This window comes from Rhizobium leguminosarum bv. viciae USDA 2370, assembly GCF_002008365.1.
In the GTDB taxonomy this organism is placed as follows: Bacteria; Pseudomonadota; Alphaproteobacteria; order Rhizobiales; family Rhizobiaceae; genus Rhizobium; species Rhizobium leguminosarum.
The window spans coordinates 113,722-229,064 of record NZ_MRDL01000001.1 but is presented as its reverse complement, the minus strand read 5'-3'; the positions used below and the strand labels follow the sequence as shown (position 1 = coordinate 229,064).

The 115,343-nt window shown below is 61.6% G+C and carries 98 protein-coding genes, 3 pseudogenes and 1 riboswitch (2 of these 102 only partly in view); of the genes and pseudogenes, 69 read left to right on the top strand and 32 right to left on the bottom strand.

Annotated features, from left to right (window positions below; translation table 11 throughout):
* On the top strand, nucleotides 1-860 hold the final stretch of the coding sequence (locus tag BS629_RS01075; protein WP_018246731.1) for a glycoside hydrolase family 127 protein. Its footprint begins 1,084 nt before the window's first position; 860 of the gene's 1,944 nt are visible here — the last part of the coding sequence; its start codon lies beyond the left edge, outside the window; it ends in the stop codon at nucleotides 858-860.
* Between the two features lie 9 nt (nucleotides 861-869).
* Nucleotides 870-1,970 (top strand): ABC transporter ATP-binding protein, encoded by a 1,101-nt coding sequence (locus BS629_RS01070; protein WP_018246732.1) that lies wholly within the window; start codon nucleotides 870-872, stop codon nucleotides 1,968-1,970.
* Nucleotides 1,971-2,019: 49 nt separating this feature from the next.
* On the opposite strand, the gene BS629_RS01065 is transcribed toward BS629_RS01070, so the two are convergent.
* Nucleotides 2,020-2,931 (bottom strand): dihydrodipicolinate synthase family protein, encoded by a 912-nt coding sequence (locus tag BS629_RS01065; RefSeq protein WP_018246733.1) that lies wholly within the window; start codon nucleotides 2,929-2,931, stop codon nucleotides 2,020-2,022.
* A gap of 150 nt (nucleotides 2,932-3,081) precedes the next feature.
* Between BS629_RS01065 and BS629_RS01060 the strand changes: the two genes are divergently transcribed.
* Nucleotides 3,082-3,786, top strand: coding sequence for a GntR family transcriptional regulator (locus tag BS629_RS01060; protein ID WP_018246734.1), 705 nt, complete (start codon nucleotides 3,082-3,084; stop codon nucleotides 3,784-3,786).
* Between the two features lie 29 nt (nucleotides 3,787-3,815).
* On the opposite strand, the pseudogene BS629_RS40290 reads toward BS629_RS01060, so the two are convergent.
* A pseudogene (locus tag BS629_RS40290) lies at nucleotides 3,816-5,112 on the bottom strand (alpha/beta fold hydrolase).
* Nucleotides 5,113-5,234: 122 nt separating this feature from the next.
* On the opposite strand from BS629_RS40290, the gene BS629_RS01050 reads away from it, so the two are divergent.
* The gene (locus BS629_RS01050; protein WP_018246735.1) at nucleotides 5,235-6,377 is read left to right on the top strand and encodes a M24 family metallopeptidase; all 1,143 of its coding nucleotides are present in this window, start codon (nucleotides 5,235-5,237) and stop codon (nucleotides 6,375-6,377) included.
* A 294-nt stretch (nucleotides 6,378-6,671) separates the two neighbouring features.
* Nucleotides 6,672-7,412 (top strand): DUF4231 domain-containing protein, encoded by a 741-nt coding sequence (locus tag BS629_RS01045; protein WP_018246736.1) that lies wholly within the window; start codon nucleotides 6,672-6,674, stop codon nucleotides 7,410-7,412.
* 681 nt (nucleotides 7,413-8,093) lie between these two features.
* Here the strand turns inward: BS629_RS01045 and BS629_RS01030 are convergent.
* The 3 genes from BS629_RS01030 to BS629_RS01020 form a co-directional block, all read right to left on the bottom strand.
* The gene (locus BS629_RS01030) at nucleotides 8,094-9,212 is read right to left on the bottom strand and encodes an IS110 family RNA-guided transposase (RefSeq protein ID WP_018246737.1); all 1,119 of its coding nucleotides are present in this window, start codon (nucleotides 9,210-9,212) and stop codon (nucleotides 8,094-8,096) included.
* Between the two features lie 105 nt (nucleotides 9,213-9,317).
* A complete protein-coding gene (locus BS629_RS01025; RefSeq protein WP_165504636.1) occupies nucleotides 9,318-10,730 on the bottom strand; it encodes an alpha-L-fucosidase in 1,413 nt (470 codons plus the stop codon).
* 15 nt (nucleotides 10,731-10,745) lie between these two features.
* Nucleotides 10,746-11,753 carry a LacI family DNA-binding transcriptional regulator gene (locus BS629_RS01020; protein ID WP_018246739.1) on the bottom strand — a complete coding sequence of 336 codons (1,008 nt, stop codon included), beginning with the start codon at nucleotides 11,751-11,753 and terminating at the stop codon, nucleotides 10,746-10,748.
* A gap of 193 nt (nucleotides 11,754-11,946) precedes the next feature.
* Between BS629_RS01020 and BS629_RS01015 the strand changes: the two genes are divergently transcribed.
* The 10 genes from BS629_RS01015 to BS629_RS00970 all read left to right on the top strand — a co-directional run bounded on the left by BS629_RS01015 (nucleotide 11,947) and on the right by BS629_RS00970 (nucleotide 24,263).
* Complete coding sequence (locus tag BS629_RS01015; RefSeq protein ID WP_018246740.1) at nucleotides 11,947-13,872, top strand: ABC transporter substrate-binding protein; 1,926 nt, start codon at nucleotides 11,947-11,949, stop codon at nucleotides 13,870-13,872.
* A gap of 106 nt (nucleotides 13,873-13,978) precedes the next feature.
* Nucleotides 13,979-14,965 carry an ABC transporter permease gene (locus BS629_RS01010; protein ID WP_018246741.1) on the top strand — a complete coding sequence of 329 codons (987 nt, stop codon included), beginning with the start codon at nucleotides 13,979-13,981 and terminating at the stop codon, nucleotides 14,963-14,965.
* A gap of 12 nt (nucleotides 14,966-14,977) precedes the next feature.
* The gene (locus BS629_RS01005) at nucleotides 14,978-16,111 is read left to right on the top strand and encodes an ABC transporter permease (protein ID WP_018246742.1); all 1,134 of its coding nucleotides are present in this window, start codon (nucleotides 14,978-14,980) and stop codon (nucleotides 16,109-16,111) included.
* Nucleotides 16,101-17,150 carry an ABC transporter ATP-binding protein gene (locus BS629_RS01000; RefSeq protein WP_077987919.1) on the top strand — a complete coding sequence of 350 codons (1,050 nt, stop codon included), beginning with the start codon at nucleotides 16,101-16,103 and terminating at the stop codon, nucleotides 17,148-17,150. The genes BS629_RS01005 and BS629_RS01000 overlap by 11 nt, the downstream gene beginning before the upstream one ends.
* Nucleotides 17,150-18,208 carry an ABC transporter ATP-binding protein gene (locus BS629_RS00995; RefSeq protein WP_018246744.1) on the top strand — a complete coding sequence of 353 codons (1,059 nt, stop codon included), beginning with the start codon at nucleotides 17,150-17,152 and terminating at the stop codon, nucleotides 18,206-18,208. The genes BS629_RS01000 and BS629_RS00995 overlap by 1 nt, the downstream gene beginning before the upstream one ends.
* The gene (locus BS629_RS00990; protein ID WP_018246745.1) at nucleotides 18,208-19,041 is read left to right on the top strand and encodes a 5-deoxy-glucuronate isomerase; all 834 of its coding nucleotides are present in this window, start codon (nucleotides 18,208-18,210) and stop codon (nucleotides 19,039-19,041) included. Before BS629_RS00995 ends, BS629_RS00990 begins: the two co-directional genes overlap by 1 nt.
* Nucleotides 19,042-19,110: 69 nt before the next feature.
* Nucleotides 19,111-20,976, top strand: coding sequence for a GH39 family glycosyl hydrolase (locus tag BS629_RS00985; RefSeq protein ID WP_018246746.1), 1,866 nt, complete (start codon nucleotides 19,111-19,113; stop codon nucleotides 20,974-20,976).
* 29 nt (nucleotides 20,977-21,005) lie between these two features.
* The gene (locus BS629_RS00980; protein WP_018246747.1) at nucleotides 21,006-21,824 is read left to right on the top strand and encodes a sugar phosphate isomerase/epimerase family protein; all 819 of its coding nucleotides are present in this window, start codon (nucleotides 21,006-21,008) and stop codon (nucleotides 21,822-21,824) included.
* Nucleotides 21,825-21,828: 4 nt separating this feature from the next.
* Nucleotides 21,829-22,845, top strand: coding sequence for a hydroxyacid dehydrogenase (locus BS629_RS00975; RefSeq protein ID WP_018246748.1), 1,017 nt, complete (start codon nucleotides 21,829-21,831; stop codon nucleotides 22,843-22,845).
* Nucleotides 22,842-24,263, top strand: coding sequence for an enolase-like domain-containing protein (locus BS629_RS00970; RefSeq protein ID WP_018246749.1), 1,422 nt, complete (start codon nucleotides 22,842-22,844; stop codon nucleotides 24,261-24,263). Before BS629_RS00975 ends, BS629_RS00970 begins: the two co-directional genes overlap by 4 nt.
* Before the next feature lie 594 nt (nucleotides 24,264-24,857).
* Here the strand turns inward: BS629_RS00970 and BS629_RS00960 are convergent.
* The gene (locus BS629_RS00960) at nucleotides 24,858-28,004 is read right to left on the bottom strand and encodes an efflux RND transporter permease subunit (RefSeq protein ID WP_018246750.1); all 3,147 of its coding nucleotides are present in this window, start codon (nucleotides 28,002-28,004) and stop codon (nucleotides 24,858-24,860) included.
* Entirely contained in the window at nucleotides 28,004-29,077 is a 1,074-nt protein-coding gene (locus BS629_RS00955) for an efflux RND transporter periplasmic adaptor subunit (RefSeq protein WP_026188798.1), read from the bottom strand. Before BS629_RS00955 ends, BS629_RS00960 begins: the two co-directional genes overlap by 1 nt.
* Nucleotides 29,078-29,311: 234 nt before the next feature.
* Here BS629_RS00955 and BS629_RS00950 point away from each other — a divergent pair, with 234 nt between their 5' ends.
* The 3 genes from BS629_RS00950 to BS629_RS00940 all read left to right on the top strand — a co-directional run bounded on the left by BS629_RS00950 (nucleotide 29,312) and on the right by BS629_RS00940 (nucleotide 32,893).
* A complete protein-coding gene (locus BS629_RS00950) occupies nucleotides 29,312-29,998 on the top strand; it encodes a response regulator (protein WP_018246752.1) in 687 nt (228 codons plus the stop codon).
* Between the two features lie 2 nt (nucleotides 29,999-30,000).
* On the top strand, nucleotides 30,001-31,299 hold the full coding sequence (locus tag BS629_RS00945; RefSeq protein WP_077987918.1) for a HAMP domain-containing sensor histidine kinase: 1,299 nt from the start codon (nucleotides 30,001-30,003) through the stop codon (nucleotides 31,297-31,299).
* Nucleotides 31,300-31,438: 139 nt separating this feature from the next.
* Nucleotides 31,439-32,893: an efflux transporter outer membrane subunit gene (locus BS629_RS00940; RefSeq protein WP_018246754.1), complete on the top strand. Its 1,455-nt coding sequence runs from the start codon at nucleotides 31,439-31,441 to the stop codon at nucleotides 32,891-32,893.
* 17 nt (nucleotides 32,894-32,910) lie between these two features.
* On the opposite strand, the gene BS629_RS00935 is transcribed toward BS629_RS00940, so the two are convergent.
* The 6 genes from BS629_RS00935 to BS629_RS00910 are packed head-to-tail and all read right to left on the bottom strand — an operon-like array spanning nucleotide 32,911 to nucleotide 39,953.
* Entirely contained in the window at nucleotides 32,911-33,747 is an 837-nt protein-coding gene (locus BS629_RS00935; protein WP_018246755.1) for an HpcH/HpaI aldolase/citrate lyase family protein, read from the bottom strand.
* Nucleotides 33,744-34,196, bottom strand: coding sequence for a MaoC family dehydratase (locus BS629_RS00930; protein WP_018246756.1), 453 nt, complete (start codon nucleotides 34,194-34,196; stop codon nucleotides 33,744-33,746). Before BS629_RS00930 ends, BS629_RS00935 begins: the two co-directional genes overlap by 4 nt.
* The gene (locus tag BS629_RS00925; protein WP_018246757.1) at nucleotides 34,196-36,064 is read right to left on the bottom strand and encodes an acetyl/propionyl/methylcrotonyl-CoA carboxylase subunit alpha; all 1,869 of its coding nucleotides are present in this window, start codon (nucleotides 36,062-36,064) and stop codon (nucleotides 34,196-34,198) included. The genes BS629_RS00930 and BS629_RS00925 overlap by 1 nt, the downstream gene beginning before the upstream one ends.
* A gap of 7 nt (nucleotides 36,065-36,071) precedes the next feature.
* Complete coding sequence (locus tag BS629_RS00920) at nucleotides 36,072-37,682, bottom strand: carboxyl transferase domain-containing protein (protein ID WP_018517721.1); 1,611 nt, start codon at nucleotides 37,680-37,682, stop codon at nucleotides 36,072-36,074.
* Nucleotides 37,679-38,824 carry an isovaleryl-CoA dehydrogenase gene (locus BS629_RS00915; protein WP_018246758.1) on the bottom strand — a complete coding sequence of 382 codons (1,146 nt, stop codon included), beginning with the start codon at nucleotides 38,822-38,824 and terminating at the stop codon, nucleotides 37,679-37,681. Before BS629_RS00915 ends, BS629_RS00920 begins: the two co-directional genes overlap by 4 nt.
* Nucleotides 38,825-38,867: 43 nt before the next feature.
* On the bottom strand, nucleotides 38,868-39,953 hold the full coding sequence (locus BS629_RS00910; protein ID WP_032980239.1) for an AraC family transcriptional regulator: 1,086 nt from the start codon (nucleotides 39,951-39,953) through the stop codon (nucleotides 38,868-38,870).
* 81 nt (nucleotides 39,954-40,034) lie between these two features.
* On the opposite strand from BS629_RS00910, the gene BS629_RS00905 reads away from it, so the two are divergent.
* The 8 genes and pseudogenes from BS629_RS00905 to BS629_RS37950 all read left to right on the top strand — a co-directional run.
* Nucleotides 40,035-40,802 carry a 3-hydroxyacyl-CoA dehydrogenase gene (locus tag BS629_RS00905; protein ID WP_018246760.1) on the top strand — a complete coding sequence of 256 codons (768 nt, stop codon included), beginning with the start codon at nucleotides 40,035-40,037 and terminating at the stop codon, nucleotides 40,800-40,802.
* 23 nt (nucleotides 40,803-40,825) lie between these two features.
* The gene (locus tag BS629_RS00900) at nucleotides 40,826-42,013 is read left to right on the top strand and encodes an acetyl-CoA C-acyltransferase (protein WP_018246761.1); all 1,188 of its coding nucleotides are present in this window, start codon (nucleotides 40,826-40,828) and stop codon (nucleotides 42,011-42,013) included.
* Nucleotides 42,014-42,029: 16 nt separating this feature from the next.
* Nucleotides 42,030-43,157: an acyl-CoA dehydrogenase family protein gene (locus BS629_RS00895; RefSeq protein WP_018246762.1), complete on the top strand. Its 1,128-nt coding sequence runs from the start codon at nucleotides 42,030-42,032 to the stop codon at nucleotides 43,155-43,157.
* A gap of 65 nt (nucleotides 43,158-43,222) precedes the next feature.
* Nucleotides 43,223-44,455, top strand: coding sequence for a 3-methyl-2-oxobutanoate dehydrogenase (2-methylpropanoyl-transferring) subunit alpha (locus BS629_RS00890; RefSeq protein ID WP_018246763.1), 1,233 nt, complete (start codon nucleotides 43,223-43,225; stop codon nucleotides 44,453-44,455).
* Nucleotide 44,456: 1 nt separating this feature from the next.
* Nucleotides 44,457-45,470 (top strand): alpha-ketoacid dehydrogenase subunit beta, encoded by a 1,014-nt coding sequence (locus BS629_RS00885; RefSeq protein ID WP_018246764.1) that lies wholly within the window; start codon nucleotides 44,457-44,459, stop codon nucleotides 45,468-45,470.
* A 3-nt stretch (nucleotides 45,471-45,473) separates the two neighbouring features.
* Nucleotides 45,474-46,703, top strand: a complete 1,230-nt coding sequence (locus BS629_RS00880; RefSeq protein ID WP_018517720.1) for a dihydrolipoamide acetyltransferase family protein — start codon at nucleotides 45,474-45,476, stop codon at nucleotides 46,701-46,703.
* Between the two features lie 5 nt (nucleotides 46,704-46,708).
* On the top strand, nucleotides 46,709-48,106 hold the full coding sequence (gene lpdA, locus BS629_RS00875; RefSeq protein WP_018246766.1) for a dihydrolipoyl dehydrogenase: 1,398 nt from the start codon (nucleotides 46,709-46,711) through the stop codon (nucleotides 48,104-48,106).
* 247 nt (nucleotides 48,107-48,353) lie between these two features.
* Nucleotides 48,354-48,641, top strand: a pseudogene (locus BS629_RS37950) (DDE-type integrase/transposase/recombinase); the annotation flags it as partial.
* An 84-nt stretch (nucleotides 48,642-48,725) separates the two neighbouring features.
* On the opposite strand, the gene BS629_RS00870 reads toward BS629_RS37950, so the two are convergent.
* Genes BS629_RS00870 through BS629_RS00850 form a run of 5 tightly spaced genes read right to left on the bottom strand, consistent with a single transcriptional unit; the run spans nucleotide 48,726 to nucleotide 55,056 of the window.
* Complete coding sequence (locus BS629_RS00870; protein WP_026188799.1) at nucleotides 48,726-49,958, bottom strand: amidohydrolase family protein; 1,233 nt, start codon at nucleotides 49,956-49,958, stop codon at nucleotides 48,726-48,728.
* Nucleotides 49,959-49,967: 9 nt separating this feature from the next.
* The gene (locus BS629_RS00865; RefSeq protein WP_018246768.1) at nucleotides 49,968-51,317 is read right to left on the bottom strand and encodes an 8-oxoguanine deaminase; all 1,350 of its coding nucleotides are present in this window, start codon (nucleotides 51,315-51,317) and stop codon (nucleotides 49,968-49,970) included.
* Nucleotides 51,318-51,355: 38 nt separating this feature from the next.
* Complete coding sequence (locus tag BS629_RS00860; RefSeq protein ID WP_018246769.1) at nucleotides 51,356-52,552, bottom strand: amidohydrolase; 1,197 nt, start codon at nucleotides 52,550-52,552, stop codon at nucleotides 51,356-51,358.
* Nucleotides 52,553-52,570: 18 nt separating this feature from the next.
* Nucleotides 52,571-53,608 (bottom strand): questin oxidase family protein, encoded by a 1,038-nt coding sequence (locus tag BS629_RS00855; RefSeq protein ID WP_018246770.1) that lies wholly within the window; start codon nucleotides 53,606-53,608, stop codon nucleotides 52,571-52,573.
* On the bottom strand, nucleotides 53,605-55,056 hold the full coding sequence (locus BS629_RS00850; protein ID WP_018246771.1) for an FAD-dependent oxidoreductase: 1,452 nt from the start codon (nucleotides 55,054-55,056) through the stop codon (nucleotides 53,605-53,607). Before BS629_RS00850 ends, BS629_RS00855 begins: the two co-directional genes overlap by 4 nt.
* A 209-nt stretch (nucleotides 55,057-55,265) precedes the next feature.
* Between BS629_RS00850 and BS629_RS00845 the strand changes: the two genes are divergently transcribed.
* The 3 genes from BS629_RS00845 (at nucleotide 55,266) to BS629_RS00835 (ending at nucleotide 58,462) form a co-directional block, all read left to right on the top strand.
* On the top strand, nucleotides 55,266-56,552 hold the full coding sequence (locus tag BS629_RS00845; protein ID WP_018517719.1) for an ABC transporter substrate-binding protein: 1,287 nt from the start codon (nucleotides 55,266-55,268) through the stop codon (nucleotides 56,550-56,552).
* Nucleotides 56,553-56,705: 153 nt separating this feature from the next.
* Nucleotides 56,706-57,647 carry a carbohydrate ABC transporter permease gene (locus BS629_RS00840; RefSeq protein ID WP_018246773.1) on the top strand — a complete coding sequence of 314 codons (942 nt, stop codon included), beginning with the start codon at nucleotides 56,706-56,708 and terminating at the stop codon, nucleotides 57,645-57,647.
* Entirely contained in the window at nucleotides 57,644-58,462 is an 819-nt protein-coding gene (locus BS629_RS00835; RefSeq protein ID WP_018246774.1) for a carbohydrate ABC transporter permease, read from the top strand. The genes BS629_RS00840 and BS629_RS00835 overlap by 4 nt, the downstream gene beginning before the upstream one ends.
* 13 nt (nucleotides 58,463-58,475) lie before the next feature.
* On the opposite strand, the gene BS629_RS00830 is transcribed toward BS629_RS00835, so the two are convergent.
* Together BS629_RS00830 and BS629_RS00825 are read right to left on the bottom strand one after the other, a co-directional pair.
* Nucleotides 58,476-59,624 (bottom strand): ABC transporter ATP-binding protein, encoded by a 1,149-nt coding sequence (locus tag BS629_RS00830; protein WP_018246775.1) that lies wholly within the window; start codon nucleotides 59,622-59,624, stop codon nucleotides 58,476-58,478.
* A 46-nt stretch (nucleotides 59,625-59,670) separates the two neighbouring features.
* Entirely contained in the window at nucleotides 59,671-60,456 is a 786-nt protein-coding gene (locus BS629_RS00825) for an SDR family NAD(P)-dependent oxidoreductase (RefSeq protein ID WP_018517718.1), read from the bottom strand.
* A 161-nt stretch (nucleotides 60,457-60,617) separates the two neighbouring features.
* On the opposite strand from BS629_RS00825, the gene BS629_RS00820 reads away from it, so the two are divergent.
* The 13 genes from BS629_RS00820 (at nucleotide 60,618) to BS629_RS00755 (ending at nucleotide 74,790) form a co-directional block, all read left to right on the top strand.
* Nucleotides 60,618-61,469 (top strand): DeoR/GlpR family DNA-binding transcription regulator, encoded by an 852-nt coding sequence (locus tag BS629_RS00820; protein ID WP_018246776.1) that lies wholly within the window; start codon nucleotides 60,618-60,620, stop codon nucleotides 61,467-61,469.
* 66 nt (nucleotides 61,470-61,535) lie between these two features.
* Nucleotides 61,536-62,336 (top strand): BtpA/SgcQ family protein, encoded by an 801-nt coding sequence (locus BS629_RS00815; RefSeq protein ID WP_018246777.1) that lies wholly within the window; start codon nucleotides 61,536-61,538, stop codon nucleotides 62,334-62,336.
* Between the two features lie 14 nt (nucleotides 62,337-62,350).
* Nucleotides 62,351-63,832, top strand: a complete 1,482-nt coding sequence (locus BS629_RS00810; protein ID WP_026188800.1) for an FGGY-family carbohydrate kinase — start codon at nucleotides 62,351-62,353, stop codon at nucleotides 63,830-63,832.
* Nucleotides 63,833-63,904: 72 nt separating this feature from the next.
* On the top strand, nucleotides 63,905-65,488 hold the full coding sequence (locus BS629_RS00805; RefSeq protein WP_018246779.1) for a gamma-glutamyltransferase family protein: 1,584 nt from the start codon (nucleotides 63,905-63,907) through the stop codon (nucleotides 65,486-65,488).
* Nucleotides 65,489-66,183: 695 nt separating this feature from the next.
* Entirely contained in the window at nucleotides 66,184-66,450 is a 267-nt protein-coding gene (locus tag BS629_RS00795; protein WP_026188801.1) for an acylphosphatase, read from the top strand.
* A 155-nt stretch (nucleotides 66,451-66,605) separates the two neighbouring features.
* Nucleotides 66,606-67,256 (top strand): Rieske 2Fe-2S domain-containing protein, encoded by a 651-nt coding sequence (locus BS629_RS00790; protein WP_018246781.1) that lies wholly within the window; start codon nucleotides 66,606-66,608, stop codon nucleotides 67,254-67,256.
* Nucleotides 67,253-68,098, top strand: a complete 846-nt coding sequence (locus BS629_RS00785) for an aromatic ring-hydroxylating oxygenase subunit alpha (RefSeq protein ID WP_018246782.1) — start codon at nucleotides 67,253-67,255, stop codon at nucleotides 68,096-68,098. Before BS629_RS00790 ends, BS629_RS00785 begins: the two co-directional genes overlap by 4 nt.
* Complete coding sequence (locus tag BS629_RS00780) at nucleotides 68,095-68,754, top strand: glutathione S-transferase family protein (protein ID WP_018246783.1); 660 nt, start codon at nucleotides 68,095-68,097, stop codon at nucleotides 68,752-68,754. The genes BS629_RS00785 and BS629_RS00780 overlap by 4 nt, the downstream gene beginning before the upstream one ends.
* Nucleotide 68,755: 1 nt before the next feature.
* Entirely contained in the window at nucleotides 68,756-70,135 is a 1,380-nt protein-coding gene (locus tag BS629_RS00775; RefSeq protein WP_018246784.1) for an amidohydrolase, read from the top strand.
* Nucleotides 70,136-70,160: 25 nt separating this feature from the next.
* Complete coding sequence (locus BS629_RS00770; protein ID WP_018246785.1) at nucleotides 70,161-71,258, top strand: BMP family ABC transporter substrate-binding protein; 1,098 nt, start codon at nucleotides 70,161-70,163, stop codon at nucleotides 71,256-71,258.
* A gap of 3 nt (nucleotides 71,259-71,261) precedes the next feature.
* Nucleotides 71,262-72,785 carry an ABC transporter ATP-binding protein gene (locus BS629_RS00765; protein ID WP_018246786.1) on the top strand — a complete coding sequence of 508 codons (1,524 nt, stop codon included), beginning with the start codon at nucleotides 71,262-71,264 and terminating at the stop codon, nucleotides 72,783-72,785.
* On the top strand, nucleotides 72,782-73,882 hold the full coding sequence (locus BS629_RS00760) for an ABC transporter permease (protein ID WP_018246787.1): 1,101 nt from the start codon (nucleotides 72,782-72,784) through the stop codon (nucleotides 73,880-73,882). The genes BS629_RS00765 and BS629_RS00760 overlap by 4 nt, the downstream gene beginning before the upstream one ends.
* The gene (locus tag BS629_RS00755) at nucleotides 73,879-74,790 is read left to right on the top strand and encodes an ABC transporter permease (RefSeq protein WP_018246788.1); all 912 of its coding nucleotides are present in this window, start codon (nucleotides 73,879-73,881) and stop codon (nucleotides 74,788-74,790) included. The genes BS629_RS00760 and BS629_RS00755 overlap by 4 nt, the downstream gene beginning before the upstream one ends.
* 94 nt (nucleotides 74,791-74,884) lie before the next feature.
* Here BS629_RS00755 and BS629_RS00750 read toward each other — a convergent pair whose 3' ends face one another.
* A complete protein-coding gene (locus tag BS629_RS00750; RefSeq protein WP_018246789.1) occupies nucleotides 74,885-75,418 on the bottom strand; it encodes an NUDIX hydrolase in 534 nt (177 codons plus the stop codon).
* Nucleotides 75,419-75,514: 96 nt separating this feature from the next.
* Here BS629_RS00750 and BS629_RS00745 point away from each other — a divergent pair, with 96 nt between their 5' ends.
* The 5 genes and pseudogenes from BS629_RS00745 to BS629_RS00725 all read left to right on the top strand — a co-directional run bounded on the left by BS629_RS00745 (nucleotide 75,515) and on the right by BS629_RS00725 (nucleotide 80,706).
* Complete coding sequence (locus BS629_RS00745; protein WP_018246790.1) at nucleotides 75,515-76,159, top strand: DUF47 domain-containing protein; 645 nt, start codon at nucleotides 75,515-75,517, stop codon at nucleotides 76,157-76,159.
* Nucleotides 76,159-77,163: an inorganic phosphate transporter gene (locus tag BS629_RS00740; protein WP_018246791.1), complete on the top strand. Its 1,005-nt coding sequence runs from the start codon at nucleotides 76,159-76,161 to the stop codon at nucleotides 77,161-77,163. The genes BS629_RS00745 and BS629_RS00740 overlap by 1 nt, the downstream gene beginning before the upstream one ends.
* Before the next feature lie 468 nt (nucleotides 77,164-77,631).
* Complete coding sequence (locus BS629_RS00735) at nucleotides 77,632-78,945, top strand: CmpA/NrtA family ABC transporter substrate-binding protein (RefSeq protein WP_077987917.1); 1,314 nt, start codon at nucleotides 77,632-77,634, stop codon at nucleotides 78,943-78,945.
* Between the two features lie 59 nt (nucleotides 78,946-79,004).
* Nucleotides 79,005-79,897, top strand: a pseudogene (gene ntrB, locus BS629_RS00730) (nitrate ABC transporter permease).
* 11 nt (nucleotides 79,898-79,908) lie between these two features.
* The gene (locus BS629_RS00725; RefSeq protein ID WP_018246794.1) at nucleotides 79,909-80,706 is read left to right on the top strand and encodes an ABC transporter ATP-binding protein; all 798 of its coding nucleotides are present in this window, start codon (nucleotides 79,909-79,911) and stop codon (nucleotides 80,704-80,706) included.
* Nucleotides 80,707-80,798: 92 nt separating this feature from the next.
* Here BS629_RS00725 and BS629_RS00720 read toward each other — a convergent pair whose 3' ends face one another.
* Nucleotides 80,799-81,473, bottom strand: coding sequence for a GntR family transcriptional regulator (locus BS629_RS00720; RefSeq protein ID WP_018246795.1), 675 nt, complete (start codon nucleotides 81,471-81,473; stop codon nucleotides 80,799-80,801).
* Nucleotides 81,474-81,811: 338 nt separating this feature from the next.
* On the opposite strand from BS629_RS00720, the gene BS629_RS00710 reads away from it, so the two are divergent.
* From BS629_RS00710 to BS629_RS00670, 9 genes are read left to right on the top strand one after another with little or no spacing between them, the layout of a single operon-like run.
* Nucleotides 81,812-82,939 (top strand): BMP family ABC transporter substrate-binding protein, encoded by a 1,128-nt coding sequence (locus BS629_RS00710; protein WP_018246796.1) that lies wholly within the window; start codon nucleotides 81,812-81,814, stop codon nucleotides 82,937-82,939.
* Between the two features lie 20 nt (nucleotides 82,940-82,959).
* Nucleotides 82,960-84,087, top strand: a complete 1,128-nt coding sequence (locus BS629_RS00705; RefSeq protein WP_018246797.1) for an ABC transporter permease — start codon at nucleotides 82,960-82,962, stop codon at nucleotides 84,085-84,087.
* Nucleotides 84,087-85,013, top strand: a complete 927-nt coding sequence (locus BS629_RS00700) for an ABC transporter permease (protein ID WP_018246798.1) — start codon at nucleotides 84,087-84,089, stop codon at nucleotides 85,011-85,013. The genes BS629_RS00705 and BS629_RS00700 overlap by 1 nt, the downstream gene beginning before the upstream one ends.
* Before the next feature lie 12 nt (nucleotides 85,014-85,025).
* A complete protein-coding gene (locus tag BS629_RS00695) occupies nucleotides 85,026-86,042 on the top strand; it encodes a formamidase (protein ID WP_018246799.1) in 1,017 nt (338 codons plus the stop codon).
* 11 nt (nucleotides 86,043-86,053) lie between these two features.
* The gene (biuH, locus tag BS629_RS00690) at nucleotides 86,054-86,755 is read left to right on the top strand and encodes a biuret amidohydrolase (protein WP_018246800.1); all 702 of its coding nucleotides are present in this window, start codon (nucleotides 86,054-86,056) and stop codon (nucleotides 86,753-86,755) included.
* Nucleotides 86,755-87,810 carry a cyanuric acid amidohydrolase gene (gene atzD, locus BS629_RS00685; RefSeq protein WP_018246801.1) on the top strand — a complete coding sequence of 352 codons (1,056 nt, stop codon included), beginning with the start codon at nucleotides 86,755-86,757 and terminating at the stop codon, nucleotides 87,808-87,810. The genes biuH and atzD overlap by 1 nt, the downstream gene beginning before the upstream one ends.
* A 1-nt stretch (nucleotide 87,811) precedes the next feature.
* A complete protein-coding gene (locus tag BS629_RS00680; RefSeq protein ID WP_018246802.1) occupies nucleotides 87,812-89,362 on the top strand; it encodes an ABC transporter ATP-binding protein in 1,551 nt (516 codons plus the stop codon).
* Nucleotides 89,362-90,030 carry a cysteine hydrolase family protein gene (locus BS629_RS00675; RefSeq protein WP_018246803.1) on the top strand — a complete coding sequence of 223 codons (669 nt, stop codon included), beginning with the start codon at nucleotides 89,362-89,364 and terminating at the stop codon, nucleotides 90,028-90,030. The genes BS629_RS00680 and BS629_RS00675 overlap by 1 nt, the downstream gene beginning before the upstream one ends.
* On the top strand, nucleotides 90,023-90,376 hold the full coding sequence (locus tag BS629_RS00670; RefSeq protein WP_018246804.1) for a cupin domain-containing protein: 354 nt from the start codon (nucleotides 90,023-90,025) through the stop codon (nucleotides 90,374-90,376). Before BS629_RS00675 ends, BS629_RS00670 begins: the two co-directional genes overlap by 8 nt.
* 51 nt (nucleotides 90,377-90,427) lie before the next feature.
* Here BS629_RS00670 and BS629_RS00665 read toward each other — a convergent pair whose 3' ends face one another.
* The 4 genes from BS629_RS00665 to BS629_RS00650 form a co-directional block, all read right to left on the bottom strand.
* On the bottom strand, nucleotides 90,428-91,219 hold the full coding sequence (locus BS629_RS00665) for an amino acid ABC transporter ATP-binding protein (RefSeq protein ID WP_018246805.1): 792 nt from the start codon (nucleotides 91,217-91,219) through the stop codon (nucleotides 90,428-90,430).
* Entirely contained in the window at nucleotides 91,216-91,884 is a 669-nt protein-coding gene (locus BS629_RS00660) for an amino acid ABC transporter permease (protein ID WP_018246806.1), read from the bottom strand. Before BS629_RS00660 ends, BS629_RS00665 begins: the two co-directional genes overlap by 4 nt.
* Nucleotides 91,881-92,522 carry an amino acid ABC transporter permease gene (locus tag BS629_RS00655; RefSeq protein WP_018449128.1) on the bottom strand — a complete coding sequence of 214 codons (642 nt, stop codon included), beginning with the start codon at nucleotides 92,520-92,522 and terminating at the stop codon, nucleotides 91,881-91,883. The genes BS629_RS00660 and BS629_RS00655 overlap by 4 nt, the downstream gene beginning before the upstream one ends.
* 98 nt (nucleotides 92,523-92,620) lie before the next feature.
* A complete protein-coding gene (locus BS629_RS00650) occupies nucleotides 92,621-93,448 on the bottom strand; it encodes a transporter substrate-binding domain-containing protein (RefSeq protein WP_026188802.1) in 828 nt (275 codons plus the stop codon).
* Between the two features lie 227 nt (nucleotides 93,449-93,675).
* Here BS629_RS00650 and BS629_RS00645 point away from each other — a divergent pair, with 227 nt between their 5' ends.
* From BS629_RS00645 to BS629_RS00630, 4 genes are all read left to right on the top strand, one after another.
* A complete protein-coding gene (locus tag BS629_RS00645) occupies nucleotides 93,676-94,383 on the top strand; it encodes a histidine utilization transcriptional repressor HutC (protein ID WP_018246809.1) in 708 nt (235 codons plus the stop codon).
* A 30-nt stretch (nucleotides 94,384-94,413) separates the two neighbouring features.
* Nucleotides 94,414-95,346, top strand: a complete 933-nt coding sequence (locus BS629_RS00640) for a LysR family transcriptional regulator (protein ID WP_018246810.1) — start codon at nucleotides 94,414-94,416, stop codon at nucleotides 95,344-95,346.
* Nucleotides 95,347-95,564: 218 nt separating this feature from the next.
* The gene (locus tag BS629_RS00635) at nucleotides 95,565-96,920 is read left to right on the top strand and encodes an LLM class flavin-dependent oxidoreductase (protein ID WP_018246811.1); all 1,356 of its coding nucleotides are present in this window, start codon (nucleotides 95,565-95,567) and stop codon (nucleotides 96,918-96,920) included.
* Complete coding sequence (locus tag BS629_RS00630) at nucleotides 96,917-97,456, top strand: flavin reductase family protein (protein ID WP_018246812.1); 540 nt, start codon at nucleotides 96,917-96,919, stop codon at nucleotides 97,454-97,456. The genes BS629_RS00635 and BS629_RS00630 overlap by 4 nt, the downstream gene beginning before the upstream one ends.
* Here the strand turns inward: BS629_RS00630 and BS629_RS00625 are convergent.
* Entirely contained in the window at nucleotides 97,433-98,596 is a 1,164-nt protein-coding gene (locus BS629_RS00625; RefSeq protein ID WP_018246813.1) for an aminotransferase, read from the bottom strand. The genes BS629_RS00630 and BS629_RS00625 overlap by 24 nt on opposite strands.
* A gap of 96 nt (nucleotides 98,597-98,692) precedes the next feature.
* Here BS629_RS00625 and speB point away from each other — a divergent pair, with 96 nt between their 5' ends.
* Nucleotides 98,693-99,748, top strand: coding sequence for an agmatinase (gene speB, locus BS629_RS00620; protein ID WP_018246814.1), 1,056 nt, complete (start codon nucleotides 98,693-98,695; stop codon nucleotides 99,746-99,748).
* Between the two features lie 79 nt (nucleotides 99,749-99,827).
* On the opposite strand, the gene BS629_RS00615 is transcribed toward speB, so the two are convergent.
* Together BS629_RS00615 and BS629_RS00610 are read right to left on the bottom strand one after the other, a co-directional pair.
* Nucleotides 99,828-100,412, bottom strand: coding sequence for a cysteine hydrolase family protein (locus tag BS629_RS00615; protein WP_018246815.1), 585 nt, complete (start codon nucleotides 100,410-100,412; stop codon nucleotides 99,828-99,830).
* Between the two features lie 80 nt (nucleotides 100,413-100,492).
* A complete protein-coding gene (locus BS629_RS00610; RefSeq protein ID WP_027690342.1) occupies nucleotides 100,493-102,859 on the bottom strand; it encodes a putative bifunctional diguanylate cyclase/phosphodiesterase in 2,367 nt (788 codons plus the stop codon).
* A gap of 105 nt (nucleotides 102,860-102,964) precedes the next feature.
* Between BS629_RS00610 and BS629_RS00605 the strand changes: the two genes are divergently transcribed.
* Nucleotides 102,965-103,771 (top strand): ABC transporter substrate-binding protein, encoded by an 807-nt coding sequence (locus tag BS629_RS00605; RefSeq protein WP_018246817.1) that lies wholly within the window; start codon nucleotides 102,965-102,967, stop codon nucleotides 103,769-103,771.
* 186 nt (nucleotides 103,772-103,957) lie between these two features.
* On the opposite strand, the gene fdhA is transcribed toward BS629_RS00605, so the two are convergent.
* Entirely contained in the window at nucleotides 103,958-105,148 is a 1,191-nt protein-coding gene (fdhA, locus tag BS629_RS00600) for a formaldehyde dehydrogenase, glutathione-independent (protein ID WP_018246818.1), read from the bottom strand.
* Nucleotides 105,149-105,366: 218 nt separating this feature from the next.
* Nucleotides 105,367-105,566, bottom strand: a riboswitch (cobalamin riboswitch).
* A gap of 161 nt (nucleotides 105,567-105,727) precedes the next feature.
* A complete protein-coding gene (locus BS629_RS00595; RefSeq protein ID WP_018246819.1) occupies nucleotides 105,728-106,633 on the bottom strand; it encodes a DMT family transporter in 906 nt (301 codons plus the stop codon).
* Between the two features lie 112 nt (nucleotides 106,634-106,745).
* Between BS629_RS00595 and BS629_RS00590 the strand changes: the two genes are divergently transcribed.
* Entirely contained in the window at nucleotides 106,746-107,621 is an 876-nt protein-coding gene (locus tag BS629_RS00590) for a LysR substrate-binding domain-containing protein (protein WP_018246820.1), read from the top strand.
* On the opposite strand, the gene BS629_RS00585 is transcribed toward BS629_RS00590, so the two are convergent.
* On the bottom strand, nucleotides 107,596-108,594 hold the full coding sequence (locus BS629_RS00585; RefSeq protein WP_018246821.1) for a GlxA family transcriptional regulator: 999 nt from the start codon (nucleotides 108,592-108,594) through the stop codon (nucleotides 107,596-107,598). The two genes, BS629_RS00590 and BS629_RS00585, sit on opposite strands and share 26 nt — an antisense overlap.
* A 101-nt stretch (nucleotides 108,595-108,695) precedes the next feature.
* Here BS629_RS00585 and bcoG point away from each other — a divergent pair, with 101 nt between their 5' ends.
* From bcoG to BS629_RS00555, 6 genes are all read left to right on the top strand, one after another.
* Nucleotides 108,696-109,598, top strand: coding sequence for a 3-dehydrocarnitine:acetyl-CoA trimethylamine transferase BcoG (gene bcoG / locus BS629_RS00580; RefSeq protein ID WP_018246822.1), 903 nt, complete (start codon nucleotides 108,696-108,698; stop codon nucleotides 109,596-109,598).
* 7 nt (nucleotides 109,599-109,605) lie between these two features.
* A complete protein-coding gene (locus BS629_RS00575) occupies nucleotides 109,606-111,096 on the top strand; it encodes a carnitine 3-dehydrogenase (protein ID WP_018246823.1) in 1,491 nt (496 codons plus the stop codon).
* Between the two features lie 10 nt (nucleotides 111,097-111,106).
* On the top strand, nucleotides 111,107-112,267 hold the full coding sequence (locus BS629_RS00570) for an acyl-CoA dehydrogenase family protein (protein ID WP_018246824.1): 1,161 nt from the start codon (nucleotides 111,107-111,109) through the stop codon (nucleotides 112,265-112,267).
* Between the two features lie 4 nt (nucleotides 112,268-112,271).
* Complete coding sequence (locus BS629_RS00565) at nucleotides 112,272-114,326, top strand: acetate--CoA ligase family protein (protein WP_077987916.1); 2,055 nt, start codon at nucleotides 112,272-112,274, stop codon at nucleotides 114,324-114,326.
* Between the two features lie 6 nt (nucleotides 114,327-114,332).
* Nucleotides 114,333-115,115: a carnitinyl-CoA dehydratase gene (locus tag BS629_RS00560; protein WP_018246826.1), complete on the top strand. Its 783-nt coding sequence runs from the start codon at nucleotides 114,333-114,335 to the stop codon at nucleotides 115,113-115,115.
* A 118-nt stretch (nucleotides 115,116-115,233) separates the two neighbouring features.
* On the top strand, nucleotides 115,234-115,343 hold the beginning of the coding sequence (locus BS629_RS00555) for an ABC transporter substrate-binding protein (RefSeq protein WP_018246827.1). 1,480 nt of this gene lie beyond the right edge of the window; the window shows 110 of its 1,590 coding nt (coding positions 1-110); its start codon is at nucleotides 115,234-115,236; its stop codon lies beyond the right edge, outside the window.

Below are 115,343 nucleotides of genomic sequence, written 5' to 3'. Positions count from 1 at the left end.
TCGACAGCAAGTTCACCGACAGGCTGGAAACGGTGCTCTACAACGGCGCGCTTTCCGGCATCTCGCGCGACGGCGAACATTATTTCTATGAGAACGTCCTTGAAAGCCACGGGCAGCACCGCCGGTGGAAATGGCATTACTGCCCCTGCTGCCCCACCAACATTGCCCGTTTCGTCACGTCGCTCGGCCAATATTTCTATTCCACGGGTGATCATGAGCTCGCCATCCATCTCTACGGCACCAATTCCGCCGAGCTGACAGTCGGCGACAACTTCGTGCGCCTGATCCAGGAGACCCAATATCCCTGGGATGGCGACATCAGCCTGCGGTTCGCCGTCGAGCGGCCAAGCCGGTTTCAGCTTCGTCTTCGCATCCCCGGATGGTGCAGGCAGGCGCAGATCTCGGTCAATGGTGCTGCCGTCGATCTCGATCAATGCGTGACGAAGGGTTATGCCGCAATATCAAGGGAATGGCGCAATGGTGACGAGGTCCGCATCGGCTTCTCGATGCCGGTCGAGCGCATCTACGCGCATCCTGCCGTCTCCGAAGACGGCGGACGCGTCGCGTTGCGGCGCGGGCCTGTCGTCTATTGCATCGAGGAGACGGACCTCGGCGGCGAGCCGCAGCGGCTCCGCCTGTCGGCGTCTGAGGAAATTTCTGCCCGTTACGATGCCGCGCTTCTCGGCGGAGCGACCGTCCTCGAAGGCACCGCGCTCGAAGCCGATATAGCCGATTGGCAGAATGCGCTCTATCGCACCGCGCCTCCCTCGCTGAAGGAGCGGCCCTTTAAGGCGATTCCCTATCACCTCTGGGCCAATCGCGAGCCCGGAGCGATGGCGATCTGGTTGCATGAGGTCTAGGAGAAAACCATGGCACGGCTGGAACTCAAGAGCATCGTCAAATCCTATGGTATCTACGAGGCCGTGCGCGGCATCAGCCTTGACATCGAAGACAATGAATTCGTCGTTTTCGTGGGCCCGTCGGGATGCGGAAAATCGACGACATTGCGCATGATCGCGGGTCTCGAACACATTACCGGCGGTGAGATCGTGATCGGCGATCAGGTCGTCAACCGGCTCGGCCCGGGCAAACGCGATATCGCCATGGTCTTTCAGAACTACGCGCTCTATCCGCACATGACGGTGCGGGAGAATATTTCGTTCTGCCTGGAGCAGCAGAAGCTCGCCAAGAGCGAGATCGACGCGCGTATCATCAGGGCGGCGGAAACCCTGCATATCAGCGAGCTGCTCGGCCGGCGCCCGGGCCAGCTTTCGGGCGGCCAGCGCCAGCGCGTCGCGATGGGGCGCGCGATCGTGCGGAACCCGAAAGTCTTTCTCTTCGACGAGCCATTGTCCAACCTTGATGCCAAGCTTCGCGTGCAGATGCGCACGGAGATCAAGCGGCTGCACCAACTGTTGCCAACGACGACCGTCTACGTCACGCACGACCAGGTCGAGGCGATGACCATGGCGGATCGTGTCGTGGTGATGAATGGCGGCATCATCGAACAGGCGGGACCGCCGCAGGCGCTCTATCATCGGCCCGTCAGCCAGTTCGTCGCCGGCTTCATCGGCTCACCGTCGATGAATTTCCTGTCCGCGACGCTACTATCTGGAGAGAAGGGTCTCGTCGTCAAACTGACCGACGGCAGCGAGCTTCCAGTGCCTGAGGCGCGCGCCGGCGACTATGCCAACCATGCCGGCAAATCAGTCGTGTTCGGGATCAGGCCGGAATCGATCACCGACCGCCAGGCCCGTCCTGGTTATGCCGACATCGAAGCTAAGATCGATCTTGTCGAGCCACTCGGGCCGGAGACCATGGTCTATTTCGGCATCGGCGATGCAAGTCTTTGCGCCTGCATCGATCCCGAGAGCGGCCCCAGGCCGATGTCGACGATGCCGCTCTCGTTCAACATGAACCAGATGCATCTGTTCGATCCGGCGACCGGCCGGTCGCTGGCGCTTGCCTGAACCGCAAACACGGAAAGGCCGGCAACCGCGGGGTCGCCGGCCTCGTTGATCAGGCAGCCCGGCGGATCTTCGAAGGACGCGTGGCAGCAGCCTTCTCGACCATGGCGGTGACTTCGGCGCGGCGGGCACCCGAAAGCGGCAGGCGCGGCAGGCGGACTCGCTCGGAGCCGCGGCCCATGATCTGTTCGGCAAGCTTGATCGACTGCACGAGATCGTGTTCGGCATCGAGGTGCAGAAGCGGCATGAACCAGCGATAGATCTTGCGGGCCTCTTCCCAGTCGCCGCGTTCGGCGGCGGCAACGAGCTGCACGGATTCCTCCGGGAAGGCGCTGGTCAAGCCCGAGACCCAGCCCTTGGCGCCGAGCATCAGGCCTTCAAGCGCGACATCGTCGAGACCTGCGAAGATATCGAAACGATCGCCGAATTCATTGATGAGATCGGTGAAGCGGCGCGGATCCGGCGCACTTTCCTTGACCGCCTTGATGTTCGGCACGTCGGCAAGCACCTTCAGCACATCGGCGCCGATATTGACGCGGTACGCCGGCGGGTTGTTGTACAGCATGATCGGCAGCGAGGTCGCTTCGGCGACGGTGCGGAAATGTGCAATCAACTCTTCGGGCTTCGGCACATAAACCATGGCCGGCAGCAGCATCAGGCCGTCGGCGCCGAGTTTTTCGGCGTCGCGAGCATAGGCGACGGCACGGCGCGTGTCGAATTCGGACACGCCCGTCACCACGGGAACGCGGCCGTTGACGACCTCGACGGCAGCTTTCAAGATCGTGCGCTTCTCCTCGGGATCCAGCGAGTTGTTCTCGCCACATGTGCCCATGACAATCAGTCCATTGACGCCATCGTTTACAAGCGCGTCCTGGACGCGCTGAGTCGAGGGCAGATCAACGGAAAGATCTACGTTGAACTGTGTCGTTACGGCGGGAAATACGCCCTTCCATCCTGTGGTCATTGATCGAGCCTCGTTGAAATTAGTTGCCTTATATACAAACTGTCGACAAGATTCAATGATGTGAGCTTACAAATTTGAGGCCACCGAAGACCGACATTGCGGGAATCGGCCGAAACGAAATACAAGGCTCTAACGAAAGAGGGCGGACGAATGCGGAACGACGCGGAAAATGTGCGGGTGCGCGGCTCTGGCACGCAGAGCGTCTATGTGACGCTCAGGCGGGAAATCCTGTCGATGGCGCTGGAACCCGGCAGTCCGCTCGACGAGGTGCGCCTGTCGGAACGTTTCCGGATGTCGCGGACTCCCATTCGCGAGGCGCTGTTGCGGCTCGCCGCCGACGGGCTCGTCACGACGCTGCCGAACAGGAACACGATCGTTGCGACAATCGATTTCGCAAGCCTGCCCACCTATTTCGAAGCGTTGACGCTGATGTACCGGGTGACGACCCGCGGCGCGGCGCAACGGCGAAACGGCGAGATCATGAAGACTGTTCGCCGGCATCAGAAGGACTTCGCCGATGCCGTTGCCGCGCGCGATGCCTATGCGATGATCGAGGCGAACCGCGAATTTCACGTCGCGATTGCCGAACTTGCCGGCAATTCCTATTACACGGCCTTCTTCGCCAGGCTGCTCGACGAGGGCCGCCGCATTCTGCGCCTTTACTACTCGACATTCGACGACCGTCTGCCGCGCCAGTATGTCGACGAACACGAGGAGATCATCGCCGCGATCGAGGCCGGTGACGTCGAGCGGGCCGACCGTCTGGCGATCGCCCACGCCGGGCAGATCGTTCGCCAGATCCAGGAATATATCGCCCGCGATCTGGACCGGCCGGTGGCGATCAGCATGTCCTAATGCGACGAGAGCAATGAACCGTTCGAGCCTCAGGAGGCGAGGGGGCCGCTCTGCTCCCTGACCAAGGTCATCAGCCTGCGCAGGACAGCCGCCGATTGGCGGACACCGTCGTGCTCGAATTCGTTGGTCACCCATGCCTGCACGTTGCCGACGTGGCGCGCCGTTTCGAGCGAAAGCCCGGCATCGACATACATGTCATCATGATAGATGACGGCGGCGACCGGCACCTCATTTGCCGCGAGACGTGCCGGGGCATAGAGCGGCACGTAGCGCTCATGCGTGGCCAGCGCCTCGACACTCGCCCTGAAGGCCCTGAGCGAGCGAATTTCCTCGAACATCCAGGGATACATCATCTCCCCCGTCAACAGCAGCGGCCGCCGGTCGCCGGCAAAGGCCGGATGCTCGGCGCGGATGCGTTCGGCCGCCCAGGCAGTCGGCGTCCCGGCCTGGCCATAGATGCTTTCCTGCAGAACGGCGAAGAGCGGATTGTCGTCATAGGAGGTCAGCGACATCACCGACGCGAGGAAGCGATCAGAGAGACGGTCTTCATTGGGACCGGAGAAAGCCTCGTCGACCAGCCAATGGATGTTCTCGTAACCCGGCGCCATGCCGAAATCGATGCCGATAGTCTGAAAGCGGCGAACGGAGAGGCGATCGCCATCGGGCAGCCGCACCTCGTTGGCCTCGATATAGTCGGCGATCCGGCCGATGCGCTCGGCATCCCCGGGGTAGCGGCGGTAATAGGCGGCGTTCTTTTCGGCGACGCGCGGGTAGGTGCGCCGATAGACATCATCGGCCGTCGCCCCGGCCGGCAAGGCCGCCGGTGACATAACAGGCGGAAAGTCCCTCCGGCGCCTTCGAGAGATAGGTAAGCGTCAGGAAGCCGCCATAGCTCTGGCCGAGCGTCTGCCAGCGTCCGCCGCCGAAGACGGTTTTCCTCAGATGTTCACAATCGGCAACGATGCTGTCGGCACGAAAGAGGGTGAGATAGTCGGCTGCGGCCCTGCCGTCGGCAAAGTGCTCCATCGTCGCACTTTCGATCCGGCTGCTGCGCCCGGTGCCGCGCTGGTCGATCAGGATAACGCGGTGCGTCTTCAGGGCTTCGGCAAGCCATGGCGGCCCGCCATTGCTCGGCCGCGGCGATTTTCCGCCAGGGCCGCCTTGCAGGAAAGCCAGCAACGGCAATGTTTCACGACGGCGGGCGGGATCGCATACTTCGCGTGCGAAAACCCGGATCGTCTCCCCCTCCGGCTTCGACCAATCCAGGGGAACGTCGACCATATGATCGCGTATCAGCATGCCCGGTATGGTGTATTCGACCGCCATCGCCATCTCCTCATTTTTCATGTCGACATATTGCCTACAGCGGCATTAGTGTCGGTTCAAGATCCCCGCTGCAAGGCGAGGGCTTCATCGATCTGGAAGCGCAGGAAAAGCAGGAAGACAACATGTCATGGCAGCATACGGTACCCCGCATAACTGAGGACGAACGGCAGAACCGCCTCGCCAGGCTTCGCAAAATGATCGAAGCCGAAGGATTGGCTGCCGTGCTTCTTGGACCGACCGAAAGCCTGCGTTACTTCACGGGGCTGGTCTGGCATCCGAGCGAGAGGTTCCTCGGCGCGCTCGTCACGCAAGCGACCATTTCCTACATCGTGCCGGGGTTCGAGCGCAGCCGTGTCGAAACGCTGCCGCATCTGCCGGGGGAAATCCTGGTCTGGGAAGAGGAGGAGAGCAGCGCCGCTCTCATCGCCCGCCTTGTTGCCCAAGGCGGCAGACTTGCCCTCGACGATGGTTTGCCGCTTTTCTTCTATCATGCATTGGCAGCGGAGATGGGCGCGGCGAGGCTTGCCGATGGCGGGCGGCTGATCCGCGACCTGCGTTGCATCAAATCGGCCGCGGAGATTGCCCTCATTCAGTATGCGATGGACCTGACGCTTGACGTCCACAGGCAAGTGCATGGGCTTTTGAAGCCGGGCATCAAATCGTCCGAGGTGGTGGATTTCATCGACCGGCAGCATCGCCAGGCCGGCGCCGATGCCGGCTCGACATTCTGCATCGTCTCCTTCGGCGCGGCGACCTCGCTTCCGCATGGCGCCGACGGCGATCAGGTCCTTGGTCGCGACGACGTCATTCTCATCGATACCGGCTGCCGGATCGACGGTTATCATTCCGATATCACCAGGACCTATATGCTGGAGGGCGGCGAAAGCGCGTTCGAACGGGCCTGGTGGATCGAGCGCGAGGCGCAACAGGCCGTCTTCGACGCAGCCCGGATCGGTGCCGCCTGCTCGAGCCTCGACGATGCGGCCCGCAAGGTGCTTGCCAAACACTCCCTCGGCCCCGACTATCGCCTGCCAGGTTTGCCGCATCGCGCCGGTCATGGCCTCGGGCTCGAGATCCACGAGGAACCCTACATCGTTCGCGGCAACGACGCGCCGCTTGCCGCCGGCATGTGTTTTTCCAACGAACCGATGATCGTCTTCCCCGGGAAATTCGGGATCCGGCTGGAAGACCATATGTACATGACCGACGAGGGACCGTGCTGGCTCACCAATCCAGCGGCGGGACCGACCGAGCCATTCTCCTGAGCGGGCACCATCTCCTGCCCGCTCTCGTCGGGCAGATCCAGCAATATATTGCCCGCGATCTCGACCGACCGCTGGCGATCAGCCTATCCTGAAGCGACAGGATTCAAGAGGCGGAGGCTATCCCAGCCTGAACGTTGGCGATATGGCGGTTGGTTCTCGCGGCATCGGACATATCGACGGGACCCAGGGCTGCCTGCAATTCGATCGATAAAGTATTTCTTCGCAAACGTTACTTGCTTTCTGACGTTGCACAAGGTTGACTGCGGTTAAACCTGCAGTGTCGAGGATAGGATGATGGACTTGTTCAGAAAGGATGAGGATGACTCCGCGCAATTGCAGAAAATGACACTGAATGGTAGATATAGAAATATAGCAGCGATGCTTTCGGTAGCAGTCGTTGTCTTTTCTGTATTCTTGATATCGCTTGGCGCTTTAATCGAATTTTTTCAACCTGAGTTTTTTCCAAACGTCATTCTCGATGACGTCCCTTTGCACTACATCGCCTGGTTCATGATTACCTTCGGGATAACTATCGTTGTCATCAACGTGATTTTGGCAGCAAGACGGGAGATCGATCAAGAGAGAGCAGAAAAGATGCTTCCATCGGATATGGTCGAGATCAAAAGGCAGGCTTTGCGTGACCTGCGGACGCATCGAAACTGGTATGCGCGATCCTCCAGGGTGAATCAGTATCTCTGGAATTTTCTCACATTGGGGATCATCGTTCTGAGCGGCCTCTCTTCATTATTTTCGGCTTATGGCACGATTATCCCCCAATGGCTCCCAATGGCGACCTCCGCGCTCGTGGCGCTTTTCGGCACGATCATTGTTCAATTCCGCATCCGGGACGTCTGGCAATTGAGAGAGCAGGGAAGGGTCGAAGCGGAGATGCTCGTCGCCGAGGCTCATCTCATTGACATAACGGATGAACTAGCGACGCTCAAACAGGCCGTCGCTCTTAGAAAGCGCGCTCATGCGCTGGAGATGAAGCAACTCAACCAGTTCTTTGTAGGGACCACCGCAGCCAATCCCTGAGCCCTTGTCGGCATTCGGAGGCGGGATCGACCGAGCCGTTCTCCTGAGCGGGCGCCATCTTGCCCGCTCAGGTAAGCCAGCTCACCCGCGCTAGAGCCTTTCCGGGTTAGATTGAAGCATTCTGCCGGAGCAGGTTTTCGTCAGGGCAGAGGCGATTGGCGACGGGCATACCTCCCGGTACGTCCGAGCCGATCGCCTTTGATCCTGGCGGAAAGATGCCCGGCCCTTCGGGTTGGCTGAAACGGGCCAGCTGATCGACCGGCCGGCTTGGCCGTAGAGCTTGGCTACGACGCGCGCCGGCCGGTCGACCATCCGACTCCGTTTGAGCCAACAGAATGTTTCAATCTAACCCGGAAAGGCTCTCTTATGTTCATTTGCAAGCTCCTTAATCATGACTCTTTCCTTTCCGGCCTTGAGGACGAAAGCACGCATGCGTGAAGCTGTTGAACAAAGGAGGAGGCAGGGCATTTTGACGACGGCTGGCATACTCTTATGCGCGGGTTGGGTACCGCATTTCCGTGTGTTCGTCTGGGGCTGCCTCTGTCTAATCTCGGGCTTGGAATTGTCCGCCACATAGAGCCTGCGAGGGTTCCCCACCGGAGCCCTGCCTCCATCTTTGTCCAACAGGAGATGATTTCAATTTTTGGGTTAAGCTTTTTTGTTCGAGCTGGGCATTCGCCTTTAGCCTTTTGCTGTGGGAGCGACCTCCTGCCCGATCGCCCATAGGAACGCTGCCATTTCTCGCGCAATGGCGGTGACCGCGACGACCTTCGGCTTGCCTGCCGCGATTAGTTTTCGATAGCGCGCGCAAAGCCTTATCTGGGCTTTCCAAGCAATCTCGCGAACCGTTCTTGGCAGGTCATCCAGTCGCGCCTGGATCTTCGGGCTCACGCGAGCCGGAAAGCGATATGTCCAAGCGCCTTCAATGAGTACCCTTCGCGCTCTTGTGTTGCCCGCCTTGGTGATCCCGCCACGCTTGACCCGTTCGCCGGTTGAGCTTTCCGACGGCACGAGACCGAGATACGCCATCAGCTGGCGAGGATTATCAAAGCGCCTAACATCGCCCATTTCGACGACAAAGGTGACCGCCGTCATGAACGCGACGCCGCGCATCGCCTGGTAGGCGGCCACAACCGGGGCCATTGACCAGGATGCCGCGGTCTCGACGACCAGCTTGGTCAGCCGATCCAGGCGCACGCTGGCATCCGCGACAGCCTGGCAATATTCCGCCAGCAGGATTTGGTGAGCGGGATGATCGAAGGCCTGGCACGTTAGCCATCTTCGATGGGCACGCGTCCATGGTTCGCGGCCGGCATAGATCCGGCCATGACGCAACAAGAAGGACTGAAGTTGCTGACGGGCCTGCTTCAGCGCGTCGCTGGCCGCCTCGCGCGCCCGCACCAGATCGCGGATCGCCTCGTGCCCTTCATCTGGGACCCAGACCGCGGTCAGTTCGCCCGCCCGGTGCAGGCGCGCCAGACTCATGGCATCCCGGCGGTTTGTCTTCACCCGATCGCCCGCACGCTTGGGTACCAGTGACGGCGCCACGACCACGCAATCATGTCCCAGTTCGACAATCTGGCGGTAAAGACCGTAACCCGTGGGACCGGCTTCATAGCAAAAGTGAAGCTTAGCTCCGCGCTTGGAAAGCTTGCTGACCATCGATGCTACTGATGTCGGCTCCGAGGAAATGTCGCCGAAAAACCGCACCTCGCCGTTGCGGCTTCCATCGGCTATCGCCACAGAAATCTTCAGCTTCGACGTATCCAGGCCGATGAAAATTACGCTATCTTCTTTCATGGTTCGCCCTCGCTAAACATGGGGCAAGGCTCCGGCCTATCCAGAGCAACCCCCCGATTTAGCTTACCGCGGGGGCGGGCCACCTTCATCCCGCGAACATACGGTCTAGTCCTGAATGCCAGCCGCGCTCCCTGGCTTGAGCTTGACCTCGATGACCGGGACCACGATCTGAGGTCGACGCACCGGCAGGACGAATGTCAGTTGATCTTCGCCGACGGGGAACTGCGTGTTCGCCCACAGCGTATTGGCGGATGGGCGCAACCAGGTGACCTCGCTGCCATCATGCAGGAATTGCGCATATTCGATCTTGCCTGCCAGCGCATCGAAATGCAGATGGCGATAGGGCCAGTTGAAGAGGTGGATGTAGAGACGATCGCCATTCTGGGTCAGGCGGCAGTCGGCCGGAGCGGTGAAGTCGGACTGGGTGCAGCCGACGATGCTGCGCTGGTGCAGTGCCATCCACTCCTCATAAGCGGCAAGGGCTGCAATCGCGCGGTGGTCGAGCGTGCCGCGCGCCGTCGGCCCGACATTCATCAGCAGATTGCCGCCCATGGCAACGGTGCCGACCAGCATCTGCACCAATTGTTCCGTGCTCTTCCAGGTGTCCTCGTCGCGGTGATAGCCCCAGGAACCGCTGAGCGTGTGGCAGGCTTCCCAGACAACGCGCCTGCCATCGCGGAGCGGCCGGGCGCGCGGCATATATTGCTCCGGCGTGACGATGTCGGGCTGCAGGCCGGCGAGATCGAGCCGGTTGTTGATGATGATGTCGGGGGCGAGTTCGCGCACCAGACGCACGAGTTTCTCGCTTTCCCAATCCTGATGGCCCTTTCCGACCAGCTCCCCGAGCTTCCATTGCGGATAGCTGAAATCGAACCACATGATGTCGATCTGGCCGAACTCAGTCAGCAACTCGCGGACCTGCTCGCGCATGAAGGCGGCATAGCGCTGCATGTCCCGGCCTTCGTTGATTTTCAGCGCTTCGGGATGGTTGCGTTGCGGATGGCGCGGATCGACGGTGAAGTCGGGATGATGCCAATCGATCAGCGAATAGTAGAATCCGATCCTCAGGCCCTCTGCGCGGAAGGCGTCGACGAACGGACCCAGCAGATCTCGTCCATAAGGCGTGTTGGTCACTTTGAAGTCGGTCGCCTTGGTATCCCAGAGGCAGAAGCCTTCATGGTGCTTGGTGGTCAGCACGACATATTTCATGCCGGCAGCCTTTGCACGTCTGGCCCATTCACTGGGGTCGTAGAGATCGGGATCGAAATGGTCGAAATATTTCTGGTAGTCGGCGTCGTTCAGTTCTTCGCGGCTCTTGACCCATTCATGGCGTGCCGGCAGTGCATAAAGCCCCCAGTGCACGAACATGCCGAACCGGTCGTGAACGAACCAGGCCTTCTTCTCCTCAGGCAGGGCCAGTGACTGCAGATTGTTGATATCCATCGGATATTCCTCCTGTTCCAAACTTTGAGAGTTGGAGCACGATGTCGTCCGAAAACCGCTCACACTTTTCGGCATCATGCTCCGGGGAGTTCAGGTTGTTTCGCGGATGATGAGCTCGGGCACGATGACGATGCCGTGCTGACGGTTTCTGGTGGCGATGCGGCTGAGCAGCAGACGCACGGCTTCCTCCCCCATTTCGCGTTTTTGCACCCGCAAGGTGGTGAGTGCCGGAGACAGCAGTTCGGCAGTCGGAATATCGTCGAAACCGATCAGGGCGATTTGCCCGGGGATCGAAATGCCGGCAGCCCGGCAGGCCTTCATCGCGCCGATCGCATTGAGGTCGTTGTAGCAGACAAGGGCATCGAGGCCGCGCGCCTCCGCCAGCAATTGCGCGGCCGCCGTTTGGCCGCCCGCCGCGGTCGGATCGCAATAAACGATGCCTTGCGCCTTGAGCCCGTGGGCCGCCAGGGTCTTGCGAAAGCCGACAAGACGGCTCTTGCCGCCAAACGAACTGCGCGGCCCGGCGATAATCGCGATCCTGCGGCGCCCGCGCTCGACCAGATGGTCGATGGCACGCGACGCTCCCGTCTCGTAGTCGGTGACAATCGTCCCGGCGACCTCGTTGGGCGCCTCGCGATTGATGAGCACCACCGCACGGTGGGGCGCAAGCGCCTTATGCAGCGCGGCATCCGGCAGCCGCGGGCTGCAGACGATGATTCCGTCGACCCGGTGCCGCAGCAGCGTTTCGATGAGTTCTTCCTCTCGCTTGCTGTTCTCGACGACATTGGACAGAAGCAGGTTGTAGCCGGCAGCGCTTGCCGCATCCTCGGCTCCCCTGATGACTTCGGGAAAGAACGGATTGGTGATGTCGGGAACGAGAAGGCCGATGGCCTTCGATCGATCGGACCGCAATCCGCGCGCAAAGGGATTGGGCCGGTAATTGAGTTCGCTCGCCGCTAAAATAATCCGTTGACTTGTCTCCGCACTGGCTCCGCCCCGATCGTTGAGCACGCGCGATACCGTCATCGGCGACACCCCTGCGGCGCGGGCGACATCGGCGATGGTAATTTTGGGTTCTGGCTCTTTAGGGCGGCTCAACTGGATTGTCTCTTCAGAAGGGGCAGGAATTTACGATAACGATAACTAACATAATTTCCGGGAAAGCCAAGGCTGCTCCGACAAAGTATAAGGCGTCGAGAATCTCTTTGACAAGATTTAACGGTAACGATAACGTTCGAGAAAGAGGAGAATACGTTAACGATAACCTAGAGCAGAATATCGGGAGGAAAGAATGCAACACGTCAGAATCTTAAGACGGCAGGTTGTCTCGACCGTTGCCGCGGCGATCCTCATGGGTGCCGGCTGGGCCGGTGCCGCATTCGGCTTTGAGGAGTCGCCGGAACTGAAGGCGCTGGTCGATGCCGGCAAGCTGCCGCCGGTCGAAAAGCGCTTGCCCAAGGAGCCGCTGGTGCTCACTCCGCTTGAATCGGTCGGCACTTATGGCGGCACCTGGCGCACGGCCACCTTTGGCGGTGGCGACAGCGAGATCGAGCGTTCGATCGGCTATACGAGACTGGTCCGCTGGAATCCGGAATGGACCGAGGTGATCCCCGATATCGCCAAGAGCGTCGAGGTCAATGGCAATGCCACCGAATATACGTTCACCTTGCGTGAAGGCACACGCTGGTCGGACGGGGAGCCCTTTACCGCGGACGATCTGGTGTGGTGGAACGAGAACGTGCTGCGCAACACCAAGATCACGCCTGCAGCACCCGACTGGCTGACCGCCGGCGGAGAGACCGTCAAGGTCGAAAAGCTTGCCGACGACAAGGTCGTCTTCAAATTTGCCGCGCCGAACGGCCTGTTCCTGATGAACATGGCCACCGTGCGCGGCTCCGATATTCTGGCGGCCGCACCGGCCCACTACCTCAAGCAATTCCACAAGGATTTCAATCCCGATGGCGTCGACGCCCTGGTGAAGGCAGCCGGCGCAACCGACTGGGTCCAGCTCTTCAACAACAAGATCGGCTTTCCCGGCCGCTGGCGCGATCTCGGTCGTCCAACGCTTGATGCCTGGGTGTTGACCGCGCCTTATAATGGCACCACCCAGGTCGTCGCTGAACGCAATCCTTACTATGCCAAGGTGGATACCGCAGGAAACCAGCTGCCTTACTTCGATCGGATCACCATCGATGTGATGCAGGATACCCAGGCGATCATCCTGAAGGCGATCAGCGGCGAAATCGACATGCAGAACCGCTTCATCGAGACGACGGACGCCCGTACGGTGATCGTGCAGAACCAGGAGAAAGGCGGCTACGGCCTGTTCATCGCCCGGCCGGCCTGGTCGAACGCCCTGCTGATCACCCTCAACCAGACCCACAAGAATCCGGCCTTGCGCGCTGTCTTTTCCAACAAGGATTTCCGCATCGGCCTTAGCTACGCCATCAACCGCGAAGAGCTCAACCAGCTGATCTATGCCGGACAGGCCAAGCCTTATCAGGCAGCACCGCGTGAAGGCACCGCGCTCTACGACGAGAAGATGGCGACCCAGTATCTGGAGTATAATGTCGATCTCGCCAATCAGTATCTCGATAAGGCCGGCCTTACCAAACATGACGCCGAAGGCTATCGCCTCGGCCAGGACGGCAAGCGGATTACCTTTGCGATCGACGCCTTGACCGGAAGCCCGATCCAGGTGGACGCCCTCGAGATGATCCAGCGCTACTGGCGGGCCGTCGGCATCGACATGCAACCCCGCCCGGCCGAACGTTCGCTGATCTTCTCCCGCCTTCAGAACAATGAGAATGACGGCCTTGGATGGGTTGGCGGCGGTGGCTATGACTTCCTCGGCCTGCTCGATCCCAAATGGTATTTCCCGCACGAATATGAATCGAGCTTCGCGACGGCCTGGGGCCTCTATTACCAGAACCCCAAGGATCCGAACGCGCAAGAACCGAGCCCCGCTGCCAAGAAGCAGATGGATCTGTACCGGCAGGTGCAAGAAGCGCCGACGCTCGAAAAGCAGTTGGCCGCGATGAAGGAGCTGCTGGCGATTACCCGTGACGAATTCTACGTCATCGGCACCAACCTGGAGCCGGACCGCGTCGGCATCGTCAAGACCAATATGCGCAATGTCCCGAAGGTCATTCCCAGCACATCGTTCTACATGACACCGGGACCGGCCAAACCGGAGACCTTCTACTACCAGCAGTAACGGCACGCGACCGACAGGGATGGCGTCCGCGGGCGCCACTCCATCAACACCAGCCCAGTCCCAATCATCCAATCCGATCGGCGGTCGCCGATTGAAGGAGCTTGACATGGCCGGCTTCATCATCAGACGTTTGCTTTACATGATCCCGATGATGTTCGCGATCTCCGTCGTGACCTTCATCATCATCCAGCTGCCGCCCGGCGACTTCCTGACCGCGATGACCGCGCGCCTGGCCTCCCAGAACGAAACGATCGATCCCGGCGTCATTGCCGGCCTGCGTGAACGCTACGGCCTCGATCAGCCCTGGGCGGTCCAATACTGGAAATGGATCAGCGGCATCCTGCTGCGCGGCGATTTCGGCCAGTCCCTCGATTGGAACAAGCCGGTCAGCGAACTGATCTGGGCTCGCATGGGCCTGACGATGGTGGTCTCGGTCACCACGCTGCTCTTCGTCTGGGCGGTGGCCTTTCCGATCGGCATCTATTCGGCCGTACGGCAATATTCGGTGGGAGATTACTTCGCCACCTTCTTCGGCTTTCTCGGCCTTGCCATCCCGAATTTCCTGCTGGCGCTGGTGCTGATGTATGTTTCGGCACAATATTTCGGCCAAAGTACCGGCGGGCTGTTTTCGCCCGCCTATATCAATGCTGTCTGGAGCTGGGCCAAGCTCGGCGATCTCATTTCGCATATGTGGATCCCGGTCGTCGTTCTCGGCACCGGCGCCACGGCAGCGCTGATCCGGATCATGCGCGCCAACCTGCTCGACGAGCTCAACAAGCCCTATGTCGACATGGCTCGCGCCCGGGGCTTGAGCGAAATCCGGCTGCTGTTGAAATATCCGGTGCGGGTGGCGCTCAACCCCTTTGTCTCGACCGTCGGCTGGGTGCTGCCGCACCTCGTCTCCGGCTCGGTGGTGGTCTCCATCGTTCTCAGCCTGCCGATCACCGGGCCACTGCTGCTCAACGCCCTCTTTGCCCAGGACATGTATCTGGCCGGCACATTCATCCTCTTGATGAGCATGCTGACGCTGATCGGCACGCTGATTTCGGATCTGCTGCTTGCCTGGCTTGATCCACGCATCCGCAACGGCTGAAGGACGAGACCAATGACCGATCAAGCCATCGCGCTACAGCCTGAACTGATCAAGAATTCCGACGCGGTCGCCGGCCAGTGGAAGCTTATCTGGCGGCGCTTCCGTCGCCATCGCCTGGCGCTGGCGGCAGGCGTCGTCATCTTTTTGATCTACCTGGTCGCCCTGTTTGCCGAGGTTCTCGCCCCGGTTTCATCGCAGACCTACGATTCCCGCTACACCTATGCACCGCCGCAGCAGATCAAGTTCGCCGGCTACGACGCGGCCGGGCAGTTTCATCCGCTCTACGTCAACGGTTATTCGATGAAGGTTGACCCGATCGCGCTCAGCCGCAATTACGTCCCCGATCCGGCCGTCGTCATCCCCCTCGGCTTCTTCGTCAAGGGAGAACCCTACCGGCTCTGGGGGCTGTTCGATTTCGACCGGCACCTGATCGGCCCGATCGAGATGGGCAAACCATTCTACCTGTTCGGCGCCGACCGGCTAGGTCGCGACGTCTTCAGCCGGACGGTCCACGGCACGCGCGTGTCTATGTCGGTCGGACTGATCGGCGTCGCAATCAGCCTCATCCTAGGCATCATCCTGGGCGGCATCTCGGGGCTCTACGGCGGCTGGGTGGACGATGTGATCCAGCGCTCCATCGAACTCATCAACTCTATCCCGACCATTCCGTTGTGGATGGGCCTTGCGGCTGCCGTTCCGATCAGCGCCGATCCGATTCTGGTCTATCTCTGGATCACCATCATCCTGTCGCTGATCGGCTGGACCGACCTGGCGCGGGTGGTGCGCGGGCGCTTCCTGTCGCTCAAGACGGAAGACTTCGTGATCGCCGCCCGTCTCGATGGCTGCTCGCAGATGCGCATCATCTGGCGGCACATGGTTCCGTCCTTCATGAGCCACATCATCGCCTCGGTGACGCTCGCCATCCCGACGATGATCCTCGCAGAAACCGCGCTCTCCTTCCTCGGCATCGGCCTGCGCCCGCCGGTGGTGAGCTGGGGCGTGCTGCTTCAGGAGGCACAGAACATTCTCGCCGTCTCGAGCGCACCCTGGCTCTTTCTTCCCGGTCTCGCGGTGATCGTCACCGTGCTCGCCCTCAATTTCCTCGGTGATGGATTACGCGATGCTGCAGATCCCTATGAATACTGATCCCAATTTTGCCGCAGCCGGCGGCCGGCACGGGGATCGTGACCCGCTGATCGAGGTCGTTGATCTCAGGACCCATTTCTTCGGTGGTGCGGGCACGATCAAGGCGGTCGACGGCGTCTCCTTTTCCATCCCACGCGGCAAGACGGTCTGCGTCGTCGGCGAATCCGGTTCGGGCAAGAGCATCACCGGCCGCTCGATCCTCAACCAGGTTCCGCGGGGAGGGCGGATCGTCTCGGGCGCAATCCGCTACCGGCCGGATCCCGCAGCACCCTCGATCGACCTGGCGGCGCTCGATCCGCGCGGCCACGACATGCGGGCGATCCGCGGTGCCCAGATCGGCCTGATCAGCCAGGAGCCGATGGCCGCACTTTCCCCCGTTCATACGATCGGCAACCAGATGGTGGAAGTGATCCGCTTGCATCTGAAGATGGGAAAGAAGGAGGCGCGCGAACATGCCATCGAGACATTGGCTCTGGTCGGCATTCCGCGGCCGGCCGAGCGCATGGAAAGTTATGCCTTCCAGTTTTCCGGCGGAATGCGCCAGCGCGTCTGCATCGCGCTCGCGCTTGCCTGCCGCCACAGGCTGTTGATCGCCGACGAGCCGACCACGGCACTCGATGTGACCACCCAGGCCAATATCCTCGATCTCCTGGCCTCGCTGCAGGCCGAATTCGGGCTCTCGGTGCTGTTCGTGACCCATGATCTCGGTGTGGTGGCCGAGATCGCCGACGAGGTCGTCGTCATGTATGTCGGCCGGGTCGTGGAAGCAGGCAATGTCGACACGATCTTCCACGCACCGGCGCATCCCTACACCAAGGCGCTGCTGCAATCGGTGCCACGCATGCATGGGCAACCCACCGAACGGCTCGCGATCATCGATGGCATGGTGCCCTCGCGTTTCAACCGGCCCCAGGGCTGCAGCTTTCATCCCCGATGCAAAGAGGCGAGGGCGGGCCTGTGCGACCAAAAGGATCCGCAGCCCATCGCCATCGGCGACGGGCATGTCGCCAGCTGTCTGCTTTACGAAGGAAGACAATGATGGCGGATCTCATGAAGCAACCAAGCCCACTGCTCGAACTCAACGATCTCAGGATGCATTTCCCCATTCGCAAGGGCGCATTCCGGCGTGTGGTCGGACACGTCAAGGCGGTCGACGGCGTTTCGCTTCGCGTCCAGGATGGCGAAACACTTGGTATTGTCGGGGAGTCCGGCTGCGGCAAGTCCACGCTTGCCCGCACGGTGCTGCGCATCTATCAGCCGACGAGCGGCGAAATCCGCTATCGCAGCCGCAATGGCGGCACGGTCGATCTCGCGGCGTTGTCGGGTTCTGCCCTCGACGAAATCCATCGCGACCTGCGCATCGTGTTTCAGGACCCGCAATCTTCGCTCAATCCGCGCCTTCCTGTCATCGACATCATCGGCGAGGTGCTTGGTGTCAACGGCATCGCCAAGGGCCGGGAGCTCGAGCACCGGGTCGCCGACCTGATGCAGAGCGTCGGCCTGCGGCCCGAATACATGCACCGTTATCCCCATGCTTTCTCCGGCGGAGAGCGCCAGCGCATCGGCATCGCCCGGGCGCTGGCCTCCAATCCGCGGCTGGTGATCGCCGATGAGGCCGTTTCGGCGCTCGATGTCAGTGTGCAGGCACAAACCATCAACCTCCTGCAGGACCTGCAGGAGCAGTTCGGTCTGACCTATCTCTTCGTCGCCCACGACCTCTCGGTCGTCCGGCACATCTCGGATAACATTGCCGTCATGTATGTCGGTCGGGTGGTCGAAAAGGCGCCGACGGAGCAGATCTTTTCGCGCCCACTCCACCCCTACACCGAAGCGCTGCTCTCGGCCGTGCCGATCGCCGATCCGAGGATGCGCCGCCATGGCCAGCGCATTCGGCTGGCGGGCGAGGTCGCCGATCCCGCCCATCCGCCTCCCGGCTGCGCATTTCATCCGCGCTGCCGCTACGCCACCGAGCTTTGCAAGCAGGAGGTGCCGGCGCTGCGTACCGTCACAGCCGATGGGCACCAAGTGGCCTGTCACTACGCCGAATCCTTGTCGCTTAATCCCTTCGCCGACCGTACCGTTCCGGAGTTCAATTGATGCCCGAATTCATTCCACGCTCCGAGCAGCGTCCCATTGTGGATACCTCCTCCACGACGCTCGATCTCATCTACTTCGACCTCGTCACGCTTCCGGCCAACGGCCAGGACACGCGGCGGCTGCCCATGCACGAAAGCCTCTACGTCGTGCTGTCGGGGCAGGTGGATATCGAGGTCGATGACATCATGTTCGAAGCGGTGGGCCGGCGAGCCGATATCTGGGGAGGCGATGCGGACTCGGTTTACGCGCCCGTCGGCGCCAATGTCCGGATATCGGCTCGTGGCGCGGCGGCGGAAGTCGCCCTTGCCGGCGGCCTCTGCGACACGCGTTACGCCGCGTTTCGCATCACGCCGGATGAGGTCGACGCGGTCAATGTCGGCTCGTCGGACACGCACAGCCAGCGGCGGATCGTCCACCTGCTCGGACAACGACAGAACGGACGCTGCGGTAACCTGCTGGTGAGCGAACTCTATGCCGGTGAGGGATGCTGGTCCGGCTACCCCCCCCACAAGCACGATACCGAAGACGGTGATGTCGAGACCCGGCATGAAGAACTTTATCACTACCGCTTCCAGCCCGAGACCGGTTTCGGCAGCCAGATCACCTATGATGAAGACGGTCCGGTCAAGATCCTCATGACCCGCAATGGCGACACAGTCCTGGTTGACCGGGGTTACCACCCGACGGTCACCTCGCCGGGGCACCGGGGCTATATCTTTACCATTCTCGTCGGCAAGCATCGTCGGGGGCTGATCCAGCGCTTCGATCCCGCCCATCAGCATCTGACCAAAACCATCCCCGGCATCGATGCGATGCGCGACAAGTTCAAATAATCCGGCTCCTGGCCTCGTGTGCCGGCATTGCGGCGCACCGCCAAACTTCCGCCCAAGGAGAGATGACCCATGCGTGAACGTACGCGAATAAACGTTGATGCCAGCGAAGCGGTACGCCCGTTCAACCGGTTCTGGCGCGGCACCGGTTTTTCGCCCGCCGAGCTGCTGCTCGAACCCGAGATGCGACAGATGCTTGCCTATATCGGCGGCCTGCCGAATGAGGGCATCAAGTTCCTGCGTGTGCATTATCTCTACAATCTGCTGAGCGCAAAGGGCGGGGCTGGTTATGACTGGTCCCTGCTCGACCGCGCGCTCGACGTGATGATCGAACACCGCCTGAAGCCGTTCTTCGAGCTGATGGGCAACCCGTCGGGCTTGTTCACCGACTATGAGGACATGGATCAGGTCAGGCGCTGGCGGGATCTCGTGACGGCAACAGTCGACCGTTATGGCGCGCGTTACGGCATGGACGAATTGCGCACATGGTATTTCGAAACGACGAACGAGGCCGATTCCGGCTGGTGGACCTACGGGATCAAGGGTTACACCAACTATTACGACGCCTGCGTCGCGGGGCTCGATGCCATCGATCCGAGCCTGCCGATGGGCGGGCCCGGCACCGCCCGCACGCTCTCGCCGATCTTTCGCGCCCTCATGGCTCATTGCGACAGCGGCACGAGCTGTCTGACCGGCGATGGCCCGCCGCGGATCGACTACATCTCGATCCATGAAAAGGGCGTCAACGGCAGCAAGGAAGACCTCACCCCGAAAACCAACGCCATCGTCGACCGCACCTTGCTCGTCGTCGACTATCTCAAGGAACATCACCCGCGCCTGGCGGGTCTTCCCATCGTCAATGATGAATGCGATCCGCAGCTCGGTTGGAGCGATCATCATAGCTGGCATGGCAAAGCCTATTATGCCGGTATCATCGCCCGCATCATCGAGCAGCACGACCGTCGCATCATCGCCCCGAAAGCGGCGAATTTCACCTTTCTCAGCAGTGACCACGCCTTTATCGGCGGCTGGAGCCAGCGCACGATCTTTGCCTATTTCGGTTCGCGCAATTTCACCAAGGCGCAGTGGGAGCACAAGACCAATCTGGATATGCTGGTTACGGATGTCGACAGGACGCCGCCCTTCGACATCATCAAGAAGCCCGGCCTCACATCGATGGAACTGCTGGCAACGCTGGGCGATACCGTTTGCAAGGTGACGGCCGAACCGCCGCTTGATCCCGACCAGGATGGCCTGGCGATCCTGCCGACACGGCTGCCGGGCGGCGGTGTTTCCATCAGCCTCATCCATAGCGTCGATGCCATCAACCGTTCGGGCCGGACCGCCGTCCGTCTCGAGGTGAGCGGCTTGGTTCCCGGCCGGCACGCAATTTGCCTGCTGCGCATCGACGAGGAATTCACCAATCCGATGGAGGTCTGGGAGGCCCAGCGCGACGAAAGCAATCCGCGCGGCCCCTTCGAGCCGGTCGGCGCACCGCCCGCACCGACCGAGGCGCAGTTTGCCGAACTGCGCCGGGCGCAGGAGCCCGCCTTGCTGCATCCGATCAGCGTCGTCGCGTGCGACGAAGGCCGGATCAGTGTCGACCTCGATGTGCCATTGCCGTCGCTGACGCAGGTGCTTGTCGTTCCCGATGTCGGCGTGCCACCGGCGGCACCGACCGGCCTTGTCGTCGAACGTTATCTTGGTCTTGGCGGCCGGGAAGAGCGCATGCTCTTCTGGGCTGCCGGCGATATCAGCCCGGCCATCTTCTACGATGTCCTGGTCAGCACCGATGGCGGGACTTTTGAAAAGGTCAGTTCTGCCCCGCTGATCTCGACGGCATTCCTGCACATGTCGCCGCCCGAGGGCGTGCGTTATGCGGTGTGCGCCCGCGATGCATTTGGCCGCCGCAGCGAGCTTTGTGTTTCCCGCTCATGAACAATGCCTTTCTGTCTGGGATCTGATCCATGGATATCGCCTATTTCACCAAGACCCTGGAAGGGCTGCCGCTCGAGGAGGCGGCCGGGATCACTGCCGGTTTGGGATTCGACTGCGCTGATCTTCTCATTCGCGATGGCCACGCCGTTTCCCCTGACAGGCCGGAGGAAATCGTCAAGGCCGTGACGCTCTTTGCCGCGGCCGGCCTGCGCACGCCGATGGCGACCATCGATTCCACCCGGCCCGACGATGCCGCATCCCGGCTTCTCGGCTGTTGCGGCGAGGCTGGCATCGGGCAGGTCCGGCTTGGCTTTTGGCGCTACGACCCGTCGCGGCGCTGGCAGGCCCAGCTTGATGAGGCGCGGCGCGATCTCGACGGCTTCGAGCGCCTGGCCGAACGCTTCGGCATCACGCTGACAATCCAGCTTCACGGCGGCACCCTGCACAGCTCGGGCGCGCTGGCGGTGCAATTGCTGGCCGGGCGTGATCCCGTCAGGATTGGCGCCTATCCCGATCCGGCCAATCAGATCATTCGCGAGGGGAGCGAGGACTGGCGTCTGACCCTCGATATTCTCGAACCGTGGTTCTGTTGCATGGGCGTCAAGAACAGCGGTTGGTTCCCCGGCGCATACGGAGCTCATGGCCAACGCGCATGGCATTCGGACTGGTATGGGCTCGACGAAGGCATGGTGCCCTGGAACGAAATCGTTCCGCATCTGGTGGCCAATGGATTTGCCGGCGTGCTCTCGATGCAATCCCAATACCGCGTCTCTCGAGAGCAGGCGCTCGACAAGGTCCGCGCCGATCTTACCCATCTCAGGCGCCTGGTCGCCGCAGCGAAAGAGTAGAACCATGAACGAACAGGCTCCCGTTATCGCCGTACTGCTGACCGAAAAAACTCGCCGGATGATGCTGGACGACGCAGCGATTGCCCAGTTGAACGCCCTTGGCGAGGTGCGTTGGCCGACCGGCGCCACCATCGACGCCACCGATGTCGACCACCTGCTGCAAGGCGCCACGGCATGTCTCACCGGATGGGGCACGCCGCCCTTCGATCCTGCCGCGCGCCAGCGCCATCCGCAACTCGCTCTTGTTGCCCATTCGGCAGGCAGCGTCCGCACATTGGTCCCGGCGCGTCTGTTCGACGATGGCATTCGCGTCACCCATGCCGCCTCGAAAATTGCCGCCTCAGTTGCCGAGTTCGTCGTCGCCGAAGCGCTGCTCGCCATGCGCGGCATTCATCGGCTGCATCATCAATTGCGCAACGGCGGTGAATGGCTCGACGTCCGCGCAGCCGTGCCACAGAGATTGCTGGGCGCCAGAACGGTCGGCATCGTCGGCGCTGGATATGTCGGCCGGGCGGTCATGCGGCTGCTCGTTCCCTTCGGCTGCCGCGTGCTGGTTGTCGATCCCTTTCTCCACGATAGCGAGGCTGCTGCGCTCGGCGTTTTCAGCGCTGAATTGAACGATATGCTGGCTCAGAGCGACGTGATCTCGCTGCATGCGCCTGTCCTGCCCGAAACGCACCGCATGATCGGCGCCCCCGAACTGGCGCTGCTACACCCCGGCGCGCTGTTCATCAACACGGCGCGCTCGCAGCTGGTCGACGAGGCGGCTCTGCTCGCCGAGATCCGCTCCGGCCGCATCGAGGCGGCTCTCGATGTCTTTGACGACGAGCCGTTGCCTCCGGATAGTCCCTTCCGCGATCCCGCATTGGCCAATGTCACCATTTCGCCGCACGCCGCCGGTCACACCGAAGAGGCGCATCTCGCCCAAGGACAGGCCATGGTGGATGAGATCGGCCGGCTGCTTCGCCGCGAACCGCTCCATCATGAAGTCTCGCGCGCCATGCTCGACCGCATGGCATGACCATGGACAGAAGCATTGGAGGTTCCGTGACCGCGCCGCGTATCAGAATCATCGAGATCGACGCCTTCGAGCGCGATATCAAGCTGCGCCTGCCGTTCCGCTTTGGCGCGGCAACTCTCGAAAAGGCGCCGCAAGCCTTTCTCAGGGTCCGTATCGAGGATGAAGAGGGGCGAACCGCCCTTGGCGCCGCCGCCGAGATGATGGTGCCGAAATGGTTCGACAAGAACCCGGCGCTGACGCCGGCGCAGAATGTCGATCAGTTGCGCACTTCGATCCGCACTGCTGCTGCCGCTTCGCTCGAGCCGTCGGCGCCGACGACATTGTTTGCCGCCGCCCGCCTGAACGAGATGGAAACCGTGCGGCGTTTGCCTGGAAATCCGTTGGCCGCCGGTTTCGGCCCTTCGCTCATCGCCCGCGCCGCGCTCGATGCCTATTGCCGCCTTGCCGGCATTTCCTTCTTCGAGGCGGTGCGGTGCAATCTCGTCGGCATCGGCGGCCCCATGCTGCCCGACGATATCGACGCGGATGCAGCGTTGGCGGTGCTTTCCGATCTTCGTCCTGCTGGCTTGATCTCGGCCCGGCATACGATCGGGCTTCTCGATCCGATCACCGAAGGCGATATCGTCCATCCCGTCGGTGACGGCCTGCCGGAAAGCCTCGAGGCGGTGATAACGCGCTATGGCAACCGCTGGTTCAAGATCAAGCTTTCAGGCGCGATCGATGCCGATATCGACCGCCTGATGCGGATCGCCGCCGTGCTGGACCGCATGCCCGACTATCGGGTGACGGTCGACGGCAACGAACAGTTTGGCGCCCCCGAACAACTCGCCGCCTTGCTGGCGCAGATCGAGGCGACGCCGCAGCTGGCGAGGCTGCGTGCGGCCATCGCCTTTGTCGAACAGCCGTTCTCGCGCGCAATCACCATGGAAACGCCGTTGGGGAATCTCGCGGCGCAATTGCCCTTTCTGATCGATGAGAGCGACGATGGCGACGGCGCCTTCGCCCGCGCCCGGGGGCTCGGCTATACCGGCGTCTCCTCGAAAACCTGCAAGGGCATTTGTCGTTCGTTACTTAAGGCGATCCGCATCAGAACCGGAACGGTGCCGGGACTGTTCCTCTCGGGCGAGGATCTGACCTGCCAAGCCGGGCTCGCCGTGCAGCAGGATCTGGCGCTGGTCTCGCTGCTCGGCCTCTCCCATGTCGAACGCAACGGTCATCACTATGTGGCCGGCATGCAGGGAGCGTCGCAGGCGGAGAAGGCGCGCTTTGCTGCGGCCCATCCCGATCTCTACGAGCAGGGAGCCGACGGACCGCTGCTGTCGATCCGCGACGGCCGGATCACTATCACTTCACTCGAGGCGGTCGGCTACGCCAGCGGCGCCTTGCCAGATTTCGAAGCGATGACGCCATTGTCATGACGCCCGGCAATATTCAGCATGAGATAGGGCGTGCTGCCCTGTTGAGCTGTTCGATCTGTCCAGCAAACGCGTGCTGATCACCCGGAGCATCAATCACCCCGTTCCTCCAATTGAAATGTCTTCCAGTAGAGCATCACGCTCTATTCGAACGTTTTCTGCGCGGCCTGATTGGATCCAGGGACTTAAGAAAGCAGAAATTGAGATATAATTCTTTGAATTAAGCTTCAGCAACCACCGCCAAATCTCGGCAAGTATGGTTTTCCGCTCCGCGAGGCGGCAACGCAGAATATTTCGATGTGCCTTGGACACACGACACTCCGGATTGAGCTGAGGTCGAACTCTAATAGCTGTGCGGATGTTAGCGCGGTTAAGGAAGTGTAAAGTTTGGTAAAGGTTCTTTCTGTGACACAGCGAGCTACGCTGTTGGCAGGGAAGATGCAGGACGCGCAGGCGGCGCGAGGCCGCCTGCGGGGGAACACGTCCCGCGGTCTCGTTCCGGGGGAGGGAATTCGACCGAAGAGGTTGCCATGAAGGTCGCCGGGCGTCGCCGGTATCGGGCGCTGGACCAGCTTGCGAATAGCTTGCCAAAAGCAGTCATCTCTGACCTTGCCCTCGCTTCGAAAGCCCGGGCTTGAAGGTGATCGCCGCGCGATCGTTGGATGCCTGCGGTTCCGAGTCGGCGGTATCAGGCCCGGTCCGGCGCAGAAGGCGCTTGAGCGCCTCGTTGAGGTCGTCGACGAAGGTGAAGATGACGGGGATGACGATGAGGCTGAGCAGCGTCGACATCATGACCCCGCCGATCACCACGATCGCCATCGGCTGCCGGAAGCTGGAATCGCCGCCTGTCAGGCTGAGAGCGACCGGAAGCATGCCGAATGCCATGGCGATGGTGGTCATGATGATCGGTCGCGCGCGCTTGTGGCAGGCATCCACAAGGGCATCGAACCGCGACATGCCCTGGCGACGCGACATGATCGCGTATTCGATGAGAAGGATGGAGTTCTTCGTCACCACGCCCATGAGCATGAGCAACCCGATGACCGCCGACATCGAGAAGCTGGTTCCGGTCACCACCAGCGGCACCAGCGCACCGCCGAGCGAGAGCGGCAGAGCCATCAGAAGGGTGAGTGGCTGCAGGAAGTCGTGGAAGAGCAGGACGAGGACTGCGTAGATGCAGAACACGCCGATCGCCATTGCAAGGCCAAAGCTCTGGAACAGCTCCGAACTGCGCTGAAGCTCGCCCTGTTCGACAAGGGTGACCCCCGGCGGCAGGCGCCTGAGTGCCGGCAGAGCCTGCGCCTCGCGGTTGACGTCGCCCAGGATGCGGCCGTTGAGCTCGACGGAAAGGGTGACATTGCGCATCCGGTCGATACGGTCGATCTCCGATGGACTGCCGCCGATCCGGATATCGGCAATCGATCCGAGATCGACATTGCCGTTCGTTCCGGCTACCCGCATGTTCCTGATATCGTCGAGCTTGGTGCGTGTCTCGGGGCTGAAGCGGACGACGATGGGAACCTGGCGCTGTGGCAGGTTGAGCTTCGGCAGATCGGCGGAGTATTCCCCATTCGTCGCCACGCGCACCGCCTCGGCGATGGCGCTCGAGGTCACCCCGAGCGCTGCTGCGCGCGCAAAGTCGGGCGTGATCTGGATCTCGGGCGCTTGCCTGGCCGCTGTTGATGTCACCGCGCCGATGCCCTGCAGCGTGCGGAGCTGTTCCTCGAGCGCCGTGCTTGCACTGTCAAGCGCGTTGGCATCGTCACTGGCAAGGGTGATCTCCAGCTTCGTGCCGTTGCCACCGCCGCCGACCGCGACCCGCACGCCGGGAAGCACCGAGAGAGCCTGCCGGATGTCGTTTTCGATTTCCGACTGTTTGCGATCGCGCTCGCCGATGGGCGACAGCATAGCGACGATCGTCGCGGATCCGACGCTGCTCGTGGTGCTGGAGTCGGGGCCACCACCCGAGGATGCGGAACCGACCGAGGAAAAGACATGTGTCACGTCCCGGAGCTTGTCGACGATATCGGCGGCCTTCGTGGTGGTGGCGTCCGTCTGCTCGATAGTAGCACCCGGCTGCATGGTGAGCGTGATCTGGGCTCGCGCGTCGTCGGAAGCGGGCAGGAAGCCGGATTTCAGGAGCGGGATGGTGGCAAGCGAAAGCGCGACGACGACGGCAGTCACTGCCACCGTGGTCTTCCTGCGGTTCATGGCGGCTTTCACGATTGCCAGATAGGCGCGCATGACGCGGCCATCCTTTTCCTCCGTCGGATGGGCCTTCATGAAATAGGCGGCCATCATCGGCGTCAGCAGGCGTGCGACGACGAGCGAGACGAGGACCGCCACCGCGGCGGTGATACCGAACTGGCGGAATATAAGTCCCGGTATGCCGCTCATGAAGGCCGTCGGCAGGAAGACCGCGACCAGCGTGAAGGTGGTTGCAATGACGGCGAGCCCGATCTCGTTGGCCGCCTCCAGAGCGGCGTCGATCGGCCGCTTGCCCATCTGCAGGTGGCGCGCGATGTTCTCGACCTCGACGATGGCATCATCGACAAGGATGCCGACCACGAGCGACAGCGCCAGCAAGGTGACGATATTCAGGCTGAAGCCGGCCAGGTACATCACAAGGAAGGTCGGTATGACCGACAGCGGTAGCGCCACGGCCGACAGGATCGTCGCACGCCAGTCCCGAAGGAAGAGCCAGACGACGATGATCGCCAGGATCGCCCCTTCGTAGAGCATGTGCATCGAACCATCGTAGTTGTCGATGATCGGCCCGATCGTGCTGTAGGCCTCCTCGATCTGCACGTTGGAATGCTTGGCTGCGAACTCCTTCATCGCCTTGTCGACATCGTCCGCGACACCGCTGTCCGAAAACCCGTTCGAGCGCTTGATCTCGACCGCGACCACCGGTTTACCGTCGAGATAGGCCATCGAAGAACGCTCCGCGAAGCTGTCCGTGACGGATGCGACGTCGTCGAGACGAACCTGCTGCCCGTTGGCCAGGGGAATTCTAAGCTCCTTCAGAGCGTCGACCGATGCCACGGCGCCGAGCGTGCGCAATGTCTGACGAGTGCCGCCAATCTCCCCCAGGCCACCTGAAGTATCGGCCTGAACCGACTTCAATTGCGCCGACACAGTGGTCGCGGTGACGCCGAATGCAGCCATCGTTGTCGGATCGAGGTCGACGTGAACCTCGCGGTCGACACCGCCGATGCGGTTGACCTGTCCGACGCCCGGTACCGACAGGAGCGCCTTGGTCAGATCGTTGTCGATGAACCAGGAGAGCTCGGTTTCATTGAGGGCCGTAGACCGGATGGCATAGGTGACCAGCGCCGAACTCTGCACGGTGACTTTGGTGACGCTTGGTGCCTGCATCTGCGCCGGCAGATCGGCTTGTGCGCTGTCGACGGCGTTGCGAACCTCGTTCAAGGCCGTTTCGCTGTCCTTCTCCAGTTTGAAGGAGACACTGATCGACACCGTGCCGTCGGTGATCGTCGTGGTGACGTGGTCGAGATAGCTCAGCGAGGCAAGATTGTCCTCGATCGTGCGGGCGACCTCCGTCTCGAGCTGCGCCGGCGCGGCGCCATCGAGCGTCGCGGTAATTTTGATGGTCGGGAGGTCCATATCGGGGAAGTTCTGGACCGGCAGATGCTTGAAGGCCAGCAAACCGCCGACGGCAAGCATCGCAAAGAGCAGGATTGCCGGTACGGGATTGCGGATCGAAAATGCGGAAAAGTTCATCAACCTTCTCCCGCAATCTTCACGAGATCGTTGTCCGACAGAAACGCTCCGCCCGACGTCACCACTCTCGCCGACTTATCTATGCCGGCGACGATCTCGACTTCGCCGTCGGTGCGACGGCCGGTCTCGACCCGGACCCGCCTTACCCGCTTGTCCTCGCCGGCGGCAAAGACGTAGTTTATGCCGTCACGGAAAACGATCGCGGTCTCCGGAACCGTCAGCGCCGGCGTGGTCCTCAATTCGATGGTGCCGGTGACATAAAGACCGGTGCGCGGCTGAACGTCCGGGGGAAGCGCGACATAGACGATCGCCCGGCTTGTATTGGTGTCGATCGAAGGTCCGACGAGCCTCACCTTTCCCTGAATGGGTCGTCCGTCCGGCCCGTCGATGTCGACGCTCAATCCTTCGGAGATGCGTGAGAGGTAACGAGCCGAAACCTCGGCCTGCCATTCGACCCGCTGTTGGCGGACCAGGCGAAACAGTTCGGTGCCCGACGAGACGACCGCGCCGAGTTCGGCCGATCGCGAGGTTATCAGGCCATCGTCGACGGCCATGACGGTTGTCTGGTCGAGCTTGATCTTCTGGCTGTCGAGCGCCGCCTCTTCAGACGCAAGACTTGCCGTCGCCGTCTGTTCGTCGGCGAAATATTCGACAATCTTCTCATCCGAAAGGGCGCCCGACGAGCGAAGCTGGCGAGCCCGATCGGCATTGGCCTTCGCCTTTGTCAGGGTTGCCTGAGCGGTCACGACGGCCGCTTCCTGCTTGCGAAGGTCGGCCTGCACGCTGTCCTGCGACAGCCGCACCAGGGTCTGCCCCTTCTTAACCACGGAGCCGACGTCGGCCAGGATTTCGGTTACGCGCAGACCGCTCGTCTCGGAAGCAATGATGGCTTCCTGCCACGGCTTCAGCCAGCCGCTTGCGGGAACGGTTTCCGGCCAGTCCCGCTCAGCCGGCGTCACCAGCGAGACGGTAAGGGCGGGTGCGGCGGATTGGTCCGCCATGGCATTGCGCAGGGGAAGCAGGAGCGTTGCCGCAACAAGAGCAGCAGCGAATATTCTGGGCGGTTTTCTCAACGATGCACTCCTTGTGGTCAAAGGATGGGTGCCTTTTCCCGATCCGTGCCAACTCGATGAAGGATTGCGGCTCATGTTGAGGCAACCCGATCCTGGCTCGCGGTGATGTCATGGAAGGATAAGTAACGGGGTGAACGTTAAGTGCGGTCAAGTTAGTGTTAAGTTAGGTAAAACTCGCTCATGCGACTGTGTTTGTGCTGTAAGGCTCACAAGGATCAATGACGGACGAAGTGAATGAACAAGGTTCTCCTCATCGACGACGATGCCGAGCTGACGACGCTTCTGCAGGAATATCTGGTCGAAGAAGGATATGAGGTCGTCACCGATACGGACGGTCGCGCCGCGATTGCCGCTGCCGCCGGCAATACGGTCGATATTATCGTGCTCGACATCATGATGCCTCGGATGAACGGGATCGAGGTTCTGCAGAGGATCAGGAAGCTCAGCCAGGTTCCCGTGCTGATGCTGACCGCAAGGGGCGATGACGTCGACAGGATATCGGGTCTCAATCTCGGCGCCGACGATTATGTGCCGAAGCCATGCTCGCCGGGCGAACTTGCGGCGAGGTTGCGTGCCATCCTCCGTCGGGCAGGTCAGCCTGCTGCCGGCGCGACGACCGACACGATAAGGGCGGGAAAACTCGTGATTCATCCGAGCAGCAGGATCGCCGAATGGCGCGGAGAAACCTTGGAACTGACCGGCACCGAGTTCAGCCTGATCGAGGTGCTTGCCCGCAGCGCCGGCCAGCTCGTGTCGAAGCAGGACATTTCGAAGCGGGCCTTCGGCAAGCCGCTGACCCCGTTCGATCGCCGTATCGACGTCCATATCAGCAGCGTTCGTCAGAAGCTCGGACTGAGGGAGGACGGACAATCCTGGATCCAGTCCGTTCGCGGCCAGGGCTATCAACTTCTCGTGGACTGACCATGCCCCGGCTTTTCTGGAAGTTCTTCGCGACGATCTGGTTGACGCTTGCAACGACGCTCACGGTCATCATCGTGATCGTCAACCTCTTTCAGATCCCGCCGCCTGGCCGCGATCGGGAATACCAGGAGCGAGCGATCATTCTGAAGCTGACGGCGAATGTGCTCGCAAGGGATGGGGAGGACGCCGCAGCGCGCTTCATCCGCACAAGTGAATATACGGTGCCACTAGGTCTGACGCTTTCGAAAACCATGCAGTCGCCTGCGTGCGGAGACGAGGGCAGGGCAGAGACGAAGTCCATTCTGAAGGACGGAATTTGCTACCGGATCTCCGTGGCGCCAGAAGCGAACTTCCTTCTCAACATTGCGGACAACCTGGCGCTGCTGGTTCCTTGGCTTTCGATTTTCGTTTCGAGTACGGTCGCTGCCGCCGCACTCGCCCGCTATCTCATTCGACCCGTCGTACATCTGCGCGACGGCCTGAGCGCGCTCGCCCATGGCCGCTTCGACTTCCGTATCGGCAACCAGATGGCCGGCCGAAAGGATGAAGTCACCGCACTGGCGCACGACTTCGATTCCACTGCCGCGCGGCTTCAGGAGCTTCAGGATGCGCAGCAGAGGCTATTTCATGACGTCTCCCATGAATTGCGTTCGCCCCTGTCTCGTCTGCAGGCCGCCGTCGGCGTCCTTCGGCAAAGCCCGGCCAAACTCGGCGCCATGTTGGATCGGATGGACCGGGAGGTCGAACGGCTCGACGCGCTGGTCGGCGAAGTTCTGACGCTAGCCAGGCTGACCGCGGGCTCCGGCCTGCCGCTGAAGACCCAGGCCCTGGATGTCATCGAGCTCCTGAACGAAATCCTCGGCGACGCGGCATTCGAAGCCCAGGCACGCGAGGTCTCGATCACAACCAGTGTCGAGGGCACCTTCCGCGCCGAGGTCGAAGGTGAGCTGATCTACAGGGCGCTCGAAAACGTCGTCCGCAACGCCGTCAAATACACGGCCGAGCATTCGCACATATCAGTGGCTTGCGAGGCGACGACCGGCCGCCTCAAAATCTGCGTCACGGATCAGGGGCCGGGTGTCCGGCGAGACGAACTCGAACGGATCTTCCAGCCGTTCTCACGTGGTAAAGAGGCTGTGCCAAGAGGCGGATACGGCCTGGGTCTGGCCATCACCCGGCAGGCGATCGAACGCCACGGCGGGCGTGTACATGCGTCATTGCCGGATGCCGGAGGCCTGGCGGTCACCCTGGAGCTTCCCAGGAAGCCGGTACCCTATGGCTTGGCGGACGAACACGCCTGAGGACCAATCGACGAAGCTCGAGGCGGTGGTGGATGAGGCCCCGCAACCCAGACTTTACCTAACTTTACAGTGTCTTTACCGCCATTAACGTTGGCGCCGCTAAGCCTGAACCTACGATCCCGGTTCAGAAAGCTCGCCAGTGAGTCCGTCGCTCTGCACAAGAATATCATCCCTCCGCTACGCCACATCGGCACTCACGCTTTTGGTGGCAGGCTGCGTCAGCGGCCCGGATCACGCTCCCCCACAGATGCCGCTTCCTGCTAAATTCCAAGAGGGCGGGACCAAGAGCAACGGCGATGTCGTGACGGCACAGTGGTGGACGGCCTATCGCGACAAGCGGCTCGACGGCCTGGTGGCCCATGGCCTCAGCGAGAACCTCGATGTGCTGCAGGCGCTCGAGAGCATCAACTCGGCTTCCGCCAATGTCACGGTTGCCGGCGCCGGCGGCCTGCCGAGCCTCAGTGTCGACGCATCGCACACGGTATCCGGCGAGAGGGGGCGGCTCCGCACGACGGTCGGCACCGAGAATACCACAGGCGGCCAGGCCAGCCTTTCCTGGCTGCTCGACTTCTTCGGCCAATACCGTCGCTCGAAGGAGAGTGCCATCGCCTCGCTGGGGGCCGCCTATGCAACGGCCGACAACACAAAGCTCACCTTCCTGAAAGACCTGATCGAGAGCTATATCGACGCCCGTTATTACCAGGAGCGAATCGCGCTTTCACAGGCGAGCTTGAAATCCCGCCAACAGACTTACGAACTGACACAGCTGCAGCTCAAGGCAGGTGCGGCCTCCCGCCTCGACGTCGTTCAGGCCGAGGGCCTGGTACAGTCGACAAAGTCCGACATTCCCGGCCTCGAACAGAGCTTCACCGAGTCAGCCCATCACATTGCCACTCTGCTCGGGATGCCGGCGGCCTCGCTGATGAACGAGCTGCAGAAAAGCGCCGGCCAGCCGGTTTTCCGCGGCGACATTCGCGCCGGCATTCCGGCCGATCTCATCCGCAACCGTCCCGATATCCACAAGGCTGAACGCGATCTGGCTGCAGCCGTTGCCGACATCGGCGCTGCCGAAGCCCAGCTCTACCCGTCGATCTCGCTCTCCGGTTCGATCTCGCCGAGCTGGGTCAAATCATCCGGTGCCAGCGGCGGAACCCTGACCAGCTGGTCTTTCGGACCGACGCTCAACCTGCCGATCTTCGATGGCGGCAAATTGCGTGCGAATGTCGATATCGAAAAATCCGATGCCAAGACCCAGTATCTCGCCTGGAAAGAGGCGGTGCTGAACGGGGTCGAAGAGGTGGAAAACGCCCTGTCTGCAGTCCGCCGCGACAGGCAGACGTTGGGACCGCTGCGCAGGCAGGTGGAAACGGCCCAGGAATCGCTCGCACTTTCGACCACGAGCTACAAGGATGGAGCTTCATCTCTGCTCGATGTGCTGGACGCTCAACGTTCGGTCTCCGATGCCCAGGCAAGCCTTGCAGCCACCGTACAGCAGGTTGCCAAGGACTATGTGGACCTCTACGTCGCCATTGGCGCCGGCTACCTGACGCAACAAGCGCAGAACGCTCCCGAGCGAACGGCGAAGTCAGACTAATTGGCGGAGCATTTGCTCTATCGCCCAGCCACATCGAGAATGCGGATCGCGAGCTTGAGATGCGGCAGATCCAGCATGCGTCCGTCGAGCTGAATGACGCCTGCGTCGGGCCTGGCGGCAAAGGCGGCGGCGACTTTCTCCGCCCAGGCGATTTCGGATGCATCCGGCGTGAAGGCGTGATTGATCACTTCGACCTGGCTTGGATGGATGGCCATCATACCGGAAAAGCCGTCGCGCCGGGCGCGGCCGACATAGGCCCTGAGACCGTTGAGATCGCGGAAATCGGGATAGACGGTGTCGATTGCCGGGACGGCGGCGGCATGGGCGCCGAAAAGTGTGAGCGAGCGGGCAAACTCGAAAGGTGGCGTATAGCGGCCATCCGTCCTCCGCGCGGTCGTAGCCCCCATCGCGGCGGGCAAATCCTCAGCGCCCCATGTCAGGCCGCAGAGGCTGGTCGAGACATCCCGGTAGCTGCCGATCTCGAAGATCGCCGATGGTGTTTCGGTTGCGATCGGCAAGATGGGAATTGCAGATGCAAGAGAGCCTGCGAGCTTCAGCACCGAAGTGGCACCCTCGGCCTTCGGCAGCACGATTGCGAAAGGATGAAGGCCGCTCAAAGCGGTCAGGTCGTCTTCGAATTCTGGCGAGGCGAGGGGATTGATCCGAATCAGGAGAGCGGTCTCGCCGGCATGATGCAGGACGAACTCGTGCACGCTCTCGCGCGCTTTCGGCTTGTTCAAGGGCGCAACCGAATCTTCCAGGTCGAGAATGACGGCATCGGCGCCTGAGGCGAGCGCCTTTTGGAAACGCTCCGGCCGGTCACCGGGCGCAAAGAGCAGCGAGCGCAGCCTCATGACGGCTTCACCTTCAGCATTGCCGTGCGCAGGCATTGACAGACGGTTTCGCCGCGCTGGTTCAGAGTGATATGCCGGAAGGTGACGATGCCGGCATCGGGGCGGGAGTTCGAGCGACGCAGTTCCATCACCTCGGTTTCCACCCGCAGCGTATCGCCAATGAAAACCGGCTTTGGCATCGTCACCTTGTCATAGCCGAGATTGGCGACGAGCGTGCCGAGCGTGGTGTCGCCGACCGAAAGGCCGACGGTGAGCGCAAAGGTGAAGGTGCCGTTGACGACGATCCGGCCGAATTCGGTGCCGGCCGCATAATCGGCATCGAGATGCAGCGGCTGCGGATTATGGGAGAGCGTCGTGAACAGCAGATTGTCGGTCTCCGTGACCGTGCGACGGATGTCGTGGGCGATGCGGTCGCCGACCGTCCACTCGTCGAAATAACGGCCGGCCATCAATCCTGCTCCTTCACAACGCTGACGACGAGTTGGTTTTCCGAGACCCTGATACCCGAGGAAACCTGCAGTTTTTCGACGAATCCATCGAAGGGTGCGCGCAGCGAATGTTCCATTTTCATCGCTTCAACCGTCAGCAGGCGGTCCCCCTTGGCGACACGATCGCCTTCGGCGACATCCACCGAAATGACGAGGCCGGGCATGGGCGAAAGGATCGCGCCATCGCCGGCGCCCTGACTTGCCTCGACTTCGCTGGCAACGGGCAGGCGGATCGGCCAGGCATTGCCGGCGTCGAAAAGCACCGTCGTTTCACCGATCGTGACGGTCTTTGCCTCAAGCTCCCGACGCGATTGCCCCCAATGGAGATGATCGCCGATACGGATACGCACCCTCTTGTCATCCGCGCCGGCGATGCGGAACCCAGTGAGCGCGGACCAGGGATCGCCATCGGTATCTTTTGAAAGCAGCACGGTGGCTGCGGTGTCGATCGCGATTTCGCTCGGCTCCGTCGCCACAAGGCTATCGCCATGGCGGTCGAGAAAGCCGGTATCGATCCGAGCTGCGCGAAAATCCGGATCGACGGCGATGCGGGCGAGCAGGCCGGCATTGGATTTGACCGGCCAGACCTCGATACTTGCGCAGGCGGCTGCGAGCTTCGAAAGTGCTGCCTCGCGGTTCGGCCCGTGGGCAATGATCTTGGCGATCATCGGGTCATAGAAGGCGGTGATGTCATCCCCTTGCTCGACACCGCTATCGACGCGGACCGACTCCGGCAGGCTGAGATGTTCAAGTCGGCCGGTCGAGGGCAGATAGCCGGCGGCAGGATTTTCGGCATAGAGCCGGGCTTCGAACGCCCAGCCGTTCATGGCGATCTCGTCCTGCATTTTCGGCAAGGGCTCGCCGCTAGCGACCGTCAACTGCCAGAGCACCAGATCCTCGCCAGTAATTGCCTCGGTGACGGGATGCTCTACCTGCAGGCGGGTGTTCATCTCCATGAACCAGATGCGATCTTCGCGAAGGCCCTCCGAGGCATCGGCGATGAATTCGATGGTGCCGGCGCCGATATAATTCACCGCTCTTGCGGCCTTTACCGCCGCATCGCAGATCACTGCCCGGGTAGCGGTGTCGAGGCCGGGAGCGGGGGCCTCCTCAATGACTTTCTGGTGACGGCGCTGCAGCGAACAATCGCGTTCGAACAGGTGGACACAATTGCCGAACATGTCGGCGAAGACCTGCACCTCGATATGGCGCGGATTGGCGATATAACGTTCGATCAGAACGCGGTCGTCGCCGAAGGAGGCGGCCGCCTCCCGGCGGCAGGAGGCGAGAAGTTCGGCGAAATCTTGCGCGCGCTCGACGCGGCGCATGCCCTTGCCGCCGCCGCCGGCGACGGCCTTGATGAGCACGGGATAACCGATGGTGTCCGCCTCAGCCGCCAGCCTCTCTTCGCTCTGGTCCGGTCCGAGATAACCAGGGGTCACAGGCACGCCGGCCGCCTGCATCAATTCTTTCGCGGCATCCTTGAGTCCCATCGCACGGATGGCGGCAGGCGGCGCGCCGACCCAGATGATCCCGGCCTTTTCCACCGCTTCGGCAAACCCGGCGTTTTCCGAGAGGAAGCCGTAACCGGGATGGATCGCCGCAGCGCCTGTTTGCCGGGCGGCCTCCAGGATGCGTTCCTGCGAGAGATAGCTTTCCCGGGCCGGCGAGGGGCCGATGGCGATCGCCTCGTCCGCCTCCCTTACGAAGGGCAGGCCGGCATCGGCCTCGGAATAGACGGCGATGGTGCGGATGCCGAGCATCTTGGCCGTGCGGATGATGCGGCGGGCGATTTCGCCCCTGTTGGCAATGAGAAGGCTTTCCATCATCGGCGCCTCACATCCTGAACAGGCCGAAGCGCGGCCCTTTCGGGATCGGCGCATTCAGGCAGGCGGAAAAGGCAAGGCCCAGCACATCCCGCGTCTGGCGTGGATCGATGATGCCGTCGTCCCAGAGGCGGGCGGTGGCATAATAGGGATTTCCCTCGGCCTCGTAGCCGGCGCGGATCGGCGCCTTGAAGGCTTCCTCCTCTTCAATACGCCAATTCTCACCGCGCGCCTCCATGGAGTCTCGGCGTATGGTGGCAAGCACGGAGGCCGCCTGTTCGCCGCCCATCACACTGATGCGGCTGTTCGGCCAGGTGAAGAGGAAACGGGGGCGATAGGCGCGGCCGCACATGCCGTAATTGCCGGCGCCGAAGCTGCCGCCGATGATGACGGTCACTTTCGGAACAGTTGATGTCGCGACCGCCGTCACCAGCTTGGCCCCATCCTTGGCGATGCCGCCGGCCTCATAGCGGCCGCCGACCATGAAACCGGAGATGTTCTGCAAAAACAGCAAAGGTATGCGGCGCTGGCAGGCGAGCTCGATGAAATGCGCGCCCTTCAGCGCGCTTTCGGAGAAGAGAACGCCGTTGTTGGCGATGACGGCGACGGGCATGCCCCAGATGCGGGCGAAGCCGCAGACCAGCGTGGTGCCGTAGAGCGGCTTGAACTCATGCAGTTCCGAACCATCGACGATCCGGCCGATGACCTCGCGCACATCATAGGGCGAGCGCACATCATCCGGGATGAGGCCGCAGAGATCCTCGGCATCGAGTTTCGGCGGCTGTGGCTGCTTGAGGTCGATATCGACTGATTTCACACTGTTGAGTGTGCCTGCGATATCACGAACGAGCAGCAGCGCGTGTTCATCGTTCTCGGCGACATGATCGACGACGCCGGAGCGCCGCCCATGGGTCTCGGCGCCGCCAAGCTCTTCGGCCGAGATGATCTCGCCGGTCGCGGCTTTCACCAACGGCGGGCCGGCCAGGAAGATCGTGCCCTGATTGCGCACGATGACCGTTTCGTCGGACATGGCGGGCACATAGGCGCCGCCGGCGGTGCAGCTTCCCAAGACGCAGGCGATCTGCGGAATGCCTTCGGCCGACATCTGGGCCTGGTTGTAGAAGATCGCGCCGAAATGGTCGCGGTCGGGAAAGACTTCGGCCTGATGCGGAAGATTGGCACCGCCGCTATCGACCAGATAGAGGCAGGGCAACCGGTTCTGCATGGCGATCTCCTGGGCCCGCAGATGTTTCTTCACCGTCAGGGGGTAATAGGCGCCGCCCTTCACCGTCGCGTCATTGGCGACGATCATTACCTCGCGGCCGGAAACGCGGCCGATGCCGGTGATGATACCGGCGCCCGGCGCCTCGTCATCATACATGCCGTTAGCCACCAGAGCGCCGATCTCCAGGAACGGGCTGCCGGCATCGATGAGCAGCTGGATGCGATCGCGCGGCAGCAGCTTGCCCTTGCCGGTGTGGCGCTCGCGTGCTGTCTGCGATCCACCCTCGCGCGCTTTCGCCGAACGGTCGTAGAGTTCGTCGATAAGCGCCTTGTTCTTGCTGGCATTGGCCTTGAAGCTGTCACTGTCGCGGTCGATCGCAGTCGTAATCACCGTCATGATGCGATGAGCTCCCGGCCGATGAGGTAACGGCGGATCTCGTTGGTACCGGCGCCGATATCGTAAAGCTTGGCGTCGCGCAAAAAGCGTTCGACCGGCCATTCCTTCGTATAGCCGGCGCCGCCGAGCGCCTGGATCGCTTCCAGCGAGACCTTGACGGCATTCTCGCTAGCAAAGAGGATCGCAGCAGCTGCATCCGTGCGCGTCGCGCGGCCGGCATCGCAGGCCCGGGCGACGGAATAGACATAGGCGCGCGCCGAATTCAGCGCGACATACATATCGGCGATCTTGCCCTGCATCAGCTGGAAATCGCCGATCGCTTTGCCGAACTGTTTGCGATCGCGCACATAGGGCAGCACGACGTCGAGGCAGGCCTGCATGATGCCGAGCGGTCCGGCGGCAAGCACGGCGCGCTCGTAATCGAGGCCGGACATCAGGATCTTCACGCCTTCTCCTTCCCGGCCCATCAGCGTCTCGGCCGGCACCGCGCAATCCTCGAAGACCAGTTCGGCCGTGTCGCTGCCGCGCATGCCGAGCTTGGAGAGCTTCTTGGAGACGCTGAAACCGGGCAGGCCCTTTTCGATGATGAAGGCGGAAATGCCTTTCGGGCCGGCTGCGGGATCGGTCTTGGCATAGACAACAAGCACATCGGCATGCGGCGCGTTGGTGATCCAGAACTTGGTGCCGTTCAGCATATAGCGGTCGCCTTTTTTCTCGGCACGCAACCGCATGGAGACGACATCGGAACCAGCACCGACCTCCGACATGGCGAGCGAACCGACATGTTCGCCGGAGATCAGCTTCGGCAGGTGGCGGCGCTTTTGTTCCGGCGAGGCCCAGCGGCGGATCTGGTTGACGCAGAGATTGGAATGGGCGCCGTAACTGAGCCCCACGGAGGCCGAGGCGCGCGAAATCTCTTCCATGGCGACGACATGATCGAGATAACCAAGACCGGCGCCGCCGAATTCTTCTTCGACGGTGATTCCATGCAGGCCGAGCGCGCCCATCTCAGGCCAGAGCTGGCGTGGAAATGTGTTGCTTTCGTCGATCTCCGCAGCCAGCGGAGCAATATGATCGGCGGCAAAGCGCGCCGTCGTTTCACGGATCGCGTCCGCGGTTTCGCCGAGCGAAAAATCAAACATGGCACTCCTCCCGCTGAAATATGTAGCGCGGGTTGCGGCCGGGTCAAAGTGTCCTTGATTGCAATGGCTCATCCAATTGCGAGAGAGCTTCCTCCCGGCGAAAGACCTCGGGGCTCTTGCCCATCCATTTCCGGAAGGCCCGGAAGAAGGCGCTCGGCTCGGAATAGCCGAGCTGCACGGCAATCTCACCGATGGACATCGACGTGTTCAGCAGCAGTTCGACGGCGAGATCCCGGCGGATGTCGTCCTTGATGGCGGCATAGCTTTGTCCCTCGTCGTGCAGACGGTGGCGGAGCGTGGAGGGCGGCATTCGCATATCGGCGGCAAGCTCGGTAAAGCGCGACCAGGCAGCCGGCGTAGCCAGATTCAGGCGCCGGCGGACGGCGGCGCCGATACCGGCATCATAGCGATAGCGCACCAGAATATTGGCGGGCGCGCCGCGCAGGAACTGTTTGAGCGCGTGTTCGCTGCGCGCCACCGGCAGGTCGAGCAAGGCGCTGTCGAAGCCGAGCCGGCTGATGGTTTGCGAGAAACGCACTGGCGCGCCGAAGAAGAGCCGATAGTCGGCGCCTTGTTTGGGCTCCGCGCAGCGGAAATCGACGAGCCGGATCGGAATGCGTCGGCCGACCAGCCAGCAGGTGATGCCGTGCAGGATGATCCAATAGGTGCGATAGGCGAAGGCTGAACGCGGGCCGCCGGCATCCGTGAGCTCGACCTCGGCCAGACCGTCGCGGATGACGAGCCGTCCCCTGGGATCGTCGAGCACGACATCGAGGAAACGCAGCGCCCGGCGCAGGGCGTGGCCTAGCGTTGGCGCATGCAGCACGCAATGGCAGAGAAGCGTGAAGCTGCCGCCGCGCATCGGTCGGCCGCCCATACCGAAGAATTCGTCGTCGAGCTCGGCGGCGATTGCCAGCCAGAGCGCGCCATAGGTCTCGGCCGACACCGGTTGATCGACCGGCGGCGGCAGTCCCACACGCGCAAGAATAGGCTCTGTCGGCTTGTCCAGCCGCCGCAGGCTGTCAAGAGCCTCCTCGACAAAGGCCGGTGCAATCATGCGTCGCTCGATTTCGGCCATCGCGCCCTCTCTATGGCAAAACTGTCCGAAATAATGGAGCAGTTCTGTCATCGCTTGCAATAGGCCGACGGAATAGAATCCTGTCATTCGGCTGAGCCTGGAGGAGGCGCGACCGGCAGGAGGAACAGGTCCATGCTGATCCGAGGTGCAAGTTTCATCGTGACCGGCGGCGGCTCCGGCCTCGGCGCGGCAACAGTGCGCATGCTTGTGGAGGCGGGCGGACGAGTGACTATCGCCGATCTCAACGCGGAAGCCGGACAGGAAATCGTCCGGGAATTCGGAAGCGATGCCCGTTTCGTCAGGGCCGACGTGACCGATGGCGAGGAAGGGGCGGCGGCGGTTGCCGCTGCCATCGAAGCCTTCGGCGGCTTGCGCGGATTGGTGAATTGCGCGGGCGTAGCTCCGGCCGAAAAGGTGATCGGCCGCGACGGGCCGCACCGGCTGGAGAGTTTTGCCCGCACGGTGAGCATCAATCTCATTGGCACATTCAACATGATCCGGCTGGCAGCGGCGGCGATCCAGACTACCGAGCCGGATGCGGAAGGCGAACGCGGCGTCATCGTCAATACGGCCTCGGTTGCCGCCTTCGACGGCCAGATCGGCCAGGCAGCTTACGCCGCGTCCAAGGGCGGGGTGGCGGCGATGACCTTGCCGATCGCCCGCGAGCTTGCCCGTCACGGCATTCGCGTCGTGTCGATCGCACCCGGCATTTTCGAGACACCGATGATGGCTGACATGCCGGCCGAGGTTCAGGCGGCGCTCGGTAAGAGCGTGCCCTTTCCACCGCGGCTTGGTCGGCCGGCGGAATTTGCCGGGCTGGTACGCCATATCTTGGAAAACAACATGCTGAACGGCGAGGTCATCCGCCTCGACGGCGCATTGCGGATGGGCGCGCGGTGAACGCTTCGCCCCAAGGAGGAAAGATGGTTTTGCAGGATCCCATCGTCATCGTCGGTGCGGCGCGCACCCCGATCGGCGGCTTTCAGGGAGAGCTGAAGGAGGCGACAGCGCCGGAGCTCGGAGCGACGGCGATCCGCGCAGCGCTGCAGCGCAGCCGCATCGCGGCCGAGGCGATTGAGGAGGTCGTCTTCGGTTGTGTCCTGCCGGCCGGGCAGGGGCAGGCGCCGGCGCGCCAGGCGGCGATCCATGCCGGTCTGCCCTTCGCGACTGCGGCGAGCACCGTCAACAAGATGTGCGGCTCAGGCATGAAGGCGGTGATGATGGCGCATGACCTGATTGCCGCCGGCAGCGCCTCAGTGGCGATTGCAGGCGGCATGGAAAGCATGACGAATGCGCCCTATCTTCTTGACAAAGCCCGTGGCGGCTACAGGCTCGGCCATGGGCGTGTCGTGGATCACATGTTCCTCGACGGGCTGGAGGATGCTTATGACAAGGGGCGCTTGATGGGCAGCTTCGCGGAGGATTGCGCCGAGGCCTATCAGTTCACGCGCGAGGCGCAGGACAACTACGCCATCGCCTCGCTGACGCGGGCGCAGAAGGCGATTGCCGAAGGCTGTTTCGAAAGCGAGATTGTGCCGGTCACGGTAAAATCAGGCAAAGCCGAGCAGGTGGCGAGCCGCGACGAACAGCCCGGCAAGGCGAAGCTCGACAAGATCCCGACGCTGAAACCCGCCTTCCGCGAGGGCGGCACGGTGACCGCCGCCAATTCCAGCTCGATCTCCGATGGCGCGGCAGCCCTGGTGCTGATGCGCCGCTCCGAGGCGGAGCATCGCGGCCTCAAGCCGCTTGCCACCATCCTTGGCCATGCCACTCATTCGCAGGCGCCCAATCTTTTCGCCACGGCGCCGATCGGCGCGTTGCAGAAGCTGTCCGATCGCACCGGCTTGCCGTTGTCGGAGGTCGATCTGTTCGAAATCAACGAGGCTTTTGCCGTCGTCGCCATGGCGGCGATGCGCGATCTCAACCTGCCGCATGAAAAGGTGAATGTGCATGGCGGCGCCTGCGCGCTCGGCCATCCGATCGGCGCCTCGGGAGCCCGGATTCTGGTGACGCTGCTTGCAGCGCTGGAGCGATACGACCTGAAGCGCGGCATGGCCGCGCTCTGCATCGGCGGCGGCGAGGCGACCGCCGTTGCCATCGAACGGCAATAGGAAAGGGAGAGAACAGATGATCCTTTCCGACCTCCAGCAGCAGATCTCAGATCTCGCCCGCGACTTTGCCCGCGACCGGCTGGCGCCGGGGGCGGCCAAACGCGACCGGGAGCATCTCTTCCCACGCGAGGAATTGAAGGAGATGGGCGAACTCGGGCTGCTCGGCATGCTGGTGCCGGAAGCCTATGGCGGATCGGATACCGGCGTGGTCGCCTATGCCGCGGCGCTGGAGGAAATTGCCGCGGGTGACGGGACGTGTTCGACGATCATGAGCGTGCATAGCTCCGTCGGCTGTGTGCCGATCCTGAAATTCGGTACCGAGGAGCAGCGGCAGCGCTTCCTGCCGAAACTGGCAAGCGGAGAATGGATTGGCGGCTTTGCGCTGACCGAGCCGCAGGCCGGTTCCGATGCCTCGAACCTGAAGACCCGGGCGCGGCGTAACGGCGACCACTACGTGATCGACGGCTCCAAGCAATTCATCACCTCGGGCAAGAACGGCGATGTCATTATCGTCTTTGCCGTTACCGATCCCGATGTCGGCAAGAAGGGCATCACCGCCTTCATCGTGCCGACGGATACGCCGGGCTACGAGGTGATCCGCGTCGAGGAAAAACTTGGGCTACATTCCTCCGATACCTGCCAGATCGCCTTCAACAGCATGCGCATTCCGGCAGAACTCAGGCTTGGCGCGGAAGGCGAGGGCTATCGCATCGCACTCGCCAATCTCGAGGGCGGACGGATCGGCATCGCGGCGCAGGCCGTCGGCATGGCGCGGGCGGCCTTCGAGGCGGCGCGCGACTACGCCAGGGAGCGCACGGCCTTCGGCAAGCCGATCTTTGAGCACCAGGCCGTTGCCTTCCGCCTTGCCGATATGGCGGTGCGGATCGAGGCGGCGCGGCAGCTTGTTTTTCATGCCGCCTCGCTCAGGGAGGCCGGGCTGCCCTGCCTGTCGGAAGCCTCGATGGCGAAGCTCTTTGCCTCCGAGATGGCCGAGCGCGTCTGCTCCGATGCGATCCAGATCCATGGAGGTTATGGCTACATGGCTGACTATCCGGTTGAGCGCATCTACCGCGATGTGCGCATCTGCCAGATCTATGAAGGAACGAGCGACGTGCAGCGCATGGTGATCGCCCGCAACCTATAAGAACCACATCCGGCCCTGCTTCTGGAGGAGAGGAGCAAGGCCGGCAAAGGGAGGAAAGAAAAAGCATGGTGGATTCCGCTCGGTTGAGCCTGCATGTTCCCGAACCCGCCGTTCGCCCCGGCGGTCAGCCCGATTTTTCCAACGTCAAGATTGCCAAGGCCGGTTCGGTGCCACGGCCGGAGGTGGATGTCGCATCCGAAGATATCCGCGACCTCGCCTATTCCATCATCCGTGTTTTGAATCGCGAAGGCGAGGCGGTCGGTCCCTGGGCAGGGTCGCTCTCCAATGAGGAGTTGCTGACCGGGCTTCGCAACATGATGAAGCTGCGCGCCTTCGACGCCCGCATGCTGATGGCGCAGCGGCAGGGCAAGACCTCCTTCTACATGCAGCATCTCGGTGAAGAGGCCGTCAGCTGCGCCTTTCGCAAGGCGCTCGAGAAGGGAGACATGAATTTCCCGACCTATCGCCAGGCAGGTCTGCTGATTGCCGACGACTATCCGATGGTCGAGATGATGAACCAGATCTACTCGAACGAGAGCGATCCCCTGCGCGGCCGGCAATTGCCGATCATGTATTCCTCCAAGGAACATGGCTTCTTCACCATCTCGGGCAATCTCGCCACCCAATATGTGCAGGCCGTCGGCTGGGCGATGGCCTCGGCGATCAAGAATGACAGCCGCATTGCCGCGGCCTGGATCGGCGACGGATCGACGGCGGAATCGGATTTCCACTCGGCGCTCGTTTTCGCCTCGACCTACAAGGCGCCGGTCATTCTCAACATCGTCAACAATCAGTGGGCGATCTCGACTTTTCAGGGCATCGCCCGCGGCGGCTCCGGCACCTTCGCTGCCCGCGGCCTTGGCTTCGGCATTCCGGCGCTGCGTGTCGACGGAAACGACTATCTCGCCGTCCATGCGGTCGCCCGCTGGGCGGCGGATCGCGCGCGGCGCAATCTCGGTCCGACGCTAATCGAATATGTGACCTATCGCGTCGGCGCCCATTCGACCTCCGACGATCCGAGCGCCTATCGGCCCAAGACGGAATCGGAGGCCTGGCCGCTCGGCGATCCCGTGCTGCGGCTGAAGAAACATCTGATCGTCAAGGGTGCATGGTCGGAGGAGCGGCATGTACAGGCCGAAGCCGAAATCATGGACGAGGTGATCGAGGCGCAGCGCCAGGCAGAGGCGCATGGCACGCTGCATGCCGGCGGCAGGCCTTCGGTGCGCGACATTTTCGAGGGCGTCTATGCCGAGATGCCGCCGCATATCCGCCGCCAGCGGCAGAAGGCGGGGTACTGACATGTCCAGAATGACGATGATCGAGGCCGTGCGCAGCGCCATGGACGTCTCGATGGCACGCGACGACAATGTCGTCGTTTTCGGCGAGGATGTCGGCTATTTCGGCGGCGTCTTTCGCAGTACGCAGGGCCTGCAGGCAAAATACGGCAGAACGCGCTGCTTCGATACACCGATCAGCGAATCCGGAATCGTCGGCACGGCGATTGGCATGGCCGCCTACGGGCTGAAGCCCTGTGTCGAAATCCAGTTCGCCGATTACATGTATCCGGCCTATGACCAGCTGACGCAGGAGGCGGCTCGCATCCGCTACCGGTCCAACGGCGATTTCACCTGCCCGATCGTGGTGCGCATGCCGACCGGCGGCGGCATCTTCGGCGGCCAGACGCACAGCCAGAGTCCGGAGGCGCTTTTTACCCATGTCTGCGGGCTGAAGGTGATCGTGCCGTCCAATCCCTATGACGCCAAAGGCCTGCTGATCGCGGCGATCGAGGATCCCGATCCTGTCATGTTCCTGGAGCCGAAGCGCCTCTATAACGGCCCCTTCGATGGCCATCACGAGCGGCCGGTGACGCCCTGGTCGAAACACGACCTCGGAGAGGTGCCGGACGGCCACTACACCATCCCGATCGGCAAGGCCGAGGTGCGTCGCGTGGGATCGGCGGTGACCGTGGTTGCCTACGGCACCATGGTGCATGTGGCGCTTGCCGCAGCCGAGGATGCCGGCATCGATGCCGAGGTGATCGACCTCAGAAGCCTGCTGCCGCTCGATCTCGACACGATCGTCAACTCGGTCTCGAAGACCGGTCGCTGTGTCGTCGTGCATGAGGCCACCCTGACGTCCGGCTTCGGCGCCGAAGTCGCGGCGCTGGTGCAGGAGCATTGCTTCTATCATCTCGAAGCGCCGGTCGTGCGCGTTGCCGGCTGGGACACGCCCTATCCACATGCGCAGGAGTGGGACTATTTTCCCGGTCCCGGCCGTGTCGGGCGGGCGCTTGCCGAAGTCATGGAGGCCTGAGCCATGGGCGAATTCATCATCAAGATGCCCGATGTCGGGGAGGGGGTCGCCGAGGCCGAGATTGTGGAGTGGCACGTGAAGACAGGAGATCCCGTCCGCGAGGACATGGTGATCGCCGCCGTCATGACCGACAAGGCCACCGTGGAAATTCCGTCTCCCGTCCATGGGATCGTCATATGGCTTGCCGGCGAGGTCGGAGACCGCATCGCGGTCAAAGCCCCGCTGGTGCGGATCGAGACTGCGGGAGATGTCGGCGAGGCGCAGCCCATTGGGATTTCGCAGACGCCGATTGCCGAAACGCCCAGAGCCGAGATTGCAAGACCTGCTCCGGCAGCGCCAGCCCCTGCGGCGGCGCCGGCGGAAAAGCCGCTTGCCGCTCCCTCGGTGCGGCTCTTCGCCAGGGAAAGCGGCGTCGATCTCAGGCAGGTGCAGGGGAGCGGACCGGCCGGGCGTATCCTGCGCGAGGATATCGAGCAATTCCTGACTCCTGGAACCGCTCCTGCTGCGGTCAAGAACGGTTTTGCCAAGAAGACGGCGACCGAGGAGATCAAGCTGACCGGCCTGCGCCGCCGTATCGCCGAAAAGATGGTGCTTTCCGCCTCGCGCATCCCCCACATCACCTATGTGGAGGAAGTGGATATGTCCGCGCTCGAGGAGTTGCGCACCACCATGAACGGCGATCGCAAGCCTGATCATCCAAAGCTGACGGTTCTGCCCTTCCTGATGCGGGCGCTGGTCAAGGCCATTTCCGAACAGCCTGACGTCAACGCTACTTTCGACGATGATGCCGGCATCATCACGCGCTATGGTGCCGTGCACATCGGCATCGCCACGCAGACGCCGGCCGGTCTGACCGTGCCGGTGGTCCGGCATGCGGAAGCCCGCGGCATCTGGGATTGCGCCACGGAGATGAACCGGCTGGCGGAAGCGGCGCGCTCGGGCACCGCGACACGCGATGAGCTTTCCGGCTCCACCATCACCATCAGCTCGCTCGGCGCGCTCGGCGGCATCGTCTCGACACCGATCATCAATCATCCTGAAGTGGCGATCGTCGGCGTCAACAAGATCGCCACGCGACCGGTCTGGGACGGCACGCAGTTCGTGCCGCGCAAGATGATGAACCTCTCCTCCAGCTTTGATCATCGCATCATCGACGGCTGGGATGCGGCAAACTTCGTGCAGCGCATCCGCGCGCTGCTCGAAACGCCGGCGCTCATTTTTATCGAAAGCTGAGATCCATGAAAGAGATCGTCTGCAAGCTCCTCGTCATCGGCGCCGGTCCGGGCGGTTATGTCTGCGCCATTCGCGCCGGGCAGCTCGGCATCGATACTGTTATCGTCGAGGCCGGCAAACCGGGCGGCACCTGCCTGACGGTCGGCTGCATTCCCTCCAAGGCGTTGATCCATGCGGCGGAGGAATTCGATGCGACGCAAAGGATGCTTGCCGGCAAGAATCCGATGGGCATCCGCGTCGAGGGCGCCTCGATCGATCTCGGCAGGACGATTGCCTGGAAGGACGGGATCGTCGGCCGGCTCACAGGTGGTGTTTCGGGGCTGCTGCAGAAGGCACGAGTCAAGATCGTCCACGGCCGCGCCCACTTCCGCGACGGCAAGACGGTGGAGGTGGAGACGGAAACCGGCCAGCAGATCATCCGCGCCGAGTCCGTGGTGATCGCCACCGGTTCCGATCCGGTGGAGCTTGCAAACCTGCCTTTCGGCGGCCGCGTCATTTCCTCGACAGAGGCGCTGTCGCTGACGGAGCTGCCGAAAAAGCTCGCCGTGGTCGGCGGCGGTTACATCGGACTGGAGCTCGGGACGGCTTTTTCCAAGATGGGGTCTGATGTGACGATCGTCGAGGCGACGCCACAGGTGCTGCCGCAATATGATGCCGAGCTGGTGCGGCCCGTCATGCGCAAGTTGACCGAAGGCGGTATCCGGGTGTTGACAGGTGCCAAGGCGATCGGCCTTGCCGACAATGGCGAGGCGTTGATCGTCGAAACGGCCGATGGCCGCCAACAGTCCCTGCCGGCGGACCGCATCCTCGTCACCGTCGGCCGCCGCCCAAGAACCGCAGGATCCGGTCTCGAAGAGCTCGATCTCGACCGTGCCGGCCCTTATTTGAGGATCGACGACCGCTGCCGCACGTCGATGCGCGGCATCTATGCGATCGGCGATGTGACCGGCGAGCCGATGCTTGCCCATCGGGCCATGGCGCAAGGGGAGATGGTGGCGGAAATCATCGCCGGGAAGAAGCGGGCCTGGGACAAACGATGCATCCCAGCCATCTGCTTCACCGATCCGGAGATCGTCAGCGCCGGCCTGTCGCCGGCGGAAGCGAAGGCGCAAGGTTATGAGATTCGCACCGGCCAGTTTCCGTTCAGCGCCAACGGGCGGGCGATGACAATGCTATCCGAAGAGGGCTTCGTGCGCGTCGTGGCCCGCGCCGACACCAATCTCGTGCTCGGCCTGCAGGCGGTGGGAGCCGGGGTCTCCGAGCTCTCGGCAGCTTTTGCGCTGGCCATCGAGATGGGTGCACGCCTGGAAGACATCGCCGGCACCATCCACGCACATCCGACCCGCAGCGAAGCGGTGATGGAGGCGGCGCTGAAAGCTTTGGGAAGCGCCCTGCATATCTGAGTTACGCCCGGGTCCGGGCACTGAAGATCCGGGAAGGCGCCGTGCTCGGGCGGAGGATCTTGTGGGATTCATCCACGTCGACCAGGCGGCAAGTCACTTCTCTTCTAAAGGTTGATTATGCATATTTTACCTGTTTTACGTGTAAATCTGGCATAATCAACATTATGGAACTGCGACTTTTGCGGCAACCCTTTTGCGGCAACGTTTGGCAGTTCGATTGAAGTCGTGTGCACATCAACGGTCAGAAATGTGGAGAGCGGTTGATCAGGACGGATATGTGCTCGATGAGATCGTCCAGACGCGAAGTTACACCAAGGCGGCCAAGTGCCTGCTGACGCGACTTCTGAACAAGCAAGCCACGCCGCCAAAGCGTGTGATCACCGACAAATTGCGCTCCAAAGGCTTGAACAACCGGGCGGAGAATTCTCACCTGCCGTTCAGAAAACGGCAGCGAACGCGACAGGGCTTATGGTCGGTTGGCTCATTGCAACATTTCGTGTTGATCTTCTCCGCCGTCCGAAACCTCTTCGTCCCATCTTCCCTCTCGATCACTGAACGCAATCTCACTTATATCTACAATCGTCTGAAAGACACGCCACGCGGCCGGCCGGCGACGAAATTAGCCTTCGTGCACGAAAAGCCGAGGGCGCGGTCGCAGGAAGCTCCGGCGGCCTTTTTTCCAACCGATGAGCGCGGGCGCGATGGTCGCAACGGCATCGGCAGCCGACGGGGCGTCGAAGAGGACGACATCTGCCCCGCTACCGATCGCAATGCCGTAGCCCTTTATTCCCAGGAGGGTGGCTGCCTGCGCCGTGATCATGGCAAAGACGCCGTCGAGGCCATCGGTGGTGCCGATCTGGGCAATGTTCGCGTAGAGATTGGCTATGCGCATCAGGTTGACGTCGCCGAAGGGCGTGAACGGATTGAGGACATTATTGGTGGAGATGGTCGTCACGACACCGAGTGCTGCCAGGCGATGAGCGGGTGTCACGCCGCGAGGGATGAGAAAGGTCGAATTGCGGCCGGTCAAGAAGAGATCGGTGGCCGGCAGGACGGTCAGCGCGATGCCGCTCTCGGCGAGACGGCGGCCGATCGGCTCCAGCTCTTCCAGCGGCAGGGCCGAGAGCTTGGTGACGTGGCCGACCGAGACGCGCCCCTGGTATCGGCGCGCGACGGTCTCGACGATAATGGTCGGAAGATCAGAGCCTGCGGGGTCGAGATCGAAATCGAGGTGGAAATCAACGGCGACGTCATGGCGCATGGCGATGTCAAAGATGCGACGGATGTGTTCGGTCGGCTCGGGATCGGTGTAGGGGCAGCCTCCCACCAGATCGGCGCCCGCCTTCAACGCTTGTTCCAGCATCTCTTCCGTATCGGGATCGTTCGTCAGGCCCTCCTGGGCAAAGGCGCAGATTTCGATGTCGACGAGGCTGGCATAATCCGCCTTCAGACGCCTGATCGCCTCGAAGGAGCGGAACCCGGCGCGTGGGTCGATCTCGACGAAGGTGCGCAGGCGGATGGTGCCGTTGAGGATCGCCTTTTCGACGACCGCGGCAGCACGGGCATAGACGTCTTCCTCGGTGAAGGCCGCCTTGGCCCGGGAGGTTTCGCTGATGGCTTCCGCGAGTGTCCCGGTGCAGAGATTGCAGCGACTGATGATCCCGGCCTTGTCGAGGTGGATATGGGTTTCGATGAGACCTGCACAGGCAAATTTTTCCCCGGCATCATAATGCGGGGCATCGCAGACGAAACCAGGCGCGATCGCCGCGATGCGGCCCGCCTCGAAGGCGATGTCGGTCGGTTCAGTCAAGCCTGCCAGTCGGGCGTTGCGGATGACAAAGTCGATCGCCATGGAGCCTCCTCAGACTGACAGAAGAAAATTGCGGGCGACGCGATTGTGATCGGCTATCAGCGCCTCGATGTCGACACCCGCAGGCATTCCGTCGGCGACGCGCCATTCGCCTGCGATCATGACACGGTCGGCCGTGGTGGCGCCGCAGAGCACCAGGGCGGCCAGCGGATCGCCGGCACCCGAGAAACGCAATTCGTCGAGCCTGTAAAAGGCCAGATCCGCCTGACGGCCCAGCGTGATGCTGCCGATATCGTCGCGGCCAAGCAGCTTTGCCGAGCCAGCGGTTCCCCAGCGAAGCGCGTCGATATGGGTGACGGCTTCAGCGCCGTAGCTGAGGCGGTTCAGCATCAGTGCATGGCGCACGCTTTCCATCAGATTGGAATTATCGTTGGAGGCCGAACCGTCGACGCCGAGACCGACCGGCGCGCCTGCTGCTTCCAGCTCGCATGTGCGGCACATACCAGAAGCAAGCACCATGTTCGAGGTCGGGCAATGACAGATGCCGACGCCGTGCCGGCCAAGCTCGGCGATCTCGGCATCATCGAAATGGATGCCGTGGGCAAGCCAGGTGCGGGCATTCAGCCAGTTGCAACGGTCGAGATATTCCACCGGCGTGCAAGCAAATTTGCTGCGGCAATATTCTGCTTCCGTCTTGGTCTCGACCAGATGGGTGTGGAGTCGGCAATCATAGCGTTCAGCCAGTGCGGCTGTTTCGCGCATCAGCTCCAGCGTGACGTCGAAGGGCGCGCAGGGTGCCAGCGCCACCTGCACCATCGCCCCTTCGAAGCGGTCGTGATAACGCCGAAGCACACGCTCGCTGTCGGCGAGGATCACGTCGTCGTCCTGCACGACATTGGCGGGCGAAATGACACCCTGCTGGTCTTTGATGTTGAGACTGCCTCGCGTCAGCGTGATGCGCATGCCGAGGCGAGCTGCCTCCTCGGCCTCGACATCCATCGCGTCTTCGAGGCCGGCGGCGTAGAGATAGTGGTGGTCGGAGGTGGTGGTGCAGCCGGAAAGCAGGAGCTCGGTCAATGCGAGACGGACGGCAAGACGGAAGGCTTCGGGCGTCATGTGTTTTGCCCAGATCGGATAGAGCGCGCGGATCCATGGCCACAGCGACTTGTTGATCGCAGCCGGATGGGCGCGCGTCAGGGTCTGGAACATATGATGATGGGCGTTGACGAGACCCGGAATGACGACGTGCCGGCCGGCGTCGAAGCGCGCATCGACGGAGTCTGCGGGCTGCCGTCCAGCCGTGACCAGTTCAACGATACGGCCATTCTCGACGACGATGCCGCCCCCAGCGCCCTCGGCCATGATGGCGAGCGGTGATTGAATCCAGAGACGACCCTTCATCGGTGGTTCTCCCATGCGCACTGCATTGACGGAAAAAATCAGACGATCAGCCGGCCGCCACGGGCGATGATGGCGCCCCCGCGGAAGACGGTACGATCGAGAGGACGGGCAGCGACGGCCTCTGCCAGCGACGCGGCAGGCAAAATGTTAAAATCGGCGGGCGAGCCGGCCTGGAGTGAGCCGACGGGGCGGCCGAGGATCTCGGCCGGCGCCAGGGTTGCCAGGCGGAAGGCCGCTGCCAGATCCTCATCCGAACGAAGATCCTGGCGATCGCAGAGAATGCCGACACGCTCCAGCATATCGCCATTGCCGAAGGGCGACCAAGCGTCGCGGATATTGTCGTTGGCACAGAAGCACCGGACGCCGGCGGCGGCAAGCCGCTTGACTGGCGGCATGGGCACGGGTCCTGGGGCGCTGGTCATGATCGCTACGCCCGACCTGGCGAGTACTGCGGCGGTGCGGCCGAAATCGGCATCCCCCAACTCGCCGAGGCAGAAGGCGTGGCTGACGACCACTTTTCCTTCGAGACCGAGCGCTACCGTGCGGTCGGCGATCTGGCGCAGCTCGAAAGCGCCGAGCGCGCCGCCGTCATGTAGATGGATATCAAGCCCGACGCCGTATTTGCCGGCGACGGCGAAGATCGCATCGAGATGGCCGGTCACGTCGTTATCGATGCCGGCAGGATCGAGGCCGCCGACGAGATCGGCGCCGGCGGCGATCGCCGCATCGAGCAGCCCTGCGGTGCCGGGATCGCGGAGCACGCCGGATTGCGGGAACGCAACGGTCTGGATATCGACGAGATGACCATGGCTCTGCTTCAGCGAGAGCACGGCCTCCAGACCCTTCAGGCCAACTTCGGTATCGATATCGACGTGGCTGCGCACGGAGAGCGTTCCATAGGCTGCGAGCCTCTCCAGCAGGGCGCCGCCGCGGGCTTCGACCGATAAAGACACCGTGCGCCGCAGGGATTTTTCCGCCTCGATGCGCTTGGCGACGGTATCGCCGGGGATATGCGGGATGAAAGGCAGTCCGATCAGGGTCTTGTCGAGATGAATATGACCGTCAACGAAAGGATGGCAAAGCAGGCCGCCGGCAGCATCAAACCGCGGCACCGCGGGGTCGATGCCGGCCGCCGCATTCGGACCGATCGCGGCGATCCGGTCATTGGCCAGAATGAGCGAGACGATCGCGCCGGCTTCGGTCCTGGCATTTTCGATTACGAGGCTCGGCGTCATCAATCCTTCCATCATCCGCTATGCGATCAGCCCAACCCTGCACGCCGCAACGACGCGATAGAGGGGATCCTTCCAAACCTCTTCCTCCTGCAAGGCGGAAAAAACCAGGCTGACATCGTGTTCGTCGTCCGAAGCGATCGCGGCGCGTTTGATCTCTGCCCAGACGGGCGCCTCTCGACTGCGCATTTCTTCCAGCGCCTCGGCGGTGGGAAGTTCTGGAAAGCCGATCTTCGGCACCAGCGAGGCAATCACCTGCCAGAAAGCGCGGTAAAAGGGCTCGGCATTTTCCAAGTGCAGAGAGACGAGGCGCAGCCAATGCAGGCCAGTGACGGAATGGAGTGCGGAGAAATCCATGGTTCCGGCGAAGAGCGCAAGCGAAGTCGCGGCCATGCGGCGCGGCGTAGCTGCGCCGAAAGCCAGGCGATCGATAACAGGACGGAAGCCCGGAAGGGCAGCGACAGCGCGGATATTATGCCAGAGCAGATCCGTTTCCGGCGCATAATCGCGGATGCCTTCGATATTGCTGACATCGGCAAGCACCCTTCCAGGATCGTCGGTATCGGGAGCGGTGCCGGTCGCGGGGGGAAGCGGCAGATAACAGGCCGCCCAATAGCCAAGCGCGGTGCCGACCTCCTCGTTGTCCTTTTTGAGGACACCATAAGCAAGACGCATCAGCGGATGCATGGCGCTGCCGGCAAGGCCGTTCACCATGGCAGGCAGATAGCTTCGGATAACGGCATCAATGCCGAGCCGGTGGGTTTCGCCGATGAAGAAGGCGCGGTAGTCCGTCTCGCGGGTGCGGTCGCCAAGCGCCTCGGCCCAGGCTGCCCTGATAATCGGAGCAACCGGCGGCGGCATCGGCTGAAGCTTGTGGCTGTCGCGATACTGCTCGTACCACTGATCCAGCCGTTCCGGCGAGGCACCGAGGCGATCAAGCGCGATCAGCACCATTGGAACATGGTTGGCGAGGAGGTAAGGAAATTCGACACTGTCCGCGCGCGCGCGCGAAAGGATGGTCTCCAGTCCGGAAAATTGAACGGCGGCGGCCTGTCTCATGCCAAAACCTCTCTTGATGTCGTGACGTCATCGTCTATGCCAGGATCGAAATGCGGTTCGTCATAGGCGGCCAATGCTTGAAGATACCGGTTGGAGTCCTCGATGAACAGCGCTTTCACCAGGGCACCGACGATGCGCGGCACGCCGTATTTGAGACCAGTGACGCCATTGCTGATGGGGCCGAGGCTCGCCAGCGCGCCGGCATTGAACATATGGATGCGCGAGACCCAGCCGGCTTCAGCGTGTTTCGGCATAAGTTCGAAACCAGGACCGAGATAGGGATGGTCGGCAAGCATGGCATTCTCTTCTCCCTGCGGCGGCTGGAAACGGTCCTTCCAAAGTGATGCGGCCTCGGTAAGGCTGGCAAGCTCGGGCCTGAGCGCGAAATTAATCTCGTAACCGGTGCCCAGCAGAAGGTGATCGGCGTGGAAGATGTCATTTGCGGTCGTCAGCCTGATCTTGCCGCCGTCCATCGAGAGTTCGCCGACGCCACAGCCGAGTTGCATGGTAAAACCAGGGTGGCGGCAGGCTCGGTCATACTGCTCCTGCGTCGGCGGCACCTTGAAATTGAAGTAGAGGTGGGCGAAGCGCCAGCGCTCCAGATCAGGCAGGTCGGCGAAATGGCCGAGGAAGCCGGGGAAGTTTGTCCAGGCGAGAACCTCCGTGCGCGGCAGATCGGCGCTCCGCGCAAACATGGTCACCTTTCTGGCTCCTGTCTCCAGGGCCGCCACCGCCCAGTCGAAGCTCGACGTGCCGCCGCCAAGGATTGCGACATCCCTACCCTCGAGGAAATCGATCGAGATCGGCTCATTGCTATGCGTCCAGGTGGATTTCGGCAGCGTCTTGACCATCGCGGGTATGCGCGGACCGCCGCAGCCGTCGATGCCGGTCGCCATCACCAGATGGCGGCAGGTGATCGTACGGCTGGTGCTGTCACCCTTTGTCAGCGTGAGAGCAAGTTCGCCCCCCGCCGGATTTATCGAGGAAAGCATCGTGCCGTTTTCGACGTCGATACCGACAGTCCCTCGAAACCAGACGAGATAGTTCATCCAGTCCTGGCGGCTGATCTTGTCGAGCGCCTCCCAGGCCTCCGTGCCGTTCAGCGCTTCATACCAGGAACGCAACGTCAGGCTGGGGATGCCGAGATCCGGGCCTGAGAGATATTTCGGCGACCGCAGCGTCTGCATGCGGGCGCAGGTCACCCACGGACCTTCGCGACCTTCCTCGCTCTGATCGATAAGATGGACCGAGCGGATGCCGCGCCGCTTCAAAGCAAAAGCAATCGACAGCCCGGAGAAGCCGGCACCGCAGATGACGATGGAATGGAAATCGTCTCTGTCCTCGCCGCCGAGCGCCGGCCAGTCTGCGCCGAGCGCTTCGATGCGCGCCATTTCATCATGTGCGCGGCATTCCAGCTCTTTCAGTCGCTCGTCCGGCTTGGTCGTCATCGATGGGCAGCTCGTGCGCAGTGGATAGGACAGTAAAGCAATCGTCACTCCCTGCTATTTTTTAAGCAACGCGCATAAAATATGGACATTCATGCGCGAATATGTTTTATTTTGTGATTTTTAATGTTTACAATTTTTTGTCAAGTGCGCTTGAGTGCGATTTTGTTTGATGTATAGTGCCCCGGCCAATCAAAATAAGGGGAGCAAAAATGAAATCGCTCAGTAGTCTCACACAGAAATTGGCGATCGTAGGCCTCGTCTCGGTCGTTTTTGCCGGCTCAGCCATCGGTGCCGACAAGAAGTATGGCGGCATCACCCTCACGCTTGCTTCGCAGAACGACCAGTTTGCCGCGGTCCTGGCGGCCCTTGCTCCGAAATTCACCGAGGAGACGGGCGCTACCGTCAAGGTCGACATTCTCGACTATGGCTCGCTGCTCACCAAGACGACGACCGATTTCGTCGGCGGCACCGGCGGCTACGATCTCGTTACCATGGATATCGTCTGGTCCGGCCAGTATGCCGAGAACAACTATACGGTCGACCTCACCGACTGGATGAAGCGCGATGCTGCCGAACTGCAGCTCGACGACATCTACCCGACGCTTCTCAATGCGCTCGGCCATTGGGGCGACAAGCAAGTCGCTTTCCCCTTCGCCGGTTATGCCAACGTGCTCGCCTATCGCAAGGATCTGTTTGACGCCGCCGGCCTGAAGGCGCCGACGACGATGGAAGAGTTGGTCGAGGCCGCCTACAAGCTGACCGATCCGGCCAAGAAGACCTACGGCTTCGTCGCCAACGGCCAGAAGGGCCCGGCGGTCGCGCAGGACTGGATGCAGTACAATACCGAAATGGGCGGATCGATCCTCGGCTCGGATGGCAAGCCGGCGCTGAATTCCGAAGCCAATATCAAGAGCCTGACCGTCTACAAGGACCTCTTTATGAAGGCTGCACCTCCCGGCGCCGTTGATTACGACTGGGGCGGACGCGAGGAAAGCTTCCGCCAGGGCATTGCCGCGACCATGCAGACATGGTCGGTCGGCGCGCCCGGCTACTATGATCCGTCGATTTCCAAGATCGTCGACAAGGTAGCGATCACGACGGCGCCGCGCGGCGCCGGCCTGCCGAAGCTCTACGGCATAGGCGGTTGGGGCATGGCGATCAACGCCGGCATCAAGGACACGCAGAAGGAAGCCGCCTGGGCTTTCATCAAGTGGCTGGTCAGCCCGCCGGTGCACAAGGAATTCAACATGATGGGCGCCGGCAGCTTCCTGCGCAAGAGCGAGATGACCGATCCTGATCTTCTGAATAAGTTCCCCTTCCTGCCCGTCATCGCCGAAACCTTCGAGCATGGCGACGGCGAATATCGTCCGCGCATCCCGCAATATCCGGAGATTCAGGATCTGCTCGGCACCGCCGTCAACGACGTGCTCGTCGGCAATGCCGATCCTAAGAAGGCGCTCGATGCCGCTCAGGAAGCCGCCGCAAAGCTCTTCTGAGAACAAAACGGTTTCCTCCCCGGGGCCGCAACCTACGTCGCGGCCCCGCCATTTCCAGACCATTGATCCGATGCGCCTCAGGCTTCATGATCGGGTGAGCCCCGGGCTTGATCCCGGTAGCGCGCATCGAACCAGGAACCTGATGGACATGACGTGACCCTATCCCTTACTTCCGCGCTGAAGCCCACCCCGGCCTTCAGCGTTTCCTATCTGGAGCGCAGGCGGCTGTTCTTCATCCTGATGACACTGCCGGCCGTCATCTACGTGCTCGTCATCGGCGTCTGGCCGCTGGCGCAGGGTATCTGGTTCAGCCTCTACGAATATAATTTGCTCAAGCCGGCGCGGACGCATTTCGTCGGCCTCGGCAATTATATCGATCTTCTCTCCGACACGGTGACGCGCGGGGCCTTCGTCAACACTGTCATCTTCACGGTCGGCGCTGTGACTGTCGAATTGCTGCTCGGCTTTGCCATAGCGCTGGCGCTCTGGCGCGATGATCGCTTCAACCGGATCTGTCTGGCGCTGATCCTCATTCCAGTAACGATCACGCCGCTTGTGGTCGGACTGATCTTCCGGGCGCTGTTGCTCGCCGACTACGGGCTCGTCGGCTACTATCTTGCCGAGTTCGGGATTTCCAATCCGCGTGGGCTTTTCGCCAATGCGAACTCGGCGCTAGCAACCCTTATCTTCGTCGACATCTGGGAATGGACGCCACTCGTGGCGCTGATCCTGCTCGCCGGCCTGAAGGCATTGCCGGGCGATATTCTCGAGGCATCGGAAGTGGATGGAGCGACAGCGTTGCAGCGTCTGAGGATCATCGTCATTCCGCTCATGCTGCCTTCGATCCTGCTGGCGCTGACGCTGCGCACCATCGATGCCTTCCGCATCTTCGACAGCGTCTACGTGACGACAGGCGGCGGGCCGGGCAATGCAACCAACACGCTGATGCTGCATGCGGTAAAGCAGGGGCTTGAATTCTTCAATATCGGCCGCGCCTCGGCGATATCAAATCTGACGCTGATCTGCATCGCCGTGATCGCTGCAGGCTTCATCCTGTTGATCCGCAAGGCGGACAGAAAGGCGAACGGGCGATGAGCGCACGTACTCTCAGCCGCATCGGCGAGCGCAGCTTCATCCTTGTCATGCTCGCCTTTTTCCTGCTGCCCTTCCTGTGGCTGGCATCGACCGCTTACAAACCATCGCGCGACATCTTCTCGATCCCGCCGAAACTGACCTTCACACCAACCTTCGAACAGTTCGCGACAGTTTTCCGCCTGTTCGATGTCTGGAGCCTCGTTTCGTCGAGCCTGCTGATTGCCGGCGGTTCCGTCATCCTGTCGCTGCTTCTCGGCGTGCCGGCAGGCTATGCGCTGGCACGCTCGACCAGCCGCTATGCCATTGCAGTTGCCTATTTCTTCATGGCGATCCGCATGGTGCCGGCCGTGGCGGCGCTGATCCCCTTCTATCTGATGATGCGCGATATCGGGCTGCTCGGCAGCTGGATTGCCGTCGTTCTCATCAACGCAATGCTGAATTCGGCCTTCGTCACCTGGATGATGTTTTCCTATTTCCGCAGCCTGCCGAAGGAGCTGGAAGAGGCGGCATTGACAGATGGATGTACGCTCTTCGGCGCCTTCTGGCGCGTGGCGCTGCCGGCGGTGCGCTCAGGCGTCGTCGCCTCTACACTGTTTTGCCTGATGTTTTCCTGGAACGACTTCCTCTATCCGATGTTTCTCACCCGGCTCGATTCCAAGCCGATCTCGGTGGCGCTGCTTTCAGCCTATGGAACGAAGGACATCACCTGGGGCACGCTCGGCGCGCTGGCGCATTTTTCGACGATCCCGATCGTGCTGATCGTGCTCTTCCTCAATCGTTATTTCGTGCAGGGCCTGACAAAAGGCATTCACTAAAGAGACGCTGCGCTCAAGCGCGGATCGCCGCTTCGGTCGCGGCATCGAAGACGTGGATCCGGGCGGGATCGGCGGCAAGCGACAGGCGCTCGCCGATCTTCACCCGGTTGGTGCCGTCAACGATGACGCGCAGCTGCGGGGCAGAGAGTGTCACGTCGTCCTCTTCGGCCGAGAGCGACTTCAACCGGTCGGCGGCTTCGACATCGACGTGGACGAGCAGGTTGGCGCCGAGATCCTCAATGAAGGCGACGGACCCGGCCAAACCACCGGCATCGACCGGCCGGAAGGCTTCCGGGCGGATACCGAGCACGACGGCACGTCCGGCGGCGGAGGCGATGCGCGGCCGCTCGGCAAGCACCTCGCCCGAGAAAAGGATGGATGCCTGGCCGAAGCGGGCCTCGGGGCCGTTTTCCGTCACGAAGAGATCGGCCGCCAGCAGGTTCATCGCCGGCGAGCCCATGAAGCTTGCGACGAAGAGATTGGCCGGCTGATCATAGAGGCTGCGCGGCGTACCGAGCTGCTGAAGGACGCCGCTCCTCATGACGGCGACACGATCACCCATGGTCATCGCTTCGACCTGGTCGTGGGTGACATAGACCGTCGTTATACCCGACATCTTCTGCATGCGGGCGATTTCTGCGCGCATTTGGCCGCGCAGGCGGGCATCGAGATTGGAAAGCGGCTCATCCATCAGGAAGGCCTGGGGGCTGCGGGCCAACGCCCGGCCCATGGCGACGCGCTGGCGTTGGCCGCCGGAGAGTTGGGCGGGCTTGCGGGCGAGATAGTCCTCGAGCTCCAGGAGCTTCGCCGTCTCCTGCACCTTGCGGGCGATGTCGGCCTTGTCGAGGCCGCGAACGCGAAGGCCGAAGCCGATATTCTCGGCCACCGTCAGATGCGGGTAAAGCGCGTAGGATTGGAAGACCATGGCAATATCGCGGTCGCGCGGGGCAAGATCGTTGACGACCGCGCCGTTGATCGTCAGGCGGCCATCGGTGATCTCCTCGAGGCCCGCGATCATGCGCAGCGCCGTCGACTTGCCGCAGCCGGAGGGGCCAACCAGGACCAGGAATTCGCCGTCGCGGATGGTCATGTTCAGGTTGCGGATCGCCGCATAACCATCGCCATAGCTCTTGCTGATCTGGTCGAAGACGATTTCAGCCATGCTCTTTCCTTGCTGAACGGGAGGCCTGTTGCAGCTCCTGGACGGGTCAGGTCGTGTAGACGCCGCCGGTGACGTTGACGCCCTGCCCGGTCATGAAGCGGGCCGAATTCGAGCAGAGGAAAACGACAACATCGGCCACATCTTCAGGCGTTTCCAGCCGGCCGAGCGGCGTCTGGGCGATATAATCTGCCACGACGCGTTCGGGCGTTACGCCGCGCAGGGTCGCCTCCCAGGCGATCTCGCGCTCCTGCATGCCAGTCTTGACGAAACCGGGGCAGACGGCATTGACGCGGATGCCGGAAGCCGCAAGCTCGCGGGCGAGCGCCTGCGTCCAGCCGAGCACGGCGAACTTGCTGGCGGAATAATGGGCCAGCAGCGGCGCGCCGATTTTTGCGGCGAGCGAGGCGGTGTTGACGATGACGCCGGTACCGATGCCCGTAAAACGGCGCGCGGCAACCTGGTTGGTCAGGAAGATGCCGCGAATGTTGACGTCGAAATTATAGTCCCATTCCTCGTCGGTCAGTTCCAGCGCATGCTGCATCGTGGAGACACCGGCATTAGCGCAGAGGATCTCGTAACCGCCGGTCCTCTCGACAACCTCGGAAAAGGTCGCCTCGACTGAGGCTCGCTTGCGAACGTCGATCGCATAGGCAGTGGCGCCGTTGCCGATCTCGGCCGCCGTCTGTTCGGCGGCAGCCAGGTTGATGTCGCAGATCGCCACCTGGATCGACTGGCGGGAGAGCGCGGTCGCGATCGCGCGCCCTATCCCTGTCGCTCCGCCGGTTACAATCGCACGCTTGCCGGATAGTTCTGGAAAGCTCGGTGACTGCATGCCCGCCCTCATCGAATGGAAACATCCCCGATCATATATCAACAAAATCATACACAACAAGAGAAATTTATGTTTGAATTTGTTCGACTCATTCGATACATAGAGGGCAACAATCAGTTCGTAGCCACGGGTTGCGACGGCGGGAGGATCAGAACGGTATCATGGACGCGGAACAGCAGATGGTCGCCGCAGCGGAAAAACCGAAGGTTCTGGCCCAGGTGCGGCATGCGCGCATCCTGGAGACACTGGCGCGCAAAGGCGCGGTCTCCGTCAGCGACGTCGCCTCCCAGCTTGCCGTTTCCGAAATGACCGTCCGCCGCGACCTGATCGAGCTCGAAAAGGACGGCAGGCTGGTGCGCACCCATGGCGGCGCAGTGCGCAGCGGCAAGGCCTTCGAGCCGATCGCCAACGAGGCTGTCGACCGCGAAGAACCGACTTTCGAATCCCGACTGACGCGCAATGCCGCCTCGAAGCGAACCATCGCGATGGCAGCCGCAGGCGTTGCTGCCGGCGCGCGAACCCTGGCGCTCGACGTCGGCACCACGACCTATCTGCTCTCCGGCCTGCTGCTCAACCAGCCGCATACGAAGATCTTCACCAACAGCGTGCGCAACGCGATGCAGCTCGGCGCCGGCTCTGGCGAGGTCTACCTGCCGGGCGGGCGCATGCGTGGCGAGGAAATGGCGATCAGCAGCCAGTCCGCCGTCTTGCAATTCGAGGAACTCTGGTTCGACATCGCCTTCGTCGGCGTGTCCGGGATCACGGCGCAGGGAATTTACGACTATTCCTTCGAAGACACCGACATGAAACGTGTCTATCTGCGCCGCGCGACACAGAAGGTGGTGCTTTGCGATTCCAGCAAATTCAGGCGCATGTCGCTGGTGCATATCGCGCCGCTGCAGCAATTCGACATGCTGATCACCGATGCCATGCCGCCGTCCGACCTTGCCGATGCGCTCGCCACTGCCGGCGTCGAGGTGCGCATCGCGCCCGAGGAGCAGCCACTGCTTTGATTGCCCTTTCGCATCCGATCTTCCAGCGGATGCCGTCCACTCGATTGCGCTTCAGGGAGTTTTCGCATGGTCTTCGACTTTTTCGGCGTCAAGAAGAAAGTGGTCATCGCCATGGCGCATATTGGCGCCCTGCCCGGCTCGCCCGCCTATGACGTCGCCGGCGGGCTGAATAAGCTCGTCGACGACGTGCTTTCCGATGTCGAGAAACTGCAAGCGGGCGGTGTCGACGCCATCATGTTTGGCAACGAGAACGACCGGCCCTACGTCTTCCAGGCGCCGCCGGAAGGACTGGCGGCGATGACCTCGATCGTCGAGCGGGTAAAGCCGCATCTGACCGTACCGTTCGGCGTCAACTATCTCTGGGATCCCTCGGCAAGCGTTGCGATCGGCGCGGTGACTGGCGCGAGCTTCGTTCGCGAGATCTTCACCGGCGTCTTTGCCTCCGACATGGGGATCTGGCAGCCCGATTGCGCCAAGGCGGCGCGGCTGCGGCGCAGTCTCGGCCGCGACGACATGAAGATGCTCTTCAACATCAACGCCGAATTTGCCCATTCGCTGGACCAGCGGCCGATTGAACTCAGAGCGAAGAGCGCAGTATTCTCGTCGCTCGCCGATGCCATCTTGGTTTCCGGGCCGCTGACTGGACAGGCAGTCGATCAATCAGACCTGAGACGTGTCTGCGAGACCGTCAGGGATGTCCCAGTCTTTGCCAATACCGGCGTGAACAAGGACAATGTGCGCGACATATTGAGCGTTGCCAGCGGTGTCATCATCGGCACACATTTCAAGGTGGACGGCAATACGTGGAACCCGGTCGACAGCGACCGTGTCAAGCGCTTCATGGAGACTGTCGAGACGCTGCGTTGAACAACGGAACCGCCATGTCCATCACGCTCGGCCTCGATATCGGCACCACCTCCACCATCGGCATCTTGATCGAGTTGCCGAACCGCGTGCTCGGGCTCACCTCACGGCCTTCGACGCTTCATTCACCGCAGCATGGCTGGGCCGAGGAAGACCCGGCGGAATGGTGGGCGAATGTCTGTGAGGTTACCAGGGAACTGCTTGCAACGAGTGGCATTGAGGCCGGACAAATCTCGGCCGTTGGCGTGACGGGCATGCTGCCGGCCGTCGTGCTGCTTGACGACGCCTGCCAAGTGCTGAGGCCCAGCATCCAGCAGAGCGACGGGCGTTGCGGCGAAGAAGTCGAGGAACTTAAGGGAGAGTGGGATGAGACGGATTTTCTCCGCCGGGCGGGAAACGGCATCAACCAGCAGCTGGTGACGGCAAAACTGCGCTGGATCGCCCGGCACGAGCCGACGGTCTTCGAGCGCATTGCCACCGTTATGGGGTCCTATGATTTCATCAACTGGAAGCTGACCGGCGTGCAGGCAATCGAACAGAACTGGGCGCTGGAAGCGGGCTTCGTCGACATTAATACCGGCAATCTCGACGACGAACTCATCGGGCTTGCCAGAATTCTGCGGGAGGCCATTCCTGGGAAGGCGGTATCGCATGAGGTGCTTGGCCATGTGACCGACGAAGCCGCCAAGGCGACGGGGCTTGCAGTTGGAACGCCTGTCATCGGCGGGGCAGCCGACATGATCGCGTCGGCTTTCGGCGCGGGGATCAATAAGGCCGGCGACGTGCTGCTGAAATTCGGGGGTGCAGTGGATATTCTGACGGCGACCGATGTCGTGCGGCCCGATCCCCGTATGTTTCTCGATTATCATCTGGTTCCAGGGCTCTATATGCCGAACGGCTGCATGTCGACCGGCGGCTCGGGGCTCAACTGGTTTATCGGCACCTTCGCCAAATACGAGGAGATCGCGGCAAAGGCGGAGGGAATATCCGTGCACCGCTATCTCGACCGGTTGGCCGCGCAATGCGCGCCCGGCGCGGACGGGCTGACAATCCTGCCTTACTTCCTCGGCGAGAAGACACCGATTCACGACGCCGGCGCGCGCGGACTGATCGAGGGACTGACGCTGTCGCATCATATCGGCCATCTCTGGCGGGCGATGCTGGAAGCCTATGCCTATGCGCTGCGTCATCATATCGACGTCCTGAACGACATCGGTCACCCGACGACACGGTTCATCGTCTCCGACGGCGGATCGCAGAGCCGGATCTGGATGCAGATCGTTTCCGATGTGCTGCAGCAGCCGCTACAAGGTCTCACCGGCCATCCCGGCTCCTGCCTCGGCGTCGCCTGGGCAGCGGCGATCGGCGCCGGACTGACCGAGGACTGGTCCGGTGTAACCGCCTTTGTCAGCCAGGGTGAAAGTATCGTGCCCAATCCCGACAATGCGGCGGTTTATAACGAGGGCTATCGGACCTATCGTGCGCTTTACAGACCATAGACTCAGCGGAATTCGAGCGCGATGACAAGGATAGACCGGGATCCGACGATGCAGGCAACTGGACGTGGCGGCATGGTGACGAGTCCGCATGCGCTGGCGAGCGAGGCGGGCGCGGCAATCCTGCGGGCCGGCGGCAACGCGCTGGAAGCTGCGATCGCCATCGGCAGCACGATCGCTGTCGTCTATCCGCATTTCTGCGGGCTTGGCGGCGATTCCGTCTGGATTGTTGCCGATCGCAGCGGGCGGAAGACATGTTTTCTCGGCATCGGCCAGGCGGCGCGGAAATTGCCGGATTTCGACGGACACATTCCGCTGCGCGGACCGCTTTCGGCGTTGACCTCGGCCTGCGCGGTTGATGCGTGGCGGCACGCGCATGACTATTCCGCGCGGCACTGGGGCGGTAAGATCGACTTTCCTGTCTTGCTTGCTGATGCGATCCGCCACGCGGGAAAGGGGTTTTCCATCACGCGCTCGCAGAGCTTCTGGCTTGCCATCCGGCGGGCGGAAGCGGCCGGCTGGCCGGGTTTTGCCGCGCTTTTCATGGCGGATGGCGCGGCGCCGAAAACAGGCAGCCTGTTCCAGCAGGCGAATTTGGCGCGGTCGCTTTCGCTGATTGCCCGCGATGGGCCACGTTCATTCTACGAGGGCGAACTGGCCGCAAAGATCGCGGCAGGGCTGCAGGCTGTGGGCTCTCCACTGACCAGTGACGATCTTGCGGCGACCCGAACGCGCGAGGTCGCGCCCATCAGTCTTTCCTATCGGGGATTTGAGCTGCTTGCGCCGCCGCCGCCGACACAGGGGCTCACGACACTGGCGATCATGGGGATTCTCGCCCATTTTGACATTGCCGCCCATAAGGCCGGCAGCGCAGACCATCTGCATCTCTGCGTCGAAGCTGTCAAACGCGCTTTTCTCGATCGCCACAGCATTGCCGATCCCGATGTCGCACCACAGCCGGTAGAGGAATGGCTAAGCACGCAGCACCTTGCGCAGGCGGCGGCCTCTATCGATCCCGTGCGAGCGCTTGAATGGCCGGCGCCCTTTCGCAGCAGCGACACCGTGTTCTTCGCCGTAACGGATGCCGTGGGCGGCAGCGTCAGCGTCTTGCAAAGCACTTATTTCGACTGGGGCAGCGGCGTGGTTGTCGGCGATACGGGTATTCTCTGGCAGAACCGCGGGGCGGCCTTTTCGCCCGATCCCAAGCATGTCAATGGCATCGCCCCCGGCAAGCGTCCTTTCTACACGTTGAACCCCGGCCTCGGCCTGCGCAACAGCAGGCCGGCCCTGCTTTATGGCACCCAAGGCGCCGACGGCCAGCCGCAGACACTGGCGATGCTGCTGACCCGGCTGATCGACTTTGACGAGGAACCGGCAGCAGCGCTGGCCGGTCCGCGCTTTCTTCTCGGCAAGACATTTTCCGATAGCCGCGACAGCCTGAAGCTGGAAAGCGACGTGGGTGAAACAGTGCTTGCGGAACTGGCCGCTCGAGGCCACGTCCTATCTCCGATCGAAGCGCGGAGCCCGCTCGCGGGACAGGCTGGCGTGATTGCCATCGATGAGAGCGGAATGGCGACCGGCGCGCATGATCCACGTGGCGAGGGCTTGGCGATCGGAATCTCTCCCGTCGCCGACCGAAGCCGGCTCCAGTGTGAGTGAGCGCTGCAAGACGTGTGTCGCGATGGCGATGCCGGCGACGATCAACGGGGATTGATTTCAGGCCAGACGCTCCAGGCGGCTGCGAACCAGCCAACTTCGCGGGCGGAAAGTCACGGCTTTTGTCACAATGCTGACTGGCAGGCGGTGAAGTGACGGGCAACAGCCTCGGCGTGAGCATCGAAGCGCCGGCACAGGGCGATGTTGTGGGGCGTCGAGGCCGGCAGGCCGCGCGGGAGCCACAACTCGACGCGCGCGGCTAGGCTGCGCCATGGGTGCAACCCCTGCAGTGTTACCTCCACCGTGTTGCGTCGCCGGCGGTGCAGCCGCGGGGTGGTGAGGAATTGGCAAAGGTGTTTACGAGCCTGGCGCAGCCCAGCTGCTGTTCGGCCAGGCATGGAATTGTTGAGCGCGATGCCAATCTCATCATCGGGGCTGTCGGTGGAGGTAACAGCGATACCAGCGGAAGCCGGTCAGAACGACGGCCGCAATCGTTTCCGTGAGCAGCCGGCAAACCAGCTTTTTCACGATATTCGTTTAAATACAAACTTCGCGGTCTCACAAGTCGAAGCTGTCAGGCCTACCGCCGAGGACTTTGCAAAAGAAACCCCAACGCCATATCCTCGCCTTGACGATGCCCCTTCGCCAAGGTCATTCAGGCGCTAAGGTATAGCAGAGCAAGGACGGGGATCCTTATGATGGGACAAGATACAACTCACTTCCAGGAGCGGATGACGATTGTCGGTGATCTCAAGGCTGCTTCCTTTGTCCCCTGGATCCGGCGCCATGCCGCCAAGCTTGGCCTCTCGCACACCATATCTCATACGAGTTCCATGCGGATCGAACTTGAGGTTGCTGGGCCGGAGGAGCTGATCGACATGATGGAGATGGGATGCTCTCTCGGGCCTATCGACGTATGGGTCGAGAGGATAGATCGCACGGCGATCAGCGGCGAAAGGACCTAGTACCGGGCTGTGGCGCATTTCCCTCGTGCATATTATTTACTCAATGTTGCCAATGCGAAATAATTATGCAAACCTGATAAGGTTGAGCGGAATTGCCTCGAAGCCGAGGGGGAGCGTGCTCGGCAAGCATATGATTTTGTTTGGGAACTCTAGTCATGCCATCCGCTACGACCGGCTTTTGGACGCCAGTCGCCCTTTCCCGGGATTTGCCGGCCGGAACCGTCATACCGGCACGGACGGCAGCCGGATCGATTGCCCTTTGGCGCAGCGCTTCGGGGCGCATATCGGCATCGGCGGATCGCTGTCCGCATCGTGGCATGCGCTTGTCTCACGGCTTCGTGCGCGGCGAGACGCTTTCCTGCATCTATCACGGTTGGAGCTACGGCCAGGCCGGAAACTGTCTCCGCATTCCGGCCCATCCGGGGCTGACGCCACCGGAAACCATCCGCGTCGCCACCCATGACGTCGAGGAAACAGACAGCGTGATCTGGGTGGCCGTGGGTACGCCCGCTTCGAAGCCGCCGAAGCTTGATGGCTTCACTCCCTTGCGTTCGCTGACGGCGTTCGCCGGCATCGCGGCGATCGAGGCGGCGGCCGGTGCGAAGGCGAACCCTGACGGTCTTGTCGAGATCGAAGCATCCACCGGGACCGTCTGTCTGTTATTATCCGCTTGGGAAGACGGACAGACGCTGATCCATGTGCTGCTGAAGGCCGACACCGACCCCGCGGCGGGCATCGATGCTTCACGGGCGGCCGAGAGCTTGCGCCGCCAGGCTGAAGGTCTTCAGAGGGAGATCGCGCAATGACCATGCAGGCGATGATCGACGAATGGTATCCAGTCGGGCTTTTCAGCCAGCTCGACAGCGACGGCCGCACGACGGCGCTGATGGGCGAGCCGATCGAAGTGACGCGCGATGCCGATGGCAATGCGAAGGTGACGGGCGGTGACGGCCGTGTTCTGCCGGTGCGCGTGCGTTACGGTCACGTCTGGTCCTCCCTCGGCGAGCCGAAGAAGGAACTTTTCCCCATTCCCGAGGCCGATCAGCCCGGTCGCCGCTTCGTCGATGTCGGCGTGGTGCGGGTGCGCTGCTCGCCCCTGCGCGCCGTCGAGAACTTTCTCGACATCGCCCATTTCCCCTTCGTCCACACCGACATTCTCGGCGCAGAGCCGCACACCGAGGTCCAGAACTACAAGGTCGAGATCCGCGAGGAAGAAGACGAGGTCTGGGCAACGCAGGTGAAGTTTTACCAGCCGCAGGCCGCCAAGTCGGCAAGCGGCGGGATCACCACGGAATACATGTACCGCGTGCCGGCGCCCACCTGCTCCGTGCTTTACAAGACCTGCCCGCCGCGTCCGAGCGAATGGGATGTCATCACGCTCTTCGTGCAGCCGCTGGCTGAGGACCTCTGCGACGTCTGGCCATGGATGGCGCTTTTCGACGACGAGACCGCGATGACCGATCTCATCCATTTCCAGCAGACGATCTTTCTGCAGGACCGGTCGATCCTCGAAAACCAGATCCCGCGGCTGTTGCCGCTCGACCCGGGCATGGAAATCCCGACGCGTGCCGATCTGACATCGATCGCCTATAGGCGCTGGCTGAAGCGCCACAATTATACCTACGGCGCACAGCTGGTGGCGCAATGAAGCTCTACGACTACATTCTCTCGCCCAGTTGCTACAAGGTGCGTCTGATGGCGGCGCTGACCGGCGTGAAGCTTGATTTGCGGCCGGTGGATTTCCATCCCGGCGCCGAGCATCGCGGCCCCGAGCTGCTTGCACTCAACCCCGCAGGCTCCATTCCGATCATGGAAGATGGCGATCTGATCCTGACGGAATCGTCGGCGATCCTCGTCTATCTCGCCGCCAAGGCAGGACCCGAGTGGCTCGGCAGCGGTAAGGCCGAGGAAGCGGCGCGGGTGCAGCAATGGCTGTCCTTCTCCGGCCGGCTGACGGCAAGCCTCGGGGCAGCGCGACTCCATGAGATGCTGCTGCGGCCGGGCGATATCGGCGCGCTGCAGGCCCAGGGCATCGCCGCCCTTCGCGAGCTTGAAGCCGGGCTTGTCGAGCAGGGCCTTCGCGGTATGCGTTTCCTCGCCGCCGACCGGCCGACAATTGCCGACATCGCCTGCTTTCCCTATGTGGCGCTGGCTCCCGATGGCGGCGTCACGCTGGATGCTTATCCTGCCATCCGGCTCTGGTCCCGGGCACTCCGCGCCCTCGACAGGTTTATCGAGATGCCGGGTATTCACCGGCTGCACGAGTTGAAGCCCGAACCTCAAATCGAACCGGGCGAGGCGTGAGATGGCTGGATATCTCCTGAAGAACTGCGCAGCCGTGATTGTCGACGAGGGCAAGGGACCGGTCGTTCATCGCAATGTCGATCTTCTGACCAGCGGTCCGGCGATCCTGGCGATCGGCGAAAATCTGGAGGCGGACGCGCTCCCTGCCGGCACGACCGTTGAGGATGCTGCCGGCTGGTTTGTCTATCCGGGCCTCGTCAACACCCATCATCACTTCTTTCAGTGCTTCGTGCGCAACCGCGCCGATCTCGACTGGACGAAGCTTTCGGTCATCGAGTGGTTGGACCGCATCTACCCGATCTTTTCGCAGCTCAACGAGGAATGTTTTTACCACTCCTCCGTCACGGCGATGGCCGAGATGATCAAGCATGGCTGCACCACAGCCTTTGACCACCAGTACAATTTCCCCCGGCACGCCGGAAAGCGGTTGATCGACCGCCAGTTCGAAGCAGCCGAGCTGCTCGGCATGCGTTTCCACGCCGGTCGCGGCGGCAACACCCTGCCGAAGTCGGAAGGCTCGACCATTCCCGACGAGATGCTGGAAACGACCGACGAATTCATCGCCGACTGCGCCCGCCTGATCGAGACCTACCACGATACCGGCCCCTTCAGCATGCGCCAGGTCGTGGTCGCGCCCTGCCAGCCGGTCAATTGCTACCGCGAGACCTTCGTGGAATCGGTGGCATTGGCGCGCGATCGCGGCGTCATGATGCATACCCATGTCGGGGAAGGCGAGAGCCCGGTCATTCAGGCTCGCCACGGCATGCGCACGGTCGACTATCTGGAAGAACTCGGCTTTGCCGGGCCCGACGCCTTCTATGCCCATTGCTGGGAACTGACCCACGACGAACTCAGGAAGATGGCGGCCAGCGGCACCGGTGTGGCGCACTGCCCGGAACCGGTCTATCTGGTCGGCGCGGAGGTTACCGACATTCCCGCCATGGCCGCCTTCGGCCTGCGCATCGGCCTCGGCTGCGATGGTGCTGCCTCCAACGACAATTCCAACCTGATGCATTGCCTGCATTCCGCCTATATGCTGCAGTGCCTCGTCGCCTCCGGCCGTGCCCATCCCGTGCCGCCACCGGTCGATTTCCTCGGCTACGGCACGTCAGGGGGTGCCAGCCTGCTCGGCCGGCGTGATATCGGTCGGCTGGCGCCCGGCATGGCCGCTGACCTGTTTGCGATCGACACCCGCCGCATGGATTATGTCGGCACGCGGCACGATCCGCTGAGCCTGATTGCCCGCGTCGGCATCGGCATGGCGACCGATATGACCATGATCAATGGCCGCATCGTCTGGCAGAAGGGCGAATTCCCCGGTCTCGACGAGGCCAAGCTGTCAGCCGATGCCGAGGCCGCACTATCCGCCGTGGAATTTTAAAAAACCAAAAGAGGGAACTGAGAACATGACCAAACTGACCCGCAGAAACCTGATGACGGCCGCTGCCGCCACCGGCCTTGCCGGCGTGCTCGGCAGCCGTCTTGCTTTGGCCGCCGACGAACCGCTCGGCATCACGCTCGTCGTCCCGTCGCCGATCGGCGACGTCGGCTGGGGGCATGCACTTGCCGCCGGTCTCGAGCCGATCAAGGCCGCTTACGGCGACAAGGTGAAGGTCACCGTGCTCGAGAATATCGCGGAAGGTCCGGACGCCGACCGCATCATGAACAAGACCGTCGCCGACGGAAACAAGTTCCTGGTTGCCGGCTCTTTCGGTTATCAGAACGGCGCCCTGCAGATCGCCCGCCGCGATCCGAGCGTCACGGTCCTGCATGCTTCCGGCTTCCAGGTTGCTCCGAACTTTTCGCCGTTCGCCGCCAAATATTTCCAGGGCACCTATCTGCTCGGCATGGCTGCCGCAGCGCTTTCCAAGACCGGCAAGCTCGGCTCCGTGTCGGCCTTCGCCATTCCCGAACTCATCACTTCGATCAACGCCTTCACCCTCGGCGCCCAGGCCGTCAAGCCCGATATCGAGGTCTCGGTGGTGTGGGTCAATTCCTGGTTCGACCCGGCCAAGGAACAGGAAGCTGCCAAAGCCCTGATCGCGCAGAAGTGCGACGTGATCTTCTCCAACGCCCAGGACACGCCGTCCGTCATCTCGGCCTGCGAGGAAGCCGGCGTCTACGCCTTCAACCTCAACTCCTCGATGAAGAAATACGCACCGAAAACCTATCTCGGATGCATCTCGACGGACTGGTCGCCGTTCTTCAAGGCATCGGTCGACGCCCACCTTGCCGGTACGTTCAAGGGCGCCAATGCGTTCCTCGGCGTCGCCGACAAGGTCGTCGAAGTGGTCGATTGGAATCCGGATGTTCCGGCTGACGTGATGACCAAGATCAAGGAGATCGAGGCAAAGATCGCCGACGGCAGCTTCTCGCCCTTCACCGGCCCGATCACCAAGGCCGATGGCAGCGAAGGTGTCGCATCCGGCGCAACTATGGCCGACCCCGAGATCATCGCCATGAACTGGCACGTCAAGGGCGTGTCCACGCCGTTGCCGAAATAAGTCATGACGACCCCGCTCCTGTCGCTGCGCGGCATTTCGAAGAGCTACGGCCAGATCCACGCCAATCAGGCAATCGATCTGGACGTGGCTCCGCAATCGATCCACGCGATCCTCGGAGAAAACGGAGCGGGAAAATCGACGCTGATGAAGCTGATCTACGGCGTCGAGCAACCGGACGATGGCGACGTCATCTGGAAAGGAAAACCCTTGCGCCTTGCCTCCCCTGCCGAGGCAAGGCGCCACGGCATCGGCATGGTCTTCCAGCATTTCTCGCTGTTCGAGACCCTGACCGTCCTGGAGAATATTCGGCTGGTCGTGCCGGGCCGCAAGGCTGAGCTCAAGGAACGCATTCGGACGCTTGGACGGGAATTCGGTCTTGAGGTCGACCCGCTCGCCCATGTGCATGCGCTGTCGGTCGGCGAGCGGCAACGGGTGGAGATCATCCGAAGCCTGATGACCAACCCGAAGCTGCTGATCCTCGACGAGCCCACCTCCGTCCTGCCGCCGCAATTGGTGGAGAAGCTCTTCGACACGCTGCGCCGGCTGCGCGACGGCGGCGTTTCCATCCTGTTGATCTCCCACAAGCTGGAGGAAATCCGGGCGATCTGCGATCGGGCGACGATCCTGCGTGGCGGACGGGTGACCGGGGATATCGACCCGCGCGAACATGATGCCCATGACCTTGCCCGTATGATGATCGGCCGCGACATGCCCGCCCCTATCTCGGCGCTGCCGCTGTCCGGTGGGGAAATACGGCTGGAGATCATCGGTTTGGACTATCAGCCCGACGATCCCTTTGCCGTGCCGCTCTCCGGCATCAGCCTTGCGGTGCGTGCCGGCGAAATCCTCGGGATCGCCGGTATTTCGGGCAACGGCCAAAGCGAGCTTGCCGCATTGATTTCAGGTGAGACGATACTGGGGCGCGACCAACGCGACCGAATCTTCATGGTGGGAATGGACGTCGGCAGGCTCGATGCCGCCGCACGGCGGAGGCTCGGATTTGCCTTCGTTCCGGAAGACCGGCTCGGACGCGGCGCCGTACCTGAAATGTCGCTCGCCCTCAACAGCCTGCTGACCGCCCATCCGCTCAAGCTCTTGCGGCACGGTCTTGTCGACAGGGCGCGGGCGATGGCGTTCACCAAGGATTGCATCCGTCAGTATGATGTGCGCACGCCAGGCCCGGATGCGGAAGCCGGCACCCTGTCCGGCGGCAATCTGCAGAAGTTCATCGTTGGCCGGGAAATCATGCTGTCTCCCCAATTGCTTTTCGTGGCGCAGCCGACCTGGGGCGTCGATATCGGCGCTGCATCCGCCATCCGCAGCCGTCTGGTCGCATTGCGCAATCAGGGCATGGCGATCCTCGTCATTTCCGAGGAGCTGGAAGAACTGTTCGAGCTCTGCGATTCCATCCAGGTGCTGCATCACGGCCGGCTCAGCCCGCCGCTCGCAACGCGGGACACGAAGCCCGAGGAGATCGGCCGATACATGATCGGGGCTCAAGCCTCGGCCGAGAAAGTCCAGAGATGAGTGCTTGGTCCCCTGCTTTCGTTCCCACCCTGGTCCGCCGGGAGCGCGCCTCGCTTGCTGCGACCTTGCTGGCGCCCGTCATAGCACTTGTCATAGCAATCGCGCTCAATCTCGGCCTTTACATCTTGATGGGCCGTGACCCTGTCGCGGTCGTTTATGCGATGCTTTTCGAGCCTTTCCTCTCCTGGGCGTCATTTTCGGAAGTGCTTTTAAAGGCAGGCCCGCTCCTTCTGATCGCACAGGGACTGGCGATCGGCTTTCGTGCCAAGGTCTTCAACATCGGCGCCGAAGGCCAGTTCATTCTCGGTGCGATCTTCGCGTCTGCCATTCCGGTCTGGTTTCCCCAGGCAACGGGCCAGTGGATCTGGCCGGCGATGCTGCTGCTCGGCGCCATCGGCGGCGCACTTTGGGCTTCTCTCACCGCCTTCTGGCGCGTGCGCCTCAACGCCAACGAGATCCTCGTTTCACTGATGCTGAGCCTCGTTGCGGCGCAACTGCTGAACTATCTGCTGCTCGGCCCCTGGAAGGATCCGAACGGCTTCAACTTCCCCCAGTCGGTGATGTTCCAGTATGATGCGATGGTGCCAACGCTGATTTCCGGGACCCGCCTCAACGTCTCATTCCTCATCACGCTCGCCTTGTCGGTTGCGGCCTGGGTTTTCATGCAGAGGAGCTTCATCGGCTACAAGCTGCAGGTCGGTGGGCTGGCGCCGCGGGCTGCCGGCTATGCCGGCTTCAAGGAAGGTTGGGCGATCTGGCTTTCGCTGCTGATCGGGGGTTTTGCAGCTGGTCTTGCCGGTGCCGCCGAAGTCGCAGGCCCGCTCGGCCAGTTGCAGCGTTCGGTCGCGAGCGGCTATGGTTATGCGGCCATCATCGTCGCCTATCTCGGCGGCCTGCATCCGATTGGCATCGTGGTCTCGGCGCTGGTCATGGCGGTCATCTATATCGGTGGCGACAATGCCATGGTCTCGGCCAACCTGCCGATCGCCGCCGTCCGTGTCTTCCAGGGTAGCCTGCTGCTCGCCTACCTCATCGCCGTCGCCTTCGTGCGCTATCGCCTTGAATGGCGACGCGCCGTCCATCGGAGCCCGTCATGAACGCCATCGAGTTCATCCTTGCCGGCATGCTTGCGGCTGCGACACCGTTTCTTCTCGCAGCCCTCGGCGAACTGGTGGCCGAGCGCGCCGGCGTTCTCAACCTCGGGGTCGAGGGATTGATGGCCTTCGGTGCCGTGCTCGCCTTCATTGTCGTCTATCAGGGCGGCGGACATCTCCTGGGCTTCGTCGTCGCGGGGTTCGGCAGCGCCGTCCTTTCCCTGCTTTTTGCCTTCGTCACGCTGGGATTCCGGGCAAACCAGGTGGCAGCCGGTCTTGCCATCGGCATTCTCGGCCAGGGCCTCTCCGCGCTTTTCGGCAAGACTTATGAAAGCCTCACCGTCAGGGGACTTCCCAAGCTTGCCCTTCCCGGGCTTTCGGAATTGCCGGTTGTTGGCGGCCTTTTCGTCCAGGACATCGTCGTGTGGATTTCGCTCGCCGCGACCCTCGCTCTCTGGGCCATATTTGCCTACACCAAGCTTGGCCTCATCGTCCGCGCCGTTGGCGAGAACCCGAAGGCCGCTCACGCGATCGGTTATTCGGTAATGTCAGTCCGCGTTCTCGCTATCGCCTTCGGCGGTGCGATGGCCGGCTTCGCCGGTGCCTATGCGTCGGTGGTCTATACCCCACTCTGGGCCGACGGGATGATCGCCGGGCGCGGCTGGATCGCCATCGCCCTCGTCGTTTTCGGGACTTGGCTCACCGGCCGGATCTTCCTCGGGGCCTGCCTGTTCGGGGCGGTCTCGCTGATGGGGCTTGCAGCCCAGGCAACCGGACTGGACGTTCCCTCGCAATTGCTCTCGAGCCTGCCATATCTCGTCACGATCATCGTGCTCGGCATCATCTCCGCTGACCGTCGTCTGCTGAAACTGAACGGCGTCGCTTCACTCGGCGAACCATTCGAGCGATAGGGGTGCGGAAGGCGGGTTTCGGGATCAAACACCTACTGCATAATTCCTTAAAAAGACGCGCGGCGCTGTAACGTGTCGCCGAAAAAGCCCGTGGTCAGCCGCGATCGCGTTTCTTGCCACCGCGCGCGTCAAATTGGACGAGCAGCGACTTGAGTTCGATCTCGCGAACGCGTCTTGCCGCTTCATCCGGGCTGACCCATTCGAGAATACGCTGACCCCGCTCCTTGAAATCGCCGCTGACCTCCGTGACTTCAATCTGAAACATGTCGACGATACAGGGCGCCACATCGCCATTGTCGAGTTCTTTCAGATAGGTATAGCGGCCGACCGGCTTCTTCTTCACCACCCCGCGTACGCCTGCCTCCTCCCAGGCCTCGATTGCTGCTGCTTCGAAAGGCTTTTTCCCCTTCATCGGCCATCCTTTCGGGATGACCCAGCGCGCGCTCTCGCGAGACGTGATCACCAGGATTTCGACCTCGGATCCGGCATTGCCGTGACGGAAGCAAATAGCACCATATTGTTGACGGAATGCACCGGCGAACAGCACTTCAGGAACAGCAGCGAGCTGTCGCAGCAGTGGTTGGGACTTGTCCGGTCGAGGCTTCCTGGCTTTTTTGCTAGGTGTCATATTGATTGAATTACCGAATTTGCATGTTGCTTCAATTGCCTGAGCGTGTTTATGACACTTTTATGACAATCGGCCGCACGAGGAAGGTTCGCAGGCATGATGAGCATTTTTCGCAAGCTGATGCCACGGGAAGACAGATTCTTTGAAATGTTTTCCAAGCACTCGAAGACCGTCGTTGCTGCGGCGCACGCCCTCGATCAACTTCTGAAGGGCAATGACGTTCAGGAAAACTGCGATCGAATAGTCGCATTGGAAAACGAGGCGGACGACGTCACGCGTGACGTTCTTCTTGCCGTTCGACGAAGCTTCATCACGCCCTTCGACCGGGGAGACATCAAAGACCTCATTCAGTCGATGGATGATGCGATCGACATGATGCACAAGACAGTCAAGACGATCCGCTTGTTCGAGCAATCCAGCTTCGATCCGCTCATGCAGGAGATGGGCAGTGAAATCGTCAAGGCGGCAAACCTTGTCGCGGAAGCGATACCCCTCCTCGACAGATTGGGAGCCAATGCGCAGCGCCTCGCGGCCATCGCGGAGGAGGTCACCCGAGTGGAGGGACGTTCCGATGAGCTCCACGACCAGGGTTTGAAGGATCTGTTTCTGCGACATGGCGCCAGCGGCAATGCGATGGCCTACATGATCGGAAGCGAAATTTACGGAGAGCTGGAGAAAGTCGTCGACCGCTTCGAGGATGTCGCCAACGAAATCAGCGGCATTCTCATCGAGAACGTCTGATGGAAGCCTCCCTCGCTCTGCCGCTGCTTGTCGGCTTGGTCGTCGTCGCCCTGTTCTTCGATTTTCTCAACGGTCTGCATGACGCGGCCAATTCGATTGCCACGATCGTCTCGACCCGCGTCCTGCGGCCGCAATATGCGGTCGCCTGGGCAGCATTCTTCAACTTCATCGCATTCCTGTTCTTCGGCCTGCACGTGGCCGAAACACTGGGGACCGGCATCATCGATCCTGCGATCGTTTCGCCTCAAGTGATTTTCGCCGCACTCATGGGCGCCATCATTTGGAATATTCTTACCTGGATTTTCGGGATTCCGTCGAGCTCGTCGCATGCGCTTGTCGGTGGGCTGGTGGGGGCCGGTCTGGCAAAGGTGGGCTTCAGCTCGATCGTCTGGAACGGCCTCCTAAAGACCGTCGGTGCCATTTTCCTTTCGCCAGCCATCGGCTTCCTGCTTGCCCTCGTGCTGGTGCTCGCCGTCTCCTGGTTATTCATCCGGCAAACGCCGTTTGCGGTGGATCGCACATTTCGCGTCATGCAGTTTGTGTCTGCTTCGCTTTATTCGCTTGGCCACGGCGGGAACGATGCGCAGAAGACGATGGGCATCATCGCGGTGCTCTTGTTCAGCCAGGGATATCTCGGCCCGACATTCTACGTGCCTTTCTGGGTGGTCATTTCCTGTCAGTCGGCAATGGCTCTCGGGACGCTCTTTGGCGGATGGCGGATCGTTCATACCATGGGGTCGAAGATCACCCGGCTCAATCCCATGCAAGGTTTCTGCGCAGAGACGGGCGGAGCGTTGACACTCTTCGGAGCGACGTGGCTCGGTATTCCCGTTTCGACGACGCATACCATCACCGGAGCAATCGTTGGAGTGGGCGCAGCTCGTCGTGTCTCAGCCGTGCGCTGGGGATTGGCCGGCAACATCGTGATAGCCTGGATCGTTACGATGCCAGCGGCTGCAGCAATATCCGCAGCGTTCTACGGCCTCGTATCCTTGCTGCAATGAAATGAGGTGATGGCGAGGCAATCGCCACGCTTGCCCTTCCCTCTTGAGCTTTGCTGCTGGCAAATACCGACGAATAAAGCGAGCAGAACCCATTCTGCCGCCTGCGTCATCGTAGCTTCGATATTGCGTGCACTGCACAAATAGAGCGCTCCCATGACCGCCACTACGCTAGCAATCGCACAAAACGGAAGCAGAAAATAGAAAGCCTAAGAAATAAGCATTCGTCAATTCTTACCATTTCTCCTTTTTCTTCATGCTGTTACCAATTCCTCTCGAAATTGGCACGCTGCTTGCAGGTTCTGAGACGCATCGGTCAACGGCGACCGGTGCAGATAGGCGCGGCATAAGCGCCTACAACAGACACCGACGTCGCAAGGTCTTTGCAATCCGGGATTCTCTCATCCCCTGGACGCAAATTCCGGCGGCGTTTTTTTGTGTCCAAATTCAGCCAGCAGAGGGAACCTGCGCATGACAAAGAATTTGCAGACTGGGATTTCGACAACCGGCATGACTCGCCGCAGCATGCTCAAGACGACCGCAGCGGCTGCCCTCATCGGCGCCGTCAAGACCGCCTTTCCGTCCGGCGCCTTCGCAGCCGGGGCAGGCCCTGAGGTGGCAGGTGTCAAGCTCGGCTTTATCGCGCTCACGGATTCCGCACCGCTGATCATCGCCAAGGAAAAGGGCTTTTTCGACAAGCATGGCCTTCCGGAAACGGATGTGGCCAAACAGGCATCCTGGGGTGCGACCCGCGACAATCTCGTGCTGGGCGGCGCAGCAAACGGCATCGACGGTGCCCATATCCTCTCGCCGCTCCCCTATCTCATGCATACCGGCAAGGTGACGCAGAACAATAAGCCGGTGCCGATGGCGATCCTCGCCCGGCTCAACCTCGACAGCCAGGGCATTTCCGTCGCCAAGGAATATGCCGAAACCGGCGTGCAGCTCGATTCCTCCAAGCTGAAGGCGGCATTCGAGAAAAAGAAGGCGGAGGGCAAGGAGATCAAGGCCGCCATGACCTTCCCGGGCGGCACTCATGACCTCTGGATCCGCTACTGGCTCGCCGCCGGCGGCATCGATCCGAACAAGGACGTTTTGACCATCGTCGTGCCGCCGCCGCAGATGGTTGCCAACATGAAGGTCGGCAACATGGACGTCTTCTGTGTGGGCGAACCGTGGAATGAGCAGCTCGTCAACCAGGGCATCGGCTTTACCGCAGCCACCACCGGCGAGCTCTGGAAGGGCCATCCCGAAAAGGCGCTCGGACTGCGCGCCGACTGGATCGAAAAGAATCCCAATGCTGCCAAGGCCCTGCTGATGGCTGTCATGGAGGCTCAGCAGTGGTGCGAAAGCATGGACAACAAGGCGGAGATGGCTGACATTCTCGGCAAGCGCCAATGGTTCAACGTTCCGACGAAGGACGTACTCGGCCGCCTCAAGGGCGACATCAATTATGGCAATGGCCGCGAGGTCAAGGCCACCGACCTGTATATGAAGTTCTGGAAGGACGGCGCCTCCTACCCGTTCAAGAGCCACGATACCTGGTTCATGACGGAGAACATCCGCTGGGGAAATCTGCCGGCGAGCACCGACATCAAGGCGTTGGTCAACCAGGTGAACCGCGAAGATATCTGGCGCGAGGCCGCCAAGGATCTCGGCGTCGCGGCGGCCGATATTCCCGCATCGTCTTCTCGTGGCAAGGAGACTTTCTTCGACGGTAAGGTCTTCGACCCGGAAAATCCTTCCGCCTATCTCGACAGCCTTTCGATCAAGGCTGCCTCCTGACCCCCGCCTCCGGCGCGCGACGGGCGCGCCGGCCTTTCATTCACGTGAGGAGCGCGTTGATGTCCGCCCTGGCAAATAAAGAAAATCCCTCCATGCCGCCTCTGCCAAGCCGGCAGCAAAGGTTGTGCCATTTTCCGGCAAACACGGATCGCGGATCGATTTTCGTCGAGCGGCACTGACCGCACTTCGCAATGTCGTCCCGCCGGTCGTCGTGCTCGCACTTATCCTGCTCGTCTGGCAGGTGCTCTGTTCATCGGCGGATGCGTCTTTGCCTTCGCCGCATCGGGTCTGGCAGGATAGCTTTGACCTGATCGCCTTTCCGTTTTTCAACTACGGCTCCCAGGATATCGGGCTCGGCTGGCGCGTGCTCGTTTCGCTGCAGCGCGTCGTTTATGGCTTTGGCCTTGCCGCGGTCGCTGGCGTTATCATCGGCGCGATCATCGGCCAGTCGGTCTGGGCGATGCGTGGCCTCGATCCGATCTTCCAGGTACTGCGGACGGTTCCGCCGCTCGCCTGGTTGCCGCTGTCGCTCGCGGCATTCCAGGATTCCAACCCTTCGGCGATCTTCGTTATCTTCATCACTTCGATCTGGCCGGTGATCATCAACACCGCCGTCGGCGTCCGCAATATCCCGCAGGATTACCGCAATGTCGCCGAGGTGCTGCGCCTCAATCAGTTCGAATTTTTCTGGAAGATCATGCTGCCTTCGGCAGCGCCTTATATCTTCACCGGCCTCAGGATCGGCGTCGGCCTCTCCTGGCTCGCCATCGTCGCGGCCGAAATGCTGACGGGCGGCGTCGGCATCGGCTTCTTCATCTGGGACGCGTGGAACTCGTCGCGCCTTTCGGACATCATCGTCGCGCTCGTCTATATCGGCATCGTCGGCTTCGCTCTCGACAAGCTGGTGGCTGCGCTCGGCAAACTCATCACCCGCGGCGCCATGGCCAACTGAGGGAGGTATTTATGAACGCCTATCTTAAGCTCGATCATATCGACAAACATTTCGATCGGGGCGGCGTCCGCGCCGAGGTCCTGAAGGATATCAACCTGACGATATCCGCAGGCGAATTCGTCTCGATCATCGGCCATTCGGGTTGCGGCAAGTCCACTCTCCTCAACCTTATCGCCGGCCTGACGCCGGTTTCGGCGGGCGCCGTGCTGCTTGAAAACCGAGAGGTCAACGGACCGGGACCGGAGCGCGCCGTCGTCTTCCAGAACCACTCGCTGCTGCCCTGGCTGACGGTCTATGAGAACGTCAATCTCGCCGTCTCCAAACTCTTCAGCAGAACGAAGACCAAGGCCGAGCGGCATGACTGGGTCATGGCCAACCTCGACCTTGTGCAAATGGCGCATGCGAGGGATAAGCGGCCTTCGGAAATTTCCGGGGGCATGAAACAGCGCGTCGGCATTGCCCGCGCGCTTGCGATGGAGCCGAAGATCCTGCTGCTCGACGAGCCCTTCGGCGCACTCGATGCGCTGACCCGCGCCCATCTTCAGGACGCGGTGATGGAAATCCACGCACGGCTTGGCAATACGATGGTGATGATTACCCATGACGTCGATGAAGCGGTGCTGCTGTCCGATCGCATCGTCATGATGACCAACGGCCCGGCGGCCCGTATCGGCGAAGTGCTCGATGTGACCATGCCCCGCCCCCGCCATCGCATCGAGCTCGCCTCCGATCGGACATATCTCAAATGCCGTGAAGCCGTGCTGAAATTCCTCTATGAACGCCACCGCTTCATCGAAGCGGCGGAGTAGAAACCGGGGAATAACCTCGGCGCTTGCCGGCTTTGATTTTTTTGTCTTCGTGGCGGGTCCGGCAGCGCCTGATTTTAGGCGTTGGGCCCTCTTTATTCCCCGGGCGTTGCAAAGACCGCGCTGGCATCGCTGACAATTTCCACATGGGAATATGCCGCCTGCCCCGCGGCGGCTGCGTCCGCGCGCATGATCGCGGTGACGATCCGGCCGTGCTCCTCATAGGATTTTGCCAGACGCCCAGGCAGACGGAACTGCGCCCGCCGAAAAGGCGCAAGCCGCGCCCGCGTCTGCGTCACCATCTCGAAGACATGATCATTATGCGCGCCACGATAAAGCCGGGTGTGAAATTCGGTATTGTGAGCCGAATATTCTTCCTCCGCGCCGGCATGCACGAGCCTCACCGATCCCCGATGCTCCAGCTCCAGCGCGCGCCGCTCGTCGACCGTCATACGCTCGGCCGAGAGCCTGGCGCAGATCGCTTCGAGTTCGGCCATCGCTTCGAACATCGAATGCAGATAAGCCTCGGTGACATTGGTAACGACGGCACTGCGGTTTGGCTCACGCGCAATCAATCCCATGGCGCCCAGCTCACGCAGAGCCTCGCGTACCGGCGTGCGCGAAACGTCGAAACGAACCGCGAGCGACACCTCGTCCAACTTCGCGCCCGGCAGGATTTCACCCGTGACGATCATGTCGGCAATCGCTCGCACCATCTGTTCGACGGTGGTTCCGGTACGGATCACTTCTCTGCGCCTAGTCTGCTTCACAATACGAATCTGCTCACGTCAACATTCTGCATACAGATGCGGTTCGAGACTCGATAAGTCAAATCTAGTGGAGAAGATATTGTTAAATTTTCGCTTTCTGATGCACGAGCACCTCAGGCAATCCGACTTTATGCCAACCGCGCAGTAACAATGAACAAGAAATATCTATTGATTACTTTTTGCGCAAAGATTCGATCAATCTGCATGCACTTTGCAATGCGCAGATCTTGTCGTTTCAGATAATCTATAAAAAACAATAGATTAATTTCTGGCACATGCATTGCATGCACTTTTCTGTACCCGTTCACAACCGGCCCAGCGCCGCAAGGAGCATTCCGATGACCAAACTCCTTTCCATGAACCGCCGCAATTTCCTCCAGGCTTCCGCTGCCGGTGCGCTCGCCGGCGCCATGCCCGGCCTGATCGGCTCCTCCGCCGCAGCCCAAACCGCGCTGACCGTCGGCTTCATCTATGTCGGCCCCAAGGACGACTACGGGTATAACCAGGCGCATGCGGAGGGTGCGGCCGTTATCAAGGCGCTACCGGGCGTGACGCTGGTCGAAGAAGAGAATGTGCCGGAAACCGTCGACGTCCAGAAGACGATGGAATCCATGATCAACCTGGACGGCGCGACCCTGCTCTTTCCGACCTCCTTCGGCTACTTCGACCCACACATGCTGGCCGTGGCCGCTAAACATCCCGACATCCAGTTCCGGCATTGCGGCGGTCTCTGGCAGGAAGGCAAGAACCCGGCCAATACGGGCTCCTATTTCGGCTATATCTTCCAGGGCCAGTATCTGAACGGCATCGCCGCCGGCCATGCGACGAAGAGCAAGAAGATCGGCTTCGTCGCCGCCAAGCCGATCCCACAGGTTCTGCAGAATATTAACGCCTTCCTGCTCGGCGCACGCACGGTCGATCCTGGTATCACCTGCCAGGTGATCTTCACCGGCGAATGGTCGCTTGCCGTCAAGGAGGCCGAAGCCACCAATGCGCTGGTTGACCAGGGCGCTGACGTCATCACCTGCCACGTCGACAGCCCCAAAGTGGTTGTCGAGACTGCTGCCGGCCGCGGCGCCTTCGTCTGCGGCTATCACGCCAACCAGAGCCCGCTTGCTCCCGAAAAGTACCTCACCGGCGCCGAGTGGGCCTGGGGTAACGTCTACAGCGACTTCGTCAAGAAGGCGCAGGCCGGCGAAAAGCTCGGCAACTTCGTGCGCGGTGGCCTGAAGGACGGCTTCGTGAAGATGAGCGCGCTCGGCCCCGGCGTGTCCGCGGAGGGCCGCAAGGCCTTCGAAGCCACGCAGGCGGAGATGATGAAGGGCGGCTTCTCGGTCTTCAAGGGACCCTTGAAGGACAATAAGGGCGACACCGTCGTGGCTGCCGACAAGAGCTATGCCGAAGACGCGATCGAGCTCGAAAGCATGAATTACCTGGTCGAGGGCGTTGTCGGGTCCACGGCGTAAGCCGCGAAGGGAGAAGCGCCATGACCATCGAGGCCAATGATCCCGCAATAGCCATCGTGGAAAAACCGGCTTCGCTACGCCCCGTCCTCGAATGGGTCGCGCGGCGAGCCGAGCCTGTTGTCATCGGCCTTGCGGCCATCCTGATCGGTCTTGCGCTCTTCTCCCTCTTCATCCTGGCGGTTGGCAAGTCGCCGGCCACCCTCTTTCAACTGATGTATACCGGCGGCTTCGGCAGCTGGTTTTCGGTGCAGAACAGTTTAAGTCGTGCCGCACCCCTTCTCCTGACGGCACTCTGCGTCGCCCTGCCCGCCCGTCTCGGCCTCGTCATCATCGGCGGGGAGGGAGCGGTCGTGCTGGGCGGCGTTGCCGCCGCAGCCATGGCTCTGCCGCTCGCCGGCACCGCGCCTGTTTTCCTCACTCTCATTCTGATGGCAATCGCTGCCATGGTGGTCGGCGGCATCTGGATCGGCCTTGCCGGTTTCCTGCGCCATTACCGCGGCGTCAACGAGACCATCTCCTCGCTGCTGCTCTCCTATATCGCCATTGCCCTGATGAACCAGTTCGTAGAAGGGCTGCTGCGCGATCCTGCAAGCCTCAACAAGCCGTCGACCAGGCCGCTGCCGACGGAATACATGCTCGGCAATATTCCCGGCATGGACGTGCATTGGGGTCTCGTCATCGGCATCATCGCCTGCATGCTCTCCTGGATCGTGATCGAGGCGACGAGCTACGGTTTTGCCGCCCGCATCGCCGGCGGCAACGTGCGCGCCGCGCAGATCCAGGGACTGCCGGTGGGCAAACTGATTGCGGGATTTACCGCGCTTGCCGGCAGCTTTGCCGGTCTGGCGGGCATGATCGAAGTGGCGGCGGTGCAGGGAAGTGCTAATGCCTCGCTTGCCGCCGGCTACGGCTATACCGGCATCCTCGTCGCCTTCCTCGCCAGGCACAATCCGCTGGCGATCATTCCGGTGGCGATCCTGCTCGGCGGTATTGACGCCTCGGGCGGTCTCATCCAGCGGCGCATGGGTCTGCCGGATGCGACGGTTCTCGTGCTGCAGGGGACGCTCTTCATCGTCATTCTCTTCTGCGAAACCTTCTACGGCCGCTTCAAGATCTTCAATCCCGACCTCTGGAAAAGGAGCCTCTGATGGAAGAGACAGGCATCGGCATCTGGGGCGTGCCGCTGGCGATCTTCGCGGGCGCCATTCGCGTTTCCACCCCCTTCATCTTCGTCAGTCTCGGCGAGACGATCACCGAACGCTCCGGCCGCATCAATCTTGGCCTGGAAGGCACGCTGGTCTTCGGCGCCATGACGGCCTATGCGGTGGCCGTCATGACCGGCTCCCCAACCCTTGGCGTGCTGGCCGCCATGGTGGCAGGCGCGATCTTCGGCCTCATCCACGGCTGGATCTGCAAGTTCCCCAAGGTCAACGACATCGCCATCGGCATCGCCATGATGCAGTTCGGTCTCGGCATGGCGTTCTTCCTCGGCAAATCCTTCATCCAGCCGGTTGCCCCGAAACTGCCCTCGATCCCGCTCGGCGGCTGGTCGAGCACGCCGCAGGTCCAGGCGGCGCTCAATATCAACGTGCTGTTCTTCATCGGCGCGGCACTTGCCCTCTTCCTGTTCTGGGCCTTCAAGAACACCCGCATCGGTCTGATCCTGCGCGTCGTCGGCGACAGCACCGACGCGGCCCGGGCCATGGGCATCCACCCGGACCGAGTTCGCCTGCTGGCGACGGCAGTGGGCGGTTCGCTGGCGGCAATCGGCGGCGCCTACCTCTCGCTCTACTATCCGGGCTCATGGAACGAAGGCATCTCGTCAGGCCAGGGCCTGATGGCCGTGGCCCTCGTCATCTTCGCCCGCTGGAACCCGATCGGCTGCTTTCTCGCTGCCCTGCTTTTCGGCGGTGCCGGCGCGCTCGGCCCGGCGCTGCAATCGGTCGGCGTCACACAAGGCTACTACCTTTTTTACGCCGCGCCTTACGTGCTCACCCTCGTCATCCTGATCGCCACCTCCTCGCCCACCCGCTCGCTCGCCGGTGCGCCGGGTGCGCTGTCGCTCACGAAATAACGGAGCATCCCGATGAACGGACTTGGCGGTCTCAACAAATCCGAACACGGCATCGGTATCGGCCTGGTGCAGCTCCAACTGCCGGTGACCGTCACCAAAGTGGATCTGGCAAAACAGACGCAGGTGATCGTCGATCTGGTGGGCAAGGCGCGGCGCAACCAACCGGGCATGGACCTCGTCGTCTTTCCCGAATACGGGCTGCACGGCCTTTCCATGGACATCAATCCGGAGATCATGTGCACGCTCGACGGGCCGGAGGTCGCGGCCTTCAAGCAGGCCTGCAGGGACAACCGGATCTGGGGCTGCTTCTCGATCATGGAGCTGAATCCTGGCGGCATGCCCTACAATTCCGGCATCGTCATCGACGATCAGGGCGAGTTGAAGCTCTATTACCGCAAGATGCATCCCTGGATCCCCGTCGAGCCCTGGGAGCCCGGCGATCTTGGCATCCCTGTCATCGAGGGCCCGCGGGGCGCCAAGCTCGCGCTGATCATCTGCCATGACGGCATGTTTCCGGAGATGGCGCGCGAATGCGCCTATAAGGGCGCCGAAATCATGATCCGCACCGCCGGCTACACGGCGCCGATCCGCGATGCCTGGCGCTTCACCAACCAGGCGAACGCCTTCTGCAATCTGATGGTCACCGCAAATGTCTGCATGTGCGGCTCGGACGGCACGTTCGATTCCATGGGTGAAGGCATGATCTGCAATTTCGACGGCACGATCATCTCTCACGGCACCTCCGGCCGGCCCAACGAGATCATCACCGCCGAGGTGCGTCCCGACCTGGTGCGCGAGGCCCGGCTCGGCTGGGGCGTGGAGAACAATATCTACCAGTTCGGCCATCGCGGCTATGTCGCCGTTGCCGGCGGCGCCCAGGATGCGCCCGACACCTACATGCACGACCTTGTCGCCGGCAAATACCGCCTGCCATGGGAAGACGAGATAAAGGTCAAGGACGGCACGTCCTGCGGATTTGACAAGCCGATGCGCCGCTACGGCGAACCCCTCAAACCTGCCGCGGAATAGGAGAGAGAATGATGGACGCGATGGTCGAAACCAAAGGGCATTTTATCGACGCCGATCCGTATCCGTGGCCCTATAACGGCGCTCTGAGGCCTGATAATACCGCCCTCATCATCATCGACATGCAGACGGATTTCTGCGGCAAGGGCGGCTATGTAGACCACATGGGCTACGACCTGTCGCTGGTGCAGGCGCCGATCGAACCCATCAAACGTGTGCTTGCCGCCATGCGAGCCAAGGGTTACCACATCATCCATACCCGCGAGGGCCATCGCCCCGACCTCGCCGATCTGCCGGCCAACAAGCGCTGGCGCTCGCAGCGGATCGGGGCCGGCATCGGCGATCCCGGCCCCTGCGGCCGCATCCTGACGCGTGGTGAACCCGGCTGGGACATCATCCCCGAACTCTATCCGGTCGAAGGCGAGACGATCATCGACAAGCCCGGCAAGGGTTCGTTCTGCGCCACCGACCTCGAACTCATCCTCAGCCAGAAGCGCATCGAGAACATTATCCTCACCGGAATCACCACCGATGTCTGCGTTTCGACGACGATGCGCGAGGCGAACGACCGCGGCTACGAATGCCTGCTGCTGGAAGACTGCTGCGGTGCGACCGACTACGGAAACCACCTCGCCGCGATCAAGATGGTGAAGATGCAGGGCGGCGTTTTCGGCTCGGTCTCCAATTCCGCGGCTCTAGTCGAGGCGCTGCCCTGATGCCGTCATTGCGTGCCCATGTCTTTCGCGTGCCAGCCGATGGCCCCGATGACGTTGCCGGCGTCGAGGCGCTCTTTGCCAGCGGCCTTCAGGCGAACAACGTCGTCGCCGTTCTCGGCAAGACGGAAGGCAACGGCTGCGTCAATGATTTTACCCGCGGTTATGCCACCCGCAGCTTCGAGACATTGTTCAGCAGATATGGCGTCGACGGCGTCTCGATCATCATGTCCGGCGGCACCGAGGGGGCGCTCTCGCCGCATTGGACGGTTTTTGCGCGTGAAACCGTAGAAACCCCGGGCGAACGGGCGCTGGCCATTGGTGTGTCGCGTACCCCCGCGCTGCCCCCCGAACATCTCGGGCGCCGGGAACAGATCCTGCTCGTTGCCGAAGGCGTGAAGTCCGCGATGAGGGATGCCGGCATCGATGATCCCGCCGATGTCCATTTCGTGCAGATCAAGTGTCCGCTGCTCACCTCGCGCCGGATTGCCGAGGCCGAGGCAGCAGGCAGGACGGTCGCAACCCACGACACGCTGAAATCCATGGGCCTCTCGCGCGGCGCTTCGGCTCTCGGCGTCGCCGTGGCACTCGGCGAGATAGATGCGACATCGATCGGCGATGCCGACATCTGCACACGTTTCGATCTCTTTTCCCGCTGCGCCTCAACCTCGTCCGGGGTCGAACTCACCGATCACGAAATCATCGTCCTCGGCATGAGCGCAAAATGGTCCGGTCCGATGTCGATCGACCACGCGGTCATGCGGGATGCGATCGACGCGCATTCCGTCAGGAAAGCCCGCGAACGCCTGCCGGAAAACAGCCGGCTGGCGGCGGTTCTCGCCAAGGCCGAGCCGGACCCGTCCGGCAGGATCGGCGGCAGGCGCCACACGATGCTCGATGACTCGGATATTGCAGGCACCCGCCATGCCCGTGCCTTCGTCGGCGGCGTTCTCGCCGGCATCTTCGGCATTACCGATCTCTATGTGTCCGGCGGCGCCGAACACCAGGGTCCGTCCGGCGGCGGTCCCGTCGCCATCATCGTCGAAAAGGAGCAATGAAGTGAGCACAGTCCGCGACACGCCCCTTCCGCGAGCCGGCAAGGCCGTCGGCATCGATACGCTCGGCATGACCATGCGCTTCGGCTCGTTCACCGCGCTCGACAACGTCTCGATCGTCGTTCCGGCCGGCTCTTTTCACGCGCTTCTCGGCGAAAACGGCGCCGGCAAGTCGACACTCGTCAAATGCATCATGGGCTTCTATCACGCAACCTCAGGCTCGCTGTCGGTCGACGGTCGCGAGGTGGCGGTTGCCTCACCCAAGGATGCCGCGGCCTATGGGCTCGGCATGGTCTACCAGCATTTCACACTGGTTCCCTCCCTGACCGGTGCGGAAAACCTGGTCATCAGCCGCACCGAAGTGCCCGCGGTGATCAACTGGGCCAGGGAACGCAAGGATCTGGCGGATTTCATGGAGCGCATGCCGTTTAAGATCCCGCTCGACAGGCCGGTGAGCGAGCTTGCCGCCGGCGAAAAGCAGAAGCTCGAAATCGTCAAGCAGCTCTATCTCGGCCGCTCCTTCCTCGTGCTCGACGAGCCGACTTCGGTGCTGACGCCCGCCGAAGCCGATGAGATGCTCGGCATCGTCCGCGGGATGACCGAGCGCGGCGAGCTCACCGTGCTGATGATTTCCCACAAGTTCCACGAGGTGACGAAGTTCGCTGATGCCGTCTCGATCCTGCGGCGCGGCAAGCTGGTCGGCACCGGTAAGGTCGGCGAGCTCTCCACCGCCGAGATGGCGGCGATGATGATCGGCGACGTCAAGCTCGCCGAACTCGACAGCCGTCTGCCGGTGGCGGAAGCGGCCAAATCCGTGCTCACCGTCAGCCAGGTGAAGGCCCCGGATCGCTCCGGCCTGAAGACGATCGAGATCGACGCGCTTACGGTCCGCTCCGGCGAGATCGTCGGCATTGCCGGCATATCGGGCAACGGCCAGAAGGAACTGACGGAGATTCTCGCCGGCCAGCGCCCGACCGATAGCGGCCAGGTCATGGTCAATGGCGAGGCTTACGGCGCCACCCGCGACGAGACCCGCAAGAACAGGGTGCGTTTCATCCCCGAAGAGCCGTTGCAGAATGCCTGTGCACCCAAGATGACCGTGAGCGAGAACCTTGCGTTCCGCACCTTCGACTTGAAGCAGGACGGCAAGGACGCGATCTGGCTGAAGAAGGGCAGCATGAAGAAGCGTGCCTCGGCGCTGATCTCCGACTTCAAGGTCAAGACGGCCTCTTCCGCCTCGCCGATCGCAGCGCTTTCGGGCGGCAACGTGCAGCGTGCCGTGCTCGCCCGCGAACTGACCGGCGATGTCGATCTGTTGATCGTCTCGAACCCCTGTTTCGGTCTCGATTTCTCGGCCGTCGCCGAAATCCGCGCCCGCATCATGAAGGCACGCAATTTGGGCGCTGCCGTGCTGCTGCTTTCCGAGGACCTCGACGAACTGCTCGAGATGTCCGACCGCATCATGGTCATTTCGGAAGGCAAGCTGGTTTACGAGACACCGGCGCGCTCGGCCGATATTGGCGTGATCGGCGCCCACATGGCGGGGCATCATTGATGGCGAAGATCAAAGCTGAACCTTTCGCCTTTCCGGTGAAGCACGATGAGCTCGCCCTCATCGTCATCGACATGCAGCGTGATTTCGCCGAGCCCGGCGGCTTCGGTGCAAGCCTCGGCAATGATGTCAGCCGTATCACCAGGATCGTGCCTGATGTCAAACGCCTCATCCTGGGCTTCCGCAATGCCGGCCTGCCTGTGATCCATACGATGGAGTGCCACCGGCCGGACCTTTCTGACCTGCCGCCGGCCAAACGGGATCGCGGCAATCCGTCGCTCAGGATCGGCGACGAAGGCCCGATGGGCCGCATCCTGATCTCAGGCGAACCCGGCACGGCAATCCTGCCGGAACTCGCTCCTGTGAAGGGTGAAGTCGTCATCGAAAAACCCGGCAAGGGCGCCTTCTACGCCACCGAACTTGGCACCGTGTTGCAAGAGAAGGGCATCAAGCAGCTGGTCTTTGCCGGTGTCACCACCGAAGTCTGCGTGCAGACGACGATGCGCGAAGCAAACGACCGCGGCTATGAATGCCTGCTCGCCGAGGAGGCGACGGAAAGCTACTTCCCAGAATTCAAAGCCGCAGCCATCGCCATGATCCGCGCCCAAGGCGCGATCGTCGGCTGGACCGCGCATGTCGACGACATTCTGGAAAGTATCGCCCATGCCTGAAACGACCCGCGAACGCCTGATTTCAGGCGGCTGGAAGGAGCTGGAATTCGGCCCCTTCCGCGATGCTGTCAGCATTCACTGGATCCGCCCCTTCGAGGGTGATCAGCCGGGCGTGGCGCTGCTGAAATATGAGCCCGGCGCCTCCGTTCCCCGCCATCGCCACGAAGGGCTCGAGACCATCCTGGTGCTCGACGGCGTTCAATCCGACGAGACGGGCGATTACAACAGCGGCAGTTATATCGTCAATGCGCCGGGCAGCGAACACTCGGTCTGGAGTGATACCGGCTGTGTCGTACTCATCCAATGGGACCGGCCCGTGAAAATACTCGAAGACGAAATTGCCTGAAGCCGGCACCCGCCGTGGAGATCGGCCCGACGATCCGGAAGGACATGAGCTTCACAGCAGCATCGAGGCTCCACGATCGATATAGGTATCCAGAAATTGTTCGAGCCGGGGGTTTCTCGGTCGCTTGAAGACGTCCTGCGGCGGGCCGGTGAACAGCACCTTGCCGTGATCGAGAAAGATGATCTGCTGGCCGACCGTTGCTGCAAATCCGATCTCGTGGGAGACGACGACCATCGTCATGCCCTCGGCGGCGAGATCGCGCATGACGTTGAGCACTTCGCCGGTCAGCTCGGGATCGAGTGACGAGGTCGGCTCGTCAAACAGCATGATCTTCGGGTTGAGGGCAAGCGCCCGGGCGATAGCGACACGCTGTTGTTGCCCTCCGGAGAGCTGCGATGGATAGTGCCCCGCCCGGCCCTCGAGGCCGACCTTGACGAGCTGGGCCATGGCCTGCTCCTCCGCATCCCTACGGCTCATCTTGTGAACCGTCTTCAGCGCCTCGCTGACATTGCCGAGCGCCGTCATATGCGGCCAGAGATTGAACTGCTGAAAGACCATGCCGATCTGTGATCGAATCTGCCGGTTCACAGCAGTCGGCACCCGCTCACGGACGCCCTTGGCGTTTTCGGCAAAGCCAAGCACCTCGCCGTTGACGGCAATCGTCCCCTTGGTCGATTCCTCGAGAAAGGCCATGCAGCGCAGCAGCGTACTCTTGCCGGATCCCGACGGGCCGATGACGCAGGAGACTTGTCCCTGCTCGATTTCGAGGTCGATGCCGTGCAGCACGGTGGAGCCGCCGAACGTCTTGACGAGATTTTTGACTGCGATCGCAGGAACGCTCATATGTTGAAAAACCTGAATCTGGTGAGTTTCGTTTCGGCGAGATGGCCGAGCCAGCCGGTGATTTCGACCAGTACCCAATAAAATAGCGCAAGGACGAAGAGCGCCTCGACGAAAGCATATTGCTGCGAGCCGATGGCGCTGAGTGTCGCCGTCAACTCTGGCACGGTGATAATGGACAGAACGGCCGTCTCCTTCATGAGGATGATTGTCATGTTGACCGAAGGTGGCAACACCAGCATGGTCATCTCCGGCAGCAATATGCGCCGGATGATCTGCCCTTGTGTCAGGCCAACGCACAGGCCGGCCTCGATATGTCCCTTCGGGACGGCGGCAAAGCCCGAGCGGAATATCTCACTGAAATAAGCCGCGCCGTAGATGGAAAGGCCGACGATGCCGGCCGGGATCGGATCGAGTGACAATCCGACGAAAGGGCCGCCATAGTAGACGAGGAATATCTGAATCAGGAAGGGCGTGCCGCGCAGCACTGCGATGACAAGGCCGAACCCTCTGTCCAACAGCACGCCGCCAAAACGTCGCGCGACAGCGACAAGGAAACCCAGTACGGCAGCGGCAAGAGTGGTGACGATCCAGATGAGGATGGTGACCCACGCACCGTGGAGGATCTCCGGCAAGTTGCTGAAAATCACATTGGTATCGAAGGTCATCGCGGCACTCCTGGCAGGGAGCGTTCGATCAGGCCGCCCGCAAGGGCAACGATCCAATTGATGACGAGATAGATCAGGCCTGCGGAAGCAAAAATCTCGAGCGGCAGGAAGGTGCTGCCGGCAAGGTCCTGAGCCATGCGTGTCAGCTCGACGATTCCGACGACGGAGACGAGCGAAGACGCCTTCAGGATAAGGATCGCTTCATTGACGAGCGCCGGGAAAGTCAGGCGCAGGGCGATCGGCGCCTTGATGCGACGGAAGATCTGAATGGGAGTCATGCCGACCATTTCAGCAGATTCGACAAGGCCCAGGGGAACGCTGGAAAAACCACCGCGCAGATTTTCAGCCTGATAGGCCGCAGTACACAAGGACAGGCCAACGACGGCCGCAACGATGCTCGGCACGTTGATGCCGATCACCGGCAGCAGATTGTAGATCAGCAACAGCTGGACCAGCAGCGGTGCACCACGAAAGAAACTGATGAAAATCTGCGCCGGCAACACGAAAAGCCGTTGCCGTGAGAGCAGCATGGCTGAAATGACGATCGCGATCGCAAAGCCGATCAGGATGGAGACCACGCTGATCGTCACCGTGTAGATCGAGGCTTGCAGAAGCAGTTCGAATAGCTTGATGGACATGGGCGGTGCTTGCCTGGGCGCTGCGGCCGTGAACTTTGATCCCACGGCGGATTGCGCCCCGACTGATGGCGGGGCGCGTTCGTTTCACCGGCGGCTAATCAGAATGCCGGATCCTTGACAGCATCAGGCGTATCGAAAGACGCACCAAACCACTTCTTTTGCAGCTCTGCCATACGTCCGTCTGCCTTGATCTTGAGCATCGCGGCATCGATCGCATCCATCAGGGGCGCATGATCGGCATCCTTGAGACCGATGAAGCCGAAATAGGACTTCTTGCCGAATGGCGGCAGGACGACTTCGAACGTGCCTTTTCGCTGGCTAGCGACGAAGGCGATATTGGGCAGCGAGTTGGCAACGCCGGCAATGCGGCCGGCGGCGAGATCGGCGTAGGATTCGGTAAAGGCTGGATATTCGCGCACGTCGACTTTGGTCGGCAGCGTGCCGGAGAATTCCTTCAGCTGGTCGAGCTGGGCAGTTGCTTTGCCGACACCGATGGTCTTGCCGGCAATATCTTCCGGCTTGCTGATCGTCGTGTCGCCAGCCTTCTTCAGAATGGCGATCGTCGCTTCGGCGATCGGCGGCGTGAAGCGATAGCGCTCCATGCGCTTCTTGGTGATCGTTGCAGGACCTGCGACGACATCGAACTTGCCGGCCTCAAGCGCGGGGAAGACGCCGTCCCAAGGAAGCGCTATCCACTCGATCTTGACGCCGAGTTCCTTGCCGATCTCGGCAAAGAGGTCGACGTTCAAGCCGGTATGTTCACCGGCATCGATATAGTCGAACGGTGCGAAAGCCGTTTCGGTGCCAACCTTGAGGGTGCCGGCTGCCTTGACGGCGGCCAGCGTGTCGGCTGCATGGGCGGAAACGGCTGCTCCGAACAGGAACGCAGCGCCGACCAGACCCTTCAGCAGTGAATTTGCCTTCATGATCATCTCTCCAGTTTTATTCCCCCGGCGGAGGAGTTTTGGTTCCCGACTTCGATTTCCTCTGCGCGGATTTCTATGCTCCGCTTTTGACTATACAAATAGATATAGGCTGGCCTAGAGTGTCAATGTAAAAGACGAGGAACGCAAAATTTGTGCCGGGTGGCGTCGATCTCGCTGGCATGACCGTTCCGGAACTTATGATCGTTGACGCCGGATGAGGTGCGGGCTTGGTGTCGATTTATCAACGTATTTTTACCGATGTCGAGACGAAGATCATCAGCGGTGATTGGCGGCCCGGTGACCGTATTCCCGTCGAACACGAACTCGCGGCGAAATATCGGTGCTCGCGGATGACCGTCAGCAAGGCGCTGTCGGCGCTCGCCGAGCGCGGCATGATCGTCAGACGGCGCAAGACAGGTTCGTTTGTCGCATCGCCCCAGATCGACCGCACGGTGATGGATATCCAGGATATCAGCACCGAAGCGGAACTGGCCGGGCACGAACACCGCTTCGAAATCCTCGCCCGCAAGATCGAGCGCCTTGGAGAGGCGGAGGCACAGCAGCTGTCGGAGCCTGCCGATGCAGAAGTTCTCAGGCTTCAGTGCCTGCATATCGTCGACGGCAGACCGAATGCCATCGAGCGGCGGATCATCATGCTCGATGCTGTCCCACGGGCGAGAGAGGAGAGTTTTGCTTCAATTCCGCCCGGCAAATGGCTGCTTGATGAGGTTCCCTGGTCCAAGGCCAAACATGTCATTCGCGCCGTCTCGGCCGACACTACTACGGCGCGGATCCTGCAGACGGAACGTGGCGAGGCCTGCCTTAGCCTCATTCGCCAGACCTGGCAGAACGGACGCACGGTGACCTATGTCGAGTTTACCCATCCGGGCGACCGGTTCCAGTTTGCGGGGACGTTTCATCCGGCAGCAAATTGAGTTCGACGCAAATCACGAGAGGTTCTGCAAGTGACCGATGAGCGCCTCAAGGCGATACCGCTGAAAAGTTTGCAGGCGTTCGAGGCGGTGGGGCGCTGCGGCGGCGTGACGGCTGCGGCACTGGAGCTGAGGGTTTCGCCGGGGGCCATCAGCCAGCAGATTCGCAAGATCGAAAGCTTTCTCGGAATTTCGCTTCTGGAGCGCAGCGGGCGAACCGTCGAGCTGACCGCCTGGGGCCGGCTCTACCATCAGGAGATATCGAAGGGCTTCGAGCAATTTGCGCTCGCTCAGCAACTGTTGGAAAAGGCGCGCAACGAGACGGCACTGGTGCTCAGTGCGCTTTCCTCCGTCGTCAACAAATGGATCGGCAGGCGGATCTTCGACTGGCAGGCGCTTCATCCCGAAGTTCCAGTGAGGATTATCGGACGCGACAAAGAGCCCCGGATCGGTTTCGACGATGTCGATTTCCGTGTCAGCTACGGATCGGACGTCCTCCAGCACGAACATTATACCGAACTGTTCCGCGATTGGGTCGTTCCGGCCTGCTCGCCGGCGCTGATGCAGGATCGCGCACATACGGCGCGCGATCTTTTCGAACAACCCCTTCTCCATGTCGAGTGGGAACGGCACTTCACCCCCTACCCCAGCTGGGCGGAGTTTGCCGCCAAGGCCGGCGTCGCGTTCGATGTGTCGACGCCGGGCCTTTCCTTCACTTTGTCGAGCAGTGCGATTGATGCAGCCGTCAACAAGCGCGGCGTCGTGCTCGCGCAGATGTCGATGATATCAGATGAGCTTGAGGCGCAAACGCTCGTCATTCCGGTCGACATGCGCATTGCACTGCGTGAAAGCTATTTTCTCGCCTGGGATCGTGCTGCCTTGCAGAAGCCCCATGGGCGCGAATTCCGCGATTGGCTCATTGCTATTTCCCGTCAGCAGGCTTCGGCATCGGCTCCTGCTGCATAATTTCTCAAATCGGAATCGATTTGAGAAATTATGCATCGATTCAAAAATGTTACAGCGTCCTTTGCGCGTCAGAAAGGACGCGCGGCGCTGTACGTCAACACTTTAGAAAAACTAAAACGGAACTCAGCTACGCGATATTGATGAAAATTTGCGCCTGGCGATAATTTGCGCAGTCGCCTTCAAGGGGACGGCGTGGCGGACAATGGCAGGAGAACTCAATGGCGCGGACCGACAAGATGAAACTCGGGACTTTCGTCTATACGTTCGGCTTTCATCCGGCCTCCTGGCTGCATCCGGCAAGCGACGTCAATGGCGCCAACGACTTCGCTCATCTGCTCGATGTCGCCAAGCGATCCGAGGCGGCCAAATTCGATTTCATGTTCATGGCGGATTCTCCTGCCGCCGCCGTCGGCGATCCGAATGCGCTTGCCCGAATTCCGACCAAGATGAACCGCTTCGAACCCCTCTCGCTGCTCTCGGCTCTGGCGGTCACCACCAACGATCTCGGTCTCGTGGCGACGGTCTCAACGAGTTATTACGAGCCATACAATGTCGCGCGTCTGTTCGCCTCGATCGACCATCTGAGCAAGGGGCGTGTCTGCTGGAATGTCGTCACTTCCGATCACGACGAAACCGGCTACAACTTCAACCGCGAGGGGCTCGACCCGCATGCGCTGCGCTACGAGCGCGGCAACGAATTCGTCGATGTCGTGTTCGGCCTCTGGGACAGCTTCGAGGATGGCGCACTGCTTCTCGACCGTGAAAACGGTGTCTACTATGACAAAGACAAGCACCATACGCTCAACCACAAAGGCAAGCACTTCCAGGTTCGCGGGCCCCTCAACATCGCGCGAACGCCCCAGGGTCGTCCTGTCATCGCCCAGGCGGGCGGTTCGGAACCCGGAATGGACATGGCGGCACGCACGGCGGAGATCGTCTTCAGCCTCGCATCGAATATCGACCGAAACCGTGCCTTCTACGACAACGTCAAGCGCCGGATGCCGGCCCATGGACGCGATCCGGACGACCTGAAAATCATGCCGGGTATCGTGATCAACGTCGGTGAAACTGAAGCCGAGGCAAAGGCGAAGGTCGACTATCTGATCGATAAGATGCATCCGGATGTCGGCCTGCTGATGCTCTCCGAATTTCTGGAGGCGGACCTGCGCGACGTGGCGCTCGACAAGCCTTTCCCCATGGATCGGCTGCCGGCGGCGCCAAAGGGATCACGCGCTCTGTTCGACGAACTGGTCGATTTCGTGAAAAGCGGCCACACCGTCGGCGAACTCATCCGGCACTATGCCGAGAAGCATACCGGAAATGGCATCACAGGCACGCCAGCCCAGATTGCCGACTTCATGGAGGAATGGTTTGAGACGCGCGCCGCCGACGGCTTTATCCTGATGTTCCCCACCTTGCCGTCCAGTCTCGACGATTTCGTGCGGCTGGTCCTGCCCGAGCTTCGGCGCCGAGGGCTGTTCCGTGAGGAGTACGAGGGCAAGACCTTGCGAGAAAACCTCGGTCTTTCAAGGCCTGTAAACCGCTTTGCCAAAACGAAAGAGCCAGCCCGATGAGTGCCGAGGCTTTGATCAGCGAGGCGGACTTCAAGCTTTCGATGCGTCATCTGGCGGGTGCGGTCAGCGTGATTACGGTCGGCGACGGTAGAGACCGCACCGGCTTCACCGCAACGTCGGTCTCCTCGCTTTCGGCGGAGTTGCCTTCCGTCATCGTCAGTGTCAACCGCGCGTCTTCCTCATGGCCGGCACTGCAGCAATACGGCTGCTTTTGTGTCAACGTGCTCGCTGCCGACCAGGAGCAGGTGGCGCAATCCTTTGCCGGTCTTGACGGGCGAAAGGGTGCCGAACGCTACGGCAACGCCGGATGGTATCGCCTCAAGACCGGCGCGGCGGTCCTTGAAAATGCCCTGACGGTCCTGGACTGCAAGCTCGAAACCGCATTCCACTACAATTCCCATGCCATTTTGGTCGGACATGTCTGCGCGATTGAAATTCGGCAGGGCATAGGACCGTTGCTTTACTGGCGCGGTGGTTATCACCAACTTCCGGCGGAGGTTGATCAAAACCGTCTATCGAAGGCGCTCGGACAATAGCTTTATCGAGGCGACATCCGCGTTGGCAAAGGCAAGTCTGAGGTAGCGCTCCTGCCCTTCCCCGAAATAGGCTCCGGGCAAACAAACAATGCCGGATTCCTTGGCGAGTTTTTCGGCAACCTCTGAAGATGATCGATCAGCGTAGGGATGGCGGACAAAGGCGAAATAGGCGCCGATCGCGGCGATCTCCCAATCCGGCAGCCCGGAAAAGACCAGCCTCAACGCATCCGCACGGCGAGTGATCTCCAGCTGGTTACCGGCTCGCCACTCAGCGAGTGCCGGGATCGCCGATGCAACGGCGATCTGAGCCGAACGCGGCGCGCAGATCTGCATATTGTCCATCACCTTGGCGATCTCGGCGATGAGTTTGGGGCCTGCCGTGATTGCACCCAGTCTGTGACCGGGAATGCAGAAGGATTTCGAGAAGCTGTAGAGAAGAACGAGCGTGTCCTCCCAGCCCGGCTCGGACAGAAGGGAGTGCGGCGGCCCGTAATCCTCGCCAAGAAAATCGCGATAGGTTTCGTCGAGGATCAGCCAGGCGCCGTATTTCCGGCAGAGCACAAAAAGCTTGTGAAGCAGGCTGGGTGGATACACGGCTCCGGTGGGATTGTTGGGTGTCACGATGGCAAGTATCTTCGCGCCGGCCGCAAGTGCAGCCTCGGCCGAACTCAGATCGGGAAGAAAGCCGGCGGCGGCGTCGCAATCGACCAATCGACGCCCGATCCCCAGCATCGACAGCGTCGTATCGTGATTGAAATAGAAGGGATTGGTTAGTGCTACGGTATCGCCGGCGCCCGCAAGCGCGATCGCTGCGCACATGAACGCCTGATTGCAGCCGGCGGTAATGTGGATATTACCGGCGGAAAGGTCGGCGCCGTAAAGCTCGGCAATGTGAGCCGCGTAGGTCTTGCGCAACAGAGGTTCGCCCTCGATCGGCCCGTATCCCGTCATCGCCTGTTGTCCGGCCGCCTCGGCAAGAAGCCGAAGCATCTCCGGATGCGCAGGATAGCCGGGCACGGCTTGCGACAAATCGATGAGCGGCCCTTTTTCTCCTTTGTATTCGCGGCTCCAGGCGACGACGGAAGGAATGGGCGGGGCAGAGAGGCGGGCAACGAGCGAGTTGGGTTTTGCAGCGATCATGTCGATTTCTCTTTGATACCGATTGCTACAACGATACCAATTGTTTTCTCAACCTCTTTGTCTGACGAGACGGACCTGAAGCGGAGATGCATGCGCATGGTGTGGGACAAAACGCGGCTGGAACAGCTGCGCGCAGAATTTGCAGACGCCAATGGCGGCGAGATATTCGATGAGAAGTTTCGCAAAGTGGCGGAGAAGATCATCTCCAAGAGCGGCACGAGACTGGCGCCATACGCCGGAGTGCCGACCTTCCTCAGCGCACCCTACATGCAGGTCGCAGCCGAGGATCCGGATTTCGGCAATCTCCAGGTTGCAATCACCGGGATCCCCATGGACCTTGGCGTCACCAATCGTCCAGGCTCGCGTTTCGGACCGAGAGCACTTCGTGCCATCGAAAGGATCGGCCCCTACAATCACGTCCTTGCCACGGCGCCGGTCTTCGATCTTCGGGTCGCCGATATCGGCGACATATCGTTCCAAAGCCGCTACCGGCTGGAACTCAGCCATGACGACATCGAAAAGCGCATCGGCCAGATCGTCGATGCCGGCGTTGCCCCGCTTTCCGTTGGAGGCGATCATTCCATCAGCCACCCGATTTTGAAGGCCATCGGTCGGCAGCAACCGGTCGGCCTCATTCATATTGATGCCCACTGCGATACAAGCGGCGCTTTTGATCAGACGAAGTTTCATCACGGCGGGCCGTTCCGCAATGCGGTGCTGGACGGCGTGCTCGATCCGACACGGACAATCCAGATTGGCATCCGTGGTTCGGCGGAATATTTGTGGGAATTCTCCTATGCGTCGGGAATGACCGTGATCCACGCAGAGGACATCAGCGGAATGGGGATTGCGGCCGTGGTTGCCAAGGCAAAATCCATCGTCGGCGACGGCCCGACCTATCTTTCCTTCGACGTCGACAGCCTCGATCCGAGCTTTGCGCCCGGCACGGGCACGCCCGAGGTCGGTGGATTGACCACGCGTGAAGTCCTTGAACTGATACGCGGGCTGAAAGGGATAAACCTGGTGGGCGGTGACGTCGTCGAAGTTGCCCCGCAATATGACGCAACGACCAACACAGCGCACGCCGCAGCACAGGTGCTCTTTGAAATCCTGAGCCTCATGGTGTTTAGTCCGTCGATCGGCAAACGCTAAGGCCGACCTCTCGGTCATCTCCATGTCATTCGTGGCGATGAGCAGTATTGCTGTGGAGGCTGTATCGCCACACCAGGCTCTAGCCAAACTCGCTCAAAAATTCTTCGGTCTTCATGAGTTCAAGCTGCACGGAGAACCGATCATGCAGAAGTTCCAGTGACGCGTCATGCGTATCGTCGGCGCCGCTGCAGACGGCGTCCTTCAGCACGATGACACGATAGGCGAGATCGATTGCGCCGAGCGTCGTGGCCAGCACGCATACATCCGTTTCACCACCCGTTATAATAAGGGTATCGACCCGCTCCGATTGAAGGATCGGATGCAGGCGGCCGTCAATCCAGGGGGAATAGGTGCGCTTGTCGAAGTGCCTTGCCGGTGGAACCAACGACGCCAGCGATGGGGCGAGATCGATGAATCCGCGCGGAAGATGCTCACCCGTCATCATCCACCATTTCTGGTAATAATCCCGCCATTTCCCCGGCATGTCGTCGGCATGCTCCGGTGGCAGGAAGCGGGTAAAGATCGTTCGCGACGAGTGCCGCCTGGCCAGCTCTTCGATCTGGGGAGAGATCCGTGCCATCCAGGGAACGTGCCACGGCGTGTCTTCGGCAAACATCCGCTGCATATCGACGCAAAGGTGCCGCCACTCCCCGACCTCGCCCATCACATCCTCCACTCGGTCTTCGGGCGTCAACCGCGGCGCGGGGTGAAAGTTCCCCTAACCAGCGGAAGATCAGAGGCCTCTCAGGCGACAGCGCTCTCAGCTGTCCGGAAACTATCAAGTTCGCGAAGAGGAACCGGTTTGGAGAAAAAGTAGCCTTGGAGGTCGGTGCAGCCGAGGGCGGCCAGAAAGTCGCGTTGATATTCGGTTTCGACCCCTTCAGCCGTCGTCGAGATACCGAGGTTGCGGCTAAGCGCGACGATGGCGCCAATGATGGCCGCCCCGTTGGCTTTCGTGCCGAGCTGTGAGACGAACGAACGATCAATCTTGATGCGGTCAATATCGAAGCGTAGCAGATGGCTGAGACATGAAAAGCCGGTGCCGAAATCATCGAGCGAAATCTGAACACCTTGGCTGCGCAGCGACTTCAGCACCGTATAGACGTCCGAGTTATCCTCGATGAGCGAGGACTCGGTGAGCTCGAGCTCGAGCCGGGACGGCGGCAGGCCGCTCTCCTGGAGCACGGCGAATACTTCCTCGGCAAAATTTGGTCTTCTCAACTGGGCGGGAGACACGTTGACCGCAACAAATGTGTTTTCAGGCCATTTGCAGGCGGCTCTGCAGGCTTCGCGCAATACCCAGAAACCGAGAGCGTCGATGAGGCCGCCCTCCTCGGCGACAGGGATGAAGCTGGCAGGCGTCAATAGTCCGCGCTGACTGTGACGCCAACGCACGAGAGCCTCCGCGCCCGACGCCGAGTATCCGCCGCCCTCGGCGCGATGTACCGTTTGGTAGTAGACTTCGAGCGATCCGAAGTCCGGCTTGTTCGCAATCGGGTCGGATTGTGGACCGTCAGCGGATGAGGCCGTGCCTTTGGCCAGAACTTCCCGCAATTCGTTCTTGAGAATGTCGTGCGCATTCCTGCCGCCGTCCATGGACGGTGAATAGACGCGCCACTGGCCTCTGCCGCCCATCTTTGCCTCGTACAGCGCGACGTCGGCGTAGCGCATGATGTCGTCGGCATTCCGCCCGGCGTCCGGCACGACGGTCACGCCGATCGAGCCGCCGACCCGTGCGACCGCCTCGCCCCTCAAAAGCGGGAAGGGCTTGCCAAGTTCGGCAACGATCGCGTCGCATATTACAGGCAAAACCTGATCATGGTCTTTGATGTCCCGGAGAAGCAGGGCGAATTCGTCCCCTCCGAGCCGGGCAAGCGTGTCGCCCGGACGAAGCAGGGAGTGGATCCGCTCCGCAGCCATCCTGATGAGTTCATCGCCGGCGGCATGGCCGAACGTGTCGTTCACGGCCTTGAAGCGGTCGAGATCGAGAAGCGCGACTGCCGAGCGCTCGGCCGAATTCTTCGTCTCGGCCAGGCACTCGTCGAACCTCATCGCGAACAAAGCGCGGTTGGGAAGGCTCGTGAGCACGTCATGCAAGGCAAGCTGTCTTGCATGCAGCTCGCTTTTTCTCAACTCGCCGAGGCTGCTTCGCAGGCGCACCAGCAAAACCGAGAACAGGATCGCGATCACCAGGGCGGCAATCGAAAGCGCCGGCATCAATCGGCCGATCACTCTCGAGCCTGGAAGATCGGGCCGCCATACGATGAAGCCGATCGGTTCGCCATTTGCCGTGGCGTCGATCTGGAAGGCAACCTCGTTTTCGTCTGCATCGGCTGTGCGCGCGAAGCGCGCGCCGTTGAGGCCCTGTTGCCGGCTCAATTCGTCCAGCGCCGCACCATCGATAAACCGCACGACGATCAGGAATTGCCGCATCGTCTGCCGTTGCCCCTCTTCGGGATCGTTGATGGCGACGACGCCGACGATCGTCGGCCGACCTTCCAGCCGCATCAGATTGGCCAACGCAGTGTTGGAGCGTCCTGGGCTCGCAAGGCGGCTTTCCATCGAGGACGGCGTTCTTTCGTTGGAAACCGCGCCTGGTCTCACCCCGAGGCGGGCATCCTGAAGCAGAGGCAAAAAGAGAGGCTTCATCCAGCGATAACGCTTTTCCGTTTGGGCGTCCGCCAGCATCAGCAGTTGAGCCTTCTCGTCGACGACAAAGGCCTGATCGTAGCCGAAGGCGGACATTGCGGTCTGGCTGATCGCACTCCCGGCGGCCGCTGTCAGAACGGCATCGAGGCTGGAGGAACCTCCGCTTGACCGGGCAGCCGGATAAACACGTGTGAGGTAGCCGTTGCCGAACTGGCCGATGACATGGGCGACTTGATCGACCTGTTCCCGCAGGCGGGCATTCACAAGCTGGCGCTGTCGATCAAGGGCGGCAGCATCGCTTTCGGTTCCTGCCCAGAGCGCCGAGAGTACAACAAGTCCGATCGCTCCAAGTCCGCTGACGGCAATCAGAAACAGAATTCTTCCCGAGGCAATCCAGGATTGCTGAAACGTCTTGGAGCTGGAAGGAAGAACGATCTGCAAGCCTAGACCCCTGAACACCACCACACGGGCGCATTGGCCGACGCTAACAAAGAAGCGTTCACGTAGAATTAAAGGCTGCGGCGCACTATGGGGCGAGATCGACTATTCCCCGAGGAGCTCCCGACGATGTTGCGCATATCCATTCAGACTATACTGCGCGGAGCGCTGATGGCGGGCGGGATGGGTATTTTTTTGGCCGCGACCTCGCCGCTTGAGGTGGCCGCGCAAGATCGCATGCCAATGAGAATTGCCGTCGAAGGTGCATTTCCGCCCTTCAACTATCTCGATGCAAATAACAAACTTCAGGGCTTCGACATCGATATTGCCAATGCGCTGTGCGAGGTTGGCAAGTTCGAATGCCAATTTATCATCGAGAAGTGGGACGACATTATCCCCGATCTCGTTGCCGACAAATACGACGCGATCATCTCATCCATGTCGATGAGCCTTGAGCGGCGTCAAAAGGTTGCCTTCACTGAAAAATACTACAACAGCCCGTCTGTGTTCATCGCCCGGAAGGATTCGTCGATCAGCGATGTCAGCCCCGCCGCCCTCGACGATAAAATTCTTGGGGTGACATCGTCGACAGCGCAGGAATCCTATGCCAACCATCTTTATCCGGAAATGAAAAAGAAGGTGTTTCGGTCTTCGCCGGAATTGTACAAGGGTCTGGCGGACGGGAGCGTCGACATTATCCTCGAGGATAAACTCGCCATCTACGACTGGATTGCCAACACCAAGGCAGGAAGCTGCTGCGAGTTCAAAGGACCGGATCTGGTCGACATCACATACTTCGGTGAGGGTGCCGGCATCGCGCTGCGCCTCGATGACAAGGAGCGTCTTGCGCGCCTGAACGAAGCGTTGAAGAGCATCAAGGCGGACGGGACCTACGACATGATCAACGCAAAATATTTCCCGTTCAGCATCCAGTAGTTCGTCAATCAAATCGTTGTGCGATGCAGAATGGCCGGCTTTCCGCCGGCCATTCCTATCAGGTAAAGTCCTCAGTCGTAGTCGCTAGAGCATTTCCGTTTTTCTTCGAATCACGGAAATGCTCTATCCCTTTGTTTTCTCGCAATTCCGGACGCAAAACCGCTACGCGCTTTTGCTGGAATTGCTCTAGGCGGCTTTCGCGACCTCTCCGTGCGGATCGAGGACATATTTCGTCGCCGCTCCCTGGTCGAAGCTCTCATATCCATTGGCGGCATCGTCGAGCGGAATGACCTTGGCGTTGACGATATCGGCAATTGGCAGCCGGTCGTGGAGGATCGCCTGCATGAGCTGACGATTATATTTGATCACCGGAGTCTGGCCGGTGTGGAAGGACTGCGCCTTGGCCCATCCGAGGCCGAAGCGGAGCGACAGATTGCCGTGTTTGGCGGCGTTGTCGACGGCGCCCGGATCCTCGGTAACGTAGAGGCCGGGGATGCCGATCGAACCCGCGGCACGGGTAATCTCCATCATCTGATTGAGCACGATCGCCGGCTGTTCGCCGCCCGAGTGGCCGCGTGCCTCGAAGCCGACCGCATCGATGGCGCTGTCCACCTCATTGGTGCCGACGACCTGCGCGATCATGTCGCCGAGACGGTCGCTCTTCGACAGGTCGATCGGTTCGAAACCGACCTTCGCCGCATGCGCCAGACGGTCCTTGTTGAAATCACCGATCATCACGACAGCAGCGCCGAGAATGCGAGCCGAAGCCGCAGCCGCAAGGCCGACAGGGCCGGCACCGGCGACATAGACGGTCGAGCCGACCCCAACACCTGCACGCACTGCGCCATGGAAGCCGGTGGGCAGAATGTCGGAAAGCATGGTGAGATCGCGGATCTTCGCCATGGCTTTGTCCCGATCGGGAATTTTCAGCAGGTTGAAATCGGCGTAGGGAATGGTGACGTAACGCGCCTGTCCGCCGATCCAGCCACCCATGTCGACATAGCCATAGGCACCGCCGGCGCGCGACGGATTTACCGTCAGGCAGACGCCCGTATCCTGGGATTTGCAGCAGCGGCAGCGGCCGCAGGCGACATTAAACGGCACCGAGACGATATCGCCGATATCGAGCATTTCGACGTCGACGCCTTTTTCGATGATCTCGCCGGTGATTTCATGACCGAGGACCAGGCCCGGCATCGCCGTCGTGCGGCCGCGGACCATGTGCTGATCGGAGCCGCAGATATTGGTCGAGATCACCTTCAGAATCACGCCGTGTTCGATGCGGCGGCCGTCGGGCGCTTCCAGCTTCGGGTCGTCGATGTCGCGAACTTCGACCTTGCCCGGCCGGAGATAGACGACGCCTCTATTTTTGCTCATGAATTCCTCCCACTTGTTTGAATGCCTCGGTCTGCAACCGATGCAGTCGATGGCAACCTTCCCTCCGGCCTGCCTCCTCTGCAGCCCGGTCCACAACACAGGATACCGCCGCATCGGGCGATATTCGATTTGCAAAAGGGACAGATTGGATGGAGAAGAGGAGTGAACGCCATGGTTTTCGCCTGTCGTTCCGCTCGTGATCGTCTGCCGCAATCCGTCGATTTGCTATGCCAAGAGCTGGTTTCCGGCTCCAGAATCTCCTTTCGATCCATCTCGATATCTTTCCGGATGACTATCCGGCGATTTCCTTGAGGATTTCAGTTCTTCTACCGCTGCGGGGCAGCGCCGGCGTCAGGCCAGCGTCCCAATGGTCCATTTCGCCAGTTTGCGAGATAGCGCCTTGAACACCACAAGCAAACCATGCCTGACGTAAAACAGCGATCAAGAAAACGACATGGGCGCAACTCAAAGACGACAGTCGGCAAAGTCGCAATAGCGCTGCGTAGCGGAAATAATTGATCCCGCGAATACGGCGGTTTTCCGGATCGTCCGGGAAGATTTGATCGCCGCCTAAAGGCTTTAGGCGCGATGCGGTCGCCGGCTGCGGCTGACGTCGATTGCGGTGTGCCAGAATACGGCGCCGAGGATGATCGCGCCGCCGAAAAAGGTGGCGACGGGCGGCTCTTCGGAAAACAGCAGCCAGACCCAGAAGGGCGTGAGCACGATTTCCATCGTGCCGATCAGCGCCGCTTCCGCCGGCGGCATTCGTTTCGCCCCGGCAAGGAAGAGCACCAGCGCCAGGGAGAAATTGGTCGCGCCGAAGGCGGCAAGGACGATCCAGTTGTGCAAGTCGAGCGAGCCGACCGAACCGAACGGCGCGAAGAGTGCGAGTGTCAGGAAAGCGCTGACCACGGTCGGCGGCAGGCTTGGCACGTCGGGACTGATGCGCGGAATGATGATGACGAGCGCGAAGGACGCGGTCATGCCGAGCGCCAGCAGGTCACCCCAACCGGTGCCGCCGCCGATCGACGAGGCGACGATGACCGCGACTCCGAGGAGCGAAATGCCGCCGGCAATCAGCGTTCGCCTGGAGACCCTCTCCCTGAGGATGACCCAGCCGAGCAGTGCCGCGATAAAGGGCGCGGTCGCATAGATCATCGTCACATTGGCGACGGTGGTCATGTAAAGCGCCCCGATGAAGCATACCTGACTGAAGGTCTGGCATGCGATCATGGCAAGACCGGACGGATGGAAGACGGATCGCCATTGCTGCCGCGAGATGCCCCCTTCGAGGAAAAGGCAGGGGATCAGCAGAAACAGGCCGCCGAACAACGATCGCCAGGCAATCGCCGTCCATACGTCGGTCGTCAGGAGCCGCGAGTAGACGCCGCTCGCGCTCCAGGCAAGTGTCGCGGCAATGATGAGAAGCACACCCTTCTCGTGCTCGCTGCCTGCGAGGCGTCTGGCCGGATTTTCAATGGTCACGCAGATATTCTCAAAGAAGGAAGTCGAACGCGGTTCATTTCTGCGTCAAGAATTGACATCAGACAAACGAATAGTAGAGATAGCTACCATCGATTTTTTCTATGGCTAACCCATGCACGAACCGATCGAGAGCGACCTGCTCAGAACCTTCCTGGTCGTTGCCGAGACCTCCAATTTCTCCGCGGCTGCCCAGCGCATCGGGCGGACGCAGTCGGCGGTCAGCACTCAAATCAAGCGGCTTGAGCAGACGATCGGCGAAACCCTGTTCGAACGGGGCGCCCGCGGCGTGCTGCTGACGCGCCAGGGTATACAGCTCGTCCCCTATGCCCGCAGGATAATCGACCTCCTGAACGAGGCCGCCGCGACGATCCGCAGCAATCCGCTGGACGGACCGGTGCGCATCGGAATTCCGGAGGAATACAGCCAGACGGTGCTGCCGGCGGCCCTTGCGGCTTTCGCCGTACGCCACCCGGCCGTCGAGGTCACCGTGTCCTGCGACTACACAGTTCGCAACTTGGCCGCCCTCGAGCGGGATGAACTCGATCTGGCCGTCGTTTTCGACTGGAGCGATGAGACGAAAGGCGAGGTCATCTGTATCGATCCCACAGTCTGGGTCACATCGATGGTCCACAGGCTGCACGACATCGATCCCCTGCCGATAGCGACCTATCGCAACTCCACCTGGTCACGCGATTTTGCGCTCCGGTCGCTGGAGCAGATCGGCCGCAACTATCGAATCGCTTTCATTGCCGATACCGGTTCGGGGCTGAAGAATGCCGTGACCGCAGGCCTTGCCGTCACCACGCTTTCCCGCAGCAGCATTCCGCCCGGCTGCCGGGAACTCACCGCCGAAGACGGTTTCCCGCCGGTCGATTCCTCCAAGGTCGTGCTCCGCCGGAGCACTTACCGTTCCAGCGAGGCCGTTCGGGAACTTGCCGAAATGATACGGGACGCATTCCAGCCTATGCCCGCATCTCCGATGACGTGATGCGGCGGCGCAAGCGGCGCCGGGTCTCGGACGGGCTTTCGGAAAAACTCGCCCGGTAGCTTCTCGCAAAGGCTGAGGCCGAGTTGAAGCCGGTTGCCGCCGCGATGTCGGCGAAGGAGGCCGTCGTCTCGATCACCGTGCGGCGGGCCGCATTCAAGCGCAGGGCGAGATAATGCACATGCGGCGGCGCGCCGATACTCTGCTGGAAAAGATCCTGCAGATGTCGGGCGCTGATGCCCACCCTGCGGGCGAGCCGCGTGAGAATCAGAGGCTGCTCGATATGCTCTTCCATCAGCCGCACCGCTTGCGCGACACGGGAATCGTGCATGCGCAACCCAGCCGAGGCTGCGGAAAGTGACTCATCGGCATGGAAGGACGGCTGCTCATAGCGGAACAGCCGGCTGACCTCGAGCGCCAGCGAATAACCCTGCCGCTGCCTGATCACTTCCAGCATCAGGTCGACGGTTGGAAGCGAACCGGAGGTCGTCAGCCGCTTGCCGTCGATGACGAAACGATCCTTGACGGCCCGCACCTCAGGATAGGCCAGCGCAAAATCCTCGTAGTCCTCCCAGTGGACGGTCGCCGGCAGTCCGTCGAGCAGGCTTGCTTCCGCCAGCAGCCATGTGCCGGACTCGATGCCGGCAATCACCGTGCGATAGCGGGCAGCCTGGGAGAGCTGCATCTTGAGGGCCGGCGTCGCGCTGTGGCGCCAGTTGTAACTGGCAAGCACGAATAGCGGCGTATCCTCGGTCGTCGCCTTGAAAGCGCCTTGTGCGGGCACGGCGATATTGCTGGTGGTCGGGACCGGTGCTCCGTCCGGCGTGAGCAGCCGCCAGCGATAGAGCTCGCTGCCGGAAATGCGGTTGGCACCGCGCAGCGGCTCGATCACCGAGGCGATCAGGATCAGGTTCGCGTCCGGCAGGACGAGAAGGTCGATATCGAGCCGTTCCGTCGATCGCTGCAGCAAGGCCACCTCCCTCGGAGTTCCGATAATGTATCAATTGCTTCCGAAAATGCAACGCATCGCCATCCATCCTGTCGCGTAATGCGGACAAGACGAGGGAGAACAAATACATGCCTCTTGCGATGAACCGCGATGTCTTCATCACCTGCGCCGTCACCGGCGCCGGCGATACGGTTTCCAAATCCAGCCACGTGCCGATCACTCCCAAGCAGATCGCCGATTCCGCCATCGATGCGGCAAAGGCCGGTGCTGCGGTCGTTCACTGCCATGTCCGCGATCCAGAAACGGGTGCTGCCAGCCGCCGCAACGATGTCTACAGGGAAGTCACCGACCGCATCCGTTCGGCCGATGTCGACGTCGTCCTCAATCTCACCGCCGGCATGGGCGGGGACCTGATCTTCGGGGACGTCGAAAGCCCCCTTCCCCTCAATCCTAAGGGCACGGATATGGCCGGCGCCACCGAGCGCGTCAGCCACGTCGCCGAGTGCCTGCCTGAGATCTGCACGCTCGACTGCGGCACGATGAATTTCAATCTCGGCGACTATGTCATGACCAACACGCCGGCCATGCTGCGGGCCATGGCGAAGAAGATGACGGATCTCGGCGTGCGGCCCGAGATCGAGGCCTTCGACACCGGCCATCTCTGGTTTGCGAAGCAGCTTGCCGAGGAAGGCCTGATCGAAGACCCGGTGCTGATCCAGCTCTGTATGGGCATTCCCTGGGGTGCGCCCGACGATCTCAATACCTTCATGGCGATGGTCAACAACGTGCCTCAGAGCTGGACCTTCTCGGCCTTTTCGATCGGCCGCAACGCCATGGCCTATCCGGCAGCCGCCGTTCTCGCCGGCGGTAATGTGCGCGTCGGCTTGGAGGACAACCTCTTCGTCGGCAAGGGCCAGCTCGCCACCAATGCGCAACTCGTCGAAAAGGCCGTGCAGGTGGTCGAGGGCATGGGTGCCCGGATCATCGGTCCGGAAGACGTTCGCAAGAAACTCAAACTGACGAAGCGCTGAGGACGGCATGACAGGGATCACCAAAGCGGCTTGTATCGGCGGCGGCGTCATCGGCGGCGGATGGATCGCGCGATTTCTGCTGGCTGGCATCGACGTGAATGTGTTCGATCCCCATCCGGAAGCGAGCCGCATCGTCGGCGAAGTGCTTGCCAACGCCGAAAAAGCCTATGCCATGCTGACCGGAGCACCCCTGCCGCCCCGCGGCAGGTTGACCTTCTGCACGACGCTCGAGGAAGCCGTCGCCGGCGCCGACTGGATTCAGGAAAGCGTGCCGGAAAGGCTCGACCTCAAGCGCGGGGTGCTGACTGAGATCGATGCTGTGGCGCGCCCGGACGCCCTGATCGGCTCTTCCACCTCAGGCCTACTGCCGACCGACCTGCAGCGCGACATGAAGCATCCCGAACGCCTCTTCGTCGCCCACCCCTATAATCCCGTCTATCTGCTGCCGCTCGTCGAAATCGTCGGTGGCGAAAAGACCTCGACGGCGACCATCCAGACGGCGATGGAAAGACTGGTGCCGATCGGCATGAAGGGCGTCCACATCGCCAAGGAGATCGAGGCCTTTGTCGGCGACCGGCTGCTCGAAGCGCTCTGGCGCGAGGCCTTGTGGCTGATCCACGACGATATCTGCACGGTCGAGACGCTTGATGACGTCATCCGCTACTCCTTCGGCCTGCGCTGGGCGCAAATGGGCCTGTTTCAGACCTACCGCATTGCCGGCGGCGAGGCCGGTATGCGTCACTTCCTTGCCCAGTTCGGTCCATGCCTCGCCTGGCCGTGGACCAAGCTCACCGATGTCGTCGATCTCGACGATGCACTGATCGAAAAGATCGGCCGGCAATCCGATGAACAGGCGGCTGGACTGTCGATCCGCGAGCTCGAACGCATCCGCGACGAAAACCTCGTCGGCATCCTGCAGGCCCTGAAGGGCGGTCACGACGGCGAGGGCTGGGGCGCCGGCAAGCTGCTGAAAGACTTCGAGCAATCGCTCTGGGCAGAAGCCGGCAGGGCAAATACGTCTTTCGACCCGTTGAAGCCGCTGCGGCTTGTCGAGACGAAAGTCGGCCCCGCCTGGGTCGACTATAACGGCCATATGACCGAACACCGTTATCTGCAGGTTTTCGGGGATACCTCGGATGCATTGCTGCGCCTCATCGGCGTTGATCTCGCCTATGTCGAGGCGGGGCGGAGCTATTACACGGTGGAAACCCACATCCGCCATCTCGGCGAGGCGAAGCTCGGCCAGGCGATCCATTCGACCTGCCAGATCCTCTCCGTCGACGAGAAGCGGCTGCATGTCTTCCACACCCTCCACGACACAGTGACGGGCGAAGCTCTGGCAAGCGCCGAGCACATGTTGCTGCATGTCGACAGCAAGGCCGGCAAGGCGACACCGGCGCCGGCCGTCATTCTCGACAAAGTCAAGTCGATTGCCGAAGCGCATGCGAATTTGGTCTCGCCTGAAGGTGTTGGCCGTCACGTCGGCCAGAAACGGTAGGAGGATCGGCATGAATTTCGGACTGAGCGAAGAACAGGTAATGATCGTCGAGACGGTCCGCGCCTTCGTCGAGACCGAAATCTATCCGCACGAGAACCAGGTCGAGCGCAGCGGTGTCGTCCCGCCGGAGCTCGGAGACGAGATCCGGCGCAAATGCATCGATCTTGGCTTCTATGCCTGCAATTTCCCGGAAGAAGTCGGCGGCGCCGGCCTCGACCATCTCACCTTCACGCTGGTCGAGCGGGAGCTCGGGCGCGGTTCCCTGGGGCTGACGGTTTTCTTCGGCCGGCCCTCCGGCATCCTGATGGCCTGCGAGGGCGAGCAGCGAGAGCGCTACCTCCTGCCCGCAGTGCGCGGTGAGAAGATCGACGCGCTCGCCATCACCGAGCCGGACGCCGGATCTGACATGCGCGGCATGAAATGCGCTGCCCGCCGCGACGGTGGCGATTTCGTCCTCAACGGCACGAAACATTTCATCTCCCATGCCGATGTCGCCGATTTCGTCATCGTCTTTGCCGCGACGGGCGAGGAAGAGACGCCGAAAGGCATCAAGAAGAAGATCACCGCCTTCCTGGTGGATCGCGGCACGCGGGGCTTCGAAATCCTCAAAGGCTACGATTCCGTTTCGCATCGCGGCTACCACAACTCAACGCTCAGCTTCGAAGATTGCCGGATTCCGGCGAGCCAGGTACTTGGCGAGGTGCATCGCGGCTTCGATATCGCCAATCAATGGCTCTACGGCACACGGTTGACGGTTGCCGCCACCTGCGTCGGCCGGGCACGGCGCGTCTTCGACATGACGCTGCCCTACGCCGCCGAGCGCAAACAGTTCGGCAAGCCGATCGGCGCTAATCAGGGCGTGTCGTTCAAGCTCGCCGATATGATAACCGAGATCGACGCGGCCGACTGGCTGACGCTCGCCGCCGCCTGGCGGCTCGATGCCGGGCTCTCCGCAGACCGGCAGATCGCCTCGGCCAAGCTTTACTCCTCCGAAATGTTGGCCCGCGTCACCGATGAGGCGATCCAGATCTTCGGCGGCATGGGCCTGATGGACGACCTGCCGCTCGCCCGCTTCTGGCGCGATGCGCGCGTCGAGCGCATCTGGGACGGCACCTCTGAAATCCAGCGGCATATCATCAGCCGCGACCTGCTTAGACCCTTGGGAGCGTGAGCCGATGACGCCTCGCCCGCTCGACCGCCTGCTCAGACCGCAAACGATCGCCGTCTTTGGCGGCCGCGAGGCGCGCAGGGTGATCGAGCAGTGCGATCGCATGGGTTTTGCGGGCGAGATCTGGCCTGTCCATCCGAAGCTCGAAGAGGTCCTCGGGCGGCCCTGTTATCGCTCCGTATCCGATCTGCCTTCGGCGCCTGACGCCGCCTTCGTCGGCGTCAACAGGACGCTGACCGTCGAGATTGTCCGCAGCCTTTCTGAGGCCGGTGCCGGCGGGGCGGTCTGTTATGCATCGGGTTTCAGCGAGGCGACAGGTGAACTCGGCGACGGTGCCGCGCTGCAGCAGGCCTTGCTGGAGGCGGCTGGCGACATGCCGATCCTCGGGCCGAATTGCTACGGGCTGATCAACGGTCTCGACGGTGCGCTGCTCTGGCCCGATCAGCATGGCATGCAGCGTATCGAACGTGGCGTCGCCATCCTCACGCAATCCTCCAACATCGCCATCAACCTGACCATGCAGACCCGCGGCGTGCCGATCGCCTATGTGGTCACTGCCGGCAATCAGGCGCAGACATCGCTTGCCGATGTCGCCTGCGCACTGATCGACGACCCGCGCGTCACGGCGGTCGGCCTTCATGTCGAAGGTTTCGGCGATCTCTCTGCACTCGAACGTCTGGCCACCATGGCCCGGCGGTCGAGGAAGCCGGTCGTCGTGCTGAAGGTCGGCAGGTCCGAGCAGGCAAAACGCGCGGCGGTGTCGCATACAGCCTCGCTTGCCGGCAGCGATGCGGTCGCCGACGCCGTGCTCGCCCGCCTCGGCCTTGGCCGTGTCCAGACCTTGCCTGCGCTGCTCGAAACCCTGAAGTTGCTGCATGTCGCCGGACCGCTCGCCAGCCATTCGATCTCGTCGATGAGCTGTTCGGGGGGCGAAGCCTCGCTGATGGCGGATGCCGCCGTCGGTCGCAATGTGGAATTTCCAGCGTTGCAGCCGCAACAATTGCCACGGCTGCGGCGGGTGCTGGGCGAGATGGTGACGCTTTCCAATCCGCTCGATTACCACACCTTCGTCTGGGGGGATCTCGCACGCCAGACCGAAGCCTTCAGCGCCATGTTCGACGGCGGCTATGCCCTTAATCTCGTCGTCCTCGACTTCCCCCGCGGTGACCGCTGCGATGCATCCGAATGGGCGATGACGGCAGACGCGGTCATGACGGCTGCCGCCGCAACCGGTGCGCTGGCCGGCCTTCTGGCAACCCTTCCGGAAAACATGCCGGAGCCGATCGCCGATCGGCTGATGGCAAATGGCATCATTGCCTTCTGCGGTATCGACGAAGCCATCACGGCTGCGGAAGTCGCCGCCGGCATCGGCCAGGCGTGGGATCGCCCGCCGCCCCTGCCGCTGCTCGATGTGTCCTCTATCGATGGCGAGATCGAGACGCTGACGGAGGCCGATGCGAAGGCCGAACTTGCCGCCTTCGGCCTTCCGGTTCCGCAAGGGCTGGTGGCCTTCTCTCCCGGTCAAGCGGCCGAGCAGGCTGAGCGGCTCGGTTTTCCTGTCGTGCTCAAAGCGCTCGGCATTGCACACAAGACCGAGGCTGGGGCGGTCGCACTCAACCTAAAGGATATGCAAGCGGTCTCGAATGCGGCGACGGCCATGCCGCCGAATGCCGGTTATCTCGTCGAGAAAATGATCGATTCACCGGTCGCCGAGCTCATTGTCGGCGCCATCCGCGACCCTGTCTTCGGATTGTCGCTCACCTTGGGAGCGGGCGGAATCTTCGTTGAATTGCTTGAAGATTCGGTCGTTCTGCCCCTTCCGGCGACGAAAACCGACATTCACGCGGCAATTTCGCGTCTCAAACTTGCAAAATTGATCTATAGCTATCGCGGGCGGCCAAAAGGCGATCTCGAAGCCGTGGTCGGTGCTGTCTCAGCAACGGCAGACTATGTCGTAAAGAATGCGGCATCCCTGGAGGAACTCGACATTAATCCATTGATGGTTCTTCCCGAAGGGCATGGTGTTGTCGTAGTCGATGCCCTGGTACGGCGGAGGAGGTAGTAAAGGTTGAGCGACCACATTCGCACACGACATGACGGTGGAGTACTCGAAGTCGTCATCGACCGGCCGAAGGCGAATGCCATCGACCTTGCGACTAGCCGTTCCCTGGGGGTGATCTTCCGGGATTTCCGCGACGATCCGGCCTTGCGTGTCGCCATCGTCTCGGGCGCCGGCGAGAAATTTTTCTGTGCCGGCTGGGATCTCAAGGCAGCGGCATCAGGTGATGCGGTCGACGGGGACTACGGTGTGGGCGGCTTCGGCGGGCTGCAGGAATTGCGCGATCTCAACAAGCCGGTCATTTGTGCGGTCAACGGCATCTGTTGCGGCGGTGGATTGGAGATTGCGCTTTCTGCCGACCTGATCATCGCCGCCGAGCACGCGACCTTCGCCCTGCCGGAAATCCGTTCGGGCACGGTTGCCGACGCAGCTTCGATCAAGCTGCCGAAGCGCATTCCTTACCACATCGCCATGGACATGCTTTTGACCGGTCGCTGGCTCGACGTTCACGAGGCGCATCGCTGGGGTTTCGTCAACGAGGTCCTGCCGGCCGACAGGCTGATGGAGAGAGCCTGGGAGCTTGCTAGTCTGCTCGAGAGCGGGCCGCCGCTCGTCTATGCGGCCATCAAGGAAATCGTGCGCGAAGCGGAGGGTTCGACGTTCCAGACTGCCATGAACAAGGTCACCAAGCGGCAGTTTGCGACGGTCGACAGGCTCTATTCGAGCAAGGACCAATTGGAAGGCGCACGGGCCTTCGCCGAGAAGCGAAGCCCCATTTGGAAAGGAAAATAACCAGGCGGCAGCAACCGCATTATTTTCCCGCATGATGCGGGCACCGGAGGTGGAGAGGAAACCGCCTGCGGACTTGCCCGGAAGTTCTGTCAACGCACCATAAAGAAGGAACTGGGGAATGAACGACTACACGAAATATCTCGCAAGCCGTGTCACCGCCGGCGGGCTTAGCCGCCGCGAATTCATGGGACGCGCCATGGCGGCGGGCATCACACTTGCCGTCGCCGA

Coding starts and splice junctions, on each gene's coding strand:
- BS629_RS01070 (WP_018246732.1), top strand. CDS start 870: ATGGCACGGCTGGAACTCAAGAGCATCGTCAAATCCTATGGTATCTAC.
- BS629_RS01065 (WP_018246733.1), bottom strand. CDS start 2,931: ATGACCACAGGATGGAAGGGCGTATTTCCCGCCGTAACGACACAGTTC.
- BS629_RS01060 (WP_018246734.1), top strand. CDS start 3,082: ATGCGGAACGACGCGGAAAATGTGCGGGTGCGCGGCTCTGGCACGCAG.
- BS629_RS01050 (WP_018246735.1), top strand. CDS start 5,235: ATGTCATGGCAGCATACGGTACCCCGCATAACTGAGGACGAACGGCAG.
- BS629_RS01045 (WP_018246736.1), top strand. CDS start 6,672: ATGGACTTGTTCAGAAAGGATGAGGATGACTCCGCGCAATTGCAGAAA.
- BS629_RS01030 (WP_018246737.1), bottom strand. CDS start 9,212: ATGAAAGAAGATAGCGTAATTTTCATCGGCCTGGATACGTCGAAGCTG.
- BS629_RS01025 (WP_165504636.1), bottom strand. CDS start 10,730: ATGCCGAAAAGTGTGAGCGGTTTTCGGACGACATCGTGCTCCAACTCT.
- BS629_RS01015 (WP_018246740.1), top strand. CDS start 11,947: ATGCAACACGTCAGAATCTTAAGACGGCAGGTTGTCTCGACCGTTGCC.
- BS629_RS01010 (WP_018246741.1), top strand. CDS start 13,979: ATGGCCGGCTTCATCATCAGACGTTTGCTTTACATGATCCCGATGATG.
- BS629_RS01005 (WP_018246742.1), top strand. CDS start 14,978: ATGACCGATCAAGCCATCGCGCTACAGCCTGAACTGATCAAGAATTCC.
- BS629_RS01000 (WP_077987919.1), top strand. CDS start 16,101: ATGAATACTGATCCCAATTTTGCCGCAGCCGGCGGCCGGCACGGGGAT.
- BS629_RS00995 (WP_018246744.1), top strand. CDS start 17,150: ATGGCGGATCTCATGAAGCAACCAAGCCCACTGCTCGAACTCAACGAT.
- BS629_RS00990 (WP_018246745.1), top strand. CDS start 18,208: ATGCCCGAATTCATTCCACGCTCCGAGCAGCGTCCCATTGTGGATACC.
- BS629_RS00985 (WP_018246746.1), top strand. CDS start 19,111: ATGCGTGAACGTACGCGAATAAACGTTGATGCCAGCGAAGCGGTACGC.
- BS629_RS00980 (WP_018246747.1), top strand. CDS start 21,006: ATGGATATCGCCTATTTCACCAAGACCCTGGAAGGGCTGCCGCTCGAG.
- BS629_RS00975 (WP_018246748.1), top strand. CDS start 21,829: ATGAACGAACAGGCTCCCGTTATCGCCGTACTGCTGACCGAAAAAACT.
- BS629_RS00970 (WP_018246749.1), top strand. CDS start 22,842: ATGACCATGGACAGAAGCATTGGAGGTTCCGTGACCGCGCCGCGTATC.
- BS629_RS00960 (WP_018246750.1), bottom strand. CDS start 28,004: ATGAACTTTTCCGCATTTTCGATCCGCAATCCCGTACCGGCAATCCTG.
- BS629_RS00950 (WP_018246752.1), top strand. CDS start 29,312: ATGAACAAGGTTCTCCTCATCGACGACGATGCCGAGCTGACGACGCTT.
- BS629_RS00945 (WP_077987918.1), top strand. CDS start 30,001: ATGCCCCGGCTTTTCTGGAAGTTCTTCGCGACGATCTGGTTGACGCTT.
- BS629_RS00935 (WP_018246755.1), bottom strand. CDS start 33,747: ATGAGGCTGCGCTCGCTGCTCTTTGCGCCCGGTGACCGGCCGGAGCGT.
- BS629_RS00930 (WP_018246756.1), bottom strand. CDS start 34,196: ATGGCCGGCCGTTATTTCGACGAGTGGACGGTCGGCGACCGCATCGCC.
- BS629_RS00925 (WP_018246757.1), bottom strand. CDS start 36,064: ATGATGGAAAGCCTTCTCATTGCCAACAGGGGCGAAATCGCCCGCCGC.
- BS629_RS00920 (WP_018517721.1), bottom strand. CDS start 37,682: ATGACGGTGATTACGACTGCGATCGACCGCGACAGTGACAGCTTCAAG.
- BS629_RS00915 (WP_018246758.1), bottom strand. CDS start 38,824: ATGTTTGATTTTTCGCTCGGCGAAACCGCGGACGCGATCCGTGAAACG.
- BS629_RS00910 (WP_032980239.1), bottom strand. CDS start 39,953: ATGACAGAACTGCTCCATTATTTCGGACAGTTTTGCCATAGAGAGGGC.
- BS629_RS00905 (WP_018246760.1), top strand. CDS start 40,035: ATGCTGATCCGAGGTGCAAGTTTCATCGTGACCGGCGGCGGCTCCGGC.
- BS629_RS00900 (WP_018246761.1), top strand. CDS start 40,826: ATGGTTTTGCAGGATCCCATCGTCATCGTCGGTGCGGCGCGCACCCCG.
- BS629_RS00895 (WP_018246762.1), top strand. CDS start 42,030: ATGATCCTTTCCGACCTCCAGCAGCAGATCTCAGATCTCGCCCGCGAC.
- BS629_RS00890 (WP_018246763.1), top strand. CDS start 43,223: ATGGTGGATTCCGCTCGGTTGAGCCTGCATGTTCCCGAACCCGCCGTT.
- BS629_RS00885 (WP_018246764.1), top strand. CDS start 44,457: ATGTCCAGAATGACGATGATCGAGGCCGTGCGCAGCGCCATGGACGTC.
- BS629_RS00880 (WP_018517720.1), top strand. CDS start 45,474: ATGGGCGAATTCATCATCAAGATGCCCGATGTCGGGGAGGGGGTCGCC.
- lpdA (WP_018246766.1), top strand. CDS start 46,709: ATGAAAGAGATCGTCTGCAAGCTCCTCGTCATCGGCGCCGGTCCGGGC.
- BS629_RS00870 (WP_026188799.1), bottom strand. CDS start 49,958: ATGGCGATCGACTTTGTCATCCGCAACGCCCGACTGGCAGGCTTGACT.
- BS629_RS00865 (WP_018246768.1), bottom strand. CDS start 51,317: ATGAAGGGTCGTCTCTGGATTCAATCACCGCTCGCCATCATGGCCGAG.
- BS629_RS00860 (WP_018246769.1), bottom strand. CDS start 52,552: ATGACGCCGAGCCTCGTAATCGAAAATGCCAGGACCGAAGCCGGCGCG.
- BS629_RS00855 (WP_018246770.1), bottom strand. CDS start 53,608: ATGAGACAGGCCGCCGCCGTTCAATTTTCCGGACTGGAGACCATCCTT.
- BS629_RS00850 (WP_018246771.1), bottom strand. CDS start 55,056: ATGACGACCAAGCCGGACGAGCGACTGAAAGAGCTGGAATGCCGCGCA.
- BS629_RS00845 (WP_018517719.1), top strand. CDS start 55,266: ATGAAATCGCTCAGTAGTCTCACACAGAAATTGGCGATCGTAGGCCTC.
- BS629_RS00835 (WP_018246774.1), top strand. CDS start 57,644: ATGAGCGCACGTACTCTCAGCCGCATCGGCGAGCGCAGCTTCATCCTT.
- BS629_RS00830 (WP_018246775.1), bottom strand. CDS start 59,624: ATGGCTGAAATCGTCTTCGACCAGATCAGCAAGAGCTATGGCGATGGT.
- BS629_RS00825 (WP_018517718.1), bottom strand. CDS start 60,456: ATGCAGTCACCGAGCTTTCCAGAACTATCCGGCAAGCGTGCGATTGTA.
- BS629_RS00820 (WP_018246776.1), top strand. CDS start 60,618: ATGGACGCGGAACAGCAGATGGTCGCCGCAGCGGAAAAACCGAAGGTT.
- BS629_RS00815 (WP_018246777.1), top strand. CDS start 61,536: ATGGTCTTCGACTTTTTCGGCGTCAAGAAGAAAGTGGTCATCGCCATG.
- BS629_RS00810 (WP_026188800.1), top strand. CDS start 62,351: ATGTCCATCACGCTCGGCCTCGATATCGGCACCACCTCCACCATCGGC.
- BS629_RS00805 (WP_018246779.1), top strand. CDS start 63,905: ATGGTGACGAGTCCGCATGCGCTGGCGAGCGAGGCGGGCGCGGCAATC.
- BS629_RS00795 (WP_026188801.1), top strand. CDS start 66,184: ATGGGACAAGATACAACTCACTTCCAGGAGCGGATGACGATTGTCGGT.
- BS629_RS00790 (WP_018246781.1), top strand. CDS start 66,606: ATGCCATCCGCTACGACCGGCTTTTGGACGCCAGTCGCCCTTTCCCGG.
- BS629_RS00785 (WP_018246782.1), top strand. CDS start 67,253: ATGACCATGCAGGCGATGATCGACGAATGGTATCCAGTCGGGCTTTTC.
- BS629_RS00780 (WP_018246783.1), top strand. CDS start 68,095: ATGAAGCTCTACGACTACATTCTCTCGCCCAGTTGCTACAAGGTGCGT.
- BS629_RS00775 (WP_018246784.1), top strand. CDS start 68,756: ATGGCTGGATATCTCCTGAAGAACTGCGCAGCCGTGATTGTCGACGAG.
- BS629_RS00770 (WP_018246785.1), top strand. CDS start 70,161: ATGACCAAACTGACCCGCAGAAACCTGATGACGGCCGCTGCCGCCACC.
- BS629_RS00765 (WP_018246786.1), top strand. CDS start 71,262: ATGACGACCCCGCTCCTGTCGCTGCGCGGCATTTCGAAGAGCTACGGC.
- BS629_RS00760 (WP_018246787.1), top strand. CDS start 72,782: ATGAGTGCTTGGTCCCCTGCTTTCGTTCCCACCCTGGTCCGCCGGGAG.
- BS629_RS00755 (WP_018246788.1), top strand. CDS start 73,879: ATGAACGCCATCGAGTTCATCCTTGCCGGCATGCTTGCGGCTGCGACA.
- BS629_RS00750 (WP_018246789.1), bottom strand. CDS start 75,418: ATGACACCTAGCAAAAAAGCCAGGAAGCCTCGACCGGACAAGTCCCAA.
- BS629_RS00745 (WP_018246790.1), top strand. CDS start 75,515: ATGATGAGCATTTTTCGCAAGCTGATGCCACGGGAAGACAGATTCTTT.
- BS629_RS00740 (WP_018246791.1), top strand. CDS start 76,159: ATGGAAGCCTCCCTCGCTCTGCCGCTGCTTGTCGGCTTGGTCGTCGTC.
- BS629_RS00735 (WP_077987917.1), top strand. CDS start 77,632: ATGACAAAGAATTTGCAGACTGGGATTTCGACAACCGGCATGACTCGC.
- BS629_RS00725 (WP_018246794.1), top strand. CDS start 79,909: ATGAACGCCTATCTTAAGCTCGATCATATCGACAAACATTTCGATCGG.
- BS629_RS00710 (WP_018246796.1), top strand. CDS start 81,812: ATGACCAAACTCCTTTCCATGAACCGCCGCAATTTCCTCCAGGCTTCC.
- BS629_RS00705 (WP_018246797.1), top strand. CDS start 82,960: ATGACCATCGAGGCCAATGATCCCGCAATAGCCATCGTGGAAAAACCG.
- BS629_RS00700 (WP_018246798.1), top strand. CDS start 84,087: ATGGAAGAGACAGGCATCGGCATCTGGGGCGTGCCGCTGGCGATCTTC.
- BS629_RS00695 (WP_018246799.1), top strand. CDS start 85,026: ATGAACGGACTTGGCGGTCTCAACAAATCCGAACACGGCATCGGTATC.
- biuH (WP_018246800.1), top strand. CDS start 86,054: ATGGACGCGATGGTCGAAACCAAAGGGCATTTTATCGACGCCGATCCG.
- atzD (WP_018246801.1), top strand. CDS start 86,755: ATGCCGTCATTGCGTGCCCATGTCTTTCGCGTGCCAGCCGATGGCCCC.
- BS629_RS00675 (WP_018246803.1), top strand. CDS start 89,362: ATGGCGAAGATCAAAGCTGAACCTTTCGCCTTTCCGGTGAAGCACGAT.
- BS629_RS00670 (WP_018246804.1), top strand. CDS start 90,023: ATGCCTGAAACGACCCGCGAACGCCTGATTTCAGGCGGCTGGAAGGAG.
- BS629_RS00665 (WP_018246805.1), bottom strand. CDS start 91,219: ATGAGCGTTCCTGCGATCGCAGTCAAAAATCTCGTCAAGACGTTCGGC.
- BS629_RS00660 (WP_018246806.1), bottom strand. CDS start 91,884: ATGACCTTCGATACCAATGTGATTTTCAGCAACTTGCCGGAGATCCTC.
- BS629_RS00655 (WP_018449128.1), bottom strand. CDS start 92,522: ATGTCCATCAAGCTATTCGAACTGCTTCTGCAAGCCTCGATCTACACG.
- BS629_RS00650 (WP_026188802.1), bottom strand. CDS start 93,448: ATGAAGGCAAATTCACTGCTGAAGGGTCTGGTCGGCGCTGCGTTCCTG.
- BS629_RS00635 (WP_018246811.1), top strand. CDS start 95,565: ATGGCGCGGACCGACAAGATGAAACTCGGGACTTTCGTCTATACGTTC.
- BS629_RS00630 (WP_018246812.1), top strand. CDS start 96,917: ATGAGTGCCGAGGCTTTGATCAGCGAGGCGGACTTCAAGCTTTCGATG.
- BS629_RS00625 (WP_018246813.1), bottom strand. CDS start 98,596: ATGATCGCTGCAAAACCCAACTCGCTCGTTGCCCGCCTCTCTGCCCCG.
- speB (WP_018246814.1), top strand. CDS start 98,693: ATGGTGTGGGACAAAACGCGGCTGGAACAGCTGCGCGCAGAATTTGCA.
- BS629_RS00615 (WP_018246815.1), bottom strand. CDS start 100,412: ATGGGCGAGGTCGGGGAGTGGCGGCACCTTTGCGTCGATATGCAGCGG.
- BS629_RS00605 (WP_018246817.1), top strand. CDS start 102,965: ATGTTGCGCATATCCATTCAGACTATACTGCGCGGAGCGCTGATGGCG.
- fdhA (WP_018246818.1), bottom strand. CDS start 105,148: ATGAGCAAAAATAGAGGCGTCGTCTATCTCCGGCCGGGCAAGGTCGAA.
- BS629_RS00590 (WP_018246820.1), top strand. CDS start 106,746: ATGCACGAACCGATCGAGAGCGACCTGCTCAGAACCTTCCTGGTCGTT.
- bcoG (WP_018246822.1), top strand. CDS start 108,696: ATGCCTCTTGCGATGAACCGCGATGTCTTCATCACCTGCGCCGTCACC.
- BS629_RS00575 (WP_018246823.1), top strand. CDS start 109,606: ATGACAGGGATCACCAAAGCGGCTTGTATCGGCGGCGGCGTCATCGGC.
- BS629_RS00570 (WP_018246824.1), top strand. CDS start 111,107: ATGAATTTCGGACTGAGCGAAGAACAGGTAATGATCGTCGAGACGGTC.
- BS629_RS00565 (WP_077987916.1), top strand. CDS start 112,272: ATGACGCCTCGCCCGCTCGACCGCCTGCTCAGACCGCAAACGATCGCC.